The organism is Paraburkholderia acidicola (genome assembly GCF_002362315.1).
In the GTDB taxonomy this organism is placed as follows: domain Bacteria; phylum Pseudomonadota; class Gammaproteobacteria; order Burkholderiales; family Burkholderiaceae; genus Paraburkholderia; species Paraburkholderia acidicola.
Window position 1 is genome coordinate 1,955,884 of the sequence record NZ_MTZV01000006.1, and the last position, 115,343, is coordinate 2,071,226.

Genomic DNA, 115,343 nt, shown 5'->3' on the forward strand with positions numbered 1-115,343 from the left:
CGAGCATCGCTGGATCGTGCTCGACGAGTCGATAGATCCGCGTCGGATTGCTCGTGCTGTGTTCCGCGGCGAGCAACGCCTGAGCGCGTGCGGTACCGGTCGGTGCGCGTTGCGCGAGCTGCAGATCGATCTGGCGTTGCAGTGCGCTTTCACCCGATGCGCCGTCGAGCACGCCGGACACGGGCGCACGTTTGTCGACGGACTTCGGTAGCAGCAACGCTTCGAGCGCTTGAGTATCGCTGGCGATATTTGCGAGAGCAGCCGGATCGTCGGGTAACGCGGGCAGCGCAGTGTGCGTTGCGTGCCATGCACGGTTCTGCACGTCCCACCACTGCCCGGTGGCGATGCCCGCTTGCGGTAACGCGGCCAGCAACTGCGAGGCGGCATCCGTTGCAAACGACCAGTCCGACATTCGTTCGCCGACAAAGAGCTTGAGCTTCAGATCGGCGCTGCGGAATTCTTCATCGGTGACATACGACGAAGCGGGGTGAGTGGGCAGCAGACCAGCCAGCGTGCTCTCTGCCGAACCGGGTACGGCCGGCGCCGCGCGCCAGTCGAGCAGTGCCGGCCATGGCTGCGGCAACTGTGCACGCCACGGTTCGATTTCAGCGGGCGCGCGAACGAACCACAGACGACACGCGTAATCGAGCACGGTCGGGTCGAGCGTGCCGTCCGCCTGCTCGATCGTGCGCAGACCATTCGATGCATCGCGGTCTCGGCTCATCGCGAGCCACAGACGCACGTTCAGATAGCGCAACCGGGCCTGTTCGGCTGGCGCCAGGCTGTCGTGTCGCTGCTGAAGTGGCGCGAGCATGTCCTGTGCGGCAACGAGGTTACCGGTCTGTTCGAAATAGAATTGTGCGGCGATCCGGTAAGGATCGAATGGCGCGGTTCCGGCGAGCGGACCGAGCCACGTCAGCCACTGCGCGTTGCGCATCGCGACGCGGGCAGGCGCGGCATCGTGATACCACTCCGGCGGCAACTGGTCCGCGTCGCGATAGCCGTTGATCCGTGCGTTCGCCTGCAGGCTCAGCAGATAGCTGTCGGTGCATGCGGGACGCACGGCTCCGCTACCAATCGGACAATCGAGCGATAACACCGCGAGCGCGGCGACGGGAGAACCATCCGGTTTTGCGAGAAGTGCACGGGCGGCATCGGTCGGCACGAGGGGTGTGCTGCCCGCCGATGTGTCGGCGCCAGCATCGGCATCGGCGTACGCGGTGGATGCCAGCGTAACGACTAGCACCGCCACCGTTAGCGCCGACACAGTGCCCACGAGCATCGCGGCGCGGGCCGGTCGCTGTGTCTGGCCAGTACGACGATCGAGTGAATGGAGCATCGGCGGCGGGGACCCCGAAAAGGCGTGCGTCCAGACTGGAACCGGCGAATGCGCACGCAGGTGTTTGTTATTCAACGGCGGAGTTTACCTGTCTTCTCGAATCATGCGGCGGGTTTTCAGGGCATGTGTTATCGGCGGGTGCATAAAACCTGCAGCTGTGTTTCATCGAGGTGTCTTAAGACAATAAAACGTCACGCTAAACGTCGCTTGCATAAACCTGACGAGAAATTACAGCAAAACTCGTTCATTGCGACCTTGCTGTTTGGCGTACTGATTGGGTTTATCGCTGTGCAGGCGGCGCAGGCCGGTAAATCGCGTTCGTTGCCATTTAATCTGCCGGCAATACTGATCCCGGCGGCATTCGGTTTATGGCTTTACTGGCTGATCTGGATAGTGCTGGAGCTCGATCATGGCGCGGCCACCGCGGGGCAACTGGTGCTGGCGGACCTATCGAAATTCCCCTTAAGGTGAGTCTTTCCGGGAGTACCGTGTCCGAAGGATAGGTTGCTGGCAGCGATACCGTCGTTACTTCACGAGAGTGGGAATCAACGACAAAGCATGGGCCACGCGTGCGACGACACCCGACCAGTCCGTTTCCTCTGCGTCCTGCCTGAATAGCGTCACGACGCCGGGGTACCACGCGGACGTCGAACCCGCGCTGGTCCAACGCCAGTCAGTCCCTACGTTCGAAAGCAGGATCCATGTGGGTTTGCCAAGCGCTGCGCTCAGGTGTATCGCCGCAGTGTCCACGCCGATGACGAGGTCGAGCCGTGACACGATGGCCGCGACATCGGAGAAATCAGCGACCCGGTTTCCCGGATTCACGATAAAGCGGTCACCCATTTCGCGTTGCAGGTCCGCGCCGCTCGCTTCCTTCTGAAGGCTGACAAAAGTGATTCCTTCGACTTGCCACAAGGGTTCGAGTGTCCTCAGGCTCGGTAAGGACCGTGCGAAGTCGTTGGCGTTGTTTGGATTCCCCTTCCACACCAGGCCGACTCGCATGCGACCTTTGGGCATGAGACGTTCCCATTTCGATGCCGCGTTGCGGGGCGCACGCAGATAGGGCAAGTTCGCCGGAATCGAAGCGGGCGTTTCCCTCAGGCTGAAGGGGATACTCCAAAAGTAAGTCCAGAAGTCATGAGGTGGACAGGTCGATGGATCGAACGCCTCGCGAGCAATTACCGCATCCGCTTCGGGTAGCGTTGCAAACAACGACCGGTTCGCGGCGGAGCAGACCAGCGTTACGCGTTTCGCGCCGAGATCCTTGATTTTGCGCACGTAGCGAACGAGCTGTATCTGATCACCGTGCCCCTGTTCTGGCCACAGAAGCAACGATGCGCCTTCGAGCCTCTCACCCCGCCATTGTGGAAATGAAACGGGCGGAGGACTGGAGAAGACGTTCTCCAGACCGGACTCATAGCGCGCCTCGAAGAGCGGCAAACCTTCGATCCAATTGCCCTGGTGCAGTAAAAGAACCGCGAGATTGAGTCTGTACGCAGCATTCTGTGGCCGAAGCGCAAGCGCATGCCTGTAAGCCGCATCTGCTTCGTCGTAGCGGCCCAGGTCTTTCAGCACGAGCCCGAGTGCATTCAGTGCCTCATGGTTGCCAGGTGCATGCGCGATTGCACTCCGGACCACATGTTCCGCCTCTTTCAGGCGATGCTGTGAGCGGAGCAGCATGCCTAGATTCAACAGCGCCTCGCCATGACCGGGTGTCTTTGAGATGGCACGTCGAAACGAGCGTTCAGCGTCGTTTCGCCGTCCGGTCATCTGATGCAACACGCCGAGATTATTGTCTACGTCGGCCGATTGAGGTGCAGCCCGCGCCGCTTGTTTCAGACACGGCTCAGAGGCAGCGAAGTTGCCCAGCTTCAGATGACACGCGCCCACAATATTCAGCAACTCGGCGTGATCGCCATCTTGCTCAAGGAACACGTGCGCTGCGCGGATAGCGGCTTCGTACTGTCCTTGCTCATAGCGCTCCCTGATGGAGGCGACGGCGCCATCGTCTATTGATCGCTGTTCACGGGGTTGCCGCATAACTGCGGTGTTACGGATTCGCCGTCGCATCCGCCGATGCGTTCGCATCGTCCTGCCCGACCGCTTCAAGACGATATCCGTAGCCGTAAATCGGCGTAAGCCGGAAACCGTTTTCAGGACGCAGGGCGAGCTTCGTGCGAACCATCGCGATGTGAGTGTCCAGCGTGCGCGACGGGATATCGGTGGTCTGCTTCCACACGGCGTCGAGAATGTGTGCGCGCGACAGCGGCCGGCTCAGATGCTGGAACAGCAGCAGCGCCAGATCGAATTCCTTTTGCGTCATGCTGACCGTATTACCGTCGACCGATACCTGCCGAAGCTTCAGGTCGAACTCGAGATTGCCGAAGGTTTCTTTCGTCGAGGCCGGGTTCATCGGATACGAGCGGCGCAACAGCGATGCCACGCGCGCAGTGAGCACACCCGCCGAGACGGGTTTGACAACGTAGTCGTCGGCACCGGCGTTGAGCATCGTCACGATGTCCGATTCCCGCGCGCGGCTGCTGACGAACAGCACCGGCAAGCGCTCGGACAGATTCTGTCTGACCCATGCGAGAACCTCTGCGCCCGACAGATCGGGGACGTTCCAGTCGAGGACCAGCAGGTCGAAGCTTTCGCGCCGCAACTGACGCAGCAGCAACTGACCTTGCTCGAAGGTATGGCAGGTGTGGCCGGCACCCGTTAGCGTGTCGTTGGTCAGTGCTGCCTGGTCCGCATCGTCGTCAAGTATTGCAATTCTCATGGTGCCCTCGTTCCACGGCTGAAGCTCCGGAGAGTCTATGGCATTTTGGGGTGCCATCCACGGCTATTTATGCTTTTTAGTGACGCCTCGGGGCGAAAACCCCGCGCAGCGCAATCAACCGAGCGCGATGGCCGCGGCGAACTTCGTCTGTGGCCGCGCGATGTGATAGCCCTGTGCATAGACTTCGGCACGCCGGCTCAACCAGCGTAATTGCGCCTCGGTTTCCACACCCTCGATGACAACCGTGACCGCGAGTTTATCGAGCATGTCGAGTACGCACGACATCACGGTGCAGGCCCGGTGCGAGCCCGGTACCCTGACCATGAATTCGCGTGCGAGCTTGATCGTATCGATCTGCGTGGTGCTCAGGATGGCGAGCGATGCGTAGCCCGATCCGAAACCGTCGATCGCGATGCGTACGCCGAGTTGCCGCAGCGAGTCGGTGATCTCGCTGATGGCGAGCAGCTTCGAGGCATCGGCGGTTTCGACGAGTTCGAGTTCCAGGTGCGACGGGTCGATGCCATAGCGCTGCGTCGTTTCGCGAATCGTCGTGACCAGTTCGTCGTCGGCGAGTTGCGACGGCTGGATGTTGATCGACACGCGCGGCAACGGATGACCTTCGCGCTGCATCGTGCGCAGTTGCTCGCAGGCCGATTCGAGGACGAAGTAGCTCGCTTCGCGCGCGGCGCGTGCGTCTTCGAACGCCTGGACGAAGCTGCCGGGCAGCAGCAGACCGTAATCGGGATGCTGCCAGCGCAGCAGACATTCGATACTGGACAGCCGGGACGTCTGCGCATGGATGATCGGCTGGAAGGCGACGCGGAACTCGCCGTCGTGCAGACCTCTGCGCACCCGCGCGGCGAGCGCATGGTCGCCTTGTCGGGACGTTTCGCCGGTATCCATCGCGCGACTGTGTGGCGCGCTCAATCCACTACCGATGTTCTTCACGTTGCATTCCTCTGGGGGCCCGCTGCGGTCGGACATCTTTGCGCTCCACAGATGAACGGAAAAGGCCGCGCCCTTTGCAAGGCTGCAGCCTGTCGAGACGGGCACGGCCGACGACGGTCGATCTAATGAGTGTTTGAAGCGGTTGCCGCCTGGTGCACGGGGGCGTGTGACGCGCGATTCGCCCGACCAAATAACAAGATAGCGCCGTTTGGCGGATCCAACCGTTAAGAAAGGTCAAACGCAGCGATATTACCGGGCGCGTCGGATTACCGACCGTCCGGTAGCCGACAAATTCCTGTTGTTAACCCCGGTTTCCTGCGGGGTTACGTGAACTAAACGGAACATTTTCGACGTTCGGTTTCGGAGAATTTCTCGTTGAAGAAATATTTTATTCTGCGTGAATAATGTTAAGAATTTTATTGGTGAACATTTAATTTAAAATCCTCGGCGCTCGAAGTTGGTTTATTGTCCAGACAAATACAAAACCGTGTGACCGCCCGCTCTGCCAGGTAAAAAGGGGCTCCTCGGATGTGTAATATGTAAATTTGACATTTCTTTACGTTTCGCACATGACGATCTTTCATTATTTGACAATTGAAAAAAATACACGAAGATACAATCCGCTCACTTAAATCTGAGTGCGCAGCGCTTTGTATTTGTCGAGAGATTGATTTCCATCAGGCGTTTGAAAATTCTGCTGCCGCACACAGGCGCTACCGGAGAGGGGATTCGAAATGAATAAAACATATAGATCTATCTGGAATGAAGCTCTGGGTGCCTGGGTTGCGGCTTCGGAGCTGGCGTCTGCGCGCGGCAAACCGAGTAAATCGGCGGTAGCGAAGGCGATTGCGGCGCTGGTGGTAGCGGGCGCGGGGATTCACAGCAACCTCGCCCTGGCGCAGTACGCGCCTGGTGGCGGCACGGCGACGGGTTCGTCGGCCATCGCGATCGGCGGCTCCAGTGGCGCGTTTCCATCGAGCGCGACGACGGCGTCCGGCACCACCTCGATTGCCATCGGCGCCAACGCAACAGCGAGCGGTAACTACTCGCAGGCTTTCGGCCAGAACAGCACGGCGAGCGCGGCCAGCGCAATCGGGATGGGTTCGGGCTCGAAGGCGACTGGCACCGGTGCAACGGCGATTGGCAACGATACGACGGCGTCGGGCTCGAGCGCGATTGCAATTGGCGGCGGCAATAGCTCGGGTACTGGCGGCGCGGCGGCGCTTGGTGCGCAGGGTATTTCGATTGGTCGTTCCTCGAGCGTGGTGCTGGCGGCGACGAACGGGCTTGCCGTTGGCGTGGGGGCGACGTCGAGTGCGGTGGACGCGGTCGCGCTCGGCGTTTCGTCTACGGCGAACGGGACGGACTCACTTGCGTTTGGCACATCGGCGACGACGACGGGATCGAGTGCTGTAGCGATCGGGCAAAACGCTGTCGGCTCGAATGCGCAAACGGTAGCCCTTGGCACTAGTTCCACTGCTTCGTCGAATTTTGCCACTGCGGTTGGGTCGGGGAGCGTGGCTGGTAATGGGATAGCTAGTGGCACCGCCAGTGCTTCGAACGCTTCGGCGTTCGGCGCTAACGCAAAGGCCTCGTCGGCTTTTGCTACCGCGGTTGGGGCAGCGAGCACCGCCAGTAGTGCGAATGCTGCGGCGTTCGGCGTTAACTCAACGGCCACGGGAAATTCTGCCACCGCGCTTGGCGCAATGTCGTCCGCAACCGGCGGGAGCTCGATTGCTGTGGGGCCGGCTGCGACGGCGTCTGGGAACGCTGGGATTGCTGTTGGAACCTTTTCGATTGCGAGCGGCAGCAGCGCGGCTGCGTTCGGCGTTGGCGCGACGGCGTCCAATTTCCAGGCTACGGCGCTTGGCGTTAACGCGAACGCCGCGGGGACGAATGCGCTGGCGTTGGGTACCTCGGCTACTGCGGCCTACACGAACAGCGTGGCGCTTGGGGCCAACAGCGTCACCGGCGCGGCTCCGCCGACAGGCACCGGTTACCTGACGGGACAGGCAGCGCCGCTGTCGGAAGTGTCGGTGGGCAGTTCGACGGCGTTGCGCCGGATTACCAATGTGGCCGACGGTGCCGCGCCGCAGGATGCGGTGACGGTATCGCAGTTGAGCACCGGCATGAGCACGACGACGAGCAGCATTTCGAGCTTGTCGACGTCGGCTTCGACGGGGATCACTTCGTTGTCGACTGGTGTGAATTCATTGTCCACCGGTCTGAGCACGACCAACAGCAATGTAACGAGTCTGTCGAGCTCGACGTCGACGGGACTTAGCACCGCGGTGAGTCGTGAGACGAGCCTGTCCACCGGTCTGAGCACGACCAACGCCAATGTGACGAGCCTGTCGAGCTCTACGTCGTCGGGCATCAGCTCGTTGTCGACGGGGTTGAGCACGGCAGGCGCCGGCGTGGCGAGTCTGTCGACGGGCATCACCAGCCTGTCGACTGGGCTGAGCACGACCAACAGCAATGTAACGAGCCTGTCGAGCTCGACGTCCACGGGCATTGGTTCGTTGTCGACGTCGGCTTCGACCGGCATCACCAGTCTGTCGACCGGACTGAGCACGACCAACAGCAATGTAACGAGCCTGTCGAGTTCTACGTCCACGGGCATTGGTTCGTTGTCGACGTCCGCTTCGACCGGCATCACCAGTCTGTCGACCGGACTGAGCACGACCAACAGCAATGTAACGAGCCTGTCGAGTTCTACGTCCACGGGCATTGGTTCGTTGTCGACGTCCGCTTCGACCGGCATCACCAGTCTGTCGACCGGACTGAGCACGACCAACAGCAATGTAACGAGCCTGTCGAGTTCTACGTCCACGGGCATTGGTTCGTTGTCGACGTCCGCTTCGACCGGCATCACCAGCCTGTCGACTGGCTTGAGCACGACCAACAGTAATGTAACGAGCCTGTCGAGTTCTACGTCCACGGGCATTGGTTCGTTGTCGACGTCCGCTTCGACCGGCATCACCAGCCTGTCGACTGGGCTGAGCACGACCAACAGCAATGTAACGAGCCTGTCGAGTTCCACGTCCACGGGCATCAACTCGCTGTCGACGTCCGCCTCGACCGGCATCGCGTCGTTGTCCACATCGACGTCGACTGGCATTACGAGTCTGTCGACCGGCTTGAGCACGACCAACAGCAATGTAACGAGCCTGTCGAGCTCCACGTCCACGGGCATCAACTCGCTGTCGACGTCCGCTTCGACCGGCATCGCGTCGCTGTCCACGTCGACTTCGACCGGCATCACCAGCCTGTCGACTGGCTTGAGTACGACCAACAGCAATGTAACGAGCCTGTCGAGCTCTACGTCCACGGGTATCGGCTCGCTGTCGACGTCCGCCTCGACGGGTATCACCAGCCTGTCGACCGGGTTGAGCACGACCAATAGCAACGTCAGCAGCCTGTCGACTGGCCTGAGCACGACCGGCAGCGGTATTAGCAGTCTCTCGACTTCGACCTCGAGCGGTATCGGCTCGCTGTCGACTGGTCTGGGTTCGCTGTCTACGTCGACCTCGACGGGCATCACGTCACTGTCTACGGGCCTGAGCACGACGGGCAGCAACGTGTCGAGCCTGTCCACCGTGGTATCGGCCACGCGCACGCATTACTACAGCGTCAACGACAACGGCGTACAACAGGGCAACTACAACAACAACGGCGCGACCGGGGTGAACGCGATGGCGTTGGGCCCGAATGCGAGTGCGTCGTCGTCCAATGGCGTCGCCATCGGCAACGGCGCGGTGGTCAGCAGCGCGGGCAGCGTGGCGCTGGGCGCGGGCAGCACCACGAGTGCAACTGCGCCGACGGGCACGGGCTTTCTGACCCAGCAGGCAGCGCCGCTGTCGGAAGTGTCGGTTGGCAATTCGACGGCGTTGCGCCGGATTACCAATGTAGCCGACGGTTCTGCGCCTCAGGATGCAGTGACGGTGTCGCAACTGAGCACCGGCATGAGCACGACGACGAGCAGCATTTCGAGCTTGTCGACTTCGGCTTCGACAGGGATCACTTCGCTGTCGACGGGTCTGAGCACGACGAACAGTAATGTGACGAGTCTGTCGACATCGGCTTCCACGGGGATCACTTCGCTGTCGACGGGTCTGAGCACGACGAACAGCAATGTGACGAGTCTGTCGACATCGGCTTCGACGGGGATCACTTCGCTGTCCACTGGCCTGAGCACGACCAACAGTAATGTGACGAGTCTGTCGACATCGGCTTCGACGGGGATCACTTCGTTGTCGACCGGGCTGAGTACGACGAACAGCAATGTGACGAGTCTGTCGACATCGGCTTCGACGGGGATCACTTCGCTGTCGACGGGTCTGAGCACGACGAACAGCAATGTGACGAGTCTGTCGAGCTCGGCTTCGACAGGGATCACTTCGCTGTCGACCGGTCTGAGCACGACGAACAGTAATGTGACGAGTCTGTCGACATCGGCTTCGACGGGGATCACTTCGCTGTCGACGGGTCTGAGCACGACGAACAGCAATGTGACGAGTCTGTCGACATCGGCTTCGACGGGGATCACTTCGCTGTCGACGGGTCTGAGCACGACGAACAGCAATGTGACGAGTCTGTCGACATCGACTTCGACGGGGATCACTTCGTTGTCGACGGGCCTGAGCACGACTAATAGCAACGTGACCAGCCTGTCGAGTTCCACGTCTACCGCTGTCAGCTCGCTGTCAACGGGTGTGGGTTCGCTGTCCTCATCTACCTCGACTGGTATTGCCTCACTCTCAACGTCAACGTCAACGGGCATCAGCTCGCTGTCGACCGGTGTGAACTCGCTGTCCACATCGACTTCGACCGGCATCAGCAGCCTGTCGACTGGCCTGAGCACGACTAACAGCAACGTAACGAGCCTGTCGAGCTCGACGTCCACGGGTATCAGCTCACTGTCGACGGGTGTGAATTCGTTGTCCACGTCGACTTCGACTGGTATCAGCAGTCTCTCGACGGGTCTGAGCACGACTAACAGCAACGTAACGAGCCTGTCGAGCTCGACGTCTACGGGCATTAGCTCACTGTCGACGGGTGTGAACTCGCTGTCCACATCGACTTCGACTGGCATCAGCAGTCTCTCGACGGGTCTGAGCACGACCAACAGCAACGTGACGAGCCTTTCGAGCTCGACGTCTACGGGCATCAGCTCGCTGTCGACCGGTGTGAATTCGCTGTCGACGTCGACGTCGACTGGCATCAGCAGCCTGTCGACTGGTCTGAGCACGACCAACAGCAACGTGACGAGCCTTTCGAGCTCGACGTCTACGGGCATCAGTTCGCTGTCGACCGGTGTGAATTCGCTGTCGACGTCGACGTCGACTGGCATCAGCAGCCTGTCGACTGGCCTGAGCACGACCAACAGCAACGTGACGAGCCTGTCGAGTTCGACGTCCACGGGCATCAGTTCGCTGTCGACCGGCGTGAATTCGCTGTCCACATCGACCTCGACCGGCATCAGCAGTCTGTCGACTGGCCTGAGCACGACCAACAGCAACGTGACGAGCCTGTCGAGTTCGACGTCCACGGGCATCAGTTCGCTGTCGACCGGTGTGAACTCGCTGTCCACATCGACTTCGACTGGCATCAGCAGTCTCTCGACGGGACTGAGCACGACCAACAGCAACGTCACGAGCCTGTCGAGTTCCACGTCCACGGGTATCAGTTCGCTGTCGACGGGTGTGAATTCGCTGTCCACGTCGACTTCGACCGGAATCAGCAGTCTCTCGACGGGCCTGAGCACAACGAACAGCAACGTAACGAGCCTGTCGAGCTCCACGTCCACGGGCATCAGCTCGCTGTCGACCGGTGTGAACTCGCTGTCCACATCGACTTCGACTGGCATCAGCAGTCTCTCGACGGGTCTGAGCACGACCAACAGCAACGTAACGAGCCTGTCGAGTTCGACGTCTACGGGCATCAGCTCGCTGTCGACCGGTGTGAATTCGTTGTCCACGTCGACTTCGACTGGCATCAGCAGTCTGTCGACTGGCCTGAGCACGACTAACAGCAACGTAACGAGCCTGTCGAGCTCGACGTCTACGGGCATCAGCTCGCTGTCGACCGGCGTGAACTCGCTGTCCACATCGACTTCGACTGGCATCAGCAGTCTCTCGACGGGTCTGAGCACGACCAACAGCAACGTAACGAGCCTGTCGAGTTCGACGTCTACGGGCATCAGCTCGCTGTCGACCGGTGTGAATTCGTTGTCCACGTCGACTTCGACTGGCATCAGCAGTCTGTCGACTGGCCTGAGCACGACTAACAGCAACGTAACGAGCCTGTCGAGCTCGACGTCTACGGGCATCAGCTCGCTGTCGACCGGCGTGAACTCGCTGTCCACATCGACTTCGACTGGCATCAGCAGTCTCTCGACGGGTCTGAGCACGACCAACAGCAACGTAACGAGCCTGTCGAGTTCGACGTCTACGGGCATCAGCTCGCTGTCGACCGGTGTGAATTCGTTGTCCACGTCGACTTCGACTGGCATCAGCAGTCTGTCGACTGGCCTGAGCACGACTAACAGCAACGTAACGAGCCTGTCGAGCTCGACGTCTACGGGCATCAGCTCGCTGTCGACCGGCGTGAACTCGCTGTCCACATCGACTTCGACCGGTATCAGCAGCCTGTCGACGGGACTGAGCACGACTAACAGCAACGTAACGAGCCTGTCGAGCTCGACGTCTACGGGCATTAGCTCGCTGTCGACCGGCGTGAACTCGCTGTCCACATCGACCTCGACTGGCATCAGCAGTCTGTCGACTGGCCTGAGCACGACTAACAGCAACGTAACAAGCCTGTCGAGTTCGACGTCCACGGGCATCAGCTCGCTGTCAACGGGCGTGAATTCGCTGTCTACGTCCACTTCGACCGGCATCAGCTCGTTGTCGACCGGTGTGAATTCGTTGTCCACGTCGACGTCGACTGGCATTACGAGTCTGTCGACTGGCCTGAGCACGACGAACAGCAACGTAACGAGCCTCTCGAACTCCACGTCCACGGGTATCAGCTCGCTGTCGACCGGCGTGAACTCGCTGTCCACGTCGACTTCGACTGGCATCAGCAGCCTGTCGACTGGCCTGAGCACAACGAACAGCAACGTAACGAGCCTGTCGAGCTCAACGTCCACGGGCATCAGCTCGCTGTCGACGGGTGTGGATTCGTTGTCTACATCGACATCGACGGGCATCTCGTCGCTGTCCACATCGACTTCGACCGGCATTAACAGCCTGTCGACTGGTCTGAGCACGACGAACAGCAACGTAACAAGTCTGTCGAGCTCAACGTCCACGGGCATCAGCTCACTGTCGACTGGTGTGAATTCGCTGTCTACGTCCACTTCGACCGGCATCAGCTCGCTGTCGACCGGCGTGAACTCTCTGTCCACTTCGACTTCAACTGGCATCACCAGCCTGTCGACTGGCTTGAGCACGACGAACAGCAACGTAACAAGCCTGTCGAGCTCCACGTCCACAGGTATCAATTCGTTGTCCACGTCGACGTCGACCGGCATCACCAGCCTGTCGACCGGCCTGAGCACGACAAATAGCAACGTAACCAGCCTGTCGAGTTCGACGTCCACCGGTATCAGTTCACTGTCGACCGGCGTCACCAGCCTGTCGACCGGCCTGAGCACGACCAACAGCAACGTAACAAGCCTGTCGAGTTCGACATCCACCGGCATCAGCTCACTGTCGACCGGCGTGAACTCGTTGTCCACATCGACCTCAACTGGCATCACCAGCCTGTCAACCGGCCTGAGCACGACCAACAGCAACGTAACCAGCCTGTCGAGCTCCACGTCTTCCGGCATCGGCTCACTGTCGACTGGCGTGAACTCACTGTCCACGTCGACCTCGACCGGCTTCACGTCGCTGTCGACGGGCTTAAGTTCGACCAACAGCAACCTGACGAGTCTGTCCACCGCAACCTCGACGGGCCTCACCTCGCTGTCGACTGGTTTGAGCACGACCAACAGCAACGTGACCAGCCTGTCGACCGGTCTCTCGAGTCTGTCGACTACCCTGAGCACCTCCGGTAGCGGCGTATCGAGCCTGTCCACGGTAGTCTCGGCGACGCGTACGCACTACTACAGCGTCAACGACAACGGCGTACAGCAGGGCAACTACAACAACGACGGCGCGACCGGCATCAACGCGATGGCAGCTGGCACGAACGCGCTCGCGTCAGGTTCCGGCAGCGTGGCGTTGGGCAACGGCGCGACCGCCACGGGCACCAGCTCGGTAGCGCTCGGCAACGGTGCCACAGCGTTGAATGACAATTCGGTCGCTCTGGGTTGGAAGTCGGTCACGAGCACCTCGGTAGCAACACCGACCGCAACGATCGGCTCGCTGCAACTCGGAACGTTCGCCGGTGCTTCGCCGATAGGCGTGGTGAGCGTCGGCTCACCAGGGTTCGAACGCCAGATCACCAACGTCGCAGCAGGCCAGGTCACGTCGAGCAGTACCGACGCAATCAACGGCAGCCAGCTGTTCACCGTCGCCAGCCAGCTCAGCGCGTCGCTCGGTCAGATCTCGTCACTGTCGACGGGTCTCTCCACGACCAACAGCAACCTGACCAGCCTGTCGACTTCCACTGGCAGCCTGAGCACGTCACTGTCGACGGGCCTCTCCACGACGATCTCCACGATCGGCGCGGGCGGCTCTAGCGGCAACGGCAGCGGCACCGGCACGAGGACGACGCAAGGCCGCTCGTTCGACAACACGTCGACGTCGACGGTGAATGCCGCGAGCTGCGGTTCGGCTAACGGCGCGGATACGACGGCAGTCGGCACCTGTGCGCAAGCCGGCACGGTCGCTGGCGTGAACGGCGCGACCGTCACAACGGTGGCCAACGGTGCCACGGCAATGGGTTCGCAGTCGCTTGCACAGGACACGAACACCACGGCGATCGGCTTCCGGGCCACTGCGCAGGGTCAGGGTTCGTCGGCGGTAGGCTTCCAGTCGCAGGCAACCGGGACGCAATCGACCGCGATCGGTTCGAACGCAGTGGCAAGCGGAGCGAACTCGGTGGCGATCGGTGCCGGTTCGGTGGCAAGCGAGTCGAACTCGGTATCGGTGGGCTCGCCGGGCAACGAACGCACGATCACGAACGTCGCAGCGGGTGTCAATCCGACCGATGCCGTGAATATGCAACAGTTGCAGAGCGTGCAGAGCAACGTCAACACGGTCGCGAAGTATGCGTACTCGGGCGTGGCAATGGCCGGCGCGCTGGCGGGGCTGCCGCAGGTCGAGCCGGGCAAGACCTTTATGCTCGGCGCGGGTCTGGGCAACTACGGCGGCTACACGGCGCTCGCGGTGGGCGGCAGTGCACGGGTCACGCAGAACACGATCGTCAAGTTCGGCGTGAGCACGGTAAGCGGCGAACGCATGATGTTCAACGCAGGCGTTGGATACTCGTGGTAAGCCCGCAGATGTAGCGTCGGCGCAGCTCTGACGCTATTATTGCCGTACCTCCAGGCGGACCGCTGTCACTGACAGCGGTCCGCTCCACTTCTGCTTTACGGCAACATGCGCATCGGAATCTCCGTTATCAGCCATCAGGGCCAGAATATCTGGCAGAACGGGCTGGGCCAGAACATCATCTTTCTGGCCCGGCTGTTCCAGCGGTTGCCGTTCGTGCGCGGCGTCACGCTGATCGACGTCGGCGACCAGGGCGTGATGCCGGAACAGGTCGACACGGCAACGCTAGGCCTCACGGTGATGTCGCAACGCGAGGCCAGCGACCAGGTCGACGTGATCATCGAAATGGCCGGTGCGCTCGACACCCAGTGGGTCGCCCTGATGCGCGCGCGCGGCAAGAAAGTGGTCTATTACTGCTGCGGCCATCCGTTTGCCGGCCTGGCGGAACCCGCCGTATTCGAAAAACCCAGTCATTTTTCCCGTACCGACCGCTGCGACGAAATCTGGTCGCTGCCCGAGTACCGGCTATTCGCCAGTTTTCAGCGCACGCTGCATCGCTGCCCTGTGCATACCGTGCCGTACCTCTGGCATCCGCAGTTTGTCCGGCAACGTATTGCCGAAGTGGAAACGCAAGGCTATCGCTTCGGCTGGGAAGCGGCGCGTGCAAAGAGCACGGCGGGCGGTGCGCACAAGGGTTTGAGCGTCGCCATTTTCGAACCGAACATCTCGGTGGCGAAAACTTCGGCGATCTCCATGCTTGCCTGCGACGAAGCGTATCGTGCCGATCGTTCGAGCATCGAAGCCATGCATGTGCTCAATACGCTGCACATGGCCAATCACCCCACCATGCTGCACCTCGCCAACTCACTCGATCTCGTGCGCGAGCACAAATCCACGTTCCATGGCCGGCACGACATCGTTGGCTTCATGGTGCAACACGCGGACGCGGTCGTTTCGCATCAATGGACGAACGACCAGAACTACAGCTATCTCGACGCGCTGAGCGGCGACTATCCGCTCATACACAACTCCGAATGGCTGAAGTCATTCGGAGCGGGCTACTACTACCCGGAATTCGATGCGATGCAAGGCGGCGCGCAGCTGCGGCACGCGTTAGCCCATCACGACGCAGGCCTCACCGACTATCACAGCGCATCACAGCGCGTGTTCGATGCAGTCGATCCATTCGCCGCGCATAACCTGCAGGGTTACGCGGACCGTTTGCTGGATCTGTGCCGCGATACGGACTTCGTCGACGGGCAGCAGCGAACATGACTACACCCACATCTCTTCAGAAAGGCACGGGCCGTCTCAACGTCGGTGTGACGATCCATGTGCGCAAGGGCACGCAGTCGCTGTGGGAAAACGGCATCTTCCAGAACTGCCTGTTTCTCGTGCAACTGCTGACGCGTGTGCCGCGCATCGACAAGGTGTTTCTGGTCGCCGGCGGCGACGGCAGCACTGAGGATGCTCGCAATTTTCTCGGCGATTCGCCGGCACCCGTGATCGATATGAACACGGCGATGGAAACGCTCGATCTGATGGTCGAGATGAGCGCGCAGCTCGGCAGCGAATGGATCGTCGCGTTTCGCGCGCGCGGCGGCAAGGTCGCGACGATGCGCGTCGGCAACGACTACGTGATCGACGCCGAGCGGATGGTATTCGACAAGCCGCACGGGCTGCTCATTTCCGGCGCGCCGTACGATGAGATCTGGACGCTGCCGCAGTACGAGAAAACGGCGGCCCCGTACTATCGCAGCGCGATGCGCGCCGAGGTACGCATCGTGCCGCATCTGTGGAGCCCCGTTGTGCTCGAGCGCGAGGTTGCGGCGCTGCCGGCTGGCACGCGCTTCGGTTATCAGCCCGGTCGTCGGCGCTGGCGCGCCGGGATCTTCGAGCCGAACATCTGCATGGTCAAAACGGGCTTTATCCCGATGCTGTGCTGCGAGGTGGCGCATCGCGCCGACCCCGACATGCTCGAGCGCGTCTGGGCGTACAACACGTTCCACCTGAAGGACCATGTGACCTTCAACGGCTTTGCGCACAGCCTGAACATCGTGCAGCACGGCATTTCATCATTCGAGGGGCGTTTCCCGTTCGTGCAGATCGTGTCCGCCAATGTCGATGTCGTGGTTTCGCATCATTGGGAGAACGCGCAGAACTATGTCTATTACGAAGCGCTCTACGGCGGCTATCCGTTGATCCACAATTCGCACCTGCTCGGCGATTGCGGGTATCGCTATCACGATTTCGATTGTGAAGAAGGTGGCGCTGCGCTACGCCGTGCGTTCGCGGAACACGATGCGAATCTCGACGCGTACCGGCAGACAGCGAAGACCTACCTGCACCGGCTCGATCCGGAAAACGAAGTCAACGTGCGCGCGTATGCCGATGCAATCGATGCACTCTACGTGAACCGTCAGCCATGATCTCCGTTCTTTCCCGTCTTGCCGTGTGTTGTGCTGCGTCGATGACGATGTTTGCGCCCACTGCGTCCGCGCAGAGCGTGCTGAGCGCACCGACCCCGTCCGGCCCGATGAATTCGATGGCCGCCGCCGTCAACAATGTCGGTATCAAGCAATGCCGTCCGCAACTGACCTCGCTATCGACGCTCGGTGTGCAGGGCACGGCCAGCAACGACCTGTTGCTCGACTGGGACCACAAGCGCGTGAACACCAGCCCGGTGTTTTCGCTGATCGGGCTCGACTACGGCTCGAACGCGGCGGCGATGTCGATCACCGCCGTACCGGAAACCGACGGCTCGTGTTCGGTGCTGGCCGAGCGGATTTCGGCGGCGCCGGTCGCGTGCAAGACTATCGCGAGCCAGGAGTTGCATGGCTACCGCGCGACACCGCTGCTCAGCCAGATGACCGTCTACACCGACGGCAAGGACCCGGGCTCGTCGGTGTCGCTGATCGACTCGCCGCCGGGCTGTCTGGTGATTCGCCGCTACGTGGCGTTTTCGAAAGCGGCAAGCGCCCACTGATCACGGCCATGACCCGCGTCTCGCGGGATGAATGCAAACGAGGAGAAAGCAAATGAAACACAGGTTCACGAAGCTGGCAGCCACCACGTTGCTGATGTCTTTTGCAGCGGGCGCGATGGCCGCAGGCACCTCGGCCGATGAACTGCTGCACGATGCGGACGCCGTGTTGCAGCAGATCGATGCGTCGCACGGTGGCGCGCTGTGGGACAACGCCGCGCCGTTCGTCAAGACGAAGTTCGAAAGATCGCAGTTCATCACGCAGTTGCAGCAGCAGCGGCAGTCGTATGGTGCCGTCACTTCGCGCGGTTGGGCGTCCGTCACGCGGCTGCAATATACGAACAGTCATGACGTCCCCGACGGCCTGTACGCAAACGTCGACTACGCATCGCACACCACCGATGGCAAGACCGTATTCGAGCTGGTCAGCTTCCGGCTGGAACCCGATGGTCAGTGGCGCCTGGTCGGCTATAACGCGCGCGGCACTCAGGAGCGCAATCCGACTGTCCAGCAGGTCGCTCCGAAACCATGAACGGATTGCGCGTTGGCATCACGATCGGCCTGCATCACGAGGCGGAAACGCTGTGGAATAACGGGATCAAGCAGAACGCGGTGTTTCTCGCCGAGGCGTTGCGGCACTGTCCGAACGTTGCTGCGACGGTACTCGTCAATACGACGCAGATCGCGATTACCGACAAGCTGCCGTGGGACCAGACGCGCTGGCCGACCCGGACCTTCGACGATGCGAAAGACACGCTCGATGTCCTGATCGAACTCGGCGGTCAGATCGACGCAGCGCAAACGGAGTACCTGAAGCAGCGTGGCGTGCGGCTGGTGTCGTACTGCTGCGGTTTCGAATACGTGCATGCGATGGAATCGGTGCTGTTTCGTCGGCCGCTGTGGGGCGAGAACCTGTTCGTCAACCAGCGCTATGACGACATCTGGATGATTCCGCAGGTCGACAACATCAGCCGGTCGTACTTCGAGGTGTTGCGGCGTTTGCCCGCGCGTGTTGCGCCATTCATCTGGAGCCCGATGTTCGTCGACGAGCGCAGCAAGGACTTGCCGGAGAGCGGCCGGTACCGGCCGGTCGGCGGTCCGAAGCGGCTCTCGGTGATCGAGCCGAACCACAATGTCGTCAAGTTCTGCCTGTATCCCGCGCTGATCGCCGAGCTGGTCTATCGCGAGCGGCCCGACAGCATCGCGATACTGCAGGTCACCAACGCCGAACAGATCGCTCGTGAGAGCCACGAGTTCATCGCGCTGATGAACCAGCTCGATATCGTCAGAAACCACAAGGCGGTTTTTCTCGGGCGGCACGACACGCCGGAATTCCTGTCGCGCAATACCGATATCGTCGTTTCGCATCAGCTGGAAAATCCGCTCAACTACATTTATCTGGAAGTGTGCTGGCAGGGTTATGCGCTCGTGCATAACGCGTCGCTGTGTCCGGAGCTCGGCTACTACTACCCGGGCAACGATGCGGCGAAAGGCGCGCAGCAGGTGCTGAGCGCACTCGACCAGCACGACGCGCACGCGTCCTGGTATCGCGAACGGCAGCGCACGATGATCGGCCGTTTTCTGCCGGACAATGCGCAGCTGGTCGCGACGTACAGCGCGCTGCTCGACGATCTCGTTCGCAAGCCGGTTCGTTAGGACATGGGTTTGATGTGGCTGCCGCATCGGTGGAACAGCGGTAGCGAGAAGTAACTTCGGGCAGCACTTCGACGGGTGGATTCGATCATGTTGTTTGGGCGCATTGCGGGGCTCATCGAAGCGGGCGATCTGGTGGACGCCGCACACGAAATTGCACACTGGCGCAGCGCGCAGCCGGACGATGCCGGCGCGCTGACGCTGGCTGCCCGCGTGATGCGCCTGTGCGGTCGTTACGGCGAAGCGACGACGACGCTCGATCGTGCGCTTGTGACCGTGCCCGGCTTCGTGCCGGCTCTCGTCGAGATGGCGCGTACGACGCGGACGCAGGGGCACGTCGGGCCGGCCACCGAATGGTTCGCGCGCGCCTGGCAAACCCAGCAAACGACGCGAAGCGAATACGGCGACCGCGGCGACCACGACTGGCCCGCCGAATGGATGGAACTGCTCGCGCAAGCTGGACGCAATCAGGAAGGGCGCGATATCGCGGCGGCGTGGTGCGAGCGGGACGGTAGCCGCGCGGCACCGTGGTTCACTTTAGGCCTGGTGAATCAGCGCGACGGCCAGTTGAACGCCGCCTTCGATGCCTACAGCCGCGCAATGCAGATCGATGCCGATCTGCCGATGCTGCGTAGCAATCTCGCTGCGTTATACAACCAGATGAAGGACGCGCAGACGGCGCGACGGCTCGCGATGGATGTCATCCGCGGCGAGCCGGAGAATTCGCTCGCATGGGTCAACCTGTCGAGCGCTTACCTGGCGCTGCGCCAGCCCGAGAACGCATTGATCGCCGCCGATCGCGCGTGCGTGCTCGCACCTTCCTACAACGAGGCGCTCGGTGGCCGGATCAGCGCGCTCAAGGAACTGCAGCGCTGGGATGACGCGTTGGCGACGGCGGTCCACCTCGCACAACTCGCGCCGAACAATCCGCGGGTGCAATGGACGGTCGCCATGCTGCAACTGGTTCGCGGCGACTACGCGAACGGTCTCATCAATCATGAGGCGCGCTGGCAAGGCTCGGGCGAACTGGCCAAAGTGCCGGTGTTCCGGCCGGAGCACCGCTGGCAGGGCGAGGATCTCGCGGGCAAGACCTTGTTCGTGTGGGGTGAGCAGGGCTTTGGCGATGCGTTCCAGTTCGTGCGCTTCGTTCCATTGATCGCAGAACGCGTGAGAGCGGCAGGCGGCAAGCTGGCCTACAACTGCTTTGCCGGGGTGCTGCCCTTGTTTCAGCGCAGTCTTGCGCGCTATGGAATCGAACCGGTCGCGCACAACACGGGCAACCTGGCCACGTTCGACTTTCATGTACCGATCGGCAGCCTGCCGCTGATGCTCGGCATGACTCCAGAGACGCTGCCTGTGCCAGAAGGTTATCTGCTCGCGGATGCGGGCAAGGTTGCGCGGTGGCGCGGCAAGCTCGGCGGCCCGGAGAAGCTGCGTGTCGGCCTGGTGTGGAGCGGTAGCCGCGGACATCAGCGCAATCCGCTGCGTTCGATCGATCCCATGAAATATGCGCAGACGTTCGCCGGTGTGGCGGGAGTCGAGTTTTACAGCCTTCAGGTTGACGACCGCGACAGTGTTGTCCGGATGCGCGAAGCCGGCTTGCCGGTGAACGATCCGACGCCGGAGCTTGCGTCGTTCGACGATACCGCCGCGCTGATGAGCAGCCTCGATCTGGTGATCACCGTATGCACGTCGGTCGTGCATCTGGGCGGCGCGCTTGGTGTGCCGACGTGGCTGCTGGTCGACGTCAATCCGCATTGGGTGTGGATGCTCGAGCGTAGCGATAGCCCGTGGTATAGCAGCTTGAGGCTGTTCAGACAGTCTGCGTATGGGGACTGGTCGCCGGTGCTTGACGCGCTACAGACAGCGTTGCGGGAACGTGCGGAACAGCATGCGAGGCAGCAGCACTCAAGCTGACGCCAGCCGATGGGGTATGCGGCGCACCGTACCCACCGTACCCCTGTGCAAGACCCGCGCGCCGTCTTACCATTCGCTCACAGCGATGCGAAGCGCCCTTAATCTCGAATCTCGACTGAAGAGCTGACTCATGTCCTCAGACAACACGTCCGATGTCTTTCTCAAGATCTACCGCGAGCAGAGCTGGCCCTCTGCCGGCAGCGTGTCCGGTTGGGGATCGGAGCTGCGCAACACCGAACAGATCATTCGCGAACTGCCGGGATTCCTGCGGCGCTTCTTCGTGAGAACGATGATCGATGTGCCCTGTGGGGATTTCAACTGGATGCGCCACGTCGACCTCGACGGGATCGACTATATCGGCGCGGACATCGTCCCCGATCTGATCAGGGCAAACGAGGCAACTTACGGTTCGGCACATCGGCGCTTCCTGCATCTGGACCTGCTTAGCGATTCGCTGCCGGACTGCGACCTGATCTTCTGTCGCGACTGCCTGTTCCACTTTTCTCACGCGGACGTGTTTCGCGCGTTCGAGACGTTCGCGAAGAGCCGCGCGCGCTATCTGCTGACAACCACCTTCACCTGCCGCACCTACCCGCGTAACGGAAACATCGAGACGGGCCAGTGGACGCCGATCAATCTCGAGATGGCACCGTACGATTTGCCTGCCCCTCGTGCCTTGCTGATTGAAGGCAGCAACGAAAGCATCATTTACGGCCCGGACAATGTCACGGTGCCGCAGTTTGATCGCTGTCTCGGGCTATGGGACATCGACGTGATTCGCGAGCGGCTGCGGCAACGCAATGCGCAGGCGGGACCGGCGTCATGATCGTATTGAGCCACTTCCGGCAGCCCGCGGCGGCCAGCGTCGAGAATCATCGCGAGTACGCGCGGCGGCTCGGATATCGCCACACGTACAACGACGCGACGCAGATCACCGGCCGCGTGCCGCTGTGTTTTTTCTACAAGTACGAGTGGCTGCTGGATACGCTGCGACACGCCGCCGAAAACGAATGCGTGCTGCTGTTGAGCGAGGATGCGCTGATCATCGAGTCGGTGCCGCTCGAACGTCTTATCGAAGCGCGTGACTGGCTGCTCGTTCGCGCCGGTGGCCACGCGTTGCCACAGGTCGACGTGCAGATCTGGCGCAATACGCCGGCTGCACGCGCGGCGCTCGAGCAGGTCGTCGCGCGGGCGCGCCTGGGCGGTGAACCGCTGGCATCGGAGGCTGCGCTGTTCGCGGGTCTCGAGACGCTCCCCCACCTGGCCCTGATCGACCGGATCTGTCCGGTGATGGGCGCGGGCTATAACTACGATCCGGCATGGAACCGCGTTCCCACTTTCGCGATCAGTATCGACGACGCGCCGGACATTCCCGAGAACAAGGGTGTGACACCGCGGTTTCGCGATGTGCTGGCGAGTCACGTGAACCGGCACCTCGCGTCGGGGCTACCGCTGTTCGACTTTTCCATGTATCCGACGCCCGCAGCCGACGAGCGCAGCACTTACGGCCCGGGTCCAGGCTCGCGTATCGCGCTGACCATGCTCTATACGTCGAACATCGACATGTACGGCCGGATCGCGGAGCGCAATCTGCGCCGCTATTGCGAAGCGCACGGCTACACGCTGTACGTTCATCGTGACATCCCGAAGGAGATCGGTCTGAACGCCAGCGGCAACTGGTTCAAGCCGTGGCTGCTGCATGCTTATATGCAGCATCACGAGTGGGTGTTCTGGATCGATTCCGATGTGCTGATCGCGGATCTGGACCGGCCGCTAGAAAGCCTGCTGGGCGGGCAGGACTGGGTACTCGCGCGCGATGTCGGACAGTGGGCGTTCAATTCGGGGGTGATGGGTTTTCGTCGCACGGAACCCAACGATGCGATGCTGCGCGATCTGATGCAGGAGATAACGGGGCTCGTCGACCGGTCGTCGGTGTATGCGAGCAATGGCGATCAGATGTACTTCATCGAAGCGATGACGCGCGCAGGTCTGCTGGAAGAAGGCACCGTGCTGGATACGACGGTCTTCAATACACCGTGGATGCTGCGTCGACCCGACAGCTTCATCGTTCACTACTACGGGATGTGGACGGAAATGCGTGCGTTGCTGATGGCGCACGACGACGCGTTACTCGACTAGCGCAGCAAAACGCCGCGCACCGGTCAAGGTGCGCGGCGAGACAAACAGTCAGTCAGCTCAACGATCAGCGTGCGGTAACGGTCACGCGACGGTTCTTCGCGCGTCCTTCCCGCGTGGCATTCGATGCGACCGGATTATCCGGACCGAAGCCATGCGCTTCGAACGCAGCCGATTTCAAACCGTGCCCCTTCAGATAACCGAGCACGCTCTCGGCGCGACGACGGGAGAGCCCCTCGTTATGCGCACGCGAGCCGGTCGAATCGGTATAGCCGCTCACCGTCACGTTGGCGAACGTCGCGTCCTTGCTGGCCGCGATCAGTTCATCGAGCTTCGCGGTCGCGGCCGGCGTGAGGTCGGCACGGTCGGTCACGAAGTTCGCTTCGCCGCTCAGTTCGAGGGTCTGCGGCGCGGCGGCCGGAACGGGCACGGGCGCCGGCGGAGCGGCTGCCACTTCCGGCGCACCGCACTGGAACGTGAGGGTGCGCGGGTTGGCGGCGGAGCCGTCGGTGCGTAGCGCGTCGATCGACTGAATGACCTGCACGGGTTGATCGCCGCAAATATGCTGTGCGGTTTTCATGCAGTTATTCGAGTTTTCGAAGATACCGCCGCATTCGACCCGATAAGCCTTCGGATGTCCCGGCATATCGATTGAATAAGCGGTGAACGTCGGTCCGGACGAGGCTGTGCAACCCGTGAGGGCGGCAGCGAGAACGAACCAGCAAAGGGCGATCTTTTTCATGTTGGTGTTTGAATAATGAAGTTCGACTGGCGGCTGGTCATTGCCGGACCCGGCGCGCACTGTTGCCCATTAGAAAGCGGCACAGCCGCTTGACCGATGTCGACTATAGCTTAGTGCATTTCTCCGGTTTGCCAAGAAATGTCAGATCAAATGCAGGCTTATATCGTGCCTGCCGGGCTGCCTGGTTCTCCGGTAATGCCAGATTGGTGCATCCCGCATAAATCCGCTACTCACGACCGGTGAAAACCGGTTGCCCGGACCTGATTCAGGTGTGATTCCGGAATTTACGGTACGTGATTCGAGCTGGATTGAACGGAGAGTGGCTTCCGGTGATGTGCCAATACCCGGTCAAATAAACCCCGGATTTTTCATTGTTTGACAGTTTTTGTTTGGGGCTTCCAGGAGAATACCTCTAGTAAAGTAGTTGCACCGCGTAGGCTCGGCACAGTTTCTCGATCGCCCGGCAACTCTCATCGAATAAAAGAATCGCGATCGTGGTGTCTTACGGGGAGCGTCACAAACGGCGAGGCATCGCCGCTTTTGTCGCGCGGCGCAGCAGTCCATGAGTATTACTACAGCAGGCCAGCTACCAGGACCGGTATCAGCATGAGAGTTTGTATTCTTGATAACGACATCCAGATCCTCGATATGATCAGCCGCGTTCTGGAAAGCGCGGGCCATGTATGCCACCAGTTTACCGAGGGCCGCACGCTGATCAAGCACCTCCAGCGGCAATCGCTCGATCTCCTGGTACTCGAATGGAATCTGCCCGATATTTCGGGTGGCGAGGTACTGAGCTGGGTTCGCAAACATCTACCGCCCGGTGTCCTGGTGCTGTTTCTGACCAACCGGCGCCGCGATACCGACATCGTGTCCATCTTCAACGGCGGCGCGGACGACTGCGTGGTCAAGCCGGTATCGCCGAGCGTGCTGGCGGCGCGTATCGAATCGCTGCTGCGTCGCAAACACATACCCGCGTCCGTTGCCGATGCCGTTTCGTTCGGCCCTTACACGTTCCACGGTGGTGGCACGGTCACGATGAACGACAACGTGCTGCCGTTGACTCGCAAGGAGCGTGATCTCGCATTGATGCTGTTCCAGCATATGAACCAGCCGGTGTCGCGTGACCATTTGCTCGAGGTGGTGTGGAAGTCGGATGCGCGGTTCGAGTCGAGAACCGTCGACACACATATTTCCGTATTGAGAAAAAAGCTGCAGTTCCAACCGGATGCCGGATTCAGGATCACGACGATCTATGGATACGGTTACCGTCTCGAAGCCGTCGGTGAGTAGGTCGCGCAGACGCATCGCTTCCGTGCCGTTGCTGAGTATGTCCGGATCATTCGTCCCAGAGGCGCACACGTGCGCCCCCTGATGGCGATGCGCTGATCCGTTCGGTCTCGCTGTTCGGCGAATGTTCCTGCACTTGCCGGTCCAGCGCCGATGCCGATGCCGACATGCGCCTGCCCGCATACAGGGTGGTCTCTGCGCGGCGCTCGCTGCGCTGTGACGCTGTCTTAAACCGCGCATGCTTTTTCATAGGCACCCGTCAGATCAGTCGCCGTGTGCGCGCTAGATCGACGTCAGGGTGACGTGGCAGCGCACAGCGTGGAGTCGAGTCTAGCCTGGGCACCCGTGGCAGACCTTTAACTATTGTCAAAACGAGGCAAATTGAGTTGTGCCAAACCAGGTAATTAAATAATGTCCTGATCGAAGTGATCGACCGGTCCCACGACGGGCCGCGAGACAGTGGACCCAACAGCGCCTTGCCGCGCGCTGCCGGGAGTCCGGGACCGCAGGGCAAACCTCGAGCGGTCGTACTCGGCACAAGCACTATAAATGCAAACCACGAGACACACCCTGGTCCTCACAGCCGGGCAGCCGTCCGGATGGGTGCGCGACCTCGAGTGTCAGGCGTGGTCGATCGCCACCGCGCTGCCAACCCACGAGCTACGACGCACGCTGGACGCGAATGTCCTGACGTGCGTTGTCGTCGACTTTACGCACGGCTTCGACAACGATGCTCATGCGGCGCTTGAACGGTTGCTCGCGTTGCCGAACGTCGGAGCGGTCGGCCTCGTCGCTCCGGGCCAGCTCGAAGATCCGCCGGTGCGTCACCTTGCAGTCGATCATTGCTTCGATGTTCTTTCAATGCCCGCTTCGCCGGCACAGTTAACACTCTCCATTGCCTATGCGTTCGATATGCTCGAGTCGCGTATGCACGAGCGTGATATCGACGGCAACCTGCTGCTGCGCGCGGGGCTCAAGGGCGGTCATCAGGTGCATGCGGAAGGCAGCATGATCGGTTCATGCGAAGCGATGGTCGCGCTGTTTCGCTCGATCCGTAAGGTCGCGAGGACCGATGCGCCGGTTTTTATCTCGGGTGAATCCGGTACCGGAAAGGAGCTGACTGCGCGCGAGATTCACGAACGTTCGGCGCGTCGCAACCGGCCGTTTGTCGCGATCAATTGCGGAGCGATTCCGCCGCATCTGCTGCAGTCGGAGCTATTCGGCTACGAGCGCGGTGCGTTCACCGGTGCGAACCAGCGCAAGATTGGCCGCGTCGAAGCGGCTACGGGCGGCACGCTGTTTCTCGACGAGATCGGCGATCTGCCGTTCGAAAGCCAGGCGAGCCTGTTGCGTTTTCTGCAGGAAAAGAAGCTCGAGCGGGTCGGAGGGAATCAGTTGCACGATATCGACGTGCGGATCATCGCGGCGACACACATCGATATGCCGGCTGCTATCGAGAGCGGTCGCTTCCGCGCTGATCTGTTTCACCGTTTGTGTGTGCTGCGTATCGATGAACCACCGCTGCGCGCGCGAGGTACCGATATCGAGCTGCTCGCGCGGCGCATGCTTGATCGCTACCGTTCGGATTCACAGCGCATGGTGCGCGGATTCGCGCCGGACGCGATTGCCGCGCTCTATACCTACCCATGGCCCGGCAATGTTCGCGAGTTGATTAACCGGGTGCGGCGCGCGATCGTCATGTCGGACCGGCCCTTCATCACGGCGGACGATCTCGATCTAGGTGACTATGCGGATCGCAGTACGGTGTCGCTTGCTGAAGCGCGGGAAGAAGCGGATCGCGACGTGATCCAGATGGCATTGCTGAGAAATCGCGGCAGCCTGAGCAAGGCCGCAATCGATCTGAGGATTTCACGCGTCACGCTAACGCGATTGCTGCGCGCGCGAGGGATGAGCGCCGCAGACTTTAGATCGTCGCGCGACGCGCGTTGACCGTTGGCAGCGTGAGGGAAAGTGCAGAAGAATGCAGCGAGCGGAGGTCTAGCGGCGGACCGGCCAGTCTACGGTGAGCGTTTGCAGGGGCCTCGGCTGAACGACCATCCTGCGGCTGCGCGATCCGTAGTCGGCGCAGATTGCGTCGGAACCGAACAGTTCAGTGGCGATGACCGACAGCACACCGTTCTCGTGCCAGCGCTGAAAATGGCGATGGCAGGTTTGATGTACGGGGTAGGTGTTAGGCATCGCGCTCCACGGCTTGCGATGATGAAGCACCCAGAAGATACCGTTGACGACCTGCCGGATATCCGCATGCGGACGGCCGCGACGCGGGCCGCTCGTTTTCATTTCCGGCAGCAGGGGCGCGACGCGCAACCACTCGTCTTCCGTGAGTTCGCGGAACGGCTGTTCGGGCAGCGTAGGGCTCAGTGGTAGTGGATTCGACGACATTCGCAGGCTGTAAAAGGCAGACGGAAAAACGCGCTCCGAACCGGCGGCGTGAGTTCAAAAGAATTGAGTGCGGATGCTCACGATGAAGCGCACGACATGCGGGTCTAGGCTACCGCGAATGCCTGCGGGCAACTGTTAACGATTGACAAATGCGCGGTGGGTCACTGGGGTCTTCGCCTGAAGGGCGGTTGGCATTCAAGGACTTAGGGAAGCGAATCGCCAACCAGATGGAAGAGACGCTTACCTTTGTCTTTTTGGTGGCGAAACGATGAACGAAGATGTAGTGAGTATTGAAGAAGGGTTCGGTGATCTGCGAGAGCCACACGGTCGCACGCCGCCCATGACCTGACAGAGATGCTGATGGCGGCGTTGTGCGCGATCCTCTCGGGTGTGGCGGCTGGAGTTCGCGACGCTCAATCCGAAGTCGTTCGAAGCGTGCATTGTCCATTGGATGAGTCACCTGTGCCTGGCGCGGCGTATTTTTATGACTGCGACCCCAGCGACCGCAAGCAGAAAACCGACAATGAAGCCGCAACGCAGAGCACTTACTAGCGCACGCGTCCCACACGCATCACCGCACTCAACGGCTGGATGTGGCAAGGCAATATAAAGCCCTGAAAATCCACCTACCATGGCACCTGCAATGAACAACGCGGTAACAATAAACGCGGTTCTCACGCGATTTCCCAAAACAAAATTAACTTAGAATCCCCAAGATTGGAGTAAAGGTTCTCTGGACCAACGCCGAAGACCGATAGTGGATTCCACACTTTGTCTATGCCGAACGTAAAGCGGAGAGTTGTCTCCGAACTTGGCGTTAGTCGATCAACGTTCCACAAGTCGATATGATCCCCCGACGGATCTTTCTCTTTGAGATTGCGCCTCCAGTAGCTCCCAAAGAAAATGACTCCCGTTTTACCCTTCACGCTATCTTGCCATCCGGTGCCAGTAATGATCCGTGGCGACGGGCAACCAACGAAGGGGCGACGCTGAAACCAAACCACCATCTCCTTTGCTCGAAGCACATGGCTCGGTGGATGCCCGTGAAACCAACACTTTTCTCCCTTGAACGACTTGTTAGTAATCCCCGTTCCTGCAAGGCAGGTGCCGAGGCGAATGGCGCATTGGTCCTCGAAGGCGGGCTTTCCGGTCGAAGGATCGATACATGGGTCAGAGTGAGGATATGCGGCCCACAGTTCCGCGAAGGTAACGGCCTTTAACGACACTTCTTTAATGGAATTTGGCGTCGAGTTGGTTCTGACGATTGTCTTTTTGTTCGGCATTTTTCAGGCTCCATCCTGCTTCGCAAGGGCTTCATCGCCCCAATAAATGGAGAATTCGTCGGTTCCTTCAGTGAAAATGCGGGGTAGCAATCCGCCCGAGTCCAACTGTCCGAAAAATGTTTGCCCGTCGGGAGTTTCGATAAAGTATGGGTAGCCCTCAACCGTAGCACCCGGAGCAACGGTGCGAATCTGTTCGTCGTAGCCCTGTTCGTCGCGACCCTGTTTTCTTTCCCACATCGAAGTGCCCGATTGCGCAGAGCCAGCCCTGTCGCCGATGAAGGACGTGGTCGCCGAACTGGCAAGCACACAGTTGTGCCCGCATGGGCACAGAACACGGTCACGGTCTTTGACCATCGGCGTCCCACCGTCAAGCCACGTGTTAGCCGTGCCGTGAATCGGGAAAGAACCTTTGCACTTGCCACAGGTCGCATGATCGCCCTTTGTCGCGACTTGCTTACTCCCGTCGAACATCATCGAACTCGCACCGATGACCCAACCGCCCGTCGATGTGCGGTCACCCTTTACAACAAGACGATCCATTGAAACCTCTAACAGATGAGCTATCGAGGGAGCTGTGCCCCTGCTTCCCCATCACGCTAGCATCTCAACATCACCGGAGTGCAAACAATTGTGACGTCAGCATGCAACCTCCAGGGCCATCGCATGAGACGTTACGCGCCGTTTAATAGAATCAAATCGTTTGGCCCGAAGGGCAAGATTGCTTACCAACCAGGTAGTTGCGCTAGATATTGATCGCTAGTACAGACGAATACGCGACAGATCCTGAGTCTTCCTTTGGCGATGCGGGCCTGTCGGAGCAGGTTCATCGCGATGCACCGGAGGATGGCGAGGCCGAAGGTCATGGGTGGCATGCGACCGTGTGGCTCCCGCAGGTCACCGAACGCTTCTTCAATACTCACTACATCCTCGTGCATCGTTTCGCCACCAAAAAGACGAGGGTAAACGCCTTTTCCATCTGGCTAACAACTCGCCTCCCTAAGTCCTTGAATGCTAACGGCGCTTCAACCGATGGCCCTGGGTGGGTCACATCAGTCCGTCGCACTCAACGCCTCTTTCAGCTTCACAAGAAACCGCTCGACGATAGCTGGCAGGCGACGATCCTTCATCGTCGTCAGTTGCATCTGGCGTTGCTGCAACAAAGGCTCGTCGATGTCCTTCGCGAGCAGCGAAGCATCGTTGCGCATACCACGTAGCGCAATGCGACTGCCCAGTGTGATCACGCCAGTCAGCGCGGCAAAGTGATGCATCGCGCTGGAGTTGTTGCCGGTCAGCAGCGGTTCTAGATGACGACCGCGAGTCGAACAACACCAGTCGAGCAACTGACGCACCGTCGTACCGCGTTCGAGCACGGCGACCGGGTGCGCAAGCAGATCGTCGAGCGTGAGCCGGTCTTTGTGCGCGAGCGGATGAGTGGGGGGAAGCAGTGCGCAGACCGGAGCGCTTTGCGTGAACTCGACGCTGACCGCCGTCGATGTCGCCGTGGAGAAACCAAGGCCAAGATCAACATCGCCGATCTCCACCCAATGCTCGACCTGAGCCGGTGTGCCTGAGCGCAGGACGAAACGGGTCAGCGGGTGCTCGGCATGGAAAGCGGCGAGTACCGACGGCAGAAAGTAGCGCGTGAAGCCCTCGGTGCACCCGACCCGCACGATACCGCCGCCCAGTGCGTGCGCCGCGGAAATATCGGCGAGCACGGCATCTGCATCCATCAACGCGCGCCGCGCATGCTGGGCCAGCAACTCACCCGATTCAGTCAGCACCATGCCGCGCGGTAAACGCTCGAAGAGCGGCGTGCCGACTTCCTGTTCGAGCTTGGCGATTTGCCGGCTGAGCGCCGACACAGCGACGTGCAGATTCTCCGATGCCGACGCCAGCGAGCCCGTGCGGGCGACTTCGACGAAATAGCGCAACGCGATGCCGTGCAGCATGGAGTCCCCCGTTTGTGCGTTGCCGTTTCGGCAATGCTATCCGCAAAGATTGAAATTGTGGCGAATTATTGGCCTTCCTAGACTGCTTCGCAACCCTGCAAACAGGCTGGAGAAAAGACCGTGACCACAAGTCAGAACACCCGCACAGCAGCAGTCGATGCGGCGTTTCGTACCTTCGATTCGGGCGCCTTGCTCGAGCAACTGGCGCGCCGCGTCGCGTGCCGGACCGAGAGTCAGAATCCATCGCGGGCGGAGACGCTGCAGGCGTATCTAACCGACGAGATCGCGCCGGCGCTTCAGCAACTCGGCTTCACGAGCCGGCTCGTCGCGAACCCCGAGCCGCACGGCGGCCCGCTGTTGATCGCCGAGCGTCATGAAGGCGCCGAGCTGCCGACGGTCCTCACTTACGGCCACGGCGACGTCGTACGTGGCTACGACGAGCAGTGGCGCGCGGGACTCAAACCATGGGACATCGTCGTCGAGGGCGACCGCTGGTATGGCCGCGGCACCGCCGACAACAAAGGCCAGCACTCGATCAACTTCGCCGCGCTCGCCGCTGTGCTCGATGCGCGCGGCGGCCGGCTCGGCTACAACGTGAAGGTGCTCTTCGAAACCGGCGAGGAAGTCAGCTCGCCGGGTCTGTATGCGGTCTGCGAAGCGAACAAGACCGCGCTGGCCGCCGATCTGTTCCTCGCCAGCGATGGCCCACGTGTGTCCGCCGAACGCCCGACGCTCTTTCTCGGTTCACGCGGCGCGGTGCTATTCGAACTATCGGTTGACCTGCGCGAGGGCGGTCATCATTCGGGCAACTGGGGCGGCGTGCTGCGCAATCCGGCGGTGGTGCTTGCGCACGCGATCGCGAGTCTGGTCGATCGTCATGGCCGCATCGCGGTGGACGGGTTGCGGCCGCCGCCCGTGTCTTCCGCCGTACGCAACGCGCTTGCCGATATCGAACTCGGCCGCGACGAGCAGTCGCCGGCGATCGACCCTGCGTGGGGCGAACCGGGGCTGACACCGACTGAGCGCGTGATTGCCTGGAATGCGCTCGAGGTGCTCGCGTTCAAGTCGGGCAATGCGGACGCGCCGGTCAACGCGATTCCGCCGTCGGCGAAAGCGGTGTGCCAGTTGCGCTTTGTCGTGGGTACGGACTGGGAGCGGACTGCACAGCACCTCGAGGCGCACTTCGCGCGGCTCGGATTCGACGAGGTGCGCGTGAAGGTGTCGACGGGCAGTGCCGCGACGCGGCTCGATCTCGACGACCCGTGGGTGAGCTGGGCGCTCGCTTCGATGCGCGCGACGACCGGCAAGGAACCGGCGCTGTTGCCGAATCTCGGCGGCACGGTGCCGAACGATGCGTTTGCCGGCACGCTGAACCTGCCCACGCTGTGGGTGCCGCACTCGTACCCAGCGTGCTCGCAGCATGCGCCGAACGAGCATCTACTTGGCTCGGTTGCACGCGAGGCGCTCGGTGTGATGGCCGGGCTGTGGTGGGATCTCGGCGATTCCGCGGCGAGCGTCGTGGCGGCGCGTGCGGCGATGAGTGCAGCAACAAGCGCACTAACAAGCGCAGCATCGCGCGAATAGGCGGCATCATGCAAAAGCGACCCCTCAGCCTGACGAAAATCGTCCTCGCGACTTCGGTCGGCAACGCGCTCGAATGGTTCGATATCGCGATCTACGGTTTCTTCGCCATCTATATCGCGAAGCATTTCTTCCCGGCGGGAAACGACACCGCGTCGATGCTGCTCACGTTCGGCTCGTTCGGCGCGTCGTATCTGGTGCGGCCGCTGGGTGGCATGGTGCTCGGTGCATATGCGGACCGGCGCGGACGCAAGGCCGCGCTCGTGCTGAGCGTCACGCTGATGATGGTCGGCACCGCGATCATCGCCTTGATTCCGACCTACGCAACGATCGGCCTCGCGGCGCCGCTCGGTGTGTTCGCCGCGCGCCTGATCCAGGGGTTTTCAGCGGGCGGGGAGTTCGGTGCATCGACGGCGATGTTGATCGAACATGCGCCCCATCGACGCGGCTTTATCGCGAGCTGGCAATTCGCGACCCAGGGCTGCGCGATCCTGCTTGCGTCCGGGTGGGGCTACGTGCTTGCGAAAACGCTGTCGCCGTCAGAACTGGATGCGTGGGGCTGGCGCGTGCCGTTCTTCTTCGGTTTGCTGATCGGCCCGGTTGGTTTGTATCTGCGGCGCTTTCTCGAAGATGCGCCAGATTTCAGCGAAGCAACGCGCACCGCGACCCCGGTACGCGATGTGTTCAAGACGCAAAAATGGCGGGTGCTCGCGGCGATCGGCGCGCTGACGGTATCGACGTCGATCAACTATCTGCTGCAATACGTACCGACTTTTACGATCCGCGAACTGCATCTCGACACGTCGACCGGTTTTGCCGCGAGTACCTTCGCCGGTCTCGTGCTGACCGTTGTCACGCCGCTTGCCGGCCATCTATCCGATCGCATCGGGCGGTTGAAGCAGATGGTGATCACCGCGCTGCTGTGTCTCGTCACCGCGTGGCCCGCGTTTTCATATGCAGTGGGCCACGTGTCGGTCGTCTCGTTGTTCGTGCTGGTCGGCTGGCTCGCGCTGCTCAAATCGATCTATTTCGGCGCGCTGCCGGCATTGATGGCCGAACTGTTTCCGGTCGCGACGCGCGCGACGGGCATGTCGATTGGCTACAACATTGGCGTCACCGTGTTCGGTGGCTTTACGCCGATGATCATCGTGTGGCTGTTGAGTGCCACCGGCAATCGCAGTGCGCCGGGTTTTTACCTGATGTTCACGGCGACGGTGAGTCTCGCTGCGCTTGTGGGTGTGGCGCGCAGTCAGTCGGGGCGTGGCCGGCGCGGTGCCTCCGCTTCGCATCGCGCGGAGCAGACCGATGTAGCTGGCATCGCCGCCGACTCGCCGCATTAACGACACGTGAGCAAATTCAGAACGCTACCGACGAAGGAATCTCCGCCCAACCTATCCATGCGCCAACGTCCGCAACCGCCAGAAAATCCCCGTTGAAGCAAGCGTCACCGCCCCGATGCAAACGAAGCTCAGCTGAAAACCCAGCGCAGGCGACCCCGTGTGCGCACCGAACACACTCGCCAGCGCGCCGCCAAGCGACGCGCCGAGCCCCATCGCGAGCATCTGCACCATCGAAAAGAGGCTGTTGCCGCTACCGGCGTCGCGATGCGACAGGTCCTTCAACGTGATGCTGTTCATCGCGGCAAACTGCATCGAATTGGCGGCGCCGAAAATGGCGAGCAATACGATCTCGACAAACAGCGGTGTAGTTGAGGTAATCAATGCGAACGCAGCAATCGTTACCCCGACCACGAGTGTGTTGACACGCAGGAACACGCTGTAGCCATAGCGGCGTACGAGCGGTGTAATCCAGCGTTTCGCGAACGTGCCGGCAACAGCGGCAGGCAACAGCATCAGCCCCGAGCGCAACGGCGAGTAGCCAAGTTCGAGCTGCATCAGGAGCGGTAACAGGAACGGTGTGGCCGTCGTGCCGATCCGGCAGATCAGGTTGCCGGCAAGACCCACCGCGAAATTGGGCTCGGAAAAAAGACCGAGCCGGAACAGCGGATTCGCATGTTTGCGTGCATAGGCCACGTACGCGAGCACTGCGACGATCGCGACCGTCAGCGCACCGAGCGTCCACATGCCGCGCGATCCGCCCGTTGGGATATCGACGGCGAGCGAAGCGGTGATCATCGCGAGTGAGAGAAGTGCATAGCCGATGTAGTCGAACGGTGGCGGATCGATCAGCGAGTCGCGCGGCAGGTAGCGATAGCCCGCAACAAGACCGATCGCGCCGATCGGTACGTTGATCAGGAAGATCCAGTACCAGGACGCGGATTCGATCAACCAGCCGCCGACTGTCGGACCGACAATCGGCCCGACCTGGCTCGCGATCGAAATGAATGCGATAGCGGACACGTAGTCTTTGCCGGACACACTGCGCAGCACGGCGAGCCTGCCGACCGGCAGCAACATCGAGCCACCGACGCCTTGCAGCACCCGCGCCGCGACCAGTTGCGTCGCGGTATGCGCGGCCGCGCAGCACAGCGAGCCGGCTACGAACACGAGAATCGCGCCGAAGTAGACACGTCGTGTGCCGAAGCGATCCGCAAGCCAGCCCGACGCGGGCGTGAGCGTTGCCATCGTCAGCGTGTAGGCGACGACGACACTGCTCATCGCGAGCGCCTCTTCGCCGAATGCGCGGGCGATTGACGGCAGGGCGGTGTTGACGATGGTCGTGTCGAGCGACTGCATGAAGAAGCCGGCGGCTACAGTCCAAAGCAGTGCGGTATGGGAGGAAGTCCTGGACATCGGAGCAGAGGAAATGACAGCGTGTGAGAGGGCGCCCAGGGCAGGTCATACTGCCGCAGGCGAGAGGGGGAGAAGCGTCGTCTGTGTGACCCCACGACGGCTCGCCACTCCCCCGATTCGACGCACAACAGCCGGATTCAGGCTGCATCCATCTCCAGGTCTTCGATCTCGTCACGCACGCCGTACCACTCGGCACGATCGATGATCCGGGTCGCCCATTGGTAGTGGGTGGCCGGCTCGCACATCGCGTCGTCGAACTTGAATACCGCTGGCGCGTCGTTTGTCACGATCAGCCGTGCGCAGTCCAGGTCTTCCCGTCGAACCCTGAAAGCCTCGTTGATAAGCGGAATCTGCGCCGGATGAACCGCTGTTTTCCCCACGAGCCCATGGGAGATGTCCAGCGCCAGTTCTTTCTTGAGCAATTCAGGCGCGGAAAACTGTTCGAACACGGGTGCGGTGAGCGAGAAACCTTGTGCGCCCATGATGCCGCCGAGCATCGGAATAACGTAAGCCATGGGCGTGCTGTACAGGGTCTCCAGCGGGTTTCTGCGCAGTCCCATGGAACCGAGCAGATCGTTGGCGCCGATACGTAGCGCGATCACTCTGTCGCCGAAGCTGGCCTTGAGTCGTTCGCCCAGCTCGACCATCGCGCCCGGGCTGAATACTTCCGATGTCTCCAGCGTCGGCATCACGGTGAGTGCAGGATTGCTGACGGCTGTGTCCCATTCATGCAGGTTTCCCAGAGAGATTTTGGGCAATACGAACCCATCCACGTGTCCGATCAGCGGCCAGTTGTTCAGGGTCGCCGCCATACCGGCGTTACGAGGCCGAACAAACAGCAGCGGACCATTCCCGGAGCGCCCCCCTCGCGAATCGATCTGCTCGAGCAACGCCTGCAGATTGCTCAATGCATAGTCGACTTGCGAGGCACTGACCGAGTCCTCGAGGCAAACGACCAGAGAGCGCAACTCGGGCAATTTCTCCCGGAAAACAACATCGAGGATGTCAGTGCGTGTCGCAGGCATGTACAGCGTCCCGCCCAGTCTGAAAGGCGAAATCTTTTTCATCCGATACTCCCGATAAATTGAATTCGGAACGACTATTCAATCAGGAGCAAATAATGCATATTCCCGGTTTCGCTAAACCTGATGAGCGATAGGTATCCCCGCAGGTACACATCTACGTGTATCTGCGATGAAAAGTGGGAATTCCGATTAATTGCCTGATTCGGAATTAACGACGTTCGGAATTGATGAAATGAGCAAGAAAATTTAAGGGTGAATCAAACATGCATGAATGCATTACGCTAACTCGCATAATGGAATCACATGTCGCTGGAATCCCCTCCGACCTGCGTCTCTCCGCTAACTGCCGGCTTTGTTTTTTTCAATGCTACGACATGCTGAAAGGAATTTCAAAGATTTTTGGTGGAGAAATGTAATTTATGCGATTTAGCGTGACAACTCGCATAACCTGAATGGGAGTGAATGTAATACCCCCTTGTGCCGCTTTGTCACTTTGTCACTCGATCGAAATAAGATTCGAAATAATGTCATTGCCAGATTCAATTTCAGGCAGTGAATCAGCAAGAATAACGGCGAATAAAAGCCCCAACCGTGGGTCGATGTTCCGCAGGCGCATCGTGCGCGGCGACCGCCGCATTAACGAATCCCGAAGCCCCGATTCAGCAATCGCGACTTCGCGGCGAGCGCCGTTCGGGTTCATAGTTGAGGCCGACGACAACCGCCAACGGGAGACCCCAACGTGTCCGATTCCACTGCGAAGCTCGAGGCATGGCTCGACAGGACCGAGACCTGCCGCGACACCGTGACCGCATTTCCGCTCGCGGCGCTGTCCGCGACGCTGGACTATCCGCACACCGTGCAGGATGTGCCGCCGCTGTGGCACTGGCTGTATTTCCTGCCAGTCTCGCCGCTCGCCATTGCCGGTGCGGACGGTCACCCGGAGCGCGGCGGCTTTCTGCCGCCCGTTCCATTGCCGCGCAGAATGTGGGCCGGCGGCCGGGTCACGTTCCATGCGCCGCTCCAGCCCGGCGACGTCGCGCAGCGCACGTCGACGATCGTCAATATCGAGGACAAGACCGGGCGCACGGGCCGGCTCGTATTCGTGACCGTGCGGCACGAGATCGAGGTGAACGGCGAGCCGAGAATCGACGAAGAGCAGGACCTCGTGTATCGCGAGGCGCCTTCCGCCGCGGCTCATGAGTCACAGAAGGAACCCGCCCGCGCGCCGTCCGACGAGACGTTCTCGCGCGTCATCCATCCTGATCCGGTGCTGTTGTTCCGCTATTCGGCGCTGACGTTCAACAGTCACCGCATTCACTACGACTATCCCTACGTCACGCAGGAAGAGGGCTATCCCGGTCTCATCGTGCATGGTCCGCTGATTGCCACGCTGCTTGTCGACCTCGTGCGCCGCGAGTTGCCCGACGCAACGCTGTCGACGTTTTCGTACCGCGCGCTGCGGCCCACGTTCGCACCGCAACCGTTCAGCGTCTGCGGCAAGCCATCGGCCGATGGCCACGGCCTCGAGCTATGGGCGAAAGACCACGACGGCTATCTGACGATGCGTGCGTCAGTGACGCTTGCCTGAATTTCCTCCGAACCCGCCATGCAAACCACTCACTCCGACCAGTTCCAGGACATCCGCGAAGCGGTACGCGATCTCTGCCAGCAATTCTCCGGCGAATATTTTCGCAAGATCGACGAGGCGCGCGGCTATCCGGAAGCGTTTGTCGATGCGCTGACGAAGGCCGGCTGGCTCGCTGCATTAATACCGCAGGATTACGGCGGCTCCGGCCTCGGCTTGCTCGAAGCATCGGTGATCATGGAAGAGATCAATCGCGCAGGCGGCAACTCGGGTGCGTGCCATGGCCAGATGTACAACATGGGCACGCTGTTGCGCCATGGTTCGGCCGAACAGAAGCAGCGTTATCTACCGAAAATCGCGAACGGCGAGCTGCGCCTGCAGTCGATGGGTGTGACCGAGCCGACCACCGGCACCGATACGACGAAGATCAAGACCACCGCCGAGCGGCGTGGCGACCGCTATGTGATCAATGGGCAGAAGGTGTGGATCTCGCGCGTCCAGCATTCGGACCTGATGATCCTGCTCGCGCGTACGACACCGCTTGCCGATGTCACGCGTAAATCAGAAGGCATGTCGATTTTCCTCGTCGATCTGCGCGAAGCGATCGGCCACGGGATGACCGTGCAACCGATCCTGAACATGGTCAATCACGAGACCAACGAACTCTTCTTCGACAACCTCGAGATTCCCGCGGAAAACCTCATCGGCGAAGAGGGGCAGGGCTTCCGGTACATCCTCGACGGACTCAATGCGGAGCGCACGCTGATTGCCGCCGAATGCATCGGCGATGGCTACTGGTTCATCGACAAGGTCAGTGCTTACGCGAAAGAGCGCATCGTGTTCGGTCGACCGATCGGGCAGAACCAGGGCGTGCAGTTTCCGATCGCGCGTGCGTTCGTCAACGTCGAGGCCGCGAGCCTGATGCGCTTCGAGGCCGCGCGCCGTTTCGATGCGCACGAACCGTGCGGTGCCCAGGCGAACATGGCGAAGCTGCTCGCTGCGGATGCATCATGGGAAGCCGCCAACGCCTGCCTGCAGTTTCACGGCGGCTTTGGCTTTGCGTGCGAGTACGACGTCGAGCGCAAGTTTCGCGAGACGCGGCTCTATCAGGTCGCGCCGATCTCGACGAACCTGATTCTCTCGTACGTGGCCGAGCATATTCTCGGCTTGCCGCGTTCGTTTTGAGGGCCGACGACATGACGAGACCGCTCGACGGCATCAAGGTCATCACGCTCGAACATGCGATCGCCGCGCCGTTCTGCACGCGGCAACTCGCCGACATGGGCGCGCGCGTCATCAAGGTGGAGCGCCCCGGCTCGGGCGATTTCGCGCGCGGTTACGACGAACGCGTGCACGGCCTCGCGTCGCATTTCGTGTGGGTGAATCGTTCGAAGGAAAGTCTCACGCTCGATGTGAAGCATACAGACGCGAGCAACATTCTCGACGCACTCGTCGCGGACGCGGATGTGCTCGTGCAGAACCTCGCGCCCGGCGCGGCGGAACGGCTCGGGCTCAGCTACGCCGCGCTCAGCGAGCGCTATCCGAAGCTGATCGTCTGCGATATCTCGGGCTATGGCGCAGACGGTCCGTACCGCGACAAGAAAGCCTACGACCTGCTGATCCAGAGCGAATCGGGCTTTCTGTCGATCACCGGGTCGCCGGGTGTGCCCGCCAAGGCGGGCTGCTCGATCGCCGATATCGCGGCGGGCATGCATGCGTATGCGAGCATCCTTAATGCGCTGCTGCTGCGCGGACGTACCGGCAAGGGTTGCCGCATCGACGTGTCGATGCTGGAGAGCATGGTGGAATGGATGGGCTATCCGCTGTACTACGCGATCGATGGACAGAGCCCGCCGGCGTTGTCGGGCGCCGCGCACGCGACGATCTATCCGTATGGCCCGTTTCCAGCCGGTGACGGCAAGACCGTGATGCTTGGATTGCAGAACGAGCGCGAATGGAAGCTTTTCTGTGAGCAGGTGCTCGAAAACCCCGCGCTCGCTGACGATCCGCGCTTCGACACGAATTCGAAACGCTCCGCTACACGCGAGGCGTTGCACGCCGTGATCGTGGCAGCATTCTCGACACTGAGCGCAGCGGACGTGATCGCGCGACTCGATCACGCCGGTATCGCCAATGCACAGATGAACACGCTCGACGATGTATGGGCGCATCCGCAATTGCAGGCGCGCGAACGCTGGCGCACCGTCGGCACACCAGCTGGTGAAATACCCGCACTGCTGCCACCCGGTGTGCCCAATACCGTCGATCCGCGCATGGATGCGGTGCCCGCGCTCGGCGAACACACCGACGCGATACTCGGCGAACTCGGCTATACGTTCGCGCAGATCAATGCGTTGCGCGCGGCCGGCGCCATCTGAACCTTCTGGAGATGCAGCGATGAACGATCATCCGAGCCGCACGCTCGCGACCTTTGCCGCGCAACTGCGCTTCGACGCGATTCCGCACGATGTCGTGGAGCGCACGGTGAACCTGTATGTGGACTGGCTCGGCTCGGCGCTTGCGGGCAAGGGTGCGCGGCCGGTCGAAACCATCGCGCGATTCGCGCGTGCCGCGGGCGGGGCAGGTGCTTGCACGGGCGAGCATGCAGGCATGGCGGAAGTGCTGATCGACCGCAGGCGCACGACACCTTACTTCGCCGCGATGATCAACGCGGCCGCCTCGCATTTCGTCGAGCAGGACGACGTGCACAACGGGTCGGTGTTCCATCCGGCGGCGGTCGTGTTTCCGGTTGCACTTGCGCTTGCGCAGGCATCGAATGCGTCGGGCCGCGAGTTTATCGCGGCAGTCGTGGCGGGTTACGAAACAGGCATCCGGATCGGCGAATTTCTTGGGCGCTCGCACTACAAGATTTTCCATACGACCGGCACGGCCGGTACAGTCGCCGCTGCGGCGACCGCGGGCCGATTGCTCGGTCTGACGCCGGAACAGATGCTCGATGCGTTCGGCTCGGCCGGCACGCAGGCAAGCGGCCTGTGGGAATTCCTGCGCGACGCCGCCGATTCGAAGCAACTCCACACCGCGATGGCGGCCGCGAACGGCGTGATGGCCGCGACGCTCGCGGCAGACGGTTTCAAGGGCGCCACGCATATCCTGGAGGGCGCGCAAGGGATGGCTGCGGGGATGTCGACGGATGCAGACCCGACGCGTCTCACCGACCGTCTCGGCGAGCGCTGGGCGACGATCGAGACATCGTTCAAGTACCACGCCGCGTGCCGGCACACGCACCCAGCCGCCGATGCGTTGCTCGCGGTGATCGACGAACATGGGCTCGACGCGGACGACATCGTTCGCGTGACGGCGCATGTGCATCAGGGCGCGCTCGATGTGCTGGGTCCGGTGCACACACCCGTCACCGTCCATCAGGCGAAGTTCAACATGGGCACGGTGCTGGGTCTCGTCGCGTATCGCGGGCGGGCCGGCGTGAACGATTTCGAGCGCGATTTTGCAGTTGGCGATATCGTCGCGTTCCGCGACAAGGTACAGATGGCGCTCGACGACGAAGTCGATCGCGCCTACCCCGCGCGCTGGATCGGCAAGGTCAGCGTGCTGACGCGCGATGGTCGCGAACTGCAGGGGCGCGTCGACGAACCGAAGGGCGATCCAGGCAATACGTTGTCGCGCGATGAGATCGATGCGAAGTTTCGCCAGCTCGCGGCGTTCTCCGGTGCTGCGACAGACGCTGAAGCGGCGCAGCTACTTGCTGCAGCGTGGAACGTGGCAACGGTGCCGCATGTTGGAGCGTTGTTCGGTGGCGCGCCGCAGGCCGCGGTGTCAATCCCGGCTGCGGCATGAACGCGCGCTCCTATCTGTTCGTGCCCGGCAATCGCCCGGAGCGCTTCGAGAAGGCGCGTGCGGCAGGTGCTGATGCAGTGATCCTGGACCTCGAAGACGCCGTGCCGCCGGACCAGAAATCCACCGCACGCGACACCGTGCTCGCGCACTTGGAGCCAATGCGACCGGCGTTCGTGCGCATCAATGCGGCAGACACACGGTGGTTTGCCGATGACCTGGCCGCGCTAGCCGGTCATCCAGGCGTCGCGGGGATCGTGCTGCCGAAAGCGGAAACGCGCGAACAGATCGACGCGGTCCTGACGCGTGCGCATCCGGCGCTCGCCGTCCTGCCGATCCTCGAAACCGCGCGCGGTCTGGCCAGCGTCACGACACTGTGCGAAACGCCGAAGGTGCCACGCGTGCTATTTGGCACACTCGATTTCCAGATCGACATGAATATCGAAGGCGACGGCGACGAGCTGCTGTTTTTCCGCTCGCAGATCGTGCTCGCATCGCGGCTCGCGGGCATCGAGGCGCCTGTCGACGGCCCGTCGACCGTACTCGACGATCCCGCTGCGATTGAGGCCGATGCACGGCGCGCCCGGCGCCTCGGTTTTGGCGGCAAGCTGTGCATCCATCCGAAGCAGATCGACGCGGTGCATCGCGCGTATGCGTGGACCGACGACGAGAAAGCCTGGGCGGAGCGTGTGCTGCAAGCGGTGCAGGCAAGCGGCGGCTCGGCCGTCGCCGTGGACGGCAAGATGGTCGACCTGCCGGTCATCCTGAAGGCGCAACGCATCGCAGGCAGCAGCGGGCAGACGTGAAAGACCCGGGCCGCTACGCGCCACGCGTGCGGCCCCGGCGGAAGGGCGCATTTCCAAACGTGTAGCGCACACTCGGTTAATATCGATGTCCATCGTTTCGATGCCGCCTTTATCTACCGACATGCACGTCGATTTCGTCGACCTGAATCTGATCGTCACCCTCGCCGACACGAAGAACCTCGCGCGCGCGGCCGAACGCTGCCATCTGTCGCCGCCGGCCGCGAGCACCCGCGTGAAGAATCTCGAAGAGGACCTGGGGTTTCGTCTGCTGTATCGCACGAGCCAGGGTATGACGCTGACGCCGGCCGGCGAATCGTTCGTGCGCCACGCGCGGCTCGTGCTGGAGCGCGTCGAACATCTCGCGGCCGACATGCAGGATTTTGGCGAAGGCATCAAGGGGCACGTGCGCATCTGGGCGAACACGACCGCGATCAGCGAGTTTCTTCCGGCGGTGCTGAGCCAGTTCCTGCGCGATCATCACGACGTCAATATCGAACTGCGCGAAGTGCTGAGCGGTGAAATCGTCAAAGGCGTCGCGGATGGTGCGACCGATATCGGCATTGTTGCCGGCAACGTCGATGCCGGGCATCTGGAGATGCTGCCGTATCGCGACGACCGGCTGGTGCTCGTCGCAGCGCCTGGTCATCCGCTCGCGCAACGCACGTCCGTCGATTTCTCGGAGACGCTGGACGACGACTTCATCAGCCTGCCGACATCGAGTGCGATTCACTCGTTCATCACGATCGCCGCGGACGCGCTCGGACGGCGCATCAAGCTGCGCATCCAGGTCGGCAATTTCGAAGCGGCGTGCCGGATGATCGCCGCGGGCGTCGGGATCGGCATCGTGCCCGAATCGGTCGCGCTGCGACACGCGACGACGATGCGGATCGCGACTGTCCGGCTCAACGATGCGTGGGCCGAACGCAAGCTCAAGATCTGCGTGCGCAGCCTGAACGATCTGCCGCAATTTTCTCGCAAGCTGATCGATATGCTCTTGAGCAGCGATAGCTGACACACGTGCTGGACCTACCGTTTGCTGCGGGAAAACCCGTGCTTCGATAACCCGATCGCGCGTCTGAACGCATCTGAACGCGGCTGTTCGCAGTGCCTGAACGAGCCGTTCCAAAAAAGCAAATTCCGCTGGCGTTTCGGCGGGCGCAAGCTCCCACTGCAGATCAACCCAGTTCGACGCCGCCCAGTCCGCCCCGAAGTGCCTCGCGAGAAAGCACGGGTCCGCCACGTTGCCGTCGATAGAACCAATCGGAGACACATTTGGCTATCGTCAATTCGGGCGCCCGGCTCGACCGGCTGCCTGTCAGCCGTTTTCACTGGAAAATCCTCGGCCTGATCGGCGCGGGTGCTTTCCTCGACGCCTTCGACATCTACCTCGCCAACGGCTCGCTTGCCGCGATGGTGAAAAGCGGTTTCACCGACTTAAGGCTCGGCTCGTTCTTCATTTCCGCGACCTTCCTCGGCATGATGATCGGCGCCGGGTTGTCAGGCTATCTCGGCGACCGGTTTGGCCGGCGCTATTCGTATCAGGCGAATCTCGCGATCTTCGGTCTTGCATCGCTTGCCGCGTGCTTTGCGCCGGACATCTACTGGCTGATCGTGCTGCGCTTCGTGATGGGCGTCGGGCTCGGCGCGGAACTGGTCGTCGCGGCGGGCACGCTGTGCGAGTTCGTACCGCCGGCTTCGCGCGGACGCTGGACTTCGCTGCTTGCGTTGATCATCAATTCGGGGCTGCTCGGTGCGACCGCGATCGGCTACTGGGTGATTCCGCATCTCGGCTGGCGCTATATGTTCGCGATTGCGGGCATTGGTGCATTGATTGTCTGGGTGCTGCGGCACCGGATGCCGGAATCGCCGCGCTGGCTCGAAACTGTCGGCCGGCTGGAGGAGGCGGAAGCGACCGTGGCGGCGATCGAACGCGAAGTCGCGGCGCAGGTCGGTGTGCTGCCGCCGGTGGCGCACGTGATGAGCCACGCGGTGCCGCATGCGCCGATCTCTGCGCTGTTTGCGCGCGGCATGCTTGGTCGCACGCTGGTCGCGGCGCTGACGTGCATGGCGATCAACATGTCGTTGTACGGTTTCGTCGCGTGGTTGCCGACGTTCTTCGTGAAGGAAGGGCTGACCATCGTGCAGTCGCTGGGCTTCGTGCTGTTGATGTCGTTCGGCGCGCCAGCTGGCGCCGTGGTCGGCTACTTCGCTGCAGACCGGATCGGCCGGCGTAATGGGCTCGTGCTGTTCTCGGCCGTGACTGTCGCGCTTAGCTACGTGTACGTGCAGATGCGTGAGCCCGCGGCGATCTCGATCGTGGGCTTTGCGCTGGTGACGGCTATCTATACGGTCTGCACGCTTGGCCTGTTTGGCTACATTCCTGAGCTCTTTCCTACTACGCACCGGCTGCGCGGCACCGGTATCGCCGGTACCTGCGGACGCGCCGCGTCGATGTCGACGCCGTACGTTGCGATCGTGCTCTATACGCATTTTGGCGTGACCGGTGTGGTGACGATGGTGAGCGGCGCGCTGGTGCTGTTGAGTATCGCGATCCTTGCGTTGAGGATTGAGACGAGTCAGTTGACGCTTGAGGCGATCTCGCCGGGGTTGGGTGAACGTAGCGGCGAATCCGGGGATGCGCTAACGGCTCGCGCGCCGACGGGTGCGCATTGAATGGCCGAGTCATAAGCCAGTGCTTGATGAACCGCTAACACGAATCGCGTGTGATATCTCGATAGAAGCGGCGTATCGGCATGGCGGCCTGAACGATAGGACTCAAACCTACGACTCTCCGATCCCAAATCAACGAAGTCAATATGCCTGAGAGGCACGCAGGACAAGGCATACGACAGACAGGTGTCCAATCTTCTGCTCAAAAAACAGGCATCAGTTGACGCGGACTTGCGAAGGATTCACGACTAGTTACTAGACAGAAGGAACCTTGTCACGCAGCCAGTCTGTGCTCGTAGTACGGCCGCTCCCGATCATCAACGATGGCGTACAACGCATCGAGATTTGAAGGGTCTTCATTCGTCAGGGTTAGGTACGGAGTGGCAAAGCTCCAGTCCTCGCCCGAAACGTCTGTCGGATATGGCTTGCGTTCTGTCGTCCCGCCAGGTTACCGGGGCAGGCACAAAGTGCTTACCGCACTCTAGAGATATCAACAGGCGTGTAACTTGGCCCGGAAAGTGGTTGTAATATATTTGTATGATAAGTAATATTTGTAACTGCTGATGGCCTGAAAATGGATCATTGGTGTGCTCAGTAACATATAAATTAACCCTAATTTTTAGGATATTTAATGAAAAAGATATTTGTGTCGCTTATCGCAACATTGTTATCTACTGCTGCAATGGCGGACTGGGTTGCGTATGGTGATAAAGTAACTTTGGATGCCGTCCAAAACACTCTCCCGGGTGGGCAACAGTATCACATTGAAACTATTCCGGCTGGAGTTTATCGCTTCCGAATTGATCCGGCGTCGGTAGGTGTTAATAATAATACGGGCGGTGAAAATGCCACCAAATCTCTGACGGCTGCCATGTTCGTCTTCAATAGAGCTGATGCCACGCACAAGGCGGAAAGTTTTTATTATGGAATAAATAATCCTAGAGGGGCGCAAGAAATTATTCACGCGGTTCCGGTCAACGCTGGAGTTGATTTATTTTTGGAAGAGTGGAACCGGGCAGACAACACCGGTAGTGTTACGGTAATTATAGAGAAATGGGAATAAAAATATAAGTTAAATGATAAGCCTCGATTTTCCATCGAGGTTTATTTTTTCTGAATGAACGCGGGATGTTTTGAGGTGATAGTCAACGACCTGCGATCGGTGGTGCGCGCGGCTCATCACTGGCAGGGCCAGTACATAGAAGGGGAAAGAGCAGATTTTCAATGAGATGCGCCGGACTTTGACGGCGCTGGGGATCCAAACTTCTGACATCAGGACCGCCGCGCGAGTCATGCCACGAGTTTGAACGGCGTGGAAATTCCGAGGCTTTGCATGCTCGCAACCGCATGGCCTGTGGTTAGGTTATCTCGCTGTTCGAAGTGCAGTCTTCGAGATATATGTCCGGCATACGATTTTTTGGGGAAGCGGCCGTGTCTTTGCGGAGCAAAAAAGCTCCCAATTTCTTGGGAGCCTTTGTTTCTTTGGTAGGCCGTAGGTGACTCGAACACGTGATCAACAGATAAAAATCTACGTGCGGGGTTCGGTTCACGCTGCAGGAGCGGCAGTTCTCCCTACCGCTCCTGCCCCTACCTCACTCAGAGCGCCGTACTAACCGGCGCAACCGCGGCCGGATCACTAATACTCGGCCGCCCGTTCTCGACGTGACCCGCCACGCGACGGATAAAGCTCGCATCAGTGCTACTCGTCACAGTCAGGTCATACCAGTGATGGCTCGACGCGAGAATCCACGGTTCCTCGATCTGCACGCCCGGCGGCAGCAGCACGGGGCGCGGCCATGCGCCGTACGCGTTGTCGACCACCGTCAGCCGTGCGAAGCCTTCGCTGTGATTCGCGAAGCGGATGAACACGTTGCCGTTCGCCACGTCGTAATGCACCTTGATCTCGGGATGCGCCGGATGATGGTGACCATGACCTTGCGTCTGCTGCGCCGACACATCGCCGCCAAACTGGCGCACGAAGCCATTCGGGCCGTACACGATGAACGCGTAGACGCCGCTCGTCGTGCTCAGGTCGAACGTATCGCTAAGCGACTTGCCTGCCTCGACGGTGTAGCGCCACGGGCCGTCGGTGCGGTTCGTCGAGTACACGTAGAAGTGCGCACCTTGCTTGCCGGTGTTGCCGAACTCGATCACGAAGCTGTTCGCGCGCGTGTCGACGTGGCCGTTCACATGCAGTTCGTACGGAATCGCGCGAGCGAAGCGGATGCCGGGTTCCTGCGGATCGATCGGGCCGGGCGTGGCCGGCACGGTCGGCGGCGGCAAGGACGAGCACTGGTTGTTGGCTTCGTTGATGTAGTTGCTCGTGTCGGGCAGCGGCGGCAACTTTGCATCGGGCGTACGGAAGTCGAACGCGGTGGTCAGGTCGCCGCACACCGCGCGACGCCACGGCGAGATGTTCGGTTCTTCCACGCCGAAACGTTGCTCGATGAAGCGGATCACCGACGTATGGTCGAACACCTGCGAGCAGACGAAGCCGCCCTTGGTCCACGGTGATACGACCGTCATCGGCACGCGCGGTCCGAGACCGAACGGCAGGTTATCGACGGTGTATTTGCCACCGCGCCCGTCCGGGTTGATGACGTTGTGGATCTCGCCATCGACGGTCACCGTCGACTTGCCTTGCGTGCTATTCGACGGTGCTTGCGGTGGCACGATGTGATCGAAGAAACCGTCGTTCTCGTCGTACATGATGAACAGCACGGTCTTGCTCCAGACCTCGGGGTTCGACGTCAGCGCGTCGAGGATCTGCGACGTGTATTCGGCGCCATAGAGCGGCGTGTACTTCGGGTGTTCGGAGAACGCGGCCGGCGGGCACAGCCAGGACACCTGCGGCAGATTGTTGGCGAGCACGTCGGACTTCAGATCGGCGATCGTGCGCACGGTCTGCGCGCGCTCATACAGCGGCGTGCCGGGCTGCGCGTTGATGAATTGCGCGAAGTTCTGCAGGACGTTCGTGCCGTAGTTGCCGTTGATCGGATCGTCACCGGTCAGGCCCTGCTGATACACCTGCCACGAAATGCCCGCGGCCTGCAGGCGTTCCGGGTACGTCGTCCACGACAGCAGTTGATACTTCGGCGGCGCATCGCCATCGACGAAGTCGTTGTTGTCGAGCAGAGGGCCACCGTGCGTGCCGGTCGGATCGATCATGCCGGTCATCAGGTACGAGCGGTTCGGGTGCGTCGGACCTGCCAGCGAGCAGAAGTAGTTGTCGCAGACAGTGAATGCATCGGCGAGCGCGTAGTGAAACGGAATGTCGCTGCGCAGGTGATACCCCATCGTCATGTCGGTCTTGTACTGCGGCCACTGGTTGTACGCGCCGTTATTGATCGCGGAATGCGTGGGGTACCAGTTGTGGTCGAGGTCGCCGATACACTGCGCGCTCGTGGTCTGCGTGTTCAGGTGGAACGGCAGCACCGGCTGGGCCGGATTTTCCTTCGACGGCTGATACCACACCGGCTTGCCGCCCGGCAGCGGAATCGGGAAGCGGTCGTTGTAACCCCGTACGCCGCGCATATGGCCGAAGTAGTGGTCGAACGAACGGTTCTCCTGCATGAACACGACGATGTGTTCGATATCGTTGATCGTGCCGGTGCGCGACGCGGCGGGAATGGCAAGCGCGTTGCGGATCGACTCGGGCAACGCGGTCATCGCGGCAGCGGCACCCGCCGACGATGCCACGGTTTGAAGGAAACGGCGGCGGCTATTCGAGGTCATTGCTTATCACCTTCTTCTCGGGGGGAAAGGATAGCGCGTGGGGCGCGCTACTGATCAATTGCTGTTGTCGTCAGGCGCGAAGCGCATGACGGGGGTTACCTGTTTGCTGTCTGCGGCGAGGCTTGCCTGCGCGCTGAGGATCGCGCTGGGGGTGTCGTTGCTGGAACTGTTGCTGGGTGGTGGTGCGTCGAGTGTGGTGGACCAGTTTGCTGGAGCAGCAGGGGCGGGCGTTGCGGCAACTGCTGCGGTTGTTTGCTGCGGATCGTTTCTGGCAGGCGTGGAGGGCGGCACAACGTTAGTAGCAGCGTTGACCGACGTATTGCCTGACGCACTGCCAGCATCGTCGGGGCTGCAGGCAGTCAACGCGACGGCCGCGAAGAGCGCGAGCGCAACGAGGGTTGCGCGCGAAAGAGCGTCTCCGTTCATCTGGGCATCCTTGTGGTTGAAGCAGACAGGCGGTGTGCGCATGCAGTCTCCAATGCATTGAAGAAAAAATTGTGAAACGTTTGCGCGGGATTCGTAACTACTCGTAACGTCTGCGTTTAGAAAGCAATGAGTAAGGTTTTGGGAAGGATGGGTTATGGCTGCACGATGGCCCACTGAGATGCTGGTTTGCGGCATGAGCCTCGGCTATGCTGACCCGTCGCAGCCGGAGAACGGTCTTGTCAGCACACGCGAACCGGTCGATGGCTTCGTCCATTTCCTGAGCGCTACAGACAACCTTCCGGCCATTCCATGACTCAGTTCACCTCGCCTTTCGACGCACACCGCCTGCAGGATGAATGGCTCGAAGCAGATAGCCTCGGTGGCTTCGCGTCGGGCACGGTTGGCATCGCGCGCACGCGCCGCTATCACGCGCTGCTGCTCGCGGCGCGCGATGCTGCGCAGGCGCCGTCCGGCCGCGTGGTGCTGGTGAACGGCGTCGAAGCGTGGCTCGAGGTGAACGGACAGCGCCACGCGCTGACGATGCAGCGCTACGGCTCCGACGTGGTCTATCCAGACATGACGGCAAACCTGCTCGGTTTCGATACGCAACCGTGGCCGACGTGGCGTATCCGTATCGACGAAGGCACGACGGTTGTGGCCGAGCTATTCGTCGCGAAGGCGAACTGCGAGACCGTATTGCGCTGGCGACTCGAATCGACCGATGCCGCGCCTGCACAGGGAGTAGCAAGGCTCGAAGTCAGACCGCTGCTGTCCGGCCGCGACTATCACGCACTGCACCATGAGAACCCCGCGTTCAATTTTGCGGCGCACGTAGACGGCGAGCAGGTCGCCTGGCAACCGTACGGCGATCTGCCCGCAACCATCGCGTCGAGCAACGGCACGTATGCGCACGCGCCCGACTGGTACCGCAACTTCTGCTACCTGCGCGAACAGGAGCGTGGGCTCGACTTCAGCGAAGACCTGGCGACACCGGGTGTGTTCTCGTTTGATCTGGCTGCCGGTCCGGCGGTGATGATCCTGCGGGCCGCGCCTGCTGCAAATGCTTTACCGCTCACGCAAACTGCGCAAACCGCAGCGCAGCACGCCGATGCCCTCGCCACCACCGAACAACACCGCCGCACCGCCGCAAGCTCCCGTCTACAGCGATCCGCCGATGTCTACGTGGTCGCCCGCAACGACGGCCGCACGATCGTCGCCGGGTTCCCGTGGTTCACCGACTGGGGCCGCGACACGTTCATCTCGATGCGCGGCCTGTTGCTCGCCACCGGCCGCTACCAGGAAGCCGAATCGATCCTGCTCGAATGGGTCGGCACGCTATCCGAAGGCATGCTGCCGAACCGTTTCCCCGACTACGGCAGCGCGCCGGAGTACAACGCCGTCGATGCGTCGCTGTGGTTCGTCGTCGCGGTGCACGACTATCTCGCGACCGGCGTTGCATCGGCGGCGACGCGCCAGCGTCTGCAAGACACCGTGGACGCGATCCTCACCGGCTACGCGCGCGGCACGCGCTTCAACATCGCGGCCGATCACGACGGTCTGTTGCGCGCCGGCGTGCCCGGCGTGCAACTCACGTGGATGGATGCGAAGGTCGGCGACTGGGTCGTTACGCCGCGTATCGGCAAGCCGGTGGAAGTGCAGGCGCTGTGGATCAACGCGTTGCGCATTGCAACAGCGTGGAACCCGCAGTGGCAGTCGCTGCTCGCGAGCGCAACCGCCGCATTCGCGCAGCGCTTCGTCGATCCCGCGAGCGGCGCGCTGTTCGATGTCGTCGACGTCGATCACGTTCCCGGCACGGTGGACCGTTCATTGCGGCCGAACCAGATTTTCGCAGTAGGCGGCTTGCCGTTTGCGCTGCTCGAAGGACCGGAGGCCCGCGCGGTCGTCGACCAGGTCGCAGCACATCTGCTGACACCGCTCGGCCTGCGCACGCTCGCACCGACCGACCCGGCCTATCGCGGCCGCTATGCCGGCGATCCGCTCGCACGCGACGGTGCCTACCATCAGGGCACGGTGTGGCCGTGGCTGATCGGGCCGTTCGTCGAAGCGTGGCTGCGCGTGCACGGCGTGACCGACGTCAGCCGGGCCGAGGCGTATGCCGGTTTTGTTGCACCGCTGCATGCGCATCTCGACGAAGCAGGCCTCGATCATGTGTCCGAGGTCGCCGACGGCGATGCGCCGCATGCGCCTGGCGGTGCTCCGTTCCAGGCGTGGTCGATGGGCGAGCTGCTGCGGCTCGAAAAATTACTGGCGCCCGTATAGGATTGCCGGCGCGCGAGCCCGAGTCCGGGAAAAACGCGGTTTCCGGCAAACCGCGCTACGATGTGGGTCCCGATGTCCGGGCCTAGCACGAGGATATCCATGCCACCGTTGCGCGCCGCCAATCTGCTCGACACTATCGAAGGCTCCCGTCTGCATTCGCACGACTGTCCGCGCTGGCAACGCTGGGGCCCGTATCTGAGCGAACGCCAGTGGGGCACGGTGCGCGAGGACTACAGCGAGAACGGCACGGCGTGGGATTACTTTCCACACGATCACGCCCGCAGCCGTGCATACCGCTGGGGCGAGGACGGTCTCGCCGGCTTCGGCGACGATACGCTCAGCTGGTGCGTCTCGCTCGCGCTGTGGAACCGTCGCGATCCGATTCTCAAGGAGCGTCTGTACGGCCTCACCAACGCGCAGGGCAATCACGGCGAGGACGTGAAGGAGTTGTACTTCTACCTCGACGGCACGCCGACGCATTCGTACATGCGCATGCTCTACAAGTACCCGCACGCGGCGTTTCCCTACGATGACCTGATTCAGGAAAACGCGCGCCGTGGCGCCGACATGCCCGAGTACGAAATCCTCGACACCGGTGTGTTCGACGATGACCGCTACTTCGACGTGCAGGTCGAGTACGCGAAGCACACCCCCGACGACATCGTGATGCGTGTAACAGTCGAAAACCGCGCGGATCAGGCAGCCTCGATCGATCTGTTGCCGCAGATCTGGGCGCGCAACAAATGGTCGTGGAAAGGGCAGCAGGACAAACCGTCGCTGGTCAAGAGCGTGAACGCGCAGGGCAACGTGCAGGTGACGGGGCGCCAGCACGGGCACGACACGATCGTCGTCACCGCATGGGCGAAGGACGCCGACGGCGCGGTACCCGACTGGCGCTTCTGCGAGAACGAGACCAATGTGAAGCGCCTGTTCGGCACGGAAGGCACGGGGCCGTTCAAGGACGGTTTCAACGACTGGATCGTGCAGGGCGACACGCATGCGGTACGTAACGATTCGGGCACACGCGCTGCGGCACATGTTCCGCTCGAACTCGGGCCGCACGGTCGCGCGGTCGTGTTCATGCGCTGGCGGCCGGAGTCGGCACCGGATGACACGCCGCTCGACGTCGATGCGCTGTTCACACAACGCCTCGCCGAGGCCGACGCGTTCTACGCAGCGCTGCAACATGAAATTGCCGATGCCGATGCACGGCTCGTGCAGCGCCAGGCGCTCGCGGGCATGCTGTGGTCGAAGCAGTACTACCAGTTCGACGTGCAACGCTGGCTCGAAGGCGACCCCGGGCAGCCCGCGCCGCCCGCGAGCCGCAAACACGGACGCAATACGGACTGGCGCCATCTGTGCAACGCCGACATCGTCTCGATGCCGGACAAGTGGGAATACCCGTGGTACGCATCGTGGGATCTCGCGTTTCATGCAGCCGCCTTTGCGCTGATCGACCCCGCGTTTGCGAAGCGCCAGTTGCTGTTGCTCGTGAAGGACCGCTACCAGCATCCGAACGGACAGTTGCCCGCTTACGAGTGGGCTTTCGGCGACGCGAATCCGCCGGTGCACGCGTGGGCGGCGTGGCGCGTCTATGAAATCGACCGTGCGCTGACGGGCAAGGCGGACCGCGACTTTCTCGAACTGGTGTTCCACAAGCTGCTGCTGAATTTCTCGTGGTGGGTGAATCGCAAGGACGCCGATGGCCGCAATATTTTTCAGGGCGGTTTTCTCGGGCTCGACAACGTCGGCATCTTCGATCGTTCCGCGCCGCTGCCAACCGGCGGCCATCTCGATCAGGCCGACGGTACCGCGTGGATGGCCGCTTATGCGCTCGACCTGATGCGCATCGCGCTCGAACTGGCCGTAGCGAACCACGTGTTCGTCGACATCGGCGTGAAGTTCTTCGAGCACTTCCTGTACATCGCCGAGGCGGTCAGCTGCGAAGACGAGTCCGAGACGGGCTTGTGGGACACCGCCGACGAATTCTTCTACGACAAACTGCGGCTACCCGACGGTACCAGCATTCCGCTGCGCATCCGCTCGATTGTCGGGCTGATCCCGCTGTTCGCGGTGCACGTGCTGGAGCAGCGGCTGCACGGCGATCTACCCGGCTTGCGCGCGCGGCTCGTGTGGTTCCTCGAACACCGGCCCGATCTTGCGCGGCTCGTCTCGCGCTGGGACGAGCCTGGCAAGAGCAACAGCCTGCTGCTGTCGTTGCTGCGTGGTCACCGCATGAAGGCGCTGCTGCGCCGAACGCTCGACGAAACCGAATTCCTGTCCGATCACGGCGTGCGTGCGCTGTCGGGTGTGCATCGTGACGCGCCATTCGAGTTCAAGTACGGCGGCCAGAGCTTCGGTGCGAAGTATCTACCGGCCGAATCGGATTCGCGTGTGTTTGGCGGTAATTCCAACTGGCGCGGACCCGTATGGATGCCGGTCAACTATCTGCTGATCGAGTCGCTGTACGAATTCCATCGCTATTACGGCGACGATTTTCGCGTCGAGTATCCGACCGGTTCAGGCGAGAAATTCTCGCTGAGCGAAATCGCCGACGAACTCGCACGCCGCATCACGACGCTGTTCCTGCGTAACAAGGACGGCCGGCGCCCGGTGATGGGCGCGTACCCGCTGCTCGAAGCTGATCCGCGTTCGCAGGACCTCGTGCTGTTCCACGAATACTTTCACGGCGACAACGGCCGTGGCGTGGGCGCATCGCATCAGACCGGCTGGAGCGGGCTGGTCGCGTTATTGCTACAACCACGTGCAGCGGCTGCGTCGGGCAGTTTGCCGGTGATGGCCGGTGCCGATGTGGCGGTAGCCATGAAATAGGCACGCGAGCGGCGGCGATGCGACAGAACGCTGACGCCCGCACGTTTTGCGGATTGTTTTGAACTGTGCGGGTCCGGGGGTTGTCTTTCCTGTGCTGCCCGTCCGACTCTTCTTCAGGCGCTTCCCATGACGACCACTCCGAACCCATCCGCTTCCTCCTCCACTGACGCCGTGACGCCACCCGCCGCGGCCGGCCGACGGCCCGCGCCGCCCTGCACGCTGGTCATCTTCGGCGCGGGTGGGGATCTGACCAAACGGCTGCTGATGCCGGCGCTCTACAACCTGGCGGTGGATGGCCTGCTCGATGGCGGGATGAAGATCGTTGGGGTGAATCACGGCGAAATGGAAACGGCGGCGTGGTCCAAAGACCTGAAACAGTCGCTTGATCAGTTCGCCGCCGACAAGGCCAGCACCTTCCACGCAGGCAAGCTCGACGATGCTGCGTGGAACTGGATCGCGCAGCGGCTGCAATACATGGCGGGCGAGTTCGAATCCGACGATGTGTTCAACGCGCTCAAACAGCAGATCGACAGCGCGGGTGGCGGCAATGTGATTTTCTATCTCGCCGTCAGCTCGCGCTTTTTCAAACCGATCGTCGAACGGCTCGGTAAGGCTGGTCTGCTGAAGGAAGGTGACAACGTGTTCCGGCGTGTGGTGATCGAGAAGCCGTTCGGCACCGATCTCGCCTCGGCGCGCGATCTCAACGCGCACATCCTCACGTATGCGCAGGAATCGCAGATCTACCGCATCGATCACTTTCTCGGCAAGGACACGGTGCAGAGCATCCTCGCGGTGCGTTTCGCGAATGCGCTGTTTGAGCCGATCTGGCGGCGCGAGTATATCGATCAGGTGCAGATCACCGCGGCGGAAACGATCGGCGTCGAAGCGCGCGGCCAGTTCTACGAGCAGACTGGCGCGTTTCGCGACATGCTGCCCAATCACCTGTTCCAGCTGCTTGGCATGGTCGCGATGGAGCCGCCCAATTCCTTCGATGCCGAAAGCGTGCGCAACAAGAAGGCCGATATCTTCGACGCGATGAAACCGCTGCATCCCGATGACGTCGTGTTTGGCCAGTACGAAAAAGGCCCAGCGGGCGTCGGGTATCGCGAAGAGCAGGACGTCGCGCCCAACAGCACCACCGAAACCTATGCAGCCGCACGTGTCTTCATCGATAACTGGCGCTGGGCCGGCGTGCCGTTCTATCTGCGCACGGGCAAGCGCCTCAAGCTGCGTCGCACGGAAATCTCCGTGCAGCTCAAAGCGGTGCCGTACCGCCTCTTTAGAGACACACCCGTCGATCAACTCGTGCCGAACGTATTGACGCTGCGCATCGACCCCGCGCACGGCACCACCTTCGACTTCAACGTAAAAGTGCCGGGCCCGGTGATGCAGCTTGGCGCGGTGCAATCGTCGTTCGATTACAGCAACTTCTTCGCGGAACGCGCGAACGTCGGTTATGAAACGCTGCTATACGACTGCATGCTCGGCGACGAGACGCTGTTCCAGCGTGCGGACAGCATCGAGACGAGTTGGGCCGTGGTGGAAGACGTATTGCATCCGAAGGGCGGCGCAGTGCCCGTGCATGGGTATGCGGCAGGCAGCGAAGGACCGGCGGAAAGCGATGCGATGCTCGCACGCGATGGTCACGCATGGCGACCGCTCGTGTAGACCCAACCCGTAAACTCAACCGAAGAAGTGAAGCGCTCGGATCGATTAAAGCAGGCGAACCCACTCAACTGACAGGGGAAACAGCGTGACGACTCGCAAGGCAAAGACCACCACGACAAAAGCGAAGCCCGCTTCCAGCGCGAAACCGCGTGCGGCGCGCAAGACGGCTGCGGTAAAGCGCGGCAAGAAACCCGAGCAGATTCTCGCGATCGACATCGGCGGGACCGGGCTCAAGGCAGCGATCCTCGATGCGCACGGCAAGATGCTGACCGAACGTGTGCGCGTCGCGACGCCGCATCCGTGCACGCCGGGGCAACTCGTCGATGCACTCGTGGCGCTGGTTGCACCGATCGTCGCCCAGCATCCGCCGACGCAGATCTCGATCGGCTTTCCGGGTTTCGTGCGTAACAACCGCATCCTGACGGCGCCGCATTTCGGCGTGGAAGGCTGGCATGACATTCCGCTTGCCAGTGCGCTTGCATCGCGACTCGGTGACCTGCCGGTGCGGATGATCAACGATGCGGAGGTGCAGGGATTCGCCGCGATCGAGGGCCACGGCATCGAGCTTGTTCTGACGCTCGGCACCGGCGCGGGCACGGCATTCTTTCGCGACGGCGAACTGATGCCGCATCTCGAACTCTCGCAACACCCGGTCAGCAAGGGTCGCACCTACGACGAGTACATCGGCGACGCGGCGCGCAAGAAGGCGGGCAACAAGGAATGGAACAAGCGGGTGCAGCGGATCATTCGCATCCTCGCGGTGGTCGTGAACTACGACAAGCTGTGGATTGGCGGTGGCAACGCCGCGCGCCTCAAGTTCACGTTGCCGTCGAACGTCGCCGTTGTTTCCAACGATGCGGGTATCGAGGGCGGTGCGAAGCTCTGGCATCCGCGCTCGCTGCGTGAGTCGCGGCAACTGCCGGAAGCGAACCAGCGCACCGGCGCGTTTAGCTAGCCGTTCCGTTTCGAATCATCAACCCGCCAGCCGCTCGATCAATGCGATCGCAGCGGCCGGGTTGCTCGCCTTATAGCCGCTGATCACATACAGGTACACGTCACGCGCCGTTTGTGCGGCCGGCTTCTTGCCGAACGTGTCGAGCCCATCCGGTGTGTCGCCTTTCGACCACGTACGCGCACGCGAAGCCCACAGATCGAGTGTGCGCGCATCGTAACCTTGTGGATGTGCTTCGGACGTGCCCATGATTCGCGCGTAGACGAACGGTGCGCTGACATCGGCGATCTGCGGATAATCCGAATCGCCTGCAGCCACGATTGCGACGCCGTGTTGACGCGCGAGCGCGACAAATTCATCGCACCGAAAGCTCTCGTGACGGACTTCGACGGCATGGCGCAGCGCGCGGCCTTCGGCGCGTTTCGGCAGCAATTGCAGGAAGGCGTCGAAATCTTCCGCGTCGAATTGCTTGGTTGTCGGGAATTGCCAGTTCACCGCGCCGAGTTTGTCCTGCAGTTCGAGTATGCCGCTGGCAATGAAACGCTCGACCGATTCACCCGCTTCCGCCAGTACCCGACGATGCGTCGCGTAGCGCGGCGCCTTTAACGAAAACACGAAATCGTCTGGCGTTTCGTCGCGCCATCTGGCGAACGTCGATGGTTTCTGCGAACCATAAAACGTGCCGTTGATCTCGATCGACGTCAGCTTGCGGCTCGCATATTCGAGCTCGCGTTTCTGTGTGAGTCCTTCCGGATAGAACGTGCCGCCGCGCCATGGTTCGAACGTCCAGCCGCCGATGCCGGTGAGAATGCGCGCTTGTCTGGTTGCCATGAGTGACGTCTCCGGGTGGGTTCGGTGCTCTGGCAAGTTTAGCGAATTGGCGCGGGCAGTTACCTATGATTTACGTAGCACCATTCAACTCGTACTTCATGATCGCGCCGTGCCGCCCCTGAATATCGCGCTCGACGCTATACACATCACCGTCGATGGTTGAACTTTGCGCAAGCACGTGCGCAATTGCCGCCCGATCCTGCTCATCCAGTTCGACCGCCATCACCTTCAGATGCTCGGGCAGATGATCGCCGCGACGCACACCGACGATCGCGCCCGCGACCTGCTCCTGATCGAGCACCCAGCGCGTCGCGATCGTGGCAATCGATACGCCATGTCTGGACGCGATCTTGTCGAGCATCTGCAGCAGCGCCTGGAAAATATCCCAGCCGCCGAAATCGTCGATGATCAGCTTGTACTTGATGAGTGAGCGATTCGGTATGTCGCGTCCCGGCTCCGCCGCACCGAGCCATCGCCCGGAAAGAAAGCCGCCCGCTACCGTGCCGTAGCAAAACAGATGCATGCCGTGCTCGCGTGCATAGGTACTGAGTTGCTGCGCGGGACGCCGATCCAGCAGCGAGTACTGCACCTGCATGCTCGTCAGTTCAACACCTGATTCGACGAGTTCCTTCGTGCGCTGCGTATCGAAGTTAGTGCCGCTCACCCGGTCGATCTTGCCCGCTTGCTGCAATTCGCGCAGCCAGTGCGCAACCTCGAGGTAACGCGGCACCGAATAGTCCCACCAGTGGAACTGCACGAGGTCCAGCCGCTCGACGCGCAGTCGCGATAGCGAGCGGTCGATGGTTTGTTCGACGAGCGGCCGGCCGATTGTCTTGAGCGAAGACAGATCGGGTACGAACTTCGTGTGGATCTTCAATTGGGCAAGGCTATCTGCGCCCCGGCGATTGCGGTAATCGTCGCGGAACTCGCCGATCATCTCTTCGACGCCCGTGTAGATATCGGCACAGTCGAATGCGGTAATGCCTGCGTCGTAGTACGCGCCCATGTCAGCGATTGCCGCCGCACGATCCACGCTGCCATGGTCACCAGCCAGTTGCCAGCCGCCTTTGAAAATGCGCGAAACCGAATAGCCGGGCGCCAGTTCGACGCGCTCCATCTGTGTCATTCAGGGTCCTTGTCAGCGAGTTTGACCGCGGTCGTGTCCGCATGCCGGAAGCGGCGTTTGCTGAGCCGGGTAACGCGAAAGCGCGAGGGGCAATTGGGATCGGGGCACGCTACTTCGGCATCCGTCGACATCCAGTCGTGCGGATCGGTCGCGCGCTGCTTGGCAGGCAGAAGCGGCAGGAGTGCCGCTAGCGAGTAGATCGAAAACGCCTGGCCAGGCGGCAGGTGCAGCATTTCGCCGCGCAGCTCGAAGTAGTCGCCGACGCGCGCGCCGCAATAGAGCTTCGCACCTTCAGGAGCGACGACTTCGACGCGCAGGTCGTAAAGCTCGAACGAGTGCTCGTGTTGGGTATCGGAAGTCATGGGCTTAGGGGTTCGGTGGCGTGACTGACAGGATGATTTCGGTCGGCGCAGTAGAGCCGTTGCGATACCGGTGCGGTAAGCGCGAATCGAACGAAATGCTTTCGCCGGCGGCCACTGGGTATTCGATGCCATCGATCTGCGCAATCAACTCGCCCGCGATGACGTACACGCACTCCGAGGATGCATGGCTGCGCGGCTCATCCGCGGAGATTTCGCCTGGCTGCAATACGGCACGCAGCACTTCGAGTTGCCCGTTGCCGGCGGTCAGCCGTTCGTAGCCGACGCGTCCCTTCGGTGCGATCAGCCGTGAGCGGTTGCCCGGCCGGCTGATCCAGACCGAAGACGTCACGGTTCCGGCAAATAGCGAGGCCACCGATTCTCCAAATACTCCGGCCAGACGCCGCATCGTTTCGAGACTCGGGTCGGTGACCGACCGCTCGATCTGGCTTAGCAGGGTAGGCGAAACGTCCGCGAGACTCGCCAGCTGGCGCAACGACATGCCGCGTGCGGTTCGCAATTCCTTGAGTCGTTCACCGATCAATTTTTAACCTCGGCTTGTACAGCTGCATCGAACATTGATGTGCAGTATAGGCGCACAGAAATGCACCGTCAATGTCGCGGAGCGGAGGCGCCTGCGTGTTGGTGGCAATCCCTATATTTCATGAAATACCGCAAAATTCCAGGGTTTTCCTTATCCATATCGATTCGAAGTTATTTTTGACCAGCTTGAAATGTTGTGCAACCCGGGTGCACACTTCGTATCGAGTAGTGCAGTGTAACTTCACAAGGAGAAGGCGCTGTGGCACAAGATCCTGCGGCGGGTGGCACCGGCCGTCATGCGTATCGATGGTTGCTGGTCGTGCCGTTTATCTGGCAGGCCGGTCTCGCGCCGGCCATCAACGGTGTGTTGTGGTCGCCGTTCGGCTTGCCTTTTCCGATGCTGTGGCAGCTCGCGGGAATTGTGTTGACCAGTGTGTTGATCGCAGTAGTGTTCCGCCTCGATCGCGCGCACGGCGTCGAGCGCGAGGAGGACGCCTTTATCGCCTCGACCCAGGTTTCCTCGAGAGGAGACCCACGATGAAGCTCGTCATCGTCGTGGTGATTCTGCTCGGGACGGTAGCCGGAGCGGTCAGCTACGGTCGGCGTACCCGCAAGGGGCACACGTTTTCGGACTGGGCGGTAGGCGGTCGCAGTCTCGGCGCGCTCATCTTCTGGTTCATGAATGCGGGCGAGGTCTACACAACCTTCGCCGTGCTCGGCATTTCCGGTTATGCGTGGGCGTTGGGTGCACCGGCTTACCTGGCGTTCTGTTCGGTGTCGATGAGCTACGCGATCGGCTACTGGCTGATGCCGAAGATCTGGCGCGCGGGGCGTACGCGGCAACTCGTCACGCAGGCGGATTTCTTTGCGGCGCGTTACGACGCGACCTGGCTTGGTGTGCTGACCGGTGTGATCGGTATTGCTTCGCTGATCGTCTATGTGCAGATTCAACTGGTCAGCCTTGGTTTGATCGTTCAGTTGACGCTGGACGATCTGATCTCGATCCAGGCCGCTACGCTGATCGCCGGCTTGCTGATGATCGCGTTCGTATTCGTCGCGGGGATTCGCTCCGCAGCGTTTGCAGCGGGCGTTAAGGATGTGCTGATGATCGTCGTTGTCGTGCTGCTCAGTGCGACGGTGGCGGGCAAAGTCGGCGCCGCATCGATGCTCGATATTTTTCACATGGCAGAAGTACAGCATCCGGGCATCGGCAGATTTCCGGGCCTGGATCCTTCGTCGCCTACCACCGCGATCTGGTTGATGACGTCGTCGATCAACATAGCGCTGGGAAACTGGGTGTTTCCACATCTGTTCCAGATGTCGTACACGGCGCAAAGCGCGACTGCGATCCGGCGTAATGCGATCTGGCAACCGCTTTATTCGCTCGCGTACTTCTTCATCGTCCTGCTTGGCTTTGCGGCGCTGCTCGCGGGTACGCATCCTCCGGGGAACAATCTGAACGCGGCGTTGCTGCAATTCATTTCGGAGCGTTATTCCGCACCTGTCATAGGGCTTGTGGCGGGGACCGGATTTCTGCTGGCGCTCGCGCCCGGGGCACTGCTTCTGTTGACGGCTGGCTCGATCTTTAGCCGCAACGTCGTCGCACCGTTTCTTCCTGGTCTCAAGGACCGCACTTCATTGCTGATATCCCGCGGATCGTTGATCGTATTTGCGGCGATTGCCGTCTGGTTGTCGATCAGCCAGAAGGGTTCGCTCGTCAAGATTCTGCTCGATGCGTATTCGGCCATCGGAATGCTTGCACCCGCTGTTTTCCTGGGTTTTCTGTGGAAGCGGACAACTGCGATCGGTGTGCTTGCGGGGCTCGTCGCCGGTTTCGTTGCGCTGCTTGCGCCATTCGCCGCGCACTACTGGGCCGCGATTGCGCCTCAATGCGAGCCGGGACTGATTGCGATGGCGATTAACGCGGTGACGGTCGTGCTCGTCAGTCTGGCTACGCCGCGGCCGACGCGACACGCGGTGTCGCTCGGGGTAGCGGTTGAAGCGCTTGCAAACAAGTAAGCACGTGAATAGTCATGCCCACACTCTGGAGATCCCGATGAAAAAGAGCAGCCTCTGCGTTGCTGCGCTCCTGGCACTACCTGCGTTAGCCGAAGCCCAGAGCAGCGTGACGCTATACGGACTTGTCGATGCGGGCATTACTGTCGTCAACAATACAGGTAAAGGTCGCGTAGTCGAGTCGGACACCTGTGGACCGCCGAGCTGCAACCTGTGGGGACTCAAGGGCAAAGAAGACCTCGGTGGTGGTACGTCGGCAATCTTCACGCTCGAGAACGGTTTCAACATTCAGAGCGGCAGGCTCGGACAAGGCGGCACGGAGTTCGGCAGACAGGCATTCGTGGGCTTAAGCAACGACCGGTGGGGCACCGTCACGCTGGGACGTCAGTACGATCCCCCGTCGCTGACAGTCGGCTACTTTCCTTCGAGCAACAACTTCGCGACGGGCTACGGGTCGCATTTCGGCGACCTCGATAACCTGAATCAGTCGATCCGGATCAACAACGCCGTCAAGTATGTGAGCCCGACTTGGGGCGGTCTGCATGTGGAAGGGATGTTCAGCTTCGGCGGCGTGGCGGGCGATTTCTCGACGAATCGCGTGTGGTCGCTGGCAGCCGCCTATACACACGGGCCGTTCTCTGTGGCAGCCGGGTATCTCGACATCCAGAATCCTGCAACCACCGCGGGCGGCACAGGCGGCGTGTACGCGTCGAATGGCAACTACGTCGGCTCGCTGAACAACTACGTCGGACTGCAGGAGGCCAATGCGATGAAGGTGTTCACGGTGGGTGGTTCGTATGCGCTCGGCCCCGCAACCTTCGCACTGAACTACTCGCACACCGACCTTGAGAACAGCCAGTACTTTGTCGTCAATGGTTTCGCGGGCGCGGGCAACGGCAACGACTTCAAGATGGATGCCTATGAAGCCAGCGCGACCTTCAAGGTGACGCCGGAATTGCTGCTAGGCGCCGCATACATTTACAACGCAGGAAAGGCCGATTACCAGAACCTGAAGCCGGATTTTCAGCAGATCAATCTGGGTGTGAACTACGCGCTGTCAAAACGCACGAGTCTGTACGCCATTGCGATCTTCCAGAAGGCGGGCGGCGATGGCATTGCACCCGTGCTCGGCGCGAACGGCGCAGTAGCGGGGCGGGCAGCGATTGCTGAGATTGCGGGCGCCGGTTACGACTCGAGCAGCTCGAAACAACTGCTGATGTCGGTCGGGATGTATCACGCGTTCTAGCGTGATGCATGCAGCGGGCCCCAGGTTGCAACGCCCCGCGCGAGATGCTATTTTGAGCGCCTCACGGGTACCGCTATCCATTCCCGCTCGCTGAACGTTCGGTATAAACGTTCGGCTCGCGAGGGCTGGATATGCTCACCACTCAGATCGCCTGGGCTCTTCTTGCCGCAAGCGTTGCCGCCGAATCTCTGGGTACCGCGGCGCTCAATCTCTCCTTCGGCTTTACGCGCTTACTTCCTTCGCTATTGACCGTCGTGTGCTATGCGACTGCCGTCTGGCTCATGGCGCTCGCGACAAAGCGAATCGAAATGGGCATGGCGTATGCGGCCTGGGCGGGCAGTAGTGCTGCCTTGACAGCGGTGATCGGAATCGTGTGGTTCGGGGAAGCGCTGAGTCTCGTCAAAGCAATCGGAATCGGTACCGCCATATGCGGGATCGTTTTGCTTAATCTCAGCGGCAACGGTTCGTGAAGCTCAGATCGATTTGACTTCCCCGCCGTCCATTCTCAATGTCGATCCCGTCATCCAGCGCGCTGCTGGCGACACGATGAATGCCATCAGCTCGGCAATTTCCTCAGGTGTGCCGTATCGCGAGATGCCGGCCTCAACAGGAAACCTGGCGGTCGCTTCTTCGACCGTCATGTTGTGCAACGGTGCCCAATGCTCTAGATACGATTGCCGCCGACCGGTCATCACCGGGCCGGGCAATACGCTGTTGACCTGCACGCCATCGGCAATACCGCGGTCCGAAAACGCTTTGGCCAGCGCCACGATTGCCGCGTTAATCGTGCCGACGGCCGCATAGGGCGCCTTCGGAAACAACGCCGAATTCCCCGACATCAGTACGACCGATCCCGACGATTCTTTCAACGACGGCCACGCTGCGATCGTCAACCGGCGCGCACCGTGGAGTTTCAGTGCGAGGCCCTTGTCCCATTGCTCGTCGGTCATATCGAACACGTCGATCTGCGGCACCGCGCCCGCAATGTTGAGCAACGCGTCGATCCGCCCAAACGTGGCGAGCGTTTGCTTGACCACGTCCTGCGCCACTTCGGGCTCGGAGAGGTCGGCGTCGATCAAAAGCGGCGTAGCCCCTGCTTTTGTGACTTCCGCAGCGGTCTGTTCGAGGTTCTCGCGATTGCGTGCAACCAGCACGATCGACGTGAAGTCGCGTGCCAGTCTGATTGCCGTCGAGCGTCCAATACCCTGGCTCGCACCTGTGACGATGGCTACTTTCGTGGACATTTCGTTTCTCCCTGGCTCAATGATGAATATCGATCTGACGGATGAGGGCTACTGCATGGACGAGCAACCGTCGGCGCGGTTAACGCGTGGACACCGACTGAACTGCTTCAACGATGATGTCGGTCGCCGCATCGGGAGCCGTGACGCTCGGCGTGTGATCGACGTCGAAAGAACGCACGCTCGCCTTCATCCGGCTGGCCGTGAAATGCTGCGTGTCGGGGTTGATCATCCGGTCCTGCCCGGCTACGAGGAACCAGGACGGCAGGTCTTTCCAGAGCGGCCGTGCGACCGCTTTGCCAATCGAAGCAACCGCAATAGGTCGCTGAACTGCGGCGAGCACGGTCAGCTCCTGCAGCGTCGCATTCTGCGCAAACGCCTGCGCAAATGCGTCCTCCGGCAACCAGATCAGGCCGTGAGAATCCGGCGCCAGCTTCGGCGCCTGCGGATGCGTTTCGCCGCGATAGAACACGTCACCGGCCGTCTCGCCTTCATCAGGCGCGAGCGCGGCGACGTAAACCAAAGCCCTGACATTTGCGGCGCGTGTCGAACCGATGACAGCGCCGGCATACGCGTGGCCCGCCAGTACCACCGGACCTTCGATCCGCTCGAGTGTTCTTTCAAGCGCGGCCACGTCGTCATCGAGCGACGTGAGCGGCAATGGCGCCGCGATCGCACGGATGCCGCGTGCCGCCAGACGATCGATCACCTTGCTCCAGCTCGAACCGTCCGCCCATGCGCCGTGTACCAGCACTGCGCTCACGCTGTCAGAACTCATTTCTATGCTCCTTTGAAAGATTCTTGTGTAACCTATTTGGTGTTGTTTTAAAGGTTACAAAATGGAGATGTAACTTGTCAAGGACAATTTTGATGGTTACGATATGTAATCATCACTTCACACTCGTCCGAGATATGAACTACCGACAGATTCCCGCGATATTCGTGGCCGATGCGCCAGGTCTTGATTTCCTCAATTCGGTGGCCACGCCGGTAGATGAGGAAGTCGACTGGATCAGCGATGGAGAGGGCTTGCTGGCCTGGCTGGACCAGGCGGGGATGGTGCCGCGTGCGGTGCTGGAGGCGATGCGGACTCAGTCGACGGCCATCGAGCTCGACGAGATCGCGGCTCAGGCGCGCGGCCTGCGCGAGTGGTTCAGGGAATTCGTCCAGAAGCGGAAGGGAAAGCCGTTGAGCGCGAAAAACCTGCGCGAACTCGAACCGCTCAACCAGTTACTCGAACGCGACGAGCGATATAGCGAAATCGTCACCAGCGAACGTGATGATGAGACCGTGTTCGAGTTTCGCGAGAGTCGTCGCTGGCATTCGGCGCAGTCGCTGCTGATGCCGCTCGCCGAGGCCATGGCAAAACTTGTCTCTGACGAAGATTTCACGCAGGTCAAGGCGTGCGAAGGTCCGAGATGCACCTTGATGTTTGCCGATCACACGCGCGGCCACGCGCGCCGCTGGTGCAGCATGGCGATCTGCGGTAACCGTGCGAAGGTGGCGGCGCACCGGCGGCGGCTCAAGGAGCAGGCGGCCAGTTGAAGCATCGGTGATATCGGTGGTGAGTGATCGAGGAGGAGTGAGATGAAGCACATTCGTGCGATTGCATTTGATCTGTACGGAACGTTGTTCGATGTCCATTCGGTTGCCGAGCAGTGCAATGAACGGTTTCCGGGCCGTGGACGTGAAATCAGCGCGCTATGGCGGCAGAAGCAACTCGAATACACGTGGCTGCGCAGTTTGATGAACCGCTACGTAACGTTCGAACAGGCAACCGAAGATGCGCTGCGTTTTACGTGCAGGCATCTTGGGCTTGCGCTCGATGACGTTACGCGCGATGCGTTGTGCGATGCCTATTTGCGGTTAAAACCGTTCGCCGAGGTGCCTGATGCGCTGCGTAAACTGCGGCAGCGTGGCTTGAAGCTTGCGGTGCTGTCGAATGGTTCGCCGCATTCGATCGGTGCGGTGGTCGATCATGCCGGGCTTCGTGACGCATTCGATCATCTGCTTAGCGTCGATCCGCTGCGCATCTACAAACCGGACGACCGCGTTTACACCTTGGCGGAGCAGGCTTTCGGTGTTAACCGCACCGCCATTCTGTTTGTATCGTCGAATGCTTGGGATGCCACTGGGGCACGCTATTTCGGTTTTCCGACCTGCTGGATCAATCGTGCTGACAACGTCTTCGAAGAGATGGGGCAGAGGCCGGACTGGGAGTTGGGTGGGGTGGATGAGATCGTGCAGTTGTTCGATGCGGCCGATAGGTGACCGACATGCGTGGTCGGTGTCGCATGTCAGTCATCGCGCGACAACGTCGCGACCGGTTTTCGCGGAGATGAAAACTACTCCGCCTGCCCCCGCTCACGCAACAAATCCGCGAGACTGCGTGCCGCAGGCTTAAGCGGCATCCGATGCTGGGTCCAACCCATTTGCTTCGCGGGCGTCAACGCACGCAGCCGCGTAGCAGCCCAGCGAAACACCCGATACACACGCGGATGCGCAAACGCGCCACTCCAGAAACGCCAGACGATATGCTCGCGGCGACTGAAGTTCGCTCCCTGACCGCGCAGCGGATGAGCCACCGCCTCATCCGGCGAGCGATTCGCTTCGGTGCGCAGACGGATCAGCAGTTGCGGAATCGGAATGCGCACCGGACACACTTCACCACAGGCGCCGCACAGGCTCGAAGCAGTAGGTAGATCGGCGGTTGCATCGAGGCCAAGCAGATGCGGCGAAATGATCTTGCCGATCGGACCTGGATAGGTCGTGCCGTACGCATGGCCGCCGATCCGCGTGTACACCGGGCAGTGGTTCATGCACGCGCCGCAGCGAATGCATTGCAGCGTCGCGCGCAGTTGTGTGTCCGCATAAGCCTGGGTGCGACCGTTGTCGAGCAACACGACGTGCATCTCGCGCGGGCCGTCAAGTTCGCCTGCGCGGCGCGGTCCCGAGATGAGATTGAAGTAGGTGGTGATCGCCTGACCGGTCGCCGAGCGTGTCAGCAGACTCGACAGTGGCACGATGTGTTCGAGCTTCGCGACCACCTTCTCCATGCCCATGATTGCTATGTGTACGTCGGGTACCGTCGTCGACAGGCGGCCGTTGCCTTCGTTCTCGACGAGCCACAGCGTGCCCGTGTCGGCGGCGGCGAAATTCACACCCGACAGCCCGATGTCGGCATCGACGAACGCATGGCGCAGCGCGCGCCGACCGGTCTGGATCAGCTCATCGACATCTTCGGTGTAGGGCGTGTCGGGGATGTGCTGCTCGAATAGCGTGGCGATGTCACCGCGCGTCTTGTGTATCGCGGGCATCACGATATGCGACGGCTTCTCGCCAGCGAGCTGGACGATGTACTCGCCCATATCCGACTCGATGCATTCGATGCCGCGCTCAGCCAGGTAGTGGTTGAGCTCGATCTCCTCGCTCGCCATCGACTTGCCCTTGATCACGCGCCGCGCCTCACGCGATTGCGCGATGCGATGGATGATCTCATTCGCTTCTTCGGCAGTTTCGGCCCAGTGGACCTGCGCGCCTGCTGCGGTGAGGTTCTCTTCGAGCTGGACCAGCAATTCCGGCAGCCGCGCGAGTGCGTGCTGGCGTACCGCTTCGCCAAGATCGCGTAGCGCTTCGAGTTCGGCGTCGTCGGGAAACTGGACGGCGCGCTTCTGTTGCAGGAAGTCCATCGCACCGCGGAAGCTGTTGCGCAACTTCGGGTCGTCGAGTGCGGCGCGGGCGCGGGTTTTGAAATCGGCGGTGGGGACGAAGTGCAGGGGCTGGGCGCTCATCGGTTGGCTCCGTCGGTCACGATGATGACCCACACACACCGTGGACCATGCGCGCCGTAGGCAAGTGTCTGCTGGATATCGGAGGTCTTCGACGGGCCTGACACCAGCACCAGGTTGGTCGGCATGCCATCGCGCCAGCGTTCGGCTTTCGCCGCCGCGTGCAGATCCGCGTGCAGTGTATGCGCGTAGACGAGCGCGACATGCAGCGGCGGTGCGAGCGAGACGGTGCGCGGCGTGCCGGCATCGGGTGCCAGCACCAGCGTGCCGGTTGCCGCGAGCCCGGAGCGCGCGACCGTGAAGCCGGCGTCGACGGTGTCGAACAGTTCGGCCTTCCATGTTTCGATTGGTTGCGTATAGGCGCGTGCTGCGACAGACGGAGGTAGCGCACGAGTCAAGGCGGCGCCTTCGCGCGTGCTGGGGTCGAGCAGCAACTGGTGTACGCCAGCGGCGGCGAGCCGGTCGGCGAGTCCGACCGCCCACGACGCGGCATCCGCACACCACACCTCGGCATGCGCGGCCGTCAGCGCCGCCTGCATCGATTCGATCTGTGCCTGCACAGAGCGCGGTTCGCGTGCATGTCGGGCGGCGTAGTGAGCGTCAATGCGTTGATCTAGGTCGTCGATTGCTACTGCGGCCGCAGGCGGCGCAGCGCGCAATCGGCCGAGCATCCGTTCGCGTGCGTTCATGCGGACTCTCCTTCACTCACACGATCACCACCGGTGCGTCGCCACAAGAAAGTTGCGAGATGCTCGACCGGCAATGGCGCCTGCTGATGAGCCGCAGCGTGCCCGATGTTCAGCAGACAACCGCAATCCGCCGATACGAGCCGGTCGCACCCGGTCGCGCACGCGGAAGCGACCTTGTCGCGCACCATCGCACCGGAGATGTCGGGATGTTTCAGTGAGAACGTACCGCCAAAGCCGCAGCATTCCGACTCGCGCACGTGTTCGATTCGCGTCACGCCGGGCAACGCGTCGAGCAGTTCGACGCCATGCACACGCGTACCCATTTCGCGGCGCGCAGCGCAGGACGTATGCAGCACCACGTTTTCCGTGGGCAACGCAGCCGCAGCGGTGGTTACGCGATCGAACCGCACGTTCAATACGCGCAACAGGAATTCACTCAGTTCGTAGACACGCCCCGCCAGTGCCTGCGCTTTCTTCCGCGCATCGACGTCGTGCTCGAACAGCAGCGGCCAGTGATGGCGCATCATGCCCGCGCACGAACCGGACGGCACGACGATCGGCCATGGTTCGCTAAACAGGTCGAGCTGCGCGCGCGCAACCGCTTGCGCCTGCTCCGGATTACCGCTGCTGTAGGCCGGTTGCCCACAGCAACTTTGCGCACGCGGGAAGTGGACCGTCAGCCCTTCGCGTTCAAGTAGCTTGACGGCATCGAGCCCGGCTTGCGGGACGAACATGTCCACGAGACAGGTCGCGAACAGATAGACGTGGTCGGGCCGCGTCGAGGGATAGTGCCGGTCGTGCATGGGGAACGCTCCGTATTACACGCAGCGGCGTCGCATGTGTATCGGCGGCCGCATCGATCGGCGCATAATCCCAGCTTCCTCGCGCGGGTTCAAATTGGTTGGACCACTGCGCACAAACACACAAGATGGAGAGGCAGCGATGAAAGCGCCAGGCACGCCCACGCGAGGCCGCGTCGAAGCCGTGATGCGCCGGCTCGAAACCGCGTTGCTCGACGGCACGTGGAGCGCGGGCATGCGGCTTCCCGCCGAGCGTGTGCTGGCCGAGCAGTACGACGTAGCGCGCAACACGGTGCGCGAGGCGATCCAGCGGCTGGCGGCGCGCGGCCTGCTGCAGAGCAGGCACGGCGCGGGCGTGTTCGTCACGGACAAACTGCGCACGGGCATCGCATCGCCATGGGGCCAACTGGTAGCGGATCATCCGGCGTTGCGTGACGACATTCTCGAATTCCGGCGCGTGCTGGAAGGGGCGACCGCTTACTTTGCGGCACAACGCGCGGATGCAGCAGACCTGAAACGCATCGGTGCGCAGATGCGCGAACTGGAGCGCGCAAGGCGCACCGACGATAAATCCGCCGAAGCCGTCGCCGACGCCCAGCTTCACGAAGCGATTGCCCACGCGTCGCACAACACGATGTTCCTGCATCTGCATGCGAGCGTGATCGGCATGCTGCGCGAACACATTGCGATCAGTGGCACGGGGTTGCGCGAGCGTGATGAGGAGGCGTCGACGTTGCTGCTGTTGCAGCATCGCACGTTGTGCGAGGCGATTCGCGCGCGACGCCCCGAAGAGGCGCGCACCGCGATGCAGGCGCACATCGACTACGTGCGCAGCAGGACCGATGAAGACGACGAGTGAGCGCTAACCTGCGCAGCATTCAAGCCTGCAACGACGAGCCCGCTGCATTCTCACTGGACTGAAGTTGCAGCACCGCATCGCGCTTGTCGAGCAGATGCTGGCGCAGGATCGCAGCAAGCCGCTTGCCGTCGCGCGCTTCGAGCGCCTTCAGCATTTCGTCGTGGTCATGAATCGCGCGGTCCCACTTCGGAATCTGGTAGTTCGAGCGAAACCGCAGCGCCTGCAGGCGCCGGTTCACGGCGATATAGGTTTGCCGCAGCGCGGTGTTGCGCGCGGCTTCGTTGATCTTTTCGTGGATTGCCTGGTTGCGGCTGTAGTAGCCCGGCAGATCGTTCTGTGCGCGACACGCGAGCATCGCGTAGTGCAGCGCCTTGATCTCCGCGAGTTCGACGGCTGTGATCCGCTCGCACGCGAGTTCGCCCGAGAACGCTTCGAGCCCGCTCATCAGTTCGAAGGTTTCGCGCAGTTCCGCTTCCGACATCTTCGATACCGATGCGCCGCGATTCGGTTCGATATCGATCAGCCCTTCGGCGGCAAGCACCTTCAGCGCTTCACGCAGTGGAGTGCGCGAAATGCCGAGCGTTTCGCACAGCTCGCGCTCGTTCAGCTTCTTGCCCGGCTCCAGCACACCCTCGACGATAAAGCGGCGGATGTGCTCGACGACCGTGTCGTGGAGCCGCTGACGCTCCACCTTCGGCATCCGCGTCGCACCGGCAAGTTGCGCGTCAAAGTCCGAATTTTGCATACAAAAATCTCCAACCTTAGTTTCGCGTCATTTTAGCGAAAGGCGTGGAAATAAGTAAGCATGAGCAATGGCGGGCGTATACCCTGGCTACTTTGACCTTGGGTACGAGCACATTCGTTTGATATAGTTTTTTGCATGCAAAATTCAACTCAAGGAAATCGCATGCTGAAACTGGACTTTCACCCCGCCGGCCGCCACTTTCTGCAGATTCCAGGGCCGAGCCCGGTGCCCGACCGGATTCTGCGGGCGATGAGCTATCCCACCATCGACCACCGCGGTCCGGAGTTCGGCGCGCTCGGTCTGAAGGTGCTGGCCGGCATCAAGCAGATCTTCAAGACGCAGCAGCCGGTTGTGATCTACCCGGCGTCGGGCACTGGCGCATGGGAGGCGGCGCTGTCGAACACACTGAGTCCCGGCGACGCCGTGCTGATGTTCGAGACCGGTCACTTCGCGACGCTGTGGAAGAAGATGGCCGAGAGCCTGGGCCTGAAGCCGGAGTTCATCGGTTTGCCGGGCGTCGAGGGCTGGCGGCGCGGCGTGCAGCCGCAGATGATCGAAGCGCGCCTGCGTGAAGACACACAGCATTCAATCAAGGCTGTTTGCGTCGTGCACAACGAAACCTCGACGGGCGTGACGTCGGATATCGCGGCGGTGCGCCACGCAATCGATGCAGCGGGCCACCCGGCGTTGCTGCTCGTCGATACGATCTCGGGTCTCGCGTGCGCCGATTATCGCCATGACGAATGGGGCGTCGACGTCACGGTGTCGGGCTCGCAAAAGGGCTTGATGCTGCCGCCGGGCATCAGCTTCAACGCACTCTCGCCGAAGGCCATCGCTGCGAGCCGCGAGGCAAAGTTGCCGCGCAGCTTCTGGGACTGGACCGAGATCGTCGAGATGAACAAGACGGGCTACTGGCCGTACACGCCGAATACGAACCTGTTGTACGGCCTGTCCGAAGCGCTCGACATGATCCTCGACGAAGGGCTCGACAACGTGTTCGCGCGTCACGCACGGCTTGCCGAAGCGTGCCGCCGTGCAGTTCGCGCGTGGGGCCTCGAGATTCAATGTGCGGACCCCGCGGTGTACAGCCCGGTGCTGACCGGCGTGATGATGCCCGATGGCATCGATGCGGACGCCGTACGCAAGCTCATCTATGAGCGCTTCGACATGTCGCTTGGCACGGGCCTCGGCAAGATGAAAGGCCGCATGTTCCGCATCGGTCATCTCGGCGACTGCAACGACCTCACGCTGCTGGCGACGCTTGCCGGCTGCGAGATGGGATTGCAGCTAGCCGGTGTGCCGCTCGCTGCGAGCGGTTTGCCCGCAGCGATGGCGTGGCTGACCGGGCAAGCGCATGCGGCGGGTTTGAAAGCGGCGGCTTGACGCGTCGTCGTGCGGGTTTTCGGCCAGGCCCGCATCAGATCGAGCAAACCCGACAGCTAGCCCGCTCAGCGAGCAGCCTATTGAACTGCGCGAACAGAACGTAGTTATTTACCCATGCAGGCACCTGGTCCCGGCGTCCGTGCGCCGCCGGCCAGCAACGGAGACAAACGATGAAGCGGTTTCGCCTGACCAGTCCGACCAGTATCGTTCTCATCATGCTGTGCATCATGTACTTCATCACGTACCTCGACCGCGTCAACGTCAGTACGGCGGCGGCAGGGTTCGGCAAGGAATTCCAGCTGTCGCATACCGAAGTCGGGCTGGTGTTCTCGGCGTTCGCGTATCCGTATCTCGTGTTCCAGATTGTCGGCGGCTGGGTGAGCGATCGCTTCGGTGCGAAGCGCACGCTGATCGCGTGCGGTGCGATCTGGGCACTCGCGACACTGTTGACGGGTTTTGCCGGTGGTCTCACGTCGCTGCTCGCCGCGCGCCTGCTGCTCGGTTTTGGCGAAGGCGCCACGTTTCCGGCGGCCACGGCGGCGATGTCGCGCTGGGTCGCTAAAGAACGGCGCGGCTTCGCGCAGGGCATCACGCATGCCGCGGCGCGCATCGGCAACGCGGTCGCGCCCGGCGCGATCGTGCTCGTGATGGCGACGTGGGGCTGGCGCGAATCGTTTTATATCTGCGGCGCGATCAGTCTGTTGTGGGTGATCGTGTGGGCGGTGACGTTCACCGAATATCCGAAGGACCATCCGCGTATCACGACGGACGAACTCGACGTGTTGCCCGCGCCGAAACCGAAAGCCGCCGATGTGCCGTGGCGGCGTCTCTTCAAGCGCATGACGCCGGTCACGATTGTGTACTTCTGCTACGGCTGGACGTTGTGGCTGTTTCTAAGCTGGATTCCGCAGTACTTCCTGCATAGCTATCAACTCGATCTGAAGAAGTCGGCGGTGTTTGCTTCGGCGGTGTTTTTTGCGGGTGTGCTTGGCGATACGCTCGGTGGCGTGGTGACCGATCGTCTGTTCGAGCGCACGCGCAGCCTGAAGCGGGCGCGTAGCTGGATGGTGTCGATCTGCATGCTGCTGACGCTGCTTTCGCTGGTGCCATTGATGTTCGTGCACAACCTGTATGTCTCGATGGTGTGTCTCTCCGGCGGCTTCTTCTTCGCCGAAATGACGATCGGTCCGATGTGGGCGATTCCGATGGACATCGCGCCGCAATACTCGGGCACCGCAAGCGGCATGATGAATACCGGCTCGGCGCTCGCCGCGATTATCTCGCCGGTGTTCTCGGGCTTCCTGATCGATACGTTTGGTAGCTGGGAGCTGCCGTTTGCCGGCAGCATGCTGTTGATGGCGATCGGCGTCGTGCTCGCGTTCCGCATGCAGCCCGATAGTCGTTTCGAACTGGACGTGCCCCCGGGCACACATCCGGCAACGGGAGTCGGAGCATGAGCTCGTTCGCCGGGCGCCTGGACGCGCCGCTTCATGCATTGAGCGAGATGCTCGCGAGTGCCCGCGCGGCGCGCACGCAGCTCGACGCACCCGCGCCGGACCTCGTGCCCGCGGACGCCGACGCCGCGTATGCGATCCAGCACGAGACGCTGTGGCTTGCCGATGCGCGCATCGGCGGCTGGAAGGTCGGCGCAAAAACGCCGGTAGCGCCGGTGCAGGGCGCACCGTTGCCGGCTGCCGGCATACACGCGAGCGGTGTGTGCCTGACGCGTGGCGACTACGTGCCCGCTGGGCTCGAACTGGAGATCGCGTTTCGCTTCGCGCGCCGCTTCGAGCCGTCGAATGAACCGTATAGCGATGCCGAAGTGCTCGCAGGTATCGATTCGATCGCTGCCGCCGTCGAGATCGTCGCGAGCCGCTATGCCGGTTGGCCCGACGTCGACCGGCTTGCACAGCTCGCCGATTTGCAGAATCACGGCGCGTTGATCGTGGGCGAGTTCACGCGTTATCGCGAGGACTTTCCGTTTGTCGCACCGGCGCTGCAGCTTCACTTTGACGGCCGCCATGTGTTGCACAGCGCACCGTCGAATCCAGCCGGCGATCCGCGGCGGCTACTTCCATGGCTCGTCAATCATTGCACGCGGAAACAGCGTATCGCAGTGACTCCGGAATGGGTAATCACGACCGGCTCGTACACCGGCATGTTCTTCCCGGAAAGCGCGGGCGAACTGAGCGGGCATATCGATGGGCTCGCACCGGTGAGTCTCGTGCTGCGCTGAACGTAACGTGTAGCCCATTTCCCCGACCGACGATCTCATGACGAATCCCACTGCTTCACTGCTCGTGCAGCCGATTCATCTGGTACCGACGGCGTCGCGCGTGTCGACACCGCTCGCGAGCCGTCTGCGCAGTGCTTTGCGCGGCGACGTGCTGTTCGATGCAGCAAGCCGCGGCCGCTATGCAACTGACGCATCGATCTACCAGATCACGCCACTCGGTGTGGTTGTGCCGCGCGATCAGGACGACCTGCGCATTGCGCTCGAAGTCGCGCGCAGCGAAAAAGTACCGGTGCTTGCGCGCGGCGCGGGTACGAGCCAGTGCGGACAGACGGTGGGCGAAGCGCTGGTGATCGATACGAGCAAATGGCTGAACAACATCGTCGCGTTCGATGCAGCCGCGCGCACCGTCACCGTCGAACCCGGCGTCGTGCTCGATCATCTGAACGCGTGGCTCAAGCCGCACGGTTTGTGGTTTCCGGTGGATGTATCGACGGCTGCGCAGTGCACGATCGGCGGAATGGCCGGCAATAATTCGTGCGGCTCGCGCTCGATCGAATACGGCAACATGGTGCACAACGTCGACGCGATCGACGCGGTGCTCGCGGACGGTACGAACGCGCGCTTCGGGTCGCTGCATACGGCGCCGGATGGTGCGCGGATGCAGCAGATCGTCGATGGATTGAAACGTATTGCATTGCGCGAACGTGACGAGATCGTCGAGCGCGTGCCGAAAGTGCTGCGCCGCGTGGGCGGCTACAACATCGACCTGTTTGATTGCCAGAACCCGCGCGCCTATACCGACGATGGTTCGGCGAACCTCGCGCATCTGCTGGTCGGCTCGGAAGGCACGCTCGCGTTCAGTCGGCAACTGACGTTGAAGCTCGCGCCATTGCCCGCGCACAAAGCGCTCGGCGTCGTGAACTTCCCGACCTTCCGGCAGGCGATGGAACTCACGCAACACATCGTCAAGCTGCATCCGGTTGCGGTCGAACTGGTCGACCGCACGATGATCGATCTCGCGATCAGCAACCCCGCGTTTCGTCCGGTGATCGAACAGGCGCTGGTCGGCGCACCCGAAGCGATCCTGCTGGTCGAGTTCGCCCGCGATGCGCGCGATGTGCAGCTCGCCGCGCTCGGCCAACTGACCGAGCTGATCGGCGATCTTGGCTTGCCCGGGTCGGTCGTGCAGATGCCAGACGCGAATGCGCAAAAGGCATTGTGGGAAGTGCGCAAGGCCGGTCTGAACATCATGATGAGCATGAAGGGCGACGGCAAACCCGTGTCGTTTATCGAGGATTGCGCAGTGCCGCTCGAACATCTCGCTGACTACACGAGCCGTCTGACCGAGGTGTTCCATCGCCACGGCACCGAAGGCACGTGGTATGCGCACGCCAGCGTCGGCACGCTGCACGTGCGGCCGATTCTCGACATGCGTCGCGATGGCGCGCACAAGATGCGCGCCATCGCGGACGAAGCGGCGGCACTCGTGCGCGAATACAAGGGCGCGTATTCGGGCGAACACGGCGACGGACTGTGTCGCGGCGAATGGATTGCGTGGCAGTACGGTCCGCGTTTGAACCGCGCATTCGGTGAGATCAAGCAGTTGCTCGATCCCGACAATCGCTTCAATCCGGACAAGATCGTGCGCCCGCCTGCGATGGATGACGCACGTCATTTCCGCTTCGCGCCTGGGTATCGCGAGCGCGCGCTGACGCCAGCACTCGACTGGTCCGCATGGAACGTCGAACGCGATCCGCTGACCGGCGCCGAAACGCCGGCTGGTAGCGGTGGCGATCTGTCTGGCGGTCTCGCGAAAGCAGTGGAGATGTGTAACAACAACGGCCATTGCCGCAAGTTCGATGCGGGCACGATGTGTCCGAGCTATCGCGTGACGAAGGACGAGCAACATGTCACGCGTGGCCGCGCGAATACGCTGCGTCTCGCGCTGTCGGGACAACTCGGCGATGCCGGGCTGGCTAGCGTCGAAGTGAAGGATGCGCTCGACCTGTGTGTGTCGTGCAAGGGCTGCAAGCGCGATTGCCCGACCGGCGTCGATATGGCGAAGCTGAAGATCGAAGCGCGTGCGGCGTGGGCTGGCCGTCACGGTGTGCGGATGCGTGAGAAGCTGGTCGCGTACCTGCCGCGCTATGCGCCGTTCGCGAGCCGTATGCCTCGACTCGTCGCGCTTGCGAACAATGTACCGGTGTTGTCTGCGTGGACGCGACGCATGCTTGGCTTCGCGCCGCAGCGCGCGTTGCCATCTTTCCGTCAGTCGTTTCTGTCAACGATAACGCCACCTGCCGCGCATCCGGAGAGCGCGGTCGCGCAGAAAGAGGTGCTGTTGTTCGTCGATACCTTTAACAACCATATCGAACCGGACAACGCGCGTGCGGCGCAACGCGTGCTCGAAGCGGCGGGGTATACGGTGCATTTCAATACGGTGGCAGGCGAGCGGCCGTTATGTTGCGGTCGCACGTTTCTTACGGCCGGGCTCGTCGATGAAGCGAAGCGGGAAGCGCGCCGCATGCTCGATGCGTTGCGACCGTTCGTCGCGCGCGGTGTGCCGGTGGTTGGCCTCGAACCGTCGTGCTTGTTGACGCTGCGCGACGAATTCCTGCATTACGGCTTCGGCGACGATGCCGTGAAGCTGTCGAAGCTTGCGTTCCTGTTTGAAGAATTTCTCGTACGCGAGGCCGATGCTGGGCGTTTGCAGCTCGATCTGCAGCCGTTGACTGGGGCGTCACAGGCGCTCGTGCATGGGCATTGTCATCAGAAAGCGTTTGCCGCGTTTAGCCCGGTGCAGACTGTGCTGGGATGGATTCCGCAACTGAAGGTGTCGACGGTGGAGTCGTCGTGCTGTGGGATGGCCGGTAGCTTCGGGTATGAGGCGGAGCACTACGATGCGTCGCTGGCGATGGCGGAGTTGTCGCTGCTACCGGCCGTGCGTCGCGCGGGTGCGGATACGGTGACGGTGGCCGACGGTACGAGCTGCCGGCATCAGATTCATGATGGTGCGGGTGTCGATGCGCTGCATGTTGCGCGGGTGCTGGAGTGGGCGCTTAAGCGGGCGCATTAACGTGGGGGTCCACGACTGCCCAATCTGCTTCCCACTGCGCTCATGGAAATCGCATCAACGCTTCTCTTAAGCGCTTGATCAAGACCGGGTCATTAACACAATCGAGAGGCCGGATATCGTCTAGAACTGGAATTTTACGATCGAGCCATTCAGCTCCACGATGTCCAATCGTTCCATAGATTACGCATGCAAGGCCCACGTTCCCAGCTAATTTCTTCGAAATTTCCCGGACTTCAGGGACATCCTTGTGTAGGAAGAAAAGCGCTTCGAATCTTTCCCAATGCTCATCGCCAGAATAGTAATTTTCCAGGGCACTCATTCCGGGGCACTCATATCAGAGTTAAGTCAACGAGATGAAATTGGGGTCGCCAGGTGGGAGGGGGTTCATCACACGATGAGATCCGCCTCGCGAAAGAAACCACCGACACGCGGCACCTCGAATTCGACTTCATCCTCGCCGCGTTGTGCGAGCGCATTGGCAAGGGTCGTTATCCCACCTGCAAGCTTCCGGTATTCATCGATACTCAATAGCACATATGAAGGCTTACCGCGATCCGTAATAAACACCGGACCGGTCAGTGACGCCTTCTTTGCCTCACTCGTCGATTGGTTGAACTCGCGGCTGGTCATAGTCAGAACGCTCATGGGACACCTCCGTTCTCGAAGGTGGCAATGTTGCTGCATTGACGCAGATCGTGCAAGGAATGGTGCTTTTCCTGAACGTTGTAGACCCACTTGCGATGCTTCGAATCAGCGATGCTGCTGAGGTCCACGCGGTTGGTCGTCCAATACCTAATCGATCTCATGTTCCCGAGCGTCGACTTCAAACGGCGCATCGTAATAACCCACCGTAACGAGCTGCTGAAAATACACGGGCAGGAAAGCGGCTATCGAGCCGGCAGTCTCGTACTGGTGGACATGCCTGCATTCATGCGTCAACAGTTGCCTCGATTCGTGCCCCTCGACGATGAAAATAGCGTGACCCAGTGTTAGTCCGATCGCGTCTGGTCCAAGTAGCCCGGTGTCGAGCGCGATGGCTCGTAGCGCGTCGTCGTCCGGCAGCGGCATGTGGGGAACAGCTAACACACGGATTAGCTCAGGCCGGGCAACACCCACGGCTCTCGCATCGGCAATGCCAGATTCCGTCAATGGCGCGCCAGTATTCAACACTAAGCGGGATTGCGCTTCTGCCCACGCGATCGCGGCAGGAAGATTGGCTGGAAGGACTGTCGCAAGGTCGACCATGTTCTGCACCGTGGATGAATCTGCTCAGATAGAGAGTGCCCGTTACAGCGGGCCGCTACTGCACCGCCGCGACGAACTTGTCGAGCATGATGTTACGCCCGCACAGCACGACAGCGACCGCCTTGCCGCGATAAGCATCTGCGCTTCGCAGCATGCCCGCAAGCGCAACGCCGGCCGCGCCTTCGACCATCCAGCGATCAGTCTGCGCAAGGCGTTTCATCGCAGCCTTGATCTCGTCTTCGGAAACCAGCACCGTCCTGTCGATCAAACGCTGCGCAAGCGCAAACGTGATCGCGCCAGGCTCGACGCCACCCGCGGTGCCGTCCGAGATCGTATCGGTTTCGTCGACATCGATGACCTTGCCCGCTTCCAGGCAGCGATAAAGCGCCGGTGCGTTGCCCGGCCAGCAACCGACGATATCGGTAGCCGGACTCGCCTGTTCGAGCGCTGCGCCGATGCCCGAGATCATTCCGCCGCCGCCCACCGATGCGAACACCGCCGCAAGTTGCGGGTGTTGCTCCGCGAGTTCGAGACCGATCGTGCCTTGTCCGGCGATTACGTCGATATCGTTATACGGCGGCACGAACGGCAGGCCGTCGCGTTGCGCGCGGCGCGCAGCTTCGAGTTCGACTTCGAGTGTCGAGGCGTCGATCGTCACGACGTTCGCACCGAGCGCGCGCATTGCTTCGAGTTTCACCGGCGATGCAGCGACCGACGCATACACAGTGACCGGCACACCGGCGAGCTTGCCGGCCAGTGCCACACCCTGACCGTGATTACCGGTCGACACGGCGGCGATGCCGTTACGACGCAGCGCGGGATCGAGCAAGCGCAGCTTGTTCGTCGCGCCGCGGAACTTGAACGAGCCCGTGTGCTGCAGATGTTCACACTTAAGGAACACTTCACAACCGGTCGCGTCGGACAGCAACGGGCTATGCGTGAGCGGCGTCACTGCAACCTGCGGCCGGATCGCGCGATGCGCTTCGACGATGCGCTCGTACAGTTGATCCATGCTCGCTTACCTCGCCGCAACGTACGTCGTCAGAAATTCGGAGACACGTGCAAGCCCCGCTTCGAGCACCGCACGGCTGTTGGTATAGCCGATACGCACGTAGCCTTCCATATCGAGCGCGCTGCCCGGCGTGAACATCACACCGGTCTTCTCCAGCAACGCAACGCAGAAGTCACGCGACGAAACCGGCAGATCGACACGTATCAGCGCCGTCGTGCCAGACTTCGGTTTTACATACGAGAGCACGGGTTCTTTAGCGATCCACGCATCGAGTACCGCGAGGTTAGTACGCAGAATCTCGTGATTGCGCTTCAAAAGTGCCGCACGATTTTCCAGCGCAATCGACGCGAACAGATCGTTGAGCATGCCGACGCTGATCGTGTTGTAGTCGCGGTGAATCTGCACGCGGCCGATCAGTTCGACTGGCGCAACGATCCAGCCCACCCGCAGGCCCGCAAGCGACCAGGTCTTCGACATGCTGCCGGTGCTGATGCCCTTCTCGTACAGGTCCGCAATCGATACGGTGAACCCGTCGCCATGCTGATCGGTGCCGCGATAGACCTCGTCGCACAGGATGTACGCGCCGCAGGACCGCGCGATCGCGACGAGTGCTTCGAGGAACGGCCGCTCCATGAGCGAGCCAGTGGGGTTGTTTGGATTGTTGATCGCGATGAGCCGCGTGTCGGGTCGGATCATGCGCTTGAGTTCGTCGAGGTCGGGCAGGAAACCGTTCTCGGGACGCAGTCGCAGAATCTCCACCTGCGCGCCGTAGCTTTCCGGAATCGAATAGTGCTGTTGGTACGTAGGCAGCACGGAGATGACGTGATCGCCCGGTTCAACGAGCGTTTCGTAAACCAGCGCGTTCGCGCTGATCGCACCGTGTGTGATCAGCACGTTCGGCACGGCTTGCTTCTCATACAGCGACGCAACGTTCGAACGCAGCCGTTCGGTACCGTCGATCGCTCCGTAGGTCAGCTTCATCGGCAGCACGTCGGCGAGGATCGCATCCTTCTTGCCAGCGAGATCGAGCAGCTCTTCGACGGTCAGCGATTCCACGCACGTCTCGGCCAGATTCAGCTCGCAGTGGTTTTCGTACTGATCCATCCAGCGCTCGACACCGAATTCCCTGATCTTCATGACTTCTGCCTCATCGATTGGATACGCGTTTCGTCGCTTACATACGCCGTAGTACGTAGCTCACGACACGCCAGCGAATGAGTATAGACGGAAAGTCTCAAATAGACGAAATAGAATAAATCGTGTCGGAGCGGTCGTGCGAGGGTCGTCGCAGATGGAGGACGTGCGCGGCGAACACAGCGAATCTTGAAGTGGCAACTGCGCAGGCGGCTCGTATCAAGCCGCCTGTACAGCCTGCCGAAAAACCACCGGCGCAACCCCGAACGCCTCACGAAACCGGTGACTAAAGTGGCTGGCATTCGCATACCCGCAATGCGCAGCAACCGAAGCGAGCGGCAGCCCGGTCGTGCGCAACAACGTACGTGCACGCTCCAGACGCAACTGCGCAATCCACGCATGCGGCGGCAAACCGAACGACGTCCGAAACATCCGCGCAAAGTGAAATTCCGACAAACCCGCGACACCGGCAAGCTCACCGAGCGTGATCGGTTGCGTCAAATGACTATCGATGTAATCACGCAGCCTGCGGCGTATCGCCACCGACAACCCGCCTTTCAATACCGCGCCGGCCCGCCGCACGCCCTGCGAATGCAGCAGCAGGCTCAGCACTTCGTGGGCAGTTTCGTTGGTGCGCAACCGTCCATCCGGATCGTCCCACTGCTCGAACACCAGCGACTGACACAGGCTGGCGATACGCGCATCTTCGAAGTAAGTGCGATCGGCAAGCGTCATTTCGCGCGGCTCGCGATCCAGTTCCTGAACGGCGCGCCGCGTGAAATGCTCGGGCAGGAAGTACAGATGGATGAAGTGCATATGGCCGCGCACCCACCAGCGCGATTCGTGATCGCCGGGCAGCGCGCACAGACGGCTCGGCGCACCGAAGCGGCCGGGCAGCTTCTGACGCTCCGTGCGATAGCCGCCGTCCAGATAGCACGACAGTGTGTGATGGCCGGGCTGTTCGTAGACGGTTTCCGCTTCTTCGGTGAGGCGTGTCCATTCGGCGACTGCCAGGTGGTCGCCGAGCCAGGCAAAACGTTCGAGCGTTGCGTTGGCGTCGCGCAGCGTATGACATACCGATTGCAGGCCGAACGGGGTATCGGCGGAACCGGCTTGTGGAAGGAGCGCCCCAGCAGGCAGCAAAACAGCGTCGGGAGCGGGAGGCGATGAGCGGAGGGACATGATGGCTGAAGTATAGAGCGTGTGCCACCAGCACCGCCCGCGCGCGCGAAAAAGTGCGCAATCCTGGACAAGCCACCCGACTGCGTGCGGCGCATAGTCGTGCTCCGGGATCGTCCGGGGCCTTTTACCGCAAGCCGTCATGAATCTTTCGCTCTACGCGCTGACCGTCCTGATCTGGGGCACCACCTGGATTGCCATCAAGTGGCAGCTTGGCGTCGTGGCGCCGCCGGTATCGATTGCGTGGCGCTTCTGGCTCGCTGCGGCGGTGCTGTTCGCGCTACTGCGTGTGATGCGCCGGCCCATGCGCCCGCCGCGCGAAGCATGGCGCTTTCTCGCCGCGCAGGGCCTTACGTTGTTCTGCGTGAATTTCCTGTGCTTCTACTACGCGGAGCAGGTCGTGCCGAGCGGCCTTGTGGCGGTCGTGTTTTCCACGGCGCCGCTGTTGAATTCGCTCAATGGCCGCCTGTTCATGGGACGGCCGCTGCAACCGGCGGCGATCGTCGGCGCGTTGCTTGGTCTTGCGGGCATCGTCTGCCTGTTCCTCCAGCAGATGGCTGGTCACATCGGCGATCACGCCACGTGGCTCGGCCTCGGCATCGCGTTTCTCGGCACGCTGTGTTTTTCGGCGGGCAATCTGCTGTCGAGCCGGATGCAGTCGATGGGGCTGCATCCGCTCGTCACCAATAGCTGGGCGATGCTGATCGGTGCCGTCGTGCTGACGGTAGGCAGTGCGCTTGCGGGCTTGCCGTTCACGGTCGAACCCACTGCGCGCTATCTGGGCGCGCTTGCGTATCTCGCCGTGCCGGGTTCGGTGATCGGCTTTACTGCATATCTAACGCTCGTCGGGCGGATCGGGCCGGAGCGTGCGGCGTATTGCACGGTGCTGTTTCCGATCGTGGCGCTGGCGGTATCGACGGTGTTCGAGGGTTATCAATGGTCGGCGCTTGCCGTGGTTGGCCTCGTACTCGTCGTGGCTGGCAATCTCGTTGCATTCGATCTGACGCGGCGGCTCTTTGCGCGGCCGGTTGTGTCACGGTAGATCGCAGATCACGTGACTTTGCGCAAAGTGAAGTAGCACCGCCGGACGTTAAAGGTGAGAAGGTTCGGGAGCTGTGCGCATCGTCGCCGTGCCGGCCATCACAGCCGCGATCGCATAGGTCGTGAACCCCACCGCACCCACCACCCACAGCGCCACCGAAAGATGCGGCGCGAGAATCGTCGCAGCCCCCGCAATCGCGACACCGAACAGACTGCCCGCCTGACGCAACGCGTTGAGCAAACCGGACGCGACACCGGCCAGTTCACCGGGCACCTGTTCGAGCACCGTCGAGATCATCGGCGCAACTGAAAGCGCCGTGCCCAGACCGAAAGCCACCATCGTCCCGTACACCAGCAGCCACGGCGCATGCACCTCGAGCAGCGCGGCCATCGCGGGCACGGCGAACGCGGCGAGCCCGAGGCCGCTCGCGATCAGTTGAGTTGCACTGAAACGGCCCTGCAGCTTGCCCGACAGCACGTTGCCGAGCGATAAGCTTGCCGCGAGCGGCAGCAGCGTGAGCCCGGTCTGCCGTGCATTGAGTCCGATCTCGCCGTGCAGATACAGACTCAGCACGAACAGCAACCCGAAGTAGCCGATATAGACGAGCGTACCGGTCAGGTTCATCGCGACGAATACGCGATTGCGGAACCAGTGCACCGGCACCATGGGATCGTGCGCGCGCCGTTCGACGGCGATCAGCGTCAGCGTGGCGAGCCCGGCGACGAGTGCCGCCACCCAGACTTCGCGTGACGCGAGGCCGCGTGTCGGTAGTTCGATGGCGGCGTAGCAGAGTGCGCCGAGCGCGATCGTACTCGCAAGCTGGCCGCGCCAGTCGAAGCGTCGGGCGGCGCTGCTTCGCGCGGCACTTCGCACGACGATCCACGCACCGGCCAGCGCGGCGAGGCCGGTCGGCACATTGATCAGAAACGCGCTGCGCCAGCCGAAGCCGTCCACCAGCACGCCACCTGCAACCGGTCCGATCGACGCAGCCACCGACGCAATGCCAGCCCACACCGCAATGGCGCGGGCGCGTTCGCGCGGATCGTCGAAGGTGCTGCGTACGATCGCAAGCGATGCCGGCAGGAACAGCGCGGCGCCCATGCCCTGCACGAAGCGCGCGGCGATCAGCGGGCCGACCGTAGGCGCCAGCCCGCACGCCGCGGATGCCCCGACGAACAGCGCCAGTCCCCACAGGTAGACGGCCTTCGCGCCGAAGCGATCGGACGCGACGCCACCGGCCAGGATCAGCGCGGCGAAACTCAGCGTGTACGCATCGACGATCCACGCAAGCCCAGCGACGCTCGCGTGCAGATTGGCGCGCATCGCGGGAAGCGCGACGTTGACGATCGTCGTGTCGAGCACCGCCATGAACATGCCGCTCGCGACGAGCGCGAGCGTCAGGCGGCGGCGATTGGCGACGCGGCGCGCGGCCGCGTCGTCGGTTGATGTGACGGTGGGGGACAGTGGAGTGAGTGCGCAATCGGCCATGGCGGGCTTCCGGTTCATGGGTTGCAGTCTACAAACGTTTATTGATGCAATAAAGCAGCGATTTCGCAGGTATATGATGCAGAATTGCATCACCGGATGAAGGCGCGGCGGGACGTGCCAGACCCTATTGAAGGAGGCGGATGACGATGAACTGGGACAACGCACGCTACTTTCTGGCCGTGGCCCGGGCGGGCACGCTGCGCGGCGCGGCGGCGCGCCTGAGCGTCGACCAGGCGACGGTCGGCAGGCGCATCGCCGCGCTCGAAGAAGCGCTCGCAGCGAAGCTCTTCCTGCGCACGCCGACGTTGTACGTGCTGACGCCGGCGGGCGAGGCACTGCAGGGGCCGGCCGAATCGATGGAGCAGGCCGCGTTGCAGATCGAGCGGCGCGTCGCGGGGCTCGACGACCAGTTGAGCGGCACGATCCGCGTGGCGACCACCGATTCGCTGGCGAAACGCTTCGTAATTCCGGCCATCGCGCGGGTGCGCAAGGAGCATCCAGGCATCGATATCGTCTGTCTGACTTCGCCGGCCATCGCCAACCTGACGCGGCGCGAGGCCGATCTCGCGATCCGCACGTTGCGACCCGATGCGCCGGACCTGATCGCGCGGCGGCTGGCCCAGCTCGAAGCGGGTGTTTACGCGTCGCGTGCGTATATCGCAGCACGCGGCGAGCCGCGCGAAGGCGAAGCGTTCGAAGGACACGACCTCGTGATGTACCAGCAGCCGGTCGTACCGTCGATGTGGGACGCGCTATGCGGCGAGCCGACGACGCGCGGGCGGGTGGTGTTTCAGACCTCGTCGACGATGATGCTGTTCGAAGCCGCGTGCGCCGGGCTCGGTGTAACCGAGTTGCCGTGCTTTCGCGCCGACCTTGAGCCGGAACTGGTGCGCGTGATGCCGCAGCGCGTCGACCGCTTCGACGCGTGGCTCGTCGCGCATGCCGATCTGTACAAGACCGCGCGCATGCAGGCGCTGATCGCGGCCGTGACCGACGAGTTTGCTTCGCTCGCGCATTGAACGCGGACGGTGTCCGTTCTGCATCAACGCGAGGCGGTCTTGATCGGACTCGGGCGGTCGCCGCGCATATCGCTTACGGGCCATAGCGGTGCGGTGTATTTTGCGTGCCGCATGCGGACCATGCCGGGCGCCGTCTCGAACAACTCCGCCAGCCAGTCGACCAGCGCACGCACGCGTGGCGAAATCTGCCGGCTGCGTACATAGGCCACGGACACTTCCATCGGCAGCGGCCGGTGCGCAGCCAGTACTTCGACGAGCTGCCCGGACGCGAGATACGGCGCCGCGGCGTGACGGCCCGGCTGGATCAGCCCAAGTCCTTCGACACCGCACGCAAGGTACGTATGTTCGTCGTTGACCTGTACGAAGCCGTCGATCTTCACGCGCGCGGCCCGCGTCGCGACATCGAAATCGAAGTCTGCGCGCCGGCCGCCGTAGGCCGACAGCCAGTTGACCGCAGTGTGGCCGGCGAGATCGTCGAGCGTTTGCGGTGTGCCGCAGCGCGCGAGATACGCGGGGCTGGCGCAGGTGATGCGTTCAAGCAAGCCGAGGCGCCGCGCGATCAACCCCGAGTCCGGCAGTTCGCCGAACGCGATGCTGCAATCGATGCTGTCGCCGACCAGATCGATCGACCGGTTGCCGATGCCGATCACGAGTTCGATATGCGGATGCCGCGCGTGAAACGCCGGCAGTGCCGGGACGACGAGTGCTGCGGCAATGGTGCCCGGCATGTCGACACGCAGGCGGCCGCGCAGATTGTCCGGGCGATTGAAGAGGCCCGATTCGGCTTCGTCGATGGCTGCGAGAATCTGCGCGCAGCGCTCGTAGTACGCAGCGCCTTCGGCGGTCAGCGTGACTTTGCGGGTGGTGCGCACGAGCAGTTGCACGCCGAGCAGCGATTCGAGCGACTGCACGGTGGTGGTCGCGGAAGCGCGTGGAATCTCGAGCGATTCGGCGGCACGCGTGAAACTGCTGGCGTCGACGATGCGCACGAAGATGCGCATCGCCTGGACACGGTCTATCACGTTGAATCTCCGATGCGCGTCGCGGTTGTGCCGCTTCGTGTGAATGCGCGCGTGCTGGTCAGTGCAGTTAGTCCCGCTTCGCGCCATGTTGCCGTTTGCGTATTTTTCATCACGTGGACAGTCGGCCCGGGCCGGCATATTATGCAAGTATTGGCTTGGATATTAGTGCGACCTCATGAAATATGCAAATGAAAGCTTGGAAAACCATATCACCCAAGGTGGCACTCGGCAGCAGTCGGAGCGCATCCTCCATCTGTTGAAAACGCAGGGGCCGTCGTCGACGGCGGCGATTGCGACGGAGCTGGGCATCACGGGCGAAGCTGCGCGCCAGCAGATCCAGAAGCTGAATGCACGCGGCTTGATCGAAGGACGTCAGACGGAACAGGACAGCCCCGGCAGGCCGGGGCAAAACTGGCGTTTGACCGAAGCGGGCCATGCGCGCTTTCCGGATGCGCATCCGCAGCTCACCATCCAGTTGATCGGATCGATCCGGCAGCTGTTCGGCGAGGAAGGACTCGAGCGTTTAATCGAACAGCGCGAAGTGGAAACGCGCGCAAGTTACGTCGGCGCGCTCAAACAGGTGAAGGGGCTCAAGGCGCGGCTTGAAAAGCTGGCGGACATTCGCCGCGCGGAAGGCTATATGGCCGAGCTGCGCAAGGATGGACGCGACTGGCTGCTGATCGAAGATCACTGTCCGATCTGCGCGGCTGCGCGGGTGTGTCAGGGGTTCTGCCGATCGGAGTTGCAGCTGTTCGCGGAGGTCGTCGGCGAGGATGGATCGATCGAGCGTGAGGAGCATATTTTTGCCGGGGCGCGGCGGTGCGCTTATCGGGTGCGGACGGGGGCGCGGGCTCGTGGGGGGTGATGGTTGCGCCCGTGGCGATTAGCGGTTGCTTGTATGACGCACCTGTGCAGCAAGGACATCATCCGCGCTACGGCCAACCAGTTCACGATAAAGACTCGGCGCGGTCGCCCCTTCGGTGTTGATCAACAGCACGCGTGAAGCGGCATCGAGTGCCGCGCGTTCGCGCCACCCGGTGCGGTTCGCGAGTGCGATCAAACCCGCGAGTCCCGCCACGCCCGATTCACCGCCGACAATCGGCACATCACGCGGCCCGCCAGCGGCGATGATCCGCATCGCGTCGATGGCTTCGTCGTCATCGACGGTCATGAAGCCATCTACCGATGGCGCAAGAAAACGCCACGCCAACGGCGATGTCGCACCACACGCGAGACCGGCCATCACCGAATCGACCGAACCGGTCGCGAGCGCCGCGCGCTGCGCGAGCGCGCTTTGCAGCAGGCAATCGGCTTGCTGCGGCTCGATGACGATAAACATCGGTCGCTGCACGCCCCACATTTCCGTGAAGTAACTGACGATACCCGCAGCAAGCCCACCCACACCGCCTTGCAACAGCACATGCGTAAACGGACACGCGGTTGCATGCGACGCGCTGCCAGCCTGTTCGATCGCTTCGGCAGCGATCGTGCCGTAACCCTGCATCACATCGCGCGGAATCTCCTCGTAGCCATCCCACGACGTATCCGATACGACATGCCAGCCATGTTCCGCCGCAAGGCGCGCCGCTTCGACCACCGACGCATCGTAATTCCCATCGATACGAATCACCCGCGCACCGAATGCCGCGATCGATGCAGCCCGCTCGTCACTCACATGCCGATGAATCACGATCACGCAGCGACAGCCGATACTCTGCGCAGCGGCAGCCAGCGCGTGGCCGTGATTCCCGTCGGTGGCGCTGACGACAGTGAAGCTGCCCAGTAACGCCGCATGACGCCCGGCGAACAGATCCGCCGCGGTCCATTCCTGCACGGCAAACTGCCTGACGATCAACCGCACAAGCGCGATCGGCGCGCCGAGCACCTTGAAGCTGCCTGGCGCCGCGCGTTTCGATTCATCCTTGACCGCAAGCTGCGCGATGCCGAGGCGCGCGGCAAGATCGGGCAGCGACCATAGCGGAGTCGGTTCGGCGGCAAGCATCGGCCAGTGCGCGAGCCAGCGACGGCTTTCTTCGGCACGCTCGATACTCATGATCTGCCGCAGCGCTACATCGTAGGTGTCGCGCACGGCTTGCGGATTGGTGATGAACATCGTCATATCGTTTTGTACACGTGGTGTCGATTTACTGTGCGTGACGCGGCAAACGCAGGCGCGCAATTTCCGCGAAGTAGCGCGCGCCGGTCACCAGCACGTCGTCGTTGAAGTCATAGCGCGCGTTGTGCAGCGGCGTGCTGCCGTGGCCGTCACCATCGCCGTTGCCGATAAATGCGAAGGCGCCTGGCACGACGCGCAGGAAGGCGCCGAAGTCTTCGGAGATCATCATCGGTGGGACGTTTTCATCGACGTGCTCCGCTCCGACGATGCGCGTCGCCGCTTCGACGACGGTCGGCACGCAGCTTTCCCAGTTCACGGTCGGCGCGAACTCGTGCGTGTATTCGAACGCACATTGCGCGCCGTTTAACGCGCACAGCCCCTCGCTGATCTCACGCATGCGTTTTTCGAGCAGCGCCTGCACCTCCGGCGTATAGCTACGCGTATCGCCCTTGATGATCACGTTGCCCGGAATCGCATTGCGGATGCCGTCGGTAAGAATCTCGGTGCATGAGATCACGGCGGGCACACCGGGGTCGAGCGTGCGCGACACGACGGTTTGCAACGCGAGCACGATCTGCGCGGCAATCACGATCGGATCGACGCCCATGTGCGGCCGCGCTGCGTGTGTGCCGCGACCCTTCACGTGGATCGTGAAGTTGTCTTCGCTGGCCATGATGCCGCCCACGCGCGTGGCGATGTGTCCGGCTGGCATGCCCGGCATGTTGTGCACGCCGTAGATCTCGTCGACGGGAAAGCGCTCGAACAGGCCGTCGTCGATCATCGCTTTCGCGCCGCGGCCATGCTCTTCCGCCGGCTGGAAGATGAAGCGCACGGTGCCGTCGAAGTCGCGCCGCTCGCACAGCAGTTGCGCGGCGCCGAGAATCATCGTCATATGACCGTCGTGTCCGCACGCGTGCGATTTGCCCGCAACCTGCGATGCGTAGGGCCGCGCGGCTGCATCTTCGGCGATATTCAGCGCATCCATTTCGGCACGCAAACCGATTACGCCACGGCCGCTACCGAGCGTCAGACTCGCGACCAGCCCTGTTTTGCCGATGCCGCGATGCACATCCATACCGAGTCCGCTCAACACCTGCGCAACGAAGTCCGACGTGTGCGCTTCCTCGAAACCGGTTTCCGGATGACGGTGCAGCCCGTGACGCCATTGCGTCAGTTGCTGCTCGAACGAGGTTGCAGTGGTCATGACGACGACTCCGGAAATAGAATGCAACGAGTATAAGAGCGGCACGTGAGACGTTTTCCCGGCGAATACCAATCTGGTGAGAAAACTTTGCACAGCTTCATGCCAAGATGGAAAATCCGCTCATCGGCTTACCTGGAGGTTGCAATGGCGCTCGATCGTCTCGATGTGCAGATACTGAACCTGCTGCAAGAGGACGCATCGATGCCGCTGCGTGCGTTGGCGGACCGCGTGCATAGCTCGGTGGCGACATGCCAGCGGCGCATCAACCAGTTGAAGAGTGACGGCGTGCTGATCCGGCAAGTCGCGATCGTCGACCGCATGCGCGTGGGCCGCGCGCTAACCGCGTTTGTCTCCGTCGAACTCGACCGGCAGAACAATGCGTTGCTGCGCGCGTTCGAAAAGAGAATGGCCGCGGAAGCCGACGTGATGGCCTGCTACGAAGTTTCCGGCGAATTCGATTTCATGCTGATCGTCAATTCGACATCGATGGATGCGTATCACGCGTTTACACGGCGCGTCTTTTCGTCGAACGACAACGTGCGCAATTTCAAAAGCAACTTCGCGATGAACTGCTCGAAATTCGAAACGAAGATCGCGCTCGATGAACCGTCCGACTAATGCGCCGCATGGACGATCATCCACGATCGGTATATAACACCATCACGTACCCATTCAACGCAGCCTGGAAGGAGAGCCGTACCATCATGACGCGCGATGTCCCAGACAAGCAGGAAGCGGGCGAACGTCCCGATCTCGAACATCTCGATGCAGCAGTCACTCATATCGACACACTGGTTTCGTCCGGGAGCATCGCGACGAGCGCCGCGAAGGGTCTGCTGTACGGCCTGATCGAAACCCTGGGCACGCTGGTCGGCGACCCCGACCTGCCCGAGCATGCGCGCTCCGGCTACGAAGATCTGCTGGAATCCGCACGCGAACTGCGCACGAAGCTCTAACGCCAGAGCGTCATGCAGGCGGTGCGCAGACCGCCTGCCATCGACGCCGCCGCAGCTTACTCGTCAGCGTCGTCGGCGAGCAGCGCTGCCTTTAGCGCCGCCGGCGCAGACGTGACCTGCAATTGCGGCGTGCCGTGCCATTGCGCACAGCGTTGCAATGCGCGCCTGAGATCCGCGATAAGACGGCCGCTTTCACGCACGCCTTCCTCGAGATGCACCGACTTCAGTTCGAACACGCCGCTCGCGCGGTGTGCTTTCGCATCGACCCGCCCGACTAGCTTGCCGCGGCTTAGCAACGGCAGAACGAAGTAGCCATATTTACGCTTCTCAGCAGGCGTATAGCATTCGATCACATAGTCGAAATCGAACAGCGCCGCCGCCCGCTTGCGATCCCACACGACCGGATCGAACGGCGACAGCACCGTCGTTACCGTCGAGGCAAGACGCCCACTGGTTGCATCGTCGATGAGCGGCACGAACTCGCGATGCACGAACGTATCCTGTTTCCATCCGTCGACGCGCACCGGCAACAACTCACCCGCATCCGCGAGCGCGTGCAATGCATCGGTGTACGGACGGCGCGGCAGCCGGTAGTAATCGGCGACCCAGTCGGCGCGAACCACGCCAAGCGAGCGGCAACTGCGGTTTAGCAGCGTTTGCTCGACGACGTCAGCGGGCTGGAGATGCAGTGCGTCGTCCCAGCCCGGCAACACACGCTCGGTGAGGTCGTAGACACGCTGGAAATTGCGCCGCTCCGCAACCATCAGATGACCGATCGCGAACAGCACTTCGAGATGCCGTTTCTCGGGCTTCCAGTCCCACCAGCCGCTACCTGTGCCGCCTTCGCGCGCGAAATCCGCGGAGCGCACCGGGCCGGTTGCGCGGATATGCTCGAGCAGTTTCGCGATGTCGCGCCGGTATTTCTTGTGCCAGTCGGCGGCGTATTTCCAGCCCATCCCGGACGGATCGAGCATCCGGTGACGCAGCAAACCATAGTCCTCGATCGGCACGAAACACGCTTCATGCGACCAGTATTCGAACAGGCTACCCTCGGCGAGATGTTCGTCGAGCCACTGCGGCAGATACGGCCCGAGCCGGCTGAACAGCACGAGGTACGGGCTGCGCGCGACGACGTGAATCGTGTCGATCTGCAGTTGCGCCATCTGCCGGATGGCGGCGAGGACGTCGGGCTTGGTCGCCTTGCGGCGCGGCGGTGTCAGCAGGCCCTGGGCGGCGAGGTGCAGCGTGCGGGCGGCGGAGAGAGGAAGAGTGTTCACGCGAGCGATCGGTGGTTGACGGATGCGGCGGCGCCGGCGGTGGGCCGGTTGCCATGCGGGACAAGCGCTACTTTAGCGTGAACGGCGTGCTTGTGATGGGCCGACCCGGATCGCCACGCATTCGCGCGAGCTGCAGGGTCACGAACGAAGGTCTCTTATCAACTGTTCGGCGAGGAAATCGCAGGGAGGGCGGGCCGATCTTGCGCTCCGCGCGAGGACAATCTCGACATCCTCCAAAGGTGGCAAACCTTCGGCTTCGCCCAGATGCAGCAGATGAGGCGGCACGCTGCACTTCGGCAGCGGGGCAATCGCGAGCCCGGCTTCGACCACGGAGAGCAGCCCGAGCAGGCTTGGACTCTCCGATGACATCCAGTACTCGATGCGCGCTTTCTCGAGCGCGCGAATGGCATGCGCGCGTGCCGTGCTGCCGTGCTCGAACACCGCTAGCGGAAGCGGCCGGTCGGTCCAGACCGGGCGAAAGCCACGGGCAGCGGCCCACACCATCGGTTCATTGCGGATCTTCTCGCACGCGATGCCTTTCGGTCGCGTGAAGCAGGCGAGGTCAAGTGTGTTGTCCTTCAGCAAGGGCACGAGCGCGGTGGTTTGCATACCGATCACGCGAATTTCCACGCGCGGATGCGCCACGGCGAAGCGACGCAGCACCGGCGGCAACAGTGAGGAAGCGTAGTCGTCGGGCACACCGATCGTTACGCTGCCGCGCACTTCCGGCCGTACCACGGTCGCCCAGGCTTCTGCGCGCATCGCGAGCATTTTCCGGCCGTATTCGACCAGGATGCTGCCGTCGTGCGTGAGCGTGACGTTGCGCGTGGTTCGCGTGAAGATCGGTTTGCCCAGCGCGTCTTCGAGCGCCTTGATCTGCTGGCTGACCGCAGAAGACGAGCGATGAATGAGCTCGGCGGCTCGGGCAAATGACCCCGCGTCGGCGACTGTCACCACCATCTCCAGCACGTCGAGATCGAGTTTCTTCATTTTGGAAAGAAAATCTTAATAATTTGTTAAGTTTATCCCGTTTTGCTAACTCCTCAAGCTGTTGGATACTGGGGTCTGGTGGAGGCTGACACGACGATACGAAGACACGAGGAGCGACGCAGATGGGCAACTTTCCGGGCATCACTAGCGAGTCTGAACGCAGCGAGCTCACACCGACGGGTGTGCTGCGTGTCGGCGTGGTGTATGCGCCCGAGCCCTCGGCATTTTTCGCGATTCGAACGGCGGATGGCGGTCTGCATGGCGTGACGGTCGACCTGGCCGAAGCGTTCGCTCGAACGCTGAACGTACCAGGCGAGGTACTCGGCTTCTCCGGCTCGGGTCAGCTCGTCGATGCGCTCGAACAGGGGCAACTCGATGTCGCATTTATGCCGGTCGACGACGAGCGCAGGAAGCACGTGAATTTTGGACCGGAATACTACGTCGTCGAGAGCACCTGCCTCGTGCGCGACGCGGCCGCCGTGCCCGACTTCGCAGCACTCAACGATGCCCGGATGACCGTTGTCGGCCTCGCGGAAACCACCACCATCAGGGCGGCGCAAAAGGCGTTGCCCGCGGCGCAGTTCAAGGCAGTGAGTTCAGTCAGCGCGGCGCTTGAGTTGCTGAAGACGGGCGATGCCGACGCCGTTGCCTTGTCGCGCGATGTGCTCGAGCTTTACCAGACCCGCTTTCCGGGTTCCAGGGTACTCGATGGTGCGTTCCATGCGATCAAGGTGGCCATCGCTGTGCCAAAGGAAAAGCCAGTCGCACTAAAGGCAGCAAGCGATTTCCTCGAACAGGCGAAATCGTCGGGGTTTGTAGAGGCCGCATTCAGGCGCGCCGGAGTATAAGCACAAGCGCTGCATCCGTATTTTCAATAGACACCAGACACTCATAACAAACGGAGCCACACATGCCGAGCATCGCTAACAGGGTCAACGAAATCCGCCCGTCACCGACGATCGCGATGAACGCGCGAGCCGCCGAACTCACGCGCGCCGGACGAGACATCGTGCCTTTTAGCCTCGGCGAACCGGACTTTCACACCGCGGAAAACATCAAGGCCGCGGGTATCGCGGCCATCAACGGCAACTTCACGAAATACACGGCAGCGGATGGTTTTGGTCCGCTGAAGAAGGCGGTGGCGAACAAGCTGCTGCGCGAGAACCACGCGCAGTACGAGCCGGGTCAGATCGTCATCGGCTCGGGCGCCAAGGTCATCTTGCTGGCCGCGATCATGTGCACCATCAACCCGGGCGACGAAGTCATCGTCCCCGCGCCGTACTGGGTCACCTATCCGGACCATGTGCAGATCGCCGGCGGCACGCCAGTCTTTGTAGCGTCCGACGCGGCAGCAGGCTTCAAGCTCACGCCTGAAAAGCTCGCGTCTGCGCTGACTGAACGGACCCGGGCACTCATCTTCAACTCGCCGACGAATCCAAGCGGCGCGGTCTACACGCGCGAAGAAATTCAGGCGCTCGGTGCGGTGCTGAAGGACTATCCGGACGTCTGGATCATCACCGACGAACTGTACGAACATCTCTACTACGACGAGCAACGCACGGTCACCTTTGTCGAAGCGATGCCCAGACTCGCGGGGCAGATCATCACGATCAATGGTTTCTCGAAAGGCTATGCGATGACAGGCTGGCGCCTGGGATTCGCGGCCGGCCCGCAGCAGGTGATGAAGTCGATTGGCGATCTTTTGAGCACGATCACCGGCTCGCCCAACAGCGTGGCCCAAGCGGCGGCCATCGAAGCACTGGAAGGCGATCAGTCATACATCGAGCGCAACCGCAGGACCTTTCAGGAGCGCCGCGACTTCGCGTTGCAGCGCCTCGCGCAGATCCCCGGTCTGAAGGCGATCAAGCCTGCCGGTACGTTCTACGTACTCGTTGATTGCGCAGGATGGATCGGGAAGGTGACGCGTAGCGGCCGCGTGTTGACCAGCGACGTTGCGGTCGTCGAAGCGCTACTCGAAGAAGCCGATGTCGCTACGGTGCCGGGTGAGGTATTCGGAGCGGGGCCCTTCATCCGCATGTCCATCGCGCTTGGACGCGAGACGATCGGCAAGGGGATGGACCGCATTGCCGCCTTTGCGGAACGTCTGAAGTAAAGGCTGCTACTGAATATCGGCCAGCCTGCGCATCGTCGTGCGAGGCCGGCCGCTGTGCGTCAGCGGTGCCGATGGATGCGCTGTTAAGCGCCGAGTGCAACCGCCTCGCCGGAAGTGGCGGCGAGCATCTGATGAATCTGCGACACGACCGCAGCGCCTTCGCCGACCGCCGCAGCCACCCGCTTGGTCGATCCGGCGCGCGCATCGCCAATCGCGAACACCCCCTCGACACTGGTACCGAGCCCGCACACCGGATTGACACCGTCGATACCGGTCAGCACAAAACCTTTCTGGTCGAGCTGCACACCGCACGTGCGCAGCCAGTCGGTATTCGGATCGGCACCGGTGAAGAGGAACAGATGCCGCGTGTCGAAATGGTCGGTACCGTCCGGCAGCGGGTTCTTGAGTCCCACCATCGTCAGGCCGCTATCGTCACCGTCGAGCCGCGCGATTTCCGAATACGGATGAACGATCACGTTCGGCAGCGACTGGATGCGATCGATCAGATAGCGCGACATCGTCGCTTCGAACCCGCTGCGGCGAATTAGCACGTGTACGCGCGCCGCCTGCGTCGCGAGATAGACGATCGCCTGGCCCGCTGAATTACCACCGCCGACCAGCACGATGTCCTCGTGCTTGCACAGTTTCGCTTCGACCGGCGATGCCCAGTAGTACACGCCACGTCCGTCGAAACGCTCGAGCCCTTCAATCTCCGGCCGCCGATACACCGCGCCGCTCGCAATCACGATGGCATGCGCGGTGATGCTGCCGCCGCACTTCAACTCGAGACGATGCGGCATTTCCTCGCAATGCAACGTCTTCACCCTGACCGGAATCGCGACGTGCGCGCCGAACTTCTGCGCCTGCACGAATGCGCGGCCCGCGAGCGCCTGACCGGTGATGCCAGTCGGAAAGCCGAGGTAGTTTTCGATCCGCGAACTCGCGCCGGCCTGGCCACCCGGCGCGCGGCTATCGAGCACGATCACCGACAGGCCTTCGGAGGCGGCATAAACGGCTGTCGCGAGCCCGGCCGGCCCGGCACCGACAATCGCGACGTCGTACACATGCGAGTTGTCGAGATCGGGCAGCAAGCCGAGGTAGGTCGCGAGTTCGGGATCGCTCGGCCGACGCAGCACCGTGCCATCCGGGCAGATGACGAGCGGCAGGTCTTCAAGGCGCGCCGCGTACTGTTCGATCAGACCCAGCGCGTCTTCGTCGCTTTCGTCGATGACCGAATGCGGATGACCGTTGCGCGACAGGAAGCCTTGTAGCGCGACGAGCCGCGAGTCGTTGCGCTTGCCGACCAGAATCGGGCCGCCCGCGCCTTTTTCGATCAGCGACACGCGGCGCAGGATCAGCGCGCGCATGATGCGCTCGCCCAGGTCGGCCTCGGCAATAATCAGTGCGCGCAGTCGCTCCGGTGCGATCAGCAGGCAATCGACCGGTTCGAGCGCAACGCCGTTGACGAGCGCGGGCCGCCCGGACAGCTGGCCGACTTCGGCCATGAAGTCGCCGCGCGTGTGCTCGGTGATGATGTGCTCACGTCCGAGTCCATCGCGCTGATAGACCTTGACCGCGCCTGACAGCATCACGAACATGCCGGGACCGGGCAGGCCGGTTTCGAACAGCAGGTCGCCCGGCTGCCAGTGATGCAGTTCGCCGAAGCGGCGCATGCGCTCGATCTCTTCGGCGGTGAGCTTCGGGAACATCTGGTGACGGCGGGTGGACAGCGTCGAGAACGGCGCGTCGGCGACGACATCGGGTTGCACTTCTACTGCCTGAATCGACCCCATCGAATGACTCCTTCACCTTCCGCGCGCCGTGAGGGACGGCCGCGGCAGTAGTACTAGACTGCGTTCGGCGCGATATGCGCCTCGACGTGATGCTGCGACTCCTCGATGATCGCTTCGAGTTCGCAGCCGGCGTCGCGCCAGGCGTCGAGACCGCCCGCCAGCGGGACCACGTCGCTGAAACCTGCTTCGGTAAGCTGCTTGGCCATCCACGCTGCAGAAATTTCGTTCGGACACGAGCAATAGATAACGAGCTTCTGATCGTGCGGATACTTCGCGACGATCTCGTCGAGCTGCCGTTCGTCCGCGTACAGCGAGCCCGGAATCACGAACGGATCGAGCTTGCGCTTTTCGTGCGAACGGATATCGAACACCACGATGGGCGGCGCTTTCGCGAGCATCAATTGATACAGCTCGTCGACGCCGATACGCGCCGTAGCGAGTTTCTTGATCAACTGCCGGCGGCGATACCAGCGATAACTCGCGTAGAGCAGCAGCAGGACGACGACGACCGCCGCGGTCATGCGGCCGAGTCGGCTCGCGCCCGCGAACAGCATGTCGATCTGCGGCGCGAACAGCACGCCGATCACGAGGCCGACGCCGGCCCATAGCGCTGCACCGATGCCGTCGTAACCGAGGAACGCGCGGTAGGACGTGCCCATCGCGCCGGCCATCGGAATCGACACGATCGACAGGCCCGGCACGAACTTCGCCACGGCGAGCACGCGCACGCCCCAGCGGCCGAAAAAGCGCTCGGTTTTCTTCACGCAGGTATCGCGCGACAGCGACAGTTTGCAGATGGTTTTCAGCGTATTGCCGCCGTACACGCGCCCGGCGAAAAACCAGACGCTGTCGCCGATCAATGTCGCGAACACCGATAACACGAGCACCGGTCCCAACTGCGTACCGATGGAACCGGGATGAAGCGCCGCCATCGCCCCGAACAGGACGATGGTGGGGAGGGCGGGCACGGGCAATCCGAGCGAAGCGGCGAGCACATTGGCGAATACCAGTGCAGGTCCGTATTGCTCAACGAGGTCATGTAGCATCGGCTTACTTGGCGGCCTTGCAGGCTGCGATCTGACGGTAACCCAACGATTATGGACGCATTTTAGAGACGTGCAAGCCTTCTGGAATGCGCGCTGTGACGGCAACTGCAACCGCAAGCGAGATAAGCGGACGGCTGGATGCAGCGCCCGGCGGCGCACGGCCCGGACGGCCGGTTGAGCGTCCGGCTGGACGCACTACGAATCGCGGGAAAGGGAACGGGGCGAGAACCGGGTACGGCAGTCGTGCGGCTCGGGCCGCACGCCGCCGCTGGGCATGTCACTGACGGTGATTGTGCTGTTCGCCGGGCAATTCGGCGCCGTGGGCGCGGATCGCGGCGATCAGTTCCGCGGGCGTAATCTCGTAGCGTACTTCGCGATGAATGCCGGGCTTGCGCTCGTCGACTTCGACCAGAAGAATGCCTTTACCGTCCTCCGTCGATTCGAGACGCAGCGAACGGAGTTCGCGCGCCGTCGCGTCGTCGAATTCGGTGAGCAGGGCCATGGACCCGGAAGACCCGGTAGTGCGCATCGAATGTCCTCGTTTCATTGTTGGATCGAACCATTTTACGGGCCGGTGCACGCGCTGTTTGTCGCGTGGCGCTCATACCGGTGTACGTACCCGGTGATTTGCGCCACTGCGCGCCTGACCTGCCGCAGAGTTGTGGGAGCCAGTTTAACGCGACTCGCCATTTCGCCGGCTGCCTTTTTACGTGCCCTGGCGCGGTGCATTGCCTCGCCGGTTGTGTCATGCCTGTGTCGTACCCGTGGATTAAGGCCGCGCGGGACGACCGGTCGTGGCGATGTGCCAAAGTGTTAGCGGACGGAAAGAATTCGTAGGGAGCGGGTGCGATCGTGGTGCCGGAGTGTGCTGACTACGGGGAACGCCGACGCACGGCGATGGAACCGTCAGAAGAAAGAGGAAAAGCGGCGAGCGCAGTATGTCCGCCGCGGAAACACGACGGCAGCCGCCGCATGCTCATGTCCGATTCCGGCCAGAGTTCGGTGGCGGCCTGCGCTAGAGTAATGCCATGACTTTCGATCGTGATTCCTGTTATGAGGCCATGCTGGCCCGCGACCGGCGCTTCGACGGCTGGTTTTTCGTGGCGGTGACGTCGACGGGTATTTACTGCCGGCCGATTTGTCCGGTGCGTTCACCGAAGCTCGCGAATTGCCGTTTCTACGCGAATGCCGCCGCCGCGGAACATGCCGGTTTCCGGCCTTGCCTGCGCTGCCGACCGGAACTTGCGCCCGGTCACGGGCTGCTCGATGTTTCGCGCCGGCTGGCCCAGGCTGCGGCCGCACTGATCGGCGCGGGTTTTCTCAACGATGCGAATCTGTCCGAGCTGGCGGCACGCGTGGGCGTCAGCACACGGCACTTGCGGCGCATCTTCGAAGCAGAATTCGGCGTGTCGCCAATCGATTACGCGCAAACGCAGCGTCTGTTGATGGCCAAGCGTCTGCTGGCGGACACGACGCTGCCCGCCGCGCAGGTCGCCTTGACGGCGGGCTTTGGCAGTGTGCGGCGCTTCAACGATCTGTTTAGCCGCCGTTATGGCTTCAGTCCCGCGCGCGTGCGCAAGCACGCACCCGACGCTGCGCGCGCCGCCGCCGATACGCTCACCCTCGACTTGCTGTACCGGCCGCCGTTCGCGTGGGACGCGCTCCTGTATTCCCTCACCAGTCAGGCGATTGGCGGTGTCGAGCGCGTGACGCACGACAGCTATACGCGTGCGATCGAGGTGCCGCACGACGGCGCGCGCGTGACCGGCTGGCTGCGCGCCGATCATCTGCCGCAGCGGCTCGCGCTGCGCATTACGCTGTCGTCGTCGCTGACGCCAGTTGTGCCGTCGCTGCTTGCGCAGGTGCGGCGATTCTTCGATCTCGATTGCCGGCCCGATCTGATCGATGCGCGTCTCGGCGCATTGGCCGCGGCGTTGCCCGGCATGCGTGTGCCGGGTGCGTTCGACGGTTTCGAAACCGGTGTGCGTGCGATTGCGCTGCGCCACTGGCCGCGCGCCGATGCGCACGCATGGCTGCAACGTATCGCGGATGCCTTCGGTACACCGGTCGCGCAGGCGCCCGATGGATTGCGCACCGCGTTTCCGTCGGCGCATGCATTGGCGGGTGTGTCGATCCATACGCTGCGGGCCACGGGTTTGCCACCGCGCGGTGTGACGTGTCTATTGAAACTGGCCGACGAGGTCACACAGCAACGTGTGTTTCTCGAACCCTTTACGCCACTCGATGAAACGCTCGCGCATCTGCGCGACGTCATCGGTCTCGACGAATGGTCGGTCCAGTATGTGGCGATGCGCGCGCTCGGTTGGCCCAACGCCTATCCGCTCGGCGATCCGTTGATCTCCCAGCCTTCACCCGACGATGGCGCATGCTGGGCGCCATGGCGCGCCTATGCGGCTCAACATTTCGCGTACGCAGCGGGACAGGAGGCAAGCGCCGCATGAAGTACTGCACATTGATACCGGGCCCGCTCGGCGAGATCCTGCTACGCGCGGAAGACGATGCGCTGACTGGTGTCTTCTTCGTCGGCCAGAAATATTTCCCCGCCGCAGATGCATCCGCTAATTGCTATTCGATTGCCGACACACCGCGCGTTCTGCGCGAAACCCAGCAACAACTCGACGAATATTTCGCGGGGGAGCGCGAACATTTCACACTGCGCCTGCGTCCTGCCGGGACTGCGTTTCAACGCAGCGTGTGGGATCAGCTCGTGAAGATTCCGTTTGGCGAAATCGAGAGCTATGGACGTATCGCGCAGCGTCTCGGCCTCGCGGCGGGCAGTGCGCGCGCAGTCGGCGCCGCGAACGGGCGCAATCCGATTTCGATTGTCGTGCCGTGTCATCGCGTGGTGTCGAGTGCGGGCGATCTGACGGGTTATGCGGGCGGCCTGCATCGGAAGGAGGCGTTGCTTGCTTTAGAGCGGCCACATTCGATGCTGCCGCGACAGATGGAGCTGCTTATTTCGAACGATGCGCATGCAGCGCTTCGACCATCACGGCACCGGCCTCGGTGATGTGTTCTTTCGTCAGACGTTTCGCGAGACGTCGGTCCTTCGCTTCCATCGCTTCAAGAATCCGCGTGTGCTCCGCAAACGACGTGTCCTGATACGCGGCCAGTTGCCAGACCAGCCGCAGATAGCGATCGGCCTTCTGCCATAGCGACTCCAGTGCTTCCATCAGATGCCGTTTGTCGCTCGGCGTATAGATCGCGCGATGAAACGCCCAGTTGTCCTTCGACCATTGATCCACATCGGTGGCGCGCGCGTCCTGATCGAGCACCGCGCGGGCGGTTGCGGCATCGGCGGCGGTGAATGCGTCGAGTGCGGAGTCGAGCGCGAGCAGTTCGAGCGCGACGCGCATTGCCTGCAATTCCTCGGCTTCATCGCGAGTCATCGACGAGACGAACGCCCCGCGATTCGGCACGATCGTGACGAAGCCGCGGGCTTCGAGCTGGATGAACGCTTCACGTACCGGGATGTGGCTCGTGCCGAATTCCTCGGCGATCCGGTCTTGACGCAACTGCGTGCCAGGCGGCAGTTCGCCGCGCAGGATGCGCTCGCGCAGACGCTCGCACAGCGATTCGGAGAAAACTTTTGCGTCAGCTGACTTCTTCATCTTAATATATTAAAACATTTGAGGAGGTTGTTATGACGGTATCAAGACTGAGAAATATTCCCGGTATCGGTGTCGACAAGATGGGCGACGCAGCCGACGCGTCGAACAACCGCAACATTCTAAGGCTCGAGAATCTCGACACCGACCTGCGGCCGCCCGCCGATGCGATCCGGCGCACGCACGAGGCCGTCGAGGACGACGACGCAAACAGTTATCTCCCGTTCATCGGTCAGCGGGCGTTGCGCGAGGCAGTCGTCGCGCGGATCGCAGGAACTGCCGGCGTCGACTACGACGCCGGGCGCGAATGCGTGATTTCCGCGGGCGGTATGTCTGGCGTGCTCAACGTGCTGCTGTCCATTCTCGAGCCCGGCGACGAGGTTGTGTTAACAGACCCAACCTACGCCGGACTGATCAATCGCGTGCGGCTTGCCGGCGGGGAGCCGCGTTTCGCGCGGCTCATTCCTGGCGCCGATGGCTGGCGGCTCGACCTCGATAGCCTGGCGGCGGCGGTCGGTCCGCGCACCCGCGCGCTGCTCGTGATGTCGCCGTCGATGCCGGGTGGCTTCGTCGCCAATCGCACCGAGTGGGACGCGATCGCGCAGCACTGCCGGCGCACGAATGCATGGCTCATCTACGACGCGGCCATGGAGCGCATCGTCTTCGATGGGCGCGCCATCATTCACCCGGCGTCGTTGCCGGAGATGCGCGAACGGACCATCACGGTCGGTTCGGTATCGAAGGAATACCGGATGATTGGCTGGCGGGTCGGCTGGATCGTCGGGCCGGAAACGATCATGGGCGACGTTCGCCTGACGAGTCTGGCCAACGTCGTGTGTCAGGTCGGCATTGGCATGCCGGGTGCGACGGCTGCGTTGACGTCGGCGGATGACGGCGTTGCGCAGGCGGTCGCGGAGTGGCAGACGAGACGCGACTTCCTGTTGCGCGAACTGCACGATCTGCCGCTCGTGCGACCCGACGGTGGCTGGTCGCTGTTGATCGATACGGAGCAACTGGGCTTCACCTCGCCGGAAGCATCGCGGCGGCTGTTCGAGTTCGGTGAAGTGGCGGCCACGCCGATGACGGGCTGGGGACCCGACGCGGGCCGTTATCTGCGCTTCGTGTTTGCCAACGAACCGGTGTCGCGGCTGGCCGATATTCGCAACCGTGTGCGTGCCGCCTGGGGTGTCTGACGGGTTTTTATTTGCGAATAGTTCTCATTACCGATATCATCCGCGCTTCGAAAGCTAATCGTATGGCTACGGGGTGTGGAGATGAAAGGCTGTCAGCGGCGCGGCGGGCGTCGGGGGATTGTTGTGGGGTCGTTGATCCTGTCGCAGGGGTTGCTCGTTGCGGGTGTGTGCGAAGCGGTAGAACAAGAGGGCGCGGCCGATACCGTCGCCAGCGACCGGGGCACGCTGCCGGCGGTCACCGTCAACACCACGAAGCCAATCGATGAAGTGGGCTACCAGCCACGCCGTGCATCGGTGGCGACGCGCACCGATACGCCGTTGATCGACGTGCCGCAAGCCGTCAACGTCGTGACCCAGCAATCGATCAGCGATCGCGCATCCGATAGTCTCGCCGACGCGCTATCGGCAGTGCCCGGTGTGCGCATGGGCAACACACTTGCCGGCACACTCGATGCAATCGTCAAGCGCGGCTTCGGCGACAACCGCGACAATTCGATTCTGCGCGACGGCATGCAATCGGTTCAGCCGCGCAATTTCACGCCGACCACCGAGCGCATCGAAGTCCTCAAAGGTCCGGCGTCGATGCTGTACGGCATTCAGGATCCTGGCGGCATCATCAACGTGGTGACGAAAAAGCCGCAGCTCGAAGCGGCGCGTTCCGTTTCGGGATTCGGCAGTAGCTACGGTGGCGGTGGCGCGCAGATCGATCTGACCGGTCCGATCGGTTCGTCGGGTCTCGCGTATCGCTTCATTGCCGACCATCGGCGCACCGATTACTGGCGCGACTTCGGCGAGACGCGCCAGGATGTGATCGCACCGTCGATCGCCTGGTATGGCCGCGACACTACCGTGCTGCTTGCGTACGAGCACATGAGCTACGCGGTGCCGTTCGATCGCGGCACGATCATCGACACGCGTACCGGGAACCCCGTTGCCATACCCAACGAGGAGCGTCTCGACGAGCGCTACAACGTCTCGGCCGGTCGTTCGGATGCGCTCAATCTGCGTATTGATCACAAGCTGGACAGCAACTGGACCGTGCATGCCGGGTACGGTTTCAATCGAACGTACTACAACGACTGGCAGGCGCGTGTGATGAGCGCGAACTTCAATACCGGCGTTTTGACCCGGCGCGTGGATGCGACACAGAACGGTACGCAGACGACCCACAATCTGACCTTGAACCTCGAGGGTAAGGTGCAGATTGCCGGCCTGCAGAACGATGTGCTCGCGGGCGTGGACTATATGCGTAACTATCGTGTGCTGGCCGATCTTTATCGCGGCAGGAACAATTCGAGCTTCAACCTGTATGCGCCGGTGTACGGATTGCTGCCGCAGATCAGCACGCTCTCGCCAGCCGATAGCGACCAGACCGACAAACTTATTTCGCGCGGCGCTTTCATTCAGGATGCAGTACATCTAGGCGATCGCTGGATCGTGTTGGGTGGTCTGCGCTATGAGTCGTTTAGTGAAATGACCGGCAAGGGGCGACCGTTCGTGGTGGGTGCAAACGTCAATGCGAGCAAGGTGGTGCCGCGCGCGGGCGTCGTCTTCAAGATCGATCCGAAGTGGTCGCTGTATGCCAGCTATAGCGAATCGTTTCGCCCGAATACGTCGGTCGCACAACCGATCGGCGAGCTGCCGCCCGAGCAGGCCCAGGCTTGGGAAATTGGTTCGAAGTACGTGGCGAACAATCTGACCGCGACGCTTGCCCTGTTCGATATTCGCAAGCGCAACATCCAGACCACCGAAACCATCGGTGGAATCAACTACACGCGCAATGCGGGGCGCGCCCGTTCGCGTGGCGTCGAACTTGAAGTGAACGGCAAATTGAGCGACACATGGAGTGCGATTGGTAGCTATGCGTATACCGAGGCCCGCTATCAGGACGATCCGAAGCTCGCGGGTAACCCTTTGCCGAATGCACCGAAGCATGAAGCGGCGCTCTATCTGACGCACGATTTCGGCATGATCGGCACGGCGCCCGTGAGCGGCAGGCTGCGTGCCGGTGCGGGCGGCCGGGTCTTCAGCACGTTGCCGGTCAGCGATGGCAGCGGTAAGGTCTATCACATGCCGTGGGGCCGTGTCGCTGATGCGTTCATTGCGTGGGACTCTCGGATTGTTGGCCAGAACATCGCCTGGCAGCTCAACGCAAAGAACATCTTCAACTCGACTTACTACACGTCGAGTTGCTGCACGGGCACACCATTTGTCACGATTGGCCCATCGCGCGAGTTCATCCTGAGCGCACGGGTCGATTTCTGATGCCTATGGCCGGAGCGCAAGGCGGCTCATTTTGACGCTGCCAGAACGACCCGATGAGAAGGTTCATACGCTATTCATGCGTCTCGAATCAGGCGGGAATACGCATGCTGCATTGCGTCCGCTTTGATTGCTTCGTGTTGCGCTAGTCAGGCTAAAGGATGCTAAAGACTCCCTTCGACTGGCATTGATCGGTAACGCCTTGCCGCGTATTCTTTGCGCCAGTCTGACTCAAATAAAGAAAAGGGGCGTGCCATGTTCGAGATGATTCCGCCGATGGGGTTTGGCCGGCGTCTGTTCGTGTGGTGGTCATGTGCGTGGCGCGAGATGCTCGTCGGTGTGCCGATATGGTTGATCGTACTGATATTGAGTCTGATCTTGATGCCGCATCTCGAAGGGACGGCCCACCTTACGCTCCTCTCCGTGATAACGGCGATCCTGGTTTCAGTGCCGATCGCCTGGATACTGTGTGTGCCGCTGGTCGGCTATATGGTGCTAAGGGCTTTAAAGCACAGGCGCTCAACGCGCCGTCGAAGCTCAGCTTTGGCCAGGCGCTGATGGTCGGATTGACCACGGCCGGCTGGACCGCGCTTTGCTCGATACCGGCTACGGTGGTGATGCGGCTGTTTCAGCACTTCGGCTATCAGCGCGCAGGCAATGCCGTTGTGCTGGTGATCGAGGTACTGTGGGCTCTCTATATTGTTCTTCCGCGTCAGGCACGCCGCCTGCGTTTACTTGCCGGTGTGCAGGAATGAAATGATTGCTGGCTGTCGGGCGCGTGTCGTGTTTAGCTCGATGCGTGCCAGGTTTTCGTCGCTGCTAAAGCCAAAACTAAAACGCTTTGTCGGACGAATGGATCTTGAAATCAGTACGGCTAAGGCATGTGTCAGACCCAACGGCACGCATATTCCCGGCAAGATCGATTGTTGCAAACCAGGCCGGTTAATTGCTTAAAGTCTAGCTTTGGTTTTGCCATTCATGGCATAGTGCCCCTACATAACTCACTGGGAGGTCCATATGGCCACGCTCGAACAGATTCAGGCACGTGTGAAAAAGCTACAGGCGCAAGCAGAAAAGATCCTTGCGAAGCGCGCGCAAGCCGCAGTCGATCAGATCCGCACGTTGATGATCAAGCATGGTTTGACCACCGAAGATATCGAAGCACGCGCAAAGGCACGACGCGAAAGTACCCGTAAAGCGGTGAATGCTGCAAAAGGTGTGACGGGCAAGCGCGTCAAGGTTGCCGCCAAGAAGGGCAAACTCCCACCGAAATACTTGAATCCGAAGACTGGCGAAACATGGAGCGGTCATGCCCGTCCGCCGGCATGGATCAAGGACGTTAAGGATCGTTCGAAGTTTCTGATTGCAGGCGCGGCAGATAGCGCGGCGAGCACGGTCAAGGCGGCTGTAAAAGGTGTCCGCGGAGCGAAGAAAGCAGGCAGAAAGGCTGCAGCGAAAAAGGCAGTAAGCGCTAAAAAAGCGCCGGTCAAAAAGGCTGCAAAGAAGGCAACCAGAAAGACGGCTGGCAGGAAAGCGGCGGCGAAGAAGGCGCCGGTAGCCTCATCGGCTGCAGCGTAACGCTTAAGCACGCGAATACGCGAAAAAGTTGCCGGTAACGTGTCGCTGACACGTTACCCGGTCATCCAGTATCAAACCCCGCTTCAAATCTCTTCCCAAATCCCTCCCTCGATCGCGAACATTCCTCGCGGCCGTCGCATTGCATCTCGTCCGGTTTTAAGACGCATCTGAACAACAAGCATTAATCCGCATCGAGAACACCGCGCTCAACGTATCAAACACGTTGCGAGGTCTTTCAGCGTATGACGGCGCGTCACGGTTGAATGCAAAGCCCATCTGACGACTCACACACGAAGCGAATCACAACATACCGCCCGATTTGTCACAAACACAAGCCCATCAAGGCGCACGTGTTCCAGACACTGTCACCGCTCCGTACTCAACGCAAAACCACCGCGTATTACGGCACTAGGCGAATGAAACGCGTGGTAAGCGCACCTGTGGCCCGTTGCCAACAGATGACCGCATGCGCTGTGACCTAATGGCGACATCCGGCCGATGTTGGCCAGTCGACCGACCGGATATCAAAGCAAAGCGATGCGCGCACACGCCGACGACACCGGCCCATAAGCGCGCCGCGCGCTATTCAACAGTATCTTTGGAGAGTCCGGAATGAAGAAGTCTGCCATTGCCCTGACGCTGCTGGGAGCCACGATCGGAGTGGCTCACGCGCAGAACAGCGTCACCCTGTACGGCGTAATCGACGAATCGATTCAGTACACGCACAACGCCACGCCAACCGGCACCAACCAGGTCGCGCTTTACTCCGGCAATCTGTCGGGCAGCCGCTGGGGGCTTAAAGGCTCGGAGGATCTAGGCGGTGGCTTGAAGGCGATCTTCCAGCTGGAAGACGGTTTCAACGTCAACAACGGCAAGATGGGCAGCTATAACGGCACCACGTCGGAGTTCGGTCGTCAGGCGTACGTCGGATTGCAGAGCGATCGATACGGTACGTTCACGTTGGGTCGTCAGTACGATCCACTCGTCGACCTGGTTCAGGGCATCACGGCAGACAACTACTTCGGCAGCACGTTTGCGACCGCCGGCGACGTCGACAACTACGACAACAGCTCGCGGACCAACAATGCGGTGAAGTACGTGTCGCCGGTGCTTGGCGGATTGCAGGTCGAAGGACTGTACGCGTTGGGCGGCGTTGCTGGCCAGACGGGCTCTGGCCAGACCTGGTCGCTGGCCGCCGCCTATGCGAACGGCCCGATCGCGATCTCCGCTGGCTACTACGTCGCCGACAACGCGAGCACCACCGCGGCGTTACGAACGGGCTGGTCGTCGACGTCGGACGGTACGTTCGACGGGCCGGTCAACATCGGTTATGCAACGGCGAAGTCGATCAACATTGCCCGCGTCGCTGCGCAATATGTTGCCGGTCCTTACACGATCGGTGCGAGCTACAGCAATTCGCAGTACAAGGCGGATGCCCAGTCGGCCTTCGCTTCAACAGAGAAGTTCAACACCGGGCAAGCGTTCCTGAATTACCAGGCAACGCCGGCGCTGCTGTTAGGGCTGGGCTACAGCTACACCAAGGCAAGCGGCGATACCGCGGCAACCTACAACCAGATTTCACTAGGCACCGACTACAACCTGTCGAAGCGGACAGACGTTTATCTGGTCGGCGCATGGCAGCACGCGAGCGGCAACCAGTTGAATGCGGACGGTACGGTGAGCAGTGCCGAGGCGTCGATTGGATCGTATGGCGTAGCGGGGACCTCTACGCAGGAAATCGTCAGTCTGGGTATTCGTCACAAGTTCTAGGCAAACGTGTGGGCGGGAGCATGGTTAAGCCGCGCTGCCGTCCTTACGCCACTCCCTATAGCCGTGACGTAAGCGAAGGTAAGAAAGGCTGTAACTTAAATAATCTGTCGGAGATCTACACTAGGCCGCTTTAGCGGACAGTTCTCCGTCCGTCATCTGGCCATGTTTTTCTTATCGTTGTGCGCTTCAGGCGATGCGCACAACTCGCCCGCATGAACCCATTATTGCCGCATCCTGCAGCCGGAAACGGGTCGAGACGCTTCGCCATCGTCATGTCGAATGCGATGGGCGACACCTTGATCCTGATGGTCATCGTCCGCAATCTTTTGAGAAACGGTATCGATGTCGACGTATTCGGGCGCCCGGCTTACGCGTTGCGGCACTGGTTTCCCGACGTCGCGATCAGGCCGTTACCCGACGAAGCGCACAGCAACGCATGGCTCGCGCCGTACGAGATCGTTGTGCAAATGCATCCGCACAAACCGGTGGCGAACCTGGCGGACCTTCATCCCCGTGTCTACGATCTGCACGAAGTCTCATACAGCGACCCGCCAGGTTGCATGGCCGAACGCTTCGCCGATTTCTGCCGACACGAGCTAGGGCTCTCCGATGTCGGCACGACGAATGGCATCACGCCGCCATCCTCGTTACGACATCGTCAGTACCAGCGGCGCATCGCGATTCATCCCGAGGCCAGCACCGATGACAAGCGCTGGCCGCGACGAAGCTTCGTGAAACTGGCGCACCGCCTGCGGGAGCGTGGCTACGACGTGCAGTTCGTGATCGCGCCGCATGAGCGCAAGCACTGGAGCGAACGCGATAGAGCAGGCATTCCCGCACCGTCTTTCGACAGTCCGCACGAACTCGCGTGCTGGCTTTACGAGTCCGGCTGGTTTATCGGCAACGACTCCGGCGTCGGCCATCTTGCGTCGAATCTCGGCATTCCGACGATCAGCCTGTTCCGACGACGAGGCGTCTCCGAGCGCTGGCGTCCCGCGTGGGGCGCGGTGACGGTGGTGCTACCGTGGCAATGGCTTCCCACCGGCGGGCTCAAGGAGAAATTCTGGCGCGAGACGCTGACGTGCGCGCGTGTTTTGCGGGCGTTTCAGCGCATGGTTCGGGAGCATGCGCCGTATGCGACCTCGCGCGCGTTTCTTCGGCGATTACGCTAAACGAGCCCGGTTGTGTAATACACCGTGATCACGAAAAACACCGCCAGCGTCTTGATGATCGTCACCGCGAAAATGTCGCGATACGACTCGCGGTGCGTGAGCCCCGTCACCGCAAGCAGCGTAATCACGGCACCGTTGTGCGGCAGCGTGTCCATACCGCCGCTCGCCATCGCGACGACCCGGTGCAGCACTTCCATCGGAATATGCGCGGCGTCTGCAGCCTTGATGAACGTATCGGACATCGCAGCGAGCGCGATGCTCATGCCGCCCGATGCCGAACCGGTGATACCTGCCAGCGAGCTGACCGACACGGCCGCGTTGACGAGCGGATTCGGAATGCTCTTCAGCGCATCGCTGACGACGAGGAAACCGGGCAACGCCGCGATCACACCGCCGAAGCCATACTCCGATGCCGTATTCAGTGACGCGAGCAGCGCACCGGCGACAGCTGCCTTGGTACCGGTCGCGAACCGTTCGCGCACGCGGCCGAAGGCAGTCAGTACGACCAGCACGATGCCGAGCAGCAACGCGCCTTCCACCGACCAGATCGCGACCACGGCCTTGATCGGCGTCGTGATGGGCGTATGCACGCCGGGCAGCACGTCCGGTGCGACCGTATACGACGCGCCGTACCAGTCAGGAATCATCCGCGTCAGCACGAAGTTCGCCACACCGACGAGTATCAACGGTGCGACCGCGAGCAGCGGATGTGGCAGATGCGCGGACTCGACGCGTTCCGGTTCGTTGACGAGCGAGGTGCCGTAGCCTTCACCCTTAGCCATCGCGGCGCGGCGGCGCCATTCCAGATAGGTGAGGCCCACCACGACGATGAACAGCGACCCCGCCACGCCAAGCACCGGCGCGGCCCACGATGTCGTCTTGAAGAAGGTGGTGGGGATGATGTTCTGGATCTGCGGCGTGCCCGGCAGCGAATCCATCGTGAACGAGAACGCACCGAGCGCAATGGCGCCCGGCATCAGGCGTTTAGGAATATTGCTCTGCCGATAAAGCTCGGCGGCGAACGGATAGACCGCGAACACGACGACGAACAACGATACGCCGCCGTAAGTGAGCAGCGCGCAGACCGCGACGATTACGGCATTGGCGCGTGAGCGGCCGATATAGCGAATGGCGGCGGCCACAATCGATTCGGAGAATCCCGACAGTTCGATCACCTTGCCGAATACCGCGCCAAGCAGAAACACCGGGAAGTAAAGCTTCACGAAGCCGACCATCTTGTCCATAAAGATGCCGGAGAACACGGGTGCGACCGCGGAGGGTTCGGTGAGCAATACGGCGCCGAGCGCGGCAATTGGCGCAACGAGAATCACGCTGTAGCCGCGGTAAGCGGCAAACATCAGAAACACGAGCGCGGCAAGGACGATCACAAAAGACATTGGGTCTCCATACTGGGTGCGTTTAGTGCAGGCATCGATAATGCCCGCTGGTTATTGATTGTCGATTCATACAGGATAAATGTTTCTATTGTTTGCGGGCAACCAGCGCAAAGGCACCGCGAGACGAATAACGCTTTGCAAGCTACGCATGGCACAATCGCTATCGTCGAAAAACAAGACGCCGATCGGGGTTCTCCATGGAACACAGCCGTCAATCATTTCAGGTAGCTGTCGTGCGCTCGCTAGCCGGGTTAGCTGCGCTCGCTGCGTTAGCCGGACTCGCGGGCTGCGGTAGCAGTGCGCCGCTGTTTCTGTCCGATGGCCGTCCGACCACCCAGGTGCAATGTCCGGACAGCCAGACCTCGTGCGAACAGCAGGCGCGTGCCGCGTGCGGCGGCGCGTTCGATACGGTGCGCCTGTCGACCGACGACGGCCAGCGCACCTTGCTGTACGCATGCAAGGCGAAGTAAGTCCGACTACGGCAGCCTCAGACAATCGCGCCTGGCAGATGCAACAGCAACCGGATCAGATCCGGCTGGCGGTTCGTCGACGTCTTCTGATAGATCGATTGCAACTGCTTGCGCACGGTGTCGTGCTGCACACCGATACGCTGCGCAATCTCCTTTAGCGAGAGTCCTTCCGCGAGGCCGTACGCGACCCGGCATTCGGCCGGCGTCAGATTGAATGCTGCCGCGAGCAGATCGACGTCGACCACCGGCGACGATTGCGGATCGAAGAAAATCAGCATGGCAATCGCACGCAGACCGAATTTCGCCGACACCTCGCCGGGCACGATCAGGTTGTAGAACACATAGAGCGCGGTCTTTTCGCTATCGTCGCCGGCGATGCGCAGCACCCGGTACTGTGCGGCCGTTGCCTGCGTGGCGCGATCGGGCACGCGCAACTGCCCTTCGGTCTGCGCGCAGTCGTCGAGAAAGCGGCTCATGAAAGGCGGTGGCAGCATCAGCGTGCGACCGGCGAGACGCACCAGCGCAGTCGATTGCAGCAGCCGTTCAGCTGCTCCGTTCACGTGCAGCACCTCGCCGCCGGTGGTCGCGAGTATCACGGGCTGCCCCCAGCGGCTCACGAACGCATGACCGACCAGCGCATCCGTCGAGTACACGTAGCGCTGCATCTGCTGCGTCATCGCGCGCGCCAGGTGCGGTGTCAGGCGCTGCAAAAACGCAATCGCATCCGGGTTCATCGGACCCTGGCTAGCGTTGCGTGTGCAGGCGAACACGACCGTGAGGCGTGCCTCGTCGATCAGCTTGCAGCCCGATACGTAGCGATGCCCCATCGGCAGCAGGAACTCCTGGTAAAAGCGGTTCTCGCTGATGAACGCCTCGTCGAAGTGCTCATGGCAATGCATCCAGTGCAGCACTGGCTGCGTCCATAACAGCGCGAGACGCGGATCGAGACGATGGTAGTGCTGGATATAACCGAGTTCGGCGGCGACCGGGAGATTGAAGCCATCGCTGAACGACAACGTATCGTGATGCTTGTCGAAGGCGAGCACATGAATCGTGCTCGCGCCGGTCAGTGCCGCCAGGTCCGCGTATAACGCCTGCCATCCGGCCGCTTCACCGACGGTGTCATAAATGCGGTGCACAAGCCGGTCATATTGTTGTTCATCTGATTCCACGCGACCTCGGTTTCGTTCATCAATACTGCGCGTACTCGATCTACAGGCCGGACCTTTATCTTCCACAAACGGGGAATATACAGTCCGATTAGCCGACGTTAATCTTCTGTTTATTACACGGGATTATCTTCTGACGAGACGTCCGGTTCGGTGCGGCGCCTAACGGAAGGGCACTCGCTGCGGTTCTAGAGTCGATTCAGGACCGGTAATCGAATATTCGCCGTAAGTTTTTCCAGAGGCGTCTGAAAAAGGCAGACGAATCGGTAGTTGCTCCCGTTTTTACTCGACGGTACGCGGCACAGTTAATGCTTGTATTGGATTTAAATTGACGTTCCGGGGAAAGGCAATGAACCATCAGCAACTCGAAAAAGATATCGAACACCTGGAACACGTGATGCCGCGCATTTCCGCCGCCGATCGCATCCCGTTGTCCTACTGGCGTACCCGGGTCAATTCGGTTCTGGCCGCGATGCTCGTTCCATCGCAGGCGAGTCGCGTGAAGCGGCTCAACGAAGCGCTCCGCGTCCTCGAAGCGCGGGGAAATTGATGCCGCGTGGATTGGCCAGTTGTAGAACTTTCTGCCTACAGTAGAAGAACGACTACCAGGTTTGCAGGGACCGCGATGCAGAGAGCAGGTTTTTCGCCCGCCCGGCTCGCACGCTTGACCGAGGCCATGCAGGCCTATGTCGAGCGCGGCGACGTGGCGGGTGTCGTGACGTTGGCGTGGCGCCGTGGCGAGATGGCGCAATGCGATGCGCTCGGTCTGCGCGACGAAGCAGACCGGCTGCCGATGGAGCACGACACGCTGTTCCGGATCGCTTCGATGACGAAGCCGGTCACGAGCGCCGCAGCGATGCTGCTGATCGAAGCGGACCAGCTGGCGCTCGACGCGCCCGTGAGCCGGTGGCTACCGGAACTCGCGGCGCTGCGCGTGCTGCGCGATCCCACCGGCCCGCTCGATGCCACCGACCCGGTGCGTGAGCCGATCACCGTGCTCGATCTGCTGACCCATCGTGCGGGATTCGCATATCACTTCACCTCGACGGGACCGCTTGCCGAGGCCTATGCCAAAGCATTCAACGGGGTCGACTCGGGAGACTGCCCCGACGGGTGGCTCGCGTGCGTCGCGTCGCTGCCGCTGATGTTTCAACCCGGCACGCGCTGGCACTACAGCATTGCTACCGACGTACTCGGCGTCCTCGTCGAGCGGGTGAGCGGCATGCCGCTCGGCGACTTCTTTCGCACACGCATCTTCGAGCCATTGAGCATGCGCGATACCGCGTTCTCGATTGCCGGTCCGCAGCTCGAGCGGCTCAGCACCGCATGGCGCTTCGATCCGCAGAGCCAGCGGCGCGTCGTCGAAGAGCGCGCGGCGGGCAGCCGGTGGGCCAACGCGGCGCGTTTCCAGAGCGGCGGCGGGGGGCTTGTCTCGACGGCGCAGGACTATCTGCAGTTCGCCCGGCTGTTGCTCGGGCGTGGGCGCGTCGGCGATGCGCGGCTGTTGTCGCACCGCTCGGTCGACCTGATGCGCAGTAACTTCCTGACCCGCGAGCAGCGGCGCATGCCGGCCATCGGTCCGATCACCTGGGCGGGGCAGGGCTTCGGGCTTGGCCTGTCGGTGGTCGACGATCCGGCGCAGCAGTTGCCGCTCGGCTACCGCTCGACGGGTTCGTTTGGCTGGCCTGGCGCATTCGGCACGAGCTGGTTTGCCGATCCCGTCGAGGAGATGATCGGCATTATGCTGATCCAGTTGCGTACCGACGAACCGTTTCCGATGGCGAGCGAGTACGAGCGCCGCCTGTACGATGCAATCGACGATTGAGTGTGCAGTGATGTGGTGTGATGTGGCGTTACGGGGCCACAGACCCGTAACATCCGGCTCGCGGACCTTTGGCACTTGGGCGAAGCCCGGTCTATCCGGCACTTTTTCGATCTGATAGGGTCACACTCCCGTTGCCCTAACACCAATTGGAGACTGCCGTCATGGCCACCTACAAGCAACTGACCGCACAACTCGAAAAGCTTCATAAGGAGGTGGCCGTCGCGCGCGATAAAGAGGTGGCGCAGGCGATCGCCGACATCAAACAGCAAATCGTCGAATACGGCATCACGGCGGAAGAACTCGGCTTCTCCAG

The 115,343-nt window shown here is 61.7% G+C and carries 97 protein-coding genes and 3 pseudogenes (2 of these 100 only partly in view); 58 read left to right on the top strand and 42 right to left on the bottom strand.

Annotated features, from left to right (window positions below):
* Nucleotides 1-1,339, bottom strand: the 5' portion of a protein-coding gene (locus BWP39_RS27440) for a hypothetical protein (protein WP_096725373.1). Its footprint begins 482 nt before the window's first position; only the first 1,339 of its 1,821 coding nucleotides appear in the window; the start codon lies at nt 1,337-1,339; its stop codon lies off the left edge, out of view.
* A gap of 48 nt (nt 1,340-1,387) precedes the next feature.
* Here BWP39_RS27440 and BWP39_RS31605 point away from each other — a divergent pair, with 48 nt between their 5' ends.
* On the top strand, nt 1,388-1,810 hold the full coding sequence (locus BWP39_RS31605; protein ID WP_133116950.1) for a hypothetical protein: 423 nt from the start codon (nt 1,388-1,390) through the stop codon (nt 1,808-1,810).
* Between the two features lie 54 nt (nt 1,811-1,864).
* On the opposite strand, the gene BWP39_RS27450 is transcribed toward BWP39_RS31605, so the two are convergent.
* The 3 genes from BWP39_RS27450 to BWP39_RS27460 all read right to left on the bottom strand — a co-directional run bounded on the left by BWP39_RS27450 (nt 1,865) and on the right by BWP39_RS27460 (nt 5,102).
* Complete coding sequence (locus tag BWP39_RS27450; RefSeq protein WP_096725375.1) at nt 1,865-3,379, bottom strand: tetratricopeptide repeat protein; 1,515 nt, start codon at nt 3,377-3,379, stop codon at nt 1,865-1,867.
* 10 nt (nt 3,380-3,389) lie between these two features.
* Nucleotides 3,390-4,118, bottom strand: a complete 729-nt coding sequence (locus BWP39_RS27455) for a response regulator transcription factor (RefSeq protein WP_096725376.1) — start codon at nt 4,116-4,118, stop codon at nt 3,390-3,392.
* Between the two features lie 114 nt (nt 4,119-4,232).
* Nucleotides 4,233-5,102, bottom strand: a complete 870-nt coding sequence (locus tag BWP39_RS27460) for an EAL domain-containing protein (RefSeq protein WP_096725377.1) — start codon at nt 5,100-5,102, stop codon at nt 4,233-4,235.
* A gap of 698 nt (nt 5,103-5,800) precedes the next feature.
* Between BWP39_RS27460 and BWP39_RS32700 the strand changes: the two are divergent.
* The 10 genes and pseudogenes from BWP39_RS32700 to BWP39_RS27530 all read left to right on the top strand — a co-directional run.
* A pseudogene (locus BWP39_RS32700) lies at nt 5,801-6,850 on the top strand (ESPR-type extended signal peptide-containing protein); the annotation flags it as partial.
* Between the two features lie 30 nt (nt 6,851-6,880).
* Nucleotides 6,881-14,515, top strand: a pseudogene (locus BWP39_RS32655) (YadA-like family protein); the annotation flags it as partial.
* Between the two features lie 105 nt (nt 14,516-14,620).
* On the top strand, nt 14,621-15,787 hold the full coding sequence (locus tag BWP39_RS27495; RefSeq protein WP_096725380.1) for a DUF2827 domain-containing protein: 1,167 nt from the start codon (nt 14,621-14,623) through the stop codon (nt 15,785-15,787).
* The gene (locus BWP39_RS27500; RefSeq protein WP_096725381.1) at nt 15,784-16,941 is read left to right on the top strand and encodes a DUF2827 domain-containing protein; all 1,158 of its coding nucleotides are present in this window, start codon (nt 15,784-15,786) and stop codon (nt 16,939-16,941) included. The genes BWP39_RS27495 and BWP39_RS27500 overlap by 4 nt, the downstream gene beginning before the upstream one ends.
* Complete coding sequence (locus BWP39_RS27505; RefSeq protein ID WP_133116952.1) at nt 16,938-17,498, top strand: hypothetical protein; 561 nt, start codon at nt 16,938-16,940, stop codon at nt 17,496-17,498. Before BWP39_RS27500 ends, BWP39_RS27505 begins: the two co-directional genes overlap by 4 nt.
* A gap of 52 nt (nt 17,499-17,550) precedes the next feature.
* Complete coding sequence (locus BWP39_RS27510) at nt 17,551-18,027, top strand: DUF4019 domain-containing protein (RefSeq protein WP_096725383.1); 477 nt, start codon at nt 17,551-17,553, stop codon at nt 18,025-18,027.
* The gene (locus BWP39_RS27515) at nt 18,024-19,151 is read left to right on the top strand and encodes a DUF2827 domain-containing protein (protein WP_096725384.1); all 1,128 of its coding nucleotides are present in this window, start codon (nt 18,024-18,026) and stop codon (nt 19,149-19,151) included. Before BWP39_RS27510 ends, BWP39_RS27515 begins: the two co-directional genes overlap by 4 nt.
* An 87-nt stretch (nt 19,152-19,238) precedes the next feature.
* On the top strand, nt 19,239-21,065 hold the full coding sequence (locus tag BWP39_RS27520; protein WP_096726211.1) for a tetratricopeptide repeat protein: 1,827 nt from the start codon (nt 19,239-19,241) through the stop codon (nt 21,063-21,065).
* A 130-nt stretch (nt 21,066-21,195) separates the two neighbouring features.
* On the top strand, nt 21,196-21,891 hold the full coding sequence (locus tag BWP39_RS27525) for a hypothetical protein (protein ID WP_096725385.1): 696 nt from the start codon (nt 21,196-21,198) through the stop codon (nt 21,889-21,891).
* Nucleotides 21,888-23,204: a glycosyltransferase family protein gene (locus BWP39_RS27530; RefSeq protein ID WP_096725386.1), complete on the top strand. Its 1,317-nt coding sequence runs from the start codon at nt 21,888-21,890 to the stop codon at nt 23,202-23,204. Before BWP39_RS27525 ends, BWP39_RS27530 begins: the two co-directional genes overlap by 4 nt.
* A 64-nt stretch (nt 23,205-23,268) precedes the next feature.
* Here the strand turns inward: BWP39_RS27530 and BWP39_RS27535 are convergent, their stop codons facing one another.
* Complete coding sequence (locus tag BWP39_RS27535) at nt 23,269-23,781, bottom strand: OmpA family protein (protein ID WP_207557137.1); 513 nt, start codon at nt 23,779-23,781, stop codon at nt 23,269-23,271.
* A 768-nt stretch (nt 23,782-24,549) separates the two neighbouring features.
* Here BWP39_RS27535 and BWP39_RS27540 point away from each other — a divergent pair.
* Nucleotides 24,550-25,236 carry a response regulator transcription factor gene (locus tag BWP39_RS27540; RefSeq protein WP_096725388.1) on the top strand — a complete coding sequence of 229 codons (687 nt, stop codon included), beginning with the start codon at nt 24,550-24,552 and terminating at the stop codon, nt 25,234-25,236.
* 546 nt (nt 25,237-25,782) lie between these two features.
* Complete coding sequence (locus BWP39_RS27550) at nt 25,783-27,183, top strand: sigma-54 dependent transcriptional regulator (protein WP_096725390.1); 1,401 nt, start codon at nt 25,783-25,785, stop codon at nt 27,181-27,183.
* A 48-nt stretch (nt 27,184-27,231) separates the two neighbouring features.
* Here BWP39_RS27550 and BWP39_RS27555 read toward each other — a convergent pair whose 3' ends face one another.
* The 4 genes from BWP39_RS27555 to BWP39_RS27575 all read right to left on the bottom strand — a co-directional run bounded on the left by BWP39_RS27555 (nt 27,232) and on the right by BWP39_RS27575 (nt 30,868).
* Nucleotides 27,232-27,636, bottom strand: coding sequence for a transposase (locus BWP39_RS27555; protein ID WP_096725391.1), 405 nt, complete (start codon nt 27,634-27,636; stop codon nt 27,232-27,234).
* A gap of 674 nt (nt 27,637-28,310) precedes the next feature.
* Nucleotides 28,311-28,919, bottom strand: a complete 609-nt coding sequence (locus BWP39_RS27560) for a T6SS effector amidase Tae4 family protein (protein ID WP_096725392.1) — start codon at nt 28,917-28,919, stop codon at nt 28,311-28,313.
* A gap of 3 nt (nt 28,920-28,922) precedes the next feature.
* A complete protein-coding gene (locus BWP39_RS32175; protein WP_207557138.1) occupies nt 28,923-29,459 on the bottom strand; it encodes a PAAR domain-containing protein in 537 nt (178 codons plus the stop codon).
* Nucleotides 29,460-29,968: 509 nt separating this feature from the next.
* Nucleotides 29,969-30,868 carry a LysR family transcriptional regulator gene (locus BWP39_RS27575; protein WP_096725394.1) on the bottom strand — a complete coding sequence of 300 codons (900 nt, stop codon included), beginning with the start codon at nt 30,866-30,868 and terminating at the stop codon, nt 29,969-29,971.
* 120 nt (nt 30,869-30,988) lie between these two features.
* Here BWP39_RS27575 and BWP39_RS27580 point away from each other — a divergent pair, with 120 nt between their 5' ends.
* Both BWP39_RS27580 and BWP39_RS27585 read left to right on the top strand, forming a co-directional pair.
* Nucleotides 30,989-32,452 (top strand): M20 family metallopeptidase, encoded by a 1,464-nt coding sequence (locus BWP39_RS27580; protein WP_096725395.1) that lies wholly within the window; start codon nt 30,989-30,991, stop codon nt 32,450-32,452.
* Between the two features lie 5 nt (nt 32,453-32,457).
* Complete coding sequence (locus tag BWP39_RS27585; RefSeq protein WP_096726212.1) at nt 32,458-33,789, top strand: MFS transporter; 1,332 nt, start codon at nt 32,458-32,460, stop codon at nt 33,787-33,789.
* 51 nt (nt 33,790-33,840) lie between these two features.
* Here the strand turns inward: BWP39_RS27585 and BWP39_RS27590 are convergent, their stop codons facing one another.
* The 3 genes from BWP39_RS27590 to BWP39_RS31615 all read right to left on the bottom strand — a co-directional run bounded on the left by BWP39_RS27590 (nt 33,841) and on the right by BWP39_RS31615 (nt 36,927).
* Complete coding sequence (locus tag BWP39_RS27590; protein ID WP_096725396.1) at nt 33,841-35,202, bottom strand: DHA2 family efflux MFS transporter permease subunit; 1,362 nt, start codon at nt 35,200-35,202, stop codon at nt 33,841-33,843.
* 137 nt (nt 35,203-35,339) lie between these two features.
* Nucleotides 35,340-36,269, bottom strand: a complete 930-nt coding sequence (locus tag BWP39_RS27595) for an HpcH/HpaI aldolase/citrate lyase family protein (RefSeq protein ID WP_096725397.1) — start codon at nt 36,267-36,269, stop codon at nt 35,340-35,342.
* A 454-nt stretch (nt 36,270-36,723) separates the two neighbouring features.
* The gene (locus BWP39_RS31615) at nt 36,724-36,927 is read right to left on the bottom strand and encodes a hypothetical protein (protein ID WP_133116953.1); all 204 of its coding nucleotides are present in this window, start codon (nt 36,925-36,927) and stop codon (nt 36,724-36,726) included.
* Between the two features lie 39 nt (nt 36,928-36,966).
* Between BWP39_RS31615 and BWP39_RS27600 the strand changes: the two genes are divergently transcribed.
* From BWP39_RS27600 to BWP39_RS27635, 8 genes are all read left to right on the top strand, one after another.
* Nucleotides 36,967-37,815 carry an FAS1-like dehydratase domain-containing protein gene (locus tag BWP39_RS27600; RefSeq protein ID WP_096725398.1) on the top strand — a complete coding sequence of 283 codons (849 nt, stop codon included), beginning with the start codon at nt 36,967-36,969 and terminating at the stop codon, nt 37,813-37,815.
* Between the two features lie 18 nt (nt 37,816-37,833).
* Nucleotides 37,834-38,997, top strand: a complete 1,164-nt coding sequence (locus BWP39_RS27605) for an acyl-CoA dehydrogenase family protein (protein WP_096725399.1) — start codon at nt 37,834-37,836, stop codon at nt 38,995-38,997.
* An 11-nt stretch (nt 38,998-39,008) separates the two neighbouring features.
* The gene (locus BWP39_RS27610) at nt 39,009-40,190 is read left to right on the top strand and encodes a CaiB/BaiF CoA transferase family protein (protein ID WP_096725400.1); all 1,182 of its coding nucleotides are present in this window, start codon (nt 39,009-39,011) and stop codon (nt 40,188-40,190) included.
* A 19-nt stretch (nt 40,191-40,209) separates the two neighbouring features.
* Nucleotides 40,210-41,625 (top strand): MmgE/PrpD family protein, encoded by a 1,416-nt coding sequence (locus BWP39_RS27615; RefSeq protein ID WP_096725401.1) that lies wholly within the window; start codon nt 40,210-40,212, stop codon nt 41,623-41,625.
* Nucleotides 41,622-42,428, top strand: coding sequence for an HpcH/HpaI aldolase/citrate lyase family protein (locus tag BWP39_RS27620; protein WP_096725402.1), 807 nt, complete (start codon nt 41,622-41,624; stop codon nt 42,426-42,428). The genes BWP39_RS27615 and BWP39_RS27620 overlap by 4 nt, the downstream gene beginning before the upstream one ends.
* Before the next feature lie 121 nt (nt 42,429-42,549).
* Nucleotides 42,550-43,440, top strand: coding sequence for a LysR family transcriptional regulator (locus BWP39_RS27625; RefSeq protein ID WP_096725403.1), 891 nt, complete (start codon nt 42,550-42,552; stop codon nt 43,438-43,440).
* A 260-nt stretch (nt 43,441-43,700) separates the two neighbouring features.
* Complete coding sequence (locus tag BWP39_RS27630; RefSeq protein WP_096725404.1) at nt 43,701-45,101, top strand: MFS transporter; 1,401 nt, start codon at nt 43,701-43,703, stop codon at nt 45,099-45,101.
* A 628-nt stretch (nt 45,102-45,729) separates the two neighbouring features.
* The gene (locus BWP39_RS27635; RefSeq protein ID WP_096725405.1) at nt 45,730-46,161 is read left to right on the top strand and encodes a hypothetical protein; all 432 of its coding nucleotides are present in this window, start codon (nt 45,730-45,732) and stop codon (nt 46,159-46,161) included.
* Between the two features lie 533 nt (nt 46,162-46,694).
* Here the strand turns inward: BWP39_RS27635 and BWP39_RS27640 are convergent.
* Nucleotides 46,695-48,833 carry a phosphocholine-specific phospholipase C gene (locus BWP39_RS27640; RefSeq protein WP_096725406.1) on the bottom strand — a complete coding sequence of 713 codons (2,139 nt, stop codon included), beginning with the start codon at nt 48,831-48,833 and terminating at the stop codon, nt 46,695-46,697.
* A gap of 54 nt (nt 48,834-48,887) precedes the next feature.
* Entirely contained in the window at nt 48,888-49,259 is a 372-nt protein-coding gene (locus BWP39_RS31625; RefSeq protein ID WP_133116954.1) for a hypothetical protein, read from the bottom strand.
* Between the two features lie 175 nt (nt 49,260-49,434).
* Between BWP39_RS31625 and BWP39_RS27650 the strand changes: the two are divergent.
* The 5 genes and pseudogenes from BWP39_RS27650 to BWP39_RS27670 form a co-directional block, all read left to right on the top strand.
* Nucleotides 49,435-49,572: pseudogene (locus BWP39_RS27650) on the top strand (nitroreductase); the annotation flags it as partial.
* On the top strand, nt 49,569-51,539 hold the full coding sequence (locus BWP39_RS27655) for an amylo-alpha-1,6-glucosidase (RefSeq protein WP_096725408.1): 1,971 nt from the start codon (nt 49,569-49,571) through the stop codon (nt 51,537-51,539). The pseudogene BWP39_RS27650 and the gene BWP39_RS27655, both read left to right, overlap by 4 nt.
* Before the next feature lie 99 nt (nt 51,540-51,638).
* On the top strand, nt 51,639-54,371 hold the full coding sequence (locus BWP39_RS27660) for an MGH1-like glycoside hydrolase domain-containing protein (protein WP_096725409.1): 2,733 nt from the start codon (nt 51,639-51,641) through the stop codon (nt 54,369-54,371).
* 126 nt (nt 54,372-54,497) lie between these two features.
* Nucleotides 54,498-56,039, top strand: coding sequence for a glucose-6-phosphate dehydrogenase (gene zwf / locus BWP39_RS27665; protein WP_096725410.1), 1,542 nt, complete (start codon nt 54,498-54,500; stop codon nt 56,037-56,039).
* A 199-nt stretch (nt 56,040-56,238) separates the two neighbouring features.
* On the top strand, nt 56,239-56,994 hold the full coding sequence (locus BWP39_RS27670) for an ROK family protein (protein ID WP_235851520.1): 756 nt from the start codon (nt 56,239-56,241) through the stop codon (nt 56,992-56,994).
* 18 nt (nt 56,995-57,012) lie between these two features.
* Here the strand turns inward: BWP39_RS27670 and BWP39_RS27675 are convergent, their stop codons facing one another.
* The 4 genes from BWP39_RS27675 to BWP39_RS27690 all read right to left on the bottom strand — a co-directional run bounded on the left by BWP39_RS27675 (nt 57,013) and on the right by BWP39_RS27690 (nt 59,851).
* Nucleotides 57,013-57,822 carry a DUF72 domain-containing protein gene (locus BWP39_RS27675; RefSeq protein ID WP_096725412.1) on the bottom strand — a complete coding sequence of 270 codons (810 nt, stop codon included), beginning with the start codon at nt 57,820-57,822 and terminating at the stop codon, nt 57,013-57,015.
* Between the two features lie 70 nt (nt 57,823-57,892).
* Nucleotides 57,893-58,948 carry an aldo/keto reductase gene (locus tag BWP39_RS27680; RefSeq protein WP_207557142.1) on the bottom strand — a complete coding sequence of 352 codons (1,056 nt, stop codon included), beginning with the start codon at nt 58,946-58,948 and terminating at the stop codon, nt 57,893-57,895.
* A complete protein-coding gene (locus tag BWP39_RS27685; RefSeq protein ID WP_096725413.1) occupies nt 58,945-59,310 on the bottom strand; it encodes a TIGR04076 family protein in 366 nt (121 codons plus the stop codon). Before BWP39_RS27685 ends, BWP39_RS27680 begins: the two co-directional genes overlap by 4 nt.
* 4 nt (nt 59,311-59,314) lie before the next feature.
* Nucleotides 59,315-59,851, bottom strand: a complete 537-nt coding sequence (locus tag BWP39_RS27690) for a cupin domain-containing protein (RefSeq protein ID WP_091012209.1) — start codon at nt 59,849-59,851, stop codon at nt 59,315-59,317.
* A gap of 258 nt (nt 59,852-60,109) precedes the next feature.
* Here BWP39_RS27690 and BWP39_RS27695 point away from each other — a divergent pair, with 258 nt between their 5' ends.
* From BWP39_RS27695 to BWP39_RS27710, 4 genes are all read left to right on the top strand, one after another.
* On the top strand, nt 60,110-60,391 hold the full coding sequence (locus tag BWP39_RS27695) for a DUF3311 domain-containing protein (RefSeq protein WP_096725414.1): 282 nt from the start codon (nt 60,110-60,112) through the stop codon (nt 60,389-60,391).
* Nucleotides 60,388-61,869, top strand: a complete 1,482-nt coding sequence (locus tag BWP39_RS27700; protein ID WP_096725415.1) for a sodium:solute symporter family protein — start codon at nt 60,388-60,390, stop codon at nt 61,867-61,869. The genes BWP39_RS27695 and BWP39_RS27700 overlap by 4 nt, the downstream gene beginning before the upstream one ends.
* A 37-nt stretch (nt 61,870-61,906) precedes the next feature.
* Nucleotides 61,907-63,112, top strand: a complete 1,206-nt coding sequence (locus tag BWP39_RS27705; protein ID WP_096725416.1) for a porin — start codon at nt 61,907-61,909, stop codon at nt 63,110-63,112.
* 131 nt (nt 63,113-63,243) lie between these two features.
* Complete coding sequence (locus BWP39_RS27710) at nt 63,244-63,582, top strand: DMT family transporter (protein WP_096725417.1); 339 nt, start codon at nt 63,244-63,246, stop codon at nt 63,580-63,582.
* 3 nt (nt 63,583-63,585) lie between these two features.
* Here the strand turns inward: BWP39_RS27710 and BWP39_RS27715 are convergent, their stop codons facing one another.
* Together BWP39_RS27715 and BWP39_RS27720 are read right to left on the bottom strand one after the other, a co-directional pair.
* Nucleotides 63,586-64,356 carry an SDR family oxidoreductase gene (locus tag BWP39_RS27715; RefSeq protein ID WP_096725418.1) on the bottom strand — a complete coding sequence of 257 codons (771 nt, stop codon included), beginning with the start codon at nt 64,354-64,356 and terminating at the stop codon, nt 63,586-63,588.
* Between the two features lie 79 nt (nt 64,357-64,435).
* Complete coding sequence (locus tag BWP39_RS27720) at nt 64,436-65,131, bottom strand: alpha/beta hydrolase (RefSeq protein ID WP_096725419.1); 696 nt, start codon at nt 65,129-65,131, stop codon at nt 64,436-64,438.
* Between the two features lie 134 nt (nt 65,132-65,265).
* On the opposite strand from BWP39_RS27720, the gene BWP39_RS27725 reads away from it, so the two are divergent.
* Entirely contained in the window at nt 65,266-65,898 is a 633-nt protein-coding gene (locus tag BWP39_RS27725; RefSeq protein ID WP_096725420.1) for a CGNR zinc finger domain-containing protein, read from the top strand.
* A gap of 42 nt (nt 65,899-65,940) precedes the next feature.
* The gene (locus BWP39_RS27730; RefSeq protein WP_096725421.1) at nt 65,941-66,624 is read left to right on the top strand and encodes a haloacid dehalogenase type II; all 684 of its coding nucleotides are present in this window, start codon (nt 65,941-65,943) and stop codon (nt 66,622-66,624) included.
* Nucleotides 66,625-66,698: 74 nt separating this feature from the next.
* On the opposite strand, the gene BWP39_RS27735 is transcribed toward BWP39_RS27730, so the two are convergent.
* The 3 genes from BWP39_RS27735 to BWP39_RS27745 are packed head-to-tail and all read right to left on the bottom strand — an operon-like array spanning nt 66,699 to nt 69,633.
* The gene (locus tag BWP39_RS27735) at nt 66,699-68,144 is read right to left on the bottom strand and encodes a LutB/LldF family L-lactate oxidation iron-sulfur protein (RefSeq protein ID WP_096725422.1); all 1,446 of its coding nucleotides are present in this window, start codon (nt 68,142-68,144) and stop codon (nt 66,699-66,701) included.
* The gene (locus BWP39_RS27740; RefSeq protein ID WP_096725423.1) at nt 68,141-68,830 is read right to left on the bottom strand and encodes a LutC/YkgG family protein; all 690 of its coding nucleotides are present in this window, start codon (nt 68,828-68,830) and stop codon (nt 68,141-68,143) included. Before BWP39_RS27740 ends, BWP39_RS27735 begins: the two co-directional genes overlap by 4 nt.
* A complete protein-coding gene (locus BWP39_RS27745) occupies nt 68,827-69,633 on the bottom strand; it encodes a (Fe-S)-binding protein (RefSeq protein ID WP_096725424.1) in 807 nt (268 codons plus the stop codon). The genes BWP39_RS27740 and BWP39_RS27745 overlap by 4 nt, the downstream gene beginning before the upstream one ends.
* A 139-nt stretch (nt 69,634-69,772) precedes the next feature.
* On the opposite strand from BWP39_RS27745, the gene BWP39_RS27750 reads away from it, so the two are divergent.
* Complete coding sequence (locus BWP39_RS27750; RefSeq protein ID WP_207557143.1) at nt 69,773-70,489, top strand: FadR/GntR family transcriptional regulator; 717 nt, start codon at nt 69,773-69,775, stop codon at nt 70,487-70,489.
* Nucleotides 70,490-70,508: 19 nt separating this feature from the next.
* Here the strand turns inward: BWP39_RS27750 and BWP39_RS27755 are convergent, their stop codons facing one another.
* Complete coding sequence (locus tag BWP39_RS27755; RefSeq protein WP_096725425.1) at nt 70,509-71,234, bottom strand: GntR family transcriptional regulator; 726 nt, start codon at nt 71,232-71,234, stop codon at nt 70,509-70,511.
* A 162-nt stretch (nt 71,235-71,396) separates the two neighbouring features.
* Here BWP39_RS27755 and BWP39_RS27760 point away from each other — a divergent pair, with 162 nt between their 5' ends.
* The 4 genes from BWP39_RS27760 (at nt 71,397) to BWP39_RS27775 (ending at nt 77,929) form a co-directional block, all read left to right on the top strand.
* Nucleotides 71,397-72,617, top strand: coding sequence for a pyridoxal-phosphate-dependent aminotransferase family protein (locus BWP39_RS27760; protein ID WP_096725426.1), 1,221 nt, complete (start codon nt 71,397-71,399; stop codon nt 72,615-72,617).
* 170 nt (nt 72,618-72,787) lie between these two features.
* Nucleotides 72,788-74,074 (top strand): MFS transporter, encoded by a 1,287-nt coding sequence (locus tag BWP39_RS27765; protein ID WP_096725427.1) that lies wholly within the window; start codon nt 72,788-72,790, stop codon nt 74,072-74,074.
* A complete protein-coding gene (locus BWP39_RS27770; protein WP_096725428.1) occupies nt 74,071-74,853 on the top strand; it encodes a 2-keto-4-pentenoate hydratase in 783 nt (260 codons plus the stop codon). Before BWP39_RS27765 ends, BWP39_RS27770 begins: the two co-directional genes overlap by 4 nt.
* A gap of 37 nt (nt 74,854-74,890) precedes the next feature.
* Complete coding sequence (locus BWP39_RS27775; protein WP_096725429.1) at nt 74,891-77,929, top strand: FAD-binding and (Fe-S)-binding domain-containing protein; 3,039 nt, start codon at nt 74,891-74,893, stop codon at nt 77,927-77,929.
* Nucleotides 77,930-77,969: 40 nt separating this feature from the next.
* On the opposite strand, the gene BWP39_RS31630 is transcribed toward BWP39_RS27775, so the two are convergent.
* The 6 genes from BWP39_RS31630 to BWP39_RS27800 form a co-directional block, all read right to left on the bottom strand.
* Complete coding sequence (locus tag BWP39_RS31630) at nt 77,970-78,248, bottom strand: hypothetical protein (RefSeq protein ID WP_133116955.1); 279 nt, start codon at nt 78,246-78,248, stop codon at nt 77,970-77,972.
* A 68-nt stretch (nt 78,249-78,316) separates the two neighbouring features.
* On the bottom strand, nt 78,317-78,574 hold the full coding sequence (locus tag BWP39_RS27780; protein WP_096725430.1) for a type II toxin-antitoxin system prevent-host-death family antitoxin: 258 nt from the start codon (nt 78,572-78,574) through the stop codon (nt 78,317-78,319).
* A gap of 147 nt (nt 78,575-78,721) precedes the next feature.
* Entirely contained in the window at nt 78,722-79,174 is a 453-nt protein-coding gene (locus tag BWP39_RS27785) for a hypothetical protein (protein WP_096725431.1), read from the bottom strand.
* Nucleotides 79,175-79,229: 55 nt separating this feature from the next.
* Nucleotides 79,230-80,186, bottom strand: a complete 957-nt coding sequence (locus BWP39_RS27790) for a threonine/serine dehydratase (protein ID WP_096725432.1) — start codon at nt 80,184-80,186, stop codon at nt 79,230-79,232.
* Between the two features lie 6 nt (nt 80,187-80,192).
* Nucleotides 80,193-81,323 carry an aminotransferase gene (locus tag BWP39_RS27795; RefSeq protein WP_096725433.1) on the bottom strand — a complete coding sequence of 377 codons (1,131 nt, stop codon included), beginning with the start codon at nt 81,321-81,323 and terminating at the stop codon, nt 80,193-80,195.
* A gap of 216 nt (nt 81,324-81,539) precedes the next feature.
* Entirely contained in the window at nt 81,540-82,502 is a 963-nt protein-coding gene (locus tag BWP39_RS27800) for a helix-turn-helix domain-containing protein (RefSeq protein WP_096725434.1), read from the bottom strand.
* Between the two features lie 139 nt (nt 82,503-82,641).
* Between BWP39_RS27800 and BWP39_RS27805 the strand changes: the two genes are divergently transcribed.
* On the top strand, nt 82,642-83,541 hold the full coding sequence (locus BWP39_RS27805; protein WP_096725435.1) for a DMT family transporter: 900 nt from the start codon (nt 82,642-82,644) through the stop codon (nt 83,539-83,541).
* A 48-nt stretch (nt 83,542-83,589) separates the two neighbouring features.
* Here BWP39_RS27805 and BWP39_RS27810 read toward each other — a convergent pair whose 3' ends face one another.
* A complete protein-coding gene (locus BWP39_RS27810) occupies nt 83,590-85,029 on the bottom strand; it encodes an MFS transporter (RefSeq protein ID WP_096726215.1) in 1,440 nt (479 codons plus the stop codon).
* A gap of 146 nt (nt 85,030-85,175) precedes the next feature.
* Here BWP39_RS27810 and BWP39_RS27815 point away from each other — a divergent pair, with 146 nt between their 5' ends.
* Nucleotides 85,176-86,048 (top strand): LysR family transcriptional regulator, encoded by an 873-nt coding sequence (locus BWP39_RS27815; RefSeq protein ID WP_096726216.1) that lies wholly within the window; start codon nt 85,176-85,178, stop codon nt 86,046-86,048.
* A 23-nt stretch (nt 86,049-86,071) separates the two neighbouring features.
* Here the strand turns inward: BWP39_RS27815 and BWP39_RS27820 are convergent, their stop codons facing one another.
* A complete protein-coding gene (locus BWP39_RS27820; RefSeq protein ID WP_096725436.1) occupies nt 86,072-87,070 on the bottom strand; it encodes a LysR family transcriptional regulator in 999 nt (332 codons plus the stop codon).
* Nucleotides 87,071-87,245: 175 nt separating this feature from the next.
* Here BWP39_RS27820 and BWP39_RS27825 point away from each other — a divergent pair, with 175 nt between their 5' ends.
* Nucleotides 87,246-87,935, top strand: a complete 690-nt coding sequence (locus BWP39_RS27825; RefSeq protein WP_096725437.1) for a helix-turn-helix transcriptional regulator — start codon at nt 87,246-87,248, stop codon at nt 87,933-87,935.
* Nucleotides 87,936-87,953: 18 nt separating this feature from the next.
* On the opposite strand, the gene BWP39_RS27830 is transcribed toward BWP39_RS27825, so the two are convergent.
* Both BWP39_RS27830 and BWP39_RS27835 read right to left on the bottom strand, forming a co-directional pair.
* Complete coding sequence (locus BWP39_RS27830) at nt 87,954-89,183, bottom strand: diaminopropionate ammonia-lyase (protein ID WP_096726217.1); 1,230 nt, start codon at nt 89,181-89,183, stop codon at nt 87,954-87,956.
* A gap of 31 nt (nt 89,184-89,214) precedes the next feature.
* Nucleotides 89,215-90,390 (bottom strand): M20 aminoacylase family protein, encoded by a 1,176-nt coding sequence (locus BWP39_RS27835; RefSeq protein ID WP_096725438.1) that lies wholly within the window; start codon nt 90,388-90,390, stop codon nt 89,215-89,217.
* A 144-nt stretch (nt 90,391-90,534) separates the two neighbouring features.
* Between BWP39_RS27835 and BWP39_RS27840 the strand changes: the two genes are divergently transcribed.
* Both BWP39_RS27840 and BWP39_RS27845 read left to right on the top strand, forming a co-directional pair.
* Nucleotides 90,535-91,008 carry an Lrp/AsnC family transcriptional regulator gene (locus tag BWP39_RS27840; protein WP_096725439.1) on the top strand — a complete coding sequence of 158 codons (474 nt, stop codon included), beginning with the start codon at nt 90,535-90,537 and terminating at the stop codon, nt 91,006-91,008.
* A gap of 86 nt (nt 91,009-91,094) precedes the next feature.
* Entirely contained in the window at nt 91,095-91,346 is a 252-nt protein-coding gene (locus tag BWP39_RS27845) for a hypothetical protein (protein ID WP_096726218.1), read from the top strand.
* A gap of 56 nt (nt 91,347-91,402) precedes the next feature.
* Here the strand turns inward: BWP39_RS27845 and BWP39_RS27850 are convergent, their stop codons facing one another.
* Nucleotides 91,403-92,623 (bottom strand): winged helix-turn-helix domain-containing protein, encoded by a 1,221-nt coding sequence (locus tag BWP39_RS27850; RefSeq protein WP_096725440.1) that lies wholly within the window; start codon nt 92,621-92,623, stop codon nt 91,403-91,405.
* Nucleotides 92,624-92,761: 138 nt separating this feature from the next.
* Nucleotides 92,762-93,613 (bottom strand): LysR substrate-binding domain-containing protein, encoded by an 852-nt coding sequence (locus tag BWP39_RS27855; protein ID WP_096725441.1) that lies wholly within the window; start codon nt 93,611-93,613, stop codon nt 92,762-92,764.
* Nucleotides 93,614-93,735: 122 nt separating this feature from the next.
* Here BWP39_RS27855 and BWP39_RS27860 point away from each other — a divergent pair, with 122 nt between their 5' ends.
* Together BWP39_RS27860 and BWP39_RS27865 are read left to right on the top strand one after the other, a co-directional pair.
* On the top strand, nt 93,736-94,461 hold the full coding sequence (locus BWP39_RS27860; protein ID WP_096725442.1) for a transporter substrate-binding domain-containing protein: 726 nt from the start codon (nt 93,736-93,738) through the stop codon (nt 94,459-94,461).
* Nucleotides 94,462-94,523: 62 nt separating this feature from the next.
* Nucleotides 94,524-95,726 carry a pyridoxal phosphate-dependent aminotransferase gene (locus BWP39_RS27865; protein WP_096725443.1) on the top strand — a complete coding sequence of 401 codons (1,203 nt, stop codon included), beginning with the start codon at nt 94,524-94,526 and terminating at the stop codon, nt 95,724-95,726.
* A gap of 83 nt (nt 95,727-95,809) precedes the next feature.
* Here BWP39_RS27865 and BWP39_RS27870 read toward each other — a convergent pair whose 3' ends face one another.
* The 3 genes from BWP39_RS27870 to BWP39_RS27880 all read right to left on the bottom strand — a co-directional run bounded on the left by BWP39_RS27870 (nt 95,810) and on the right by BWP39_RS27880 (nt 99,094).
* Nucleotides 95,810-97,519: an FAD-dependent oxidoreductase gene (locus tag BWP39_RS27870; RefSeq protein WP_096725444.1), complete on the bottom strand. Its 1,710-nt coding sequence runs from the start codon at nt 97,517-97,519 to the stop codon at nt 95,810-95,812.
* Between the two features lie 53 nt (nt 97,520-97,572).
* Nucleotides 97,573-98,565, bottom strand: coding sequence for a DedA family protein/thiosulfate sulfurtransferase GlpE (locus BWP39_RS27875; protein ID WP_096725445.1), 993 nt, complete (start codon nt 98,563-98,565; stop codon nt 97,573-97,575).
* A 277-nt stretch (nt 98,566-98,842) separates the two neighbouring features.
* Complete coding sequence (locus BWP39_RS27880) at nt 98,843-99,094, bottom strand: hypothetical protein (protein ID WP_091012288.1); 252 nt, start codon at nt 99,092-99,094, stop codon at nt 98,843-98,845.
* Between the two features lie 499 nt (nt 99,095-99,593).
* Between BWP39_RS27880 and BWP39_RS27885 the strand changes: the two genes are divergently transcribed.
* Both BWP39_RS27885 and BWP39_RS27890 read left to right on the top strand, forming a co-directional pair.
* Nucleotides 99,594-101,027, top strand: a complete 1,434-nt coding sequence (locus tag BWP39_RS27885) for a DNA-3-methyladenine glycosylase 2 family protein (RefSeq protein ID WP_096725446.1) — start codon at nt 99,594-99,596, stop codon at nt 101,025-101,027.
* Nucleotides 101,024-101,596 (top strand): methylated-DNA--[protein]-cysteine S-methyltransferase, encoded by a 573-nt coding sequence (locus tag BWP39_RS27890; RefSeq protein ID WP_096725447.1) that lies wholly within the window; start codon nt 101,024-101,026, stop codon nt 101,594-101,596. The genes BWP39_RS27885 and BWP39_RS27890 overlap by 4 nt, the downstream gene beginning before the upstream one ends.
* Here BWP39_RS27890 and BWP39_RS27895 read toward each other — a convergent pair.
* Nucleotides 101,541-102,197 carry a GntR family transcriptional regulator gene (locus BWP39_RS27895; protein ID WP_096725448.1) on the bottom strand — a complete coding sequence of 219 codons (657 nt, stop codon included), beginning with the start codon at nt 102,195-102,197 and terminating at the stop codon, nt 101,541-101,543. The genes BWP39_RS27890 and BWP39_RS27895 overlap by 56 nt on opposite strands.
* A 32-nt stretch (nt 102,198-102,229) precedes the next feature.
* Between BWP39_RS27895 and BWP39_RS27900 the strand changes: the two genes are divergently transcribed.
* The 6 genes from BWP39_RS27900 to BWP39_RS27925 all read left to right on the top strand — a co-directional run bounded on the left by BWP39_RS27900 (nt 102,230) and on the right by BWP39_RS27925 (nt 110,169).
* On the top strand, nt 102,230-103,387 hold the full coding sequence (locus BWP39_RS27900; RefSeq protein WP_096725449.1) for a pyridoxal phosphate-dependent aminotransferase: 1,158 nt from the start codon (nt 102,230-102,232) through the stop codon (nt 103,385-103,387).
* A gap of 81 nt (nt 103,388-103,468) precedes the next feature.
* Nucleotides 103,469-105,652, top strand: coding sequence for a TonB-dependent siderophore receptor (locus BWP39_RS27905; RefSeq protein WP_096725450.1), 2,184 nt, complete (start codon nt 103,469-103,471; stop codon nt 105,650-105,652).
* Nucleotides 105,653-105,996: 344 nt separating this feature from the next.
* On the top strand, nt 105,997-106,404 hold the full coding sequence (locus BWP39_RS27910) for a hypothetical protein (RefSeq protein ID WP_207557145.1): 408 nt from the start codon (nt 105,997-105,999) through the stop codon (nt 106,402-106,404).
* A 262-nt stretch (nt 106,405-106,666) separates the two neighbouring features.
* Nucleotides 106,667-107,227: an H-NS histone family protein gene (locus BWP39_RS27915; RefSeq protein WP_096725451.1), complete on the top strand. Its 561-nt coding sequence runs from the start codon at nt 106,667-106,669 to the stop codon at nt 107,225-107,227.
* Between the two features lie 612 nt (nt 107,228-107,839).
* Nucleotides 107,840-108,997 carry a porin gene (locus BWP39_RS27920; RefSeq protein ID WP_096725452.1) on the top strand — a complete coding sequence of 386 codons (1,158 nt, stop codon included), beginning with the start codon at nt 107,840-107,842 and terminating at the stop codon, nt 108,995-108,997.
* A 212-nt stretch (nt 108,998-109,209) separates the two neighbouring features.
* Nucleotides 109,210-110,169: a glycosyltransferase family 9 protein gene (locus tag BWP39_RS27925; RefSeq protein ID WP_096725453.1), complete on the top strand. Its 960-nt coding sequence runs from the start codon at nt 109,210-109,212 to the stop codon at nt 110,167-110,169.
* Here the strand turns inward: BWP39_RS27925 and BWP39_RS27930 are convergent.
* On the bottom strand, nt 110,166-111,566 hold the full coding sequence (locus tag BWP39_RS27930; RefSeq protein WP_096725454.1) for a GntP family permease: 1,401 nt from the start codon (nt 111,564-111,566) through the stop codon (nt 110,166-110,168). The genes BWP39_RS27925 and BWP39_RS27930 overlap by 4 nt on opposite strands.
* A gap of 197 nt (nt 111,567-111,763) precedes the next feature.
* On the opposite strand from BWP39_RS27930, the gene BWP39_RS27935 reads away from it, so the two are divergent.
* A complete protein-coding gene (locus BWP39_RS27935) occupies nt 111,764-112,036 on the top strand; it encodes a hypothetical protein (RefSeq protein ID WP_096725455.1) in 273 nt (90 codons plus the stop codon).
* A 17-nt stretch (nt 112,037-112,053) separates the two neighbouring features.
* Here the strand turns inward: BWP39_RS27935 and BWP39_RS27940 are convergent, their stop codons facing one another.
* A complete protein-coding gene (locus tag BWP39_RS27940; protein WP_096725456.1) occupies nt 112,054-113,208 on the bottom strand; it encodes a helix-turn-helix transcriptional regulator in 1,155 nt (384 codons plus the stop codon).
* Nucleotides 113,209-113,554: 346 nt separating this feature from the next.
* Between BWP39_RS27940 and BWP39_RS27945 the strand changes: the two genes are divergently transcribed.
* The 3 genes from BWP39_RS27945 to BWP39_RS27955 all read left to right on the top strand — a co-directional run.
* Nucleotides 113,555-113,755 carry a hypothetical protein gene (locus BWP39_RS27945; RefSeq protein ID WP_096725457.1) on the top strand — a complete coding sequence of 67 codons (201 nt, stop codon included), beginning with the start codon at nt 113,555-113,557 and terminating at the stop codon, nt 113,753-113,755.
* Nucleotides 113,756-113,830: 75 nt separating this feature from the next.
* A complete protein-coding gene (locus tag BWP39_RS27950; protein ID WP_096725458.1) occupies nt 113,831-115,030 on the top strand; it encodes a serine hydrolase domain-containing protein in 1,200 nt (399 codons plus the stop codon).
* A gap of 161 nt (nt 115,031-115,191) precedes the next feature.
* On the top strand, nt 115,192-115,343 hold the 5' portion of the coding sequence (locus BWP39_RS27955; RefSeq protein ID WP_096725459.1) for an H-NS histone family protein. The gene runs 142 nt beyond the window's last position; the window shows 152 of its 294 coding nt (coding positions 1-152); it begins with the start codon at nt 115,192-115,194; its stop codon lies off the right edge, out of view.

Coding starts and splice junctions, on each gene's coding strand:
- BWP39_RS27750 (WP_207557143.1), top strand. CDS start 69,773: ATGAAAGCGCCAGGCACGCCCACGCGAGGCCGCGTCGAAGCCGTGATG.
- BWP39_RS27495 (WP_096725380.1), top strand. CDS start 14,621: ATGCGCATCGGAATCTCCGTTATCAGCCATCAGGGCCAGAATATCTGG.
- BWP39_RS27730 (WP_096725421.1), top strand. CDS start 65,941: ATGAAGCACATTCGTGCGATTGCATTTGATCTGTACGGAACGTTGTTC.
- BWP39_RS27775 (WP_096725429.1), top strand. CDS start 74,891: ATGACGAATCCCACTGCTTCACTGCTCGTGCAGCCGATTCATCTGGTA.
- BWP39_RS27950 (WP_096725458.1), top strand. CDS start 113,831: ATGCAGAGAGCAGGTTTTTCGCCCGCCCGGCTCGCACGCTTGACCGAG.
- BWP39_RS27785 (WP_096725431.1), bottom strand. CDS start 79,174: ATGGTCGACCTTGCGACAGTCCTTCCAGCCAATCTTCCTGCCGCGATC.
- BWP39_RS27555 (WP_096725391.1), bottom strand. CDS start 27,636: ATGTCGTCGAATCCACTACCACTGAGCCCTACGCTGCCCGAACAGCCG.
- BWP39_RS27760 (WP_096725426.1), top strand. CDS start 71,397: ATGCTGAAACTGGACTTTCACCCCGCCGGCCGCCACTTTCTGCAGATT.
- BWP39_RS27455 (WP_096725376.1), bottom strand. CDS start 4,118: ATGAGAATTGCAATACTTGACGACGATGCGGACCAGGCAGCACTGACC.
- BWP39_RS27520 (WP_096726211.1), top strand. CDS start 19,239: ATGTTGTTTGGGCGCATTGCGGGGCTCATCGAAGCGGGCGATCTGGTG.
- BWP39_RS27635 (WP_096725405.1), top strand. CDS start 45,730: ATGAAAAAGATATTTGTGTCGCTTATCGCAACATTGTTATCTACTGCT.
- BWP39_RS27865 (WP_096725443.1), top strand. CDS start 94,524: ATGCCGAGCATCGCTAACAGGGTCAACGAAATCCGCCCGTCACCGACG.
- BWP39_RS27780 (WP_096725430.1), bottom strand. CDS start 78,574: ATGAGCGTTCTGACTATGACCAGCCGCGAGTTCAACCAATCGACGAGT.
- BWP39_RS27825 (WP_096725437.1), top strand. CDS start 87,246: ATGAAATATGCAAATGAAAGCTTGGAAAACCATATCACCCAAGGTGGC.
- BWP39_RS27625 (WP_096725403.1), top strand. CDS start 42,550: ATGCACGTCGATTTCGTCGACCTGAATCTGATCGTCACCCTCGCCGAC.
- BWP39_RS27755 (WP_096725425.1), bottom strand. CDS start 71,234: ATGCAAAATTCGGACTTTGACGCGCAACTTGCCGGTGCGACGCGGATG.
- BWP39_RS27640 (WP_096725406.1), bottom strand. CDS start 48,833: ATGACCTCGAATAGCCGCCGCCGTTTCCTTCAAACCGTGGCATCGTCG.
- BWP39_RS27575 (WP_096725394.1), bottom strand. CDS start 30,868: ATGCTGCACGGCATCGCGTTGCGCTATTTCGTCGAAGTCGCCCGCACG.
- BWP39_RS27925 (WP_096725453.1), top strand. CDS start 109,210: ATGAACCCATTATTGCCGCATCCTGCAGCCGGAAACGGGTCGAGACGC.
- BWP39_RS27845 (WP_096726218.1), top strand. CDS start 91,095: ATGACGCGCGATGTCCCAGACAAGCAGGAAGCGGGCGAACGTCCCGAT.
- BWP39_RS27540 (WP_096725388.1), top strand. CDS start 24,550: ATGAGAGTTTGTATTCTTGATAACGACATCCAGATCCTCGATATGATC.
- BWP39_RS27680 (WP_207557142.1), bottom strand. CDS start 58,948: ATGACACAGATGGAGCGCGTCGAACTGGCGCCCGGCTATTCGGTTTCG.
- BWP39_RS27720 (WP_096725419.1), bottom strand. CDS start 65,131: ATGAGTTCTGACAGCGTGAGCGCAGTGCTGGTACACGGCGCATGGGCG.
- BWP39_RS27725 (WP_096725420.1), top strand. CDS start 65,266: ATGAACTACCGACAGATTCCCGCGATATTCGTGGCCGATGCGCCAGGT.
- BWP39_RS27505 (WP_133116952.1), top strand. CDS start 16,938: ATGATCTCCGTTCTTTCCCGTCTTGCCGTGTGTTGTGCTGCGTCGATG.
- BWP39_RS27655 (WP_096725408.1), top strand. CDS start 49,569: ATGACTCAGTTCACCTCGCCTTTCGACGCACACCGCCTGCAGGATGAA.
- BWP39_RS27715 (WP_096725418.1), bottom strand. CDS start 64,356: ATGTCCACGAAAGTAGCCATCGTCACAGGTGCGAGCCAGGGTATTGGA.
- BWP39_RS27765 (WP_096725427.1), top strand. CDS start 72,788: ATGAAGCGGTTTCGCCTGACCAGTCCGACCAGTATCGTTCTCATCATG.
- BWP39_RS27660 (WP_096725409.1), top strand. CDS start 51,639: ATGCCACCGTTGCGCGCCGCCAATCTGCTCGACACTATCGAAGGCTCC.
- BWP39_RS32175 (WP_207557138.1), bottom strand. CDS start 29,459: ATGGATCGTCTTGTTGTAAAGGGTGACCGCACATCGACGGGCGGTTGG.
- BWP39_RS27795 (WP_096725433.1), bottom strand. CDS start 81,323: ATGAAGATCAGGGAATTCGGTGTCGAGCGCTGGATGGATCAGTACGAA.
- BWP39_RS27895 (WP_096725448.1), bottom strand. CDS start 102,197: ATGAAGAAGTCAGCTGACGCAAAAGTTTTCTCCGAATCGCTGTGCGAG.
- BWP39_RS27835 (WP_096725438.1), bottom strand. CDS start 90,390: ATGACCACTGCAACCTCGTTCGAGCAGCAACTGACGCAATGGCGTCAC.
- BWP39_RS27535 (WP_207557137.1), bottom strand. CDS start 23,781: ATGAAAACCGCACAGCATATTTGCGGCGATCAACCCGTGCAGGTCATT.
- BWP39_RS27910 (WP_207557145.1), top strand. CDS start 105,997: ATGGTTGATCGTACTGATATTGAGTCTGATCTTGATGCCGCATCTCGA.
- BWP39_RS27915 (WP_096725451.1), top strand. CDS start 106,667: ATGGCCACGCTCGAACAGATTCAGGCACGTGTGAAAAAGCTACAGGCG.
- BWP39_RS27615 (WP_096725401.1), top strand. CDS start 40,210: ATGAACGATCATCCGAGCCGCACGCTCGCGACCTTTGCCGCGCAACTG.
- BWP39_RS27770 (WP_096725428.1), top strand. CDS start 74,071: ATGAGCTCGTTCGCCGGGCGCCTGGACGCGCCGCTTCATGCATTGAGC.
- BWP39_RS27875 (WP_096725445.1), bottom strand. CDS start 98,565: ATGCTACATGACCTCGTTGAGCAATACGGACCTGCACTGGTATTCGCC.
- BWP39_RS27700 (WP_096725415.1), top strand. CDS start 60,388: ATGAAGCTCGTCATCGTCGTGGTGATTCTGCTCGGGACGGTAGCCGGA.
- BWP39_RS27830 (WP_096726217.1), bottom strand. CDS start 89,183: ATGTTCATCACCAATCCGCAAGCCGTGCGCGACACCTACGATGTAGCG.
- BWP39_RS31605 (WP_133116950.1), top strand. CDS start 1,388: ATGCGCACGCAGGTGTTTGTTATTCAACGGCGGAGTTTACCTGTCTTC.
- BWP39_RS27805 (WP_096725435.1), top strand. CDS start 82,642: ATGAATCTTTCGCTCTACGCGCTGACCGTCCTGATCTGGGGCACCACC.
- BWP39_RS27800 (WP_096725434.1), bottom strand. CDS start 82,502: ATGTCCCTCCGCTCATCGCCTCCCGCTCCCGACGCTGTTTTGCTGCCT.
- BWP39_RS27880 (WP_091012288.1), bottom strand. CDS start 99,094: ATGCGCACTACCGGGTCTTCCGGGTCCATGGCCCTGCTCACCGAATTC.
- zwf (WP_096725410.1), top strand. CDS start 54,498: ATGACGACCACTCCGAACCCATCCGCTTCCTCCTCCACTGACGCCGTG.
- BWP39_RS27500 (WP_096725381.1), top strand. CDS start 15,784: ATGACTACACCCACATCTCTTCAGAAAGGCACGGGCCGTCTCAACGTC.
- BWP39_RS27840 (WP_096725439.1), top strand. CDS start 90,535: ATGGCGCTCGATCGTCTCGATGTGCAGATACTGAACCTGCTGCAAGAG.
- BWP39_RS27610 (WP_096725400.1), top strand. CDS start 39,009: ATGACGAGACCGCTCGACGGCATCAAGGTCATCACGCTCGAACATGCG.
- BWP39_RS27710 (WP_096725417.1), top strand. CDS start 63,244: ATGCTCACCACTCAGATCGCCTGGGCTCTTCTTGCCGCAAGCGTTGCC.
- BWP39_RS27685 (WP_096725413.1), bottom strand. CDS start 59,310: ATGACTTCCGATACCCAACACGAGCACTCGTTCGAGCTTTACGACCTG.
- BWP39_RS27620 (WP_096725402.1), top strand. CDS start 41,622: ATGAACGCGCGCTCCTATCTGTTCGTGCCCGGCAATCGCCCGGAGCGC.
- BWP39_RS27855 (WP_096725441.1), bottom strand. CDS start 93,613: ATGAAGAAACTCGATCTCGACGTGCTGGAGATGGTGGTGACAGTCGCC.
- BWP39_RS27890 (WP_096725447.1), top strand. CDS start 101,024: ATGAAGTACTGCACATTGATACCGGGCCCGCTCGGCGAGATCCTGCTA.
- BWP39_RS27815 (WP_096726216.1), top strand. CDS start 85,176: ATGAACTGGGACAACGCACGCTACTTTCTGGCCGTGGCCCGGGCGGGC.
- BWP39_RS27735 (WP_096725422.1), bottom strand. CDS start 68,144: ATGAGCGCCCAGCCCCTGCACTTCGTCCCCACCGCCGATTTCAAAACC.
- BWP39_RS31630 (WP_133116955.1), bottom strand. CDS start 78,248: ATGAGTGCCCTGGAAAATTACTATTCTGGCGATGAGCATTGGGAAAGA.
- BWP39_RS27550 (WP_096725390.1), top strand. CDS start 25,783: ATGCAAACCACGAGACACACCCTGGTCCTCACAGCCGGGCAGCCGTCC.
- BWP39_RS27790 (WP_096725432.1), bottom strand. CDS start 80,186: ATGGATCAACTGTACGAGCGCATCGTCGAAGCGCATCGCGCGATCCGG.
- BWP39_RS27705 (WP_096725416.1), top strand. CDS start 61,907: ATGAAAAAGAGCAGCCTCTGCGTTGCTGCGCTCCTGGCACTACCTGCG.
- BWP39_RS27930 (WP_096725454.1), bottom strand. CDS start 111,566: ATGTCTTTTGTGATCGTCCTTGCCGCGCTCGTGTTTCTGATGTTTGCC.
- BWP39_RS31615 (WP_133116953.1), bottom strand. CDS start 36,927: ATGAACCCGAACGGCGCTCGCCGCGAAGTCGCGATTGCTGAATCGGGG.
- BWP39_RS27810 (WP_096726215.1), bottom strand. CDS start 85,029: ATGGCCGATTGCGCACTCACTCCACTGTCCCCCACCGTCACATCAACC.
- BWP39_RS27945 (WP_096725457.1), top strand. CDS start 113,555: ATGAACCATCAGCAACTCGAAAAAGATATCGAACACCTGGAACACGTG.
- BWP39_RS27935 (WP_096725455.1), top strand. CDS start 111,764: ATGGAACACAGCCGTCAATCATTTCAGGTAGCTGTCGTGCGCTCGCTA.
- BWP39_RS27740 (WP_096725423.1), bottom strand. CDS start 68,830: ATGAACGCACGCGAACGGATGCTCGGCCGATTGCGCGCTGCGCCGCCT.
- BWP39_RS27450 (WP_096725375.1), bottom strand. CDS start 3,379: ATGCGGCAACCCCGTGAACAGCGATCAATAGACGATGGCGCCGTCGCC.
- BWP39_RS27675 (WP_096725412.1), bottom strand. CDS start 57,822: ATGGCAACCAGACAAGCGCGCATTCTCACCGGCATCGGCGGCTGGACG.
- BWP39_RS27605 (WP_096725399.1), top strand. CDS start 37,834: ATGCAAACCACTCACTCCGACCAGTTCCAGGACATCCGCGAAGCGGTA.
- BWP39_RS27885 (WP_096725446.1), top strand. CDS start 99,594: ATGACTTTCGATCGTGATTCCTGTTATGAGGCCATGCTGGCCCGCGAC.
- BWP39_RS27860 (WP_096725442.1), top strand. CDS start 93,736: ATGGGCAACTTTCCGGGCATCACTAGCGAGTCTGAACGCAGCGAGCTC.
- BWP39_RS27460 (WP_096725377.1), bottom strand. CDS start 5,102: ATGTCCGACCGCAGCGGGCCCCCAGAGGAATGCAACGTGAAGAACATC.
- BWP39_RS27900 (WP_096725449.1), top strand. CDS start 102,230: ATGACGGTATCAAGACTGAGAAATATTCCCGGTATCGGTGTCGACAAG.
- BWP39_RS27590 (WP_096725396.1), bottom strand. CDS start 35,202: ATGTCCAGGACTTCCTCCCATACCGCACTGCTTTGGACTGTAGCCGCC.
- BWP39_RS27515 (WP_096725384.1), top strand. CDS start 18,024: ATGAACGGATTGCGCGTTGGCATCACGATCGGCCTGCATCACGAGGCG.
- BWP39_RS27525 (WP_096725385.1), top strand. CDS start 21,196: ATGTCCTCAGACAACACGTCCGATGTCTTTCTCAAGATCTACCGCGAG.
- BWP39_RS27560 (WP_096725392.1), bottom strand. CDS start 28,919: ATGCCGAACAAAAAGACAATCGTCAGAACCAACTCGACGCCAAATTCC.
- BWP39_RS27905 (WP_096725450.1), top strand. CDS start 103,469: ATGAAAGGCTGTCAGCGGCGCGGCGGGCGTCGGGGGATTGTTGTGGGG.
- BWP39_RS27530 (WP_096725386.1), top strand. CDS start 21,888: ATGATCGTATTGAGCCACTTCCGGCAGCCCGCGGCGGCCAGCGTCGAG.
- BWP39_RS27920 (WP_096725452.1), top strand. CDS start 107,840: ATGAAGAAGTCTGCCATTGCCCTGACGCTGCTGGGAGCCACGATCGGA.
- BWP39_RS27510 (WP_096725383.1), top strand. CDS start 17,551: ATGAAACACAGGTTCACGAAGCTGGCAGCCACCACGTTGCTGATGTCT.
- BWP39_RS27595 (WP_096725397.1), bottom strand. CDS start 36,269: ATGAAAAAGATTTCGCCTTTCAGACTGGGCGGGACGCTGTACATGCCT.
- BWP39_RS27745 (WP_096725424.1), bottom strand. CDS start 69,633: ATGCACGACCGGCACTATCCCTCGACGCGGCCCGACCACGTCTATCTG.
- BWP39_RS31625 (WP_133116954.1), bottom strand. CDS start 49,259: ATGAACGGAGACGCTCTTTCGCGCGCAACCCTCGTTGCGCTCGCGCTC.
- BWP39_RS27870 (WP_096725444.1), bottom strand. CDS start 97,519: ATGGGGTCGATTCAGGCAGTAGAAGTGCAACCCGATGTCGTCGCCGAC.